General features: G+C 46.6%; 85 protein-coding genes, 1 tRNA gene, 1 other RNA gene and 4 pseudogenes (1 of these 91 running past the window's edge). 26 read left to right on the top strand and 65 right to left on the bottom strand.

The window, feature by feature from the left end:
- The 3 genes from AC0MA3_RS16940 to AC0MA3_RS16930 form a co-directional block, all read right to left on the bottom strand.
- Positions 1-1,253 carry the 5' portion of a PucR family transcriptional regulator gene (locus AC0MA3_RS16940; protein ID WP_474657040.1) on the bottom strand. The gene continues 1 nt to the left of window position 1, outside the view, so only the first 1,253 of its 1,254 coding nucleotides appear in the window; the start codon lies at positions 1,251-1,253; only part of the stop codon is in view: it crosses the left edge, with 2 bases visible at positions 1-2.
- Positions 1,254-1,582: 329 nt separating this feature from the next.
- The gene (ald, locus tag AC0MA3_RS16935; protein ID WP_474657039.1) at positions 1,583-2,716 is read right to left on the bottom strand and encodes an alanine dehydrogenase; all 1,134 of its coding nucleotides are present in this window, start codon (positions 2,714-2,716) and stop codon (positions 1,583-1,585) included.
- A 316-nt stretch (positions 2,717-3,032) separates the two neighbouring features.
- Positions 3,033-4,259, bottom strand: coding sequence for an allantoate amidohydrolase (locus AC0MA3_RS16930; protein WP_474657038.1), 1,227 nt, complete (start codon positions 4,257-4,259; stop codon positions 3,033-3,035).
- Between the two features lie 216 nt (positions 4,260-4,475).
- On the opposite strand from AC0MA3_RS16930, the gene AC0MA3_RS16925 reads away from it, so the two are divergent.
- Complete coding sequence (locus AC0MA3_RS16925) at positions 4,476-5,351, top strand: aldose 1-epimerase family protein (protein WP_474657037.1); 876 nt, start codon at positions 4,476-4,478, stop codon at positions 5,349-5,351.
- A gap of 65 nt (positions 5,352-5,416) precedes the next feature.
- On the opposite strand, the gene AC0MA3_RS16920 is transcribed toward AC0MA3_RS16925, so the two are convergent.
- Positions 5,417-11,518, bottom strand: coding sequence for a cadherin-like beta sandwich domain-containing protein (locus AC0MA3_RS16920; protein WP_474657036.1), 6,102 nt, complete (start codon positions 11,516-11,518; stop codon positions 5,417-5,419).
- Between the two features lie 324 nt (positions 11,519-11,842).
- Here AC0MA3_RS16920 and AC0MA3_RS16915 point away from each other — a divergent pair, with 324 nt between their 5' ends.
- The 5 genes from AC0MA3_RS16915 (at position 11,843) to AC0MA3_RS16895 (ending at position 18,381) form a co-directional block, all read left to right on the top strand.
- On the top strand, positions 11,843-12,748 hold the full coding sequence (locus AC0MA3_RS16915) for a glycosyltransferase family A protein (RefSeq protein WP_379157737.1): 906 nt from the start codon (positions 11,843-11,845) through the stop codon (positions 12,746-12,748).
- Positions 12,749-12,779: 31 nt separating this feature from the next.
- Positions 12,780-13,835, top strand: a complete 1,056-nt coding sequence (locus AC0MA3_RS16910; RefSeq protein WP_379157734.1) for a glycosyltransferase family 2 protein — start codon at positions 12,780-12,782, stop codon at positions 13,833-13,835.
- On the top strand, positions 13,832-14,965 hold the full coding sequence (locus AC0MA3_RS16905; RefSeq protein WP_379157731.1) for a polysaccharide pyruvyl transferase family protein: 1,134 nt from the start codon (positions 13,832-13,834) through the stop codon (positions 14,963-14,965). Before AC0MA3_RS16910 ends, AC0MA3_RS16905 begins: the two co-directional genes overlap by 4 nt.
- Positions 14,955-16,493: a lipopolysaccharide biosynthesis protein gene (locus AC0MA3_RS16900; protein ID WP_474657035.1), complete on the top strand. Its 1,539-nt coding sequence runs from the start codon at positions 14,955-14,957 to the stop codon at positions 16,491-16,493. Before AC0MA3_RS16905 ends, AC0MA3_RS16900 begins: the two co-directional genes overlap by 11 nt.
- Positions 16,494-17,064: 571 nt before the next feature.
- Positions 17,065-18,381 (top strand): glycosyltransferase family 2 protein, encoded by a 1,317-nt coding sequence (locus AC0MA3_RS16895; protein ID WP_474657034.1) that lies wholly within the window; start codon positions 17,065-17,067, stop codon positions 18,379-18,381.
- An 88-nt stretch (positions 18,382-18,469) separates the two neighbouring features.
- Here the strand turns inward: AC0MA3_RS16895 and AC0MA3_RS16890 are convergent, their stop codons facing one another.
- Complete coding sequence (locus AC0MA3_RS16890; protein WP_474657033.1) at positions 18,470-19,582, bottom strand: threonine aldolase family protein; 1,113 nt, start codon at positions 19,580-19,582, stop codon at positions 18,470-18,472.
- 189 nt (positions 19,583-19,771) lie between these two features.
- Here AC0MA3_RS16890 and udk point away from each other — a divergent pair, with 189 nt between their 5' ends.
- Positions 19,772-20,407, top strand: coding sequence for a uridine kinase (gene udk, locus AC0MA3_RS16885; RefSeq protein ID WP_379157718.1), 636 nt, complete (start codon positions 19,772-19,774; stop codon positions 20,405-20,407).
- An 81-nt stretch (positions 20,408-20,488) separates the two neighbouring features.
- Here udk and AC0MA3_RS16880 read toward each other — a convergent pair whose 3' ends face one another.
- Positions 20,489-21,460 (bottom strand): aldo/keto reductase, encoded by a 972-nt coding sequence (locus AC0MA3_RS16880; RefSeq protein ID WP_474657032.1) that lies wholly within the window; start codon positions 21,458-21,460, stop codon positions 20,489-20,491.
- A gap of 117 nt (positions 21,461-21,577) precedes the next feature.
- Here AC0MA3_RS16880 and AC0MA3_RS16875 point away from each other — a divergent pair, with 117 nt between their 5' ends.
- Complete coding sequence (locus tag AC0MA3_RS16875; protein WP_379157712.1) at positions 21,578-22,048, top strand: MarR family winged helix-turn-helix transcriptional regulator; 471 nt, start codon at positions 21,578-21,580, stop codon at positions 22,046-22,048.
- Positions 22,049-22,108: 60 nt separating this feature from the next.
- Positions 22,109-22,439 (top strand): annotated as a pseudogene (locus AC0MA3_RS16870) (GNAT family N-acetyltransferase); the annotation flags it as partial.
- A gap of 53 nt (positions 22,440-22,492) precedes the next feature.
- On the opposite strand, the gene AC0MA3_RS16865 reads toward AC0MA3_RS16870, so the two are convergent.
- From AC0MA3_RS16865 to AC0MA3_RS16855, 3 genes are all read right to left on the bottom strand, one after another.
- Positions 22,493-22,918 carry a MaoC family dehydratase gene (locus tag AC0MA3_RS16865; RefSeq protein WP_474657031.1) on the bottom strand — a complete coding sequence of 142 codons (426 nt, stop codon included), beginning with the start codon at positions 22,916-22,918 and terminating at the stop codon, positions 22,493-22,495.
- A gap of 65 nt (positions 22,919-22,983) precedes the next feature.
- Positions 22,984-23,916, bottom strand: a complete 933-nt coding sequence (locus AC0MA3_RS16860; protein ID WP_474657030.1) for a VanZ family protein — start codon at positions 23,914-23,916, stop codon at positions 22,984-22,986.
- Between the two features lie 79 nt (positions 23,917-23,995).
- Positions 23,996-24,904, bottom strand: a complete 909-nt coding sequence (locus tag AC0MA3_RS16855) for a TetR/AcrR family transcriptional regulator (RefSeq protein WP_474657029.1) — start codon at positions 24,902-24,904, stop codon at positions 23,996-23,998.
- A 141-nt stretch (positions 24,905-25,045) separates the two neighbouring features.
- Here AC0MA3_RS16855 and AC0MA3_RS16850 point away from each other — a divergent pair, with 141 nt between their 5' ends.
- A complete protein-coding gene (locus AC0MA3_RS16850) occupies positions 25,046-25,624 on the top strand; it encodes a hydrolase (protein ID WP_474657028.1) in 579 nt (192 codons plus the stop codon).
- A 168-nt stretch (positions 25,625-25,792) separates the two neighbouring features.
- Here the strand turns inward: AC0MA3_RS16850 and AC0MA3_RS16845 are convergent, their stop codons facing one another.
- The 7 genes and pseudogenes from AC0MA3_RS16845 to AC0MA3_RS16815 form a co-directional block, all read right to left on the bottom strand.
- The gene (locus tag AC0MA3_RS16845) at positions 25,793-26,119 is read right to left on the bottom strand and encodes a heme oxygenase (RefSeq protein WP_474657027.1); all 327 of its coding nucleotides are present in this window, start codon (positions 26,117-26,119) and stop codon (positions 25,793-25,795) included.
- Between the two features lie 100 nt (positions 26,120-26,219).
- Positions 26,220-26,915, bottom strand: coding sequence for an ABC transporter ATP-binding protein (locus AC0MA3_RS16840; protein ID WP_474657026.1), 696 nt, complete (start codon positions 26,913-26,915; stop codon positions 26,220-26,222).
- Positions 26,915-28,039 (bottom strand): ABC transporter permease, encoded by a 1,125-nt coding sequence (locus AC0MA3_RS16835; RefSeq protein ID WP_474657025.1) that lies wholly within the window; start codon positions 28,037-28,039, stop codon positions 26,915-26,917. The genes AC0MA3_RS16840 and AC0MA3_RS16835 overlap by 1 nt, the downstream gene beginning before the upstream one ends.
- 307 nt (positions 28,040-28,346) lie before the next feature.
- Positions 28,347-28,799 (bottom strand): TetR-like C-terminal domain-containing protein, encoded by a 453-nt coding sequence (locus tag AC0MA3_RS16830; RefSeq protein ID WP_474657024.1) that lies wholly within the window; start codon positions 28,797-28,799, stop codon positions 28,347-28,349.
- Between the two features lie 3 nt (positions 28,800-28,802).
- Positions 28,803-29,720 (bottom strand): NAD(P)/FAD-dependent oxidoreductase, encoded by a 918-nt coding sequence (locus AC0MA3_RS16825; protein ID WP_474657023.1) that lies wholly within the window; start codon positions 29,718-29,720, stop codon positions 28,803-28,805.
- A 57-nt stretch (positions 29,721-29,777) separates the two neighbouring features.
- A pseudogene (locus tag AC0MA3_RS16820) lies at positions 29,778-30,117 on the bottom strand (transcriptional regulator).
- Between the two features lie 238 nt (positions 30,118-30,355).
- The gene (locus tag AC0MA3_RS16815) at positions 30,356-31,210 is read right to left on the bottom strand and encodes a helix-turn-helix transcriptional regulator (RefSeq protein ID WP_474657022.1); all 855 of its coding nucleotides are present in this window, start codon (positions 31,208-31,210) and stop codon (positions 30,356-30,358) included.
- A 91-nt stretch (positions 31,211-31,301) separates the two neighbouring features.
- Here AC0MA3_RS16815 and AC0MA3_RS16810 point away from each other — a divergent pair, with 91 nt between their 5' ends.
- Positions 31,302-32,588: a Gfo/Idh/MocA family protein gene (locus AC0MA3_RS16810; RefSeq protein ID WP_474657021.1), complete on the top strand. Its 1,287-nt coding sequence runs from the start codon at positions 31,302-31,304 to the stop codon at positions 32,586-32,588.
- Between the two features lie 135 nt (positions 32,589-32,723).
- On the opposite strand, the gene AC0MA3_RS16805 is transcribed toward AC0MA3_RS16810, so the two are convergent.
- From AC0MA3_RS16805 to AC0MA3_RS16725, 17 genes are all read right to left on the bottom strand, one after another.
- Positions 32,724-34,115, bottom strand: a complete 1,392-nt coding sequence (locus tag AC0MA3_RS16805; RefSeq protein ID WP_474657020.1) for an MATE family efflux transporter — start codon at positions 34,113-34,115, stop codon at positions 32,724-32,726.
- An 88-nt stretch (positions 34,116-34,203) separates the two neighbouring features.
- On the bottom strand, positions 34,204-35,952 hold the full coding sequence (locus AC0MA3_RS16800) for a hypothetical protein (protein ID WP_474657019.1): 1,749 nt from the start codon (positions 35,950-35,952) through the stop codon (positions 34,204-34,206).
- Between the two features lie 54 nt (positions 35,953-36,006).
- Positions 36,007-36,669, bottom strand: coding sequence for a hypothetical protein (locus AC0MA3_RS16795; protein ID WP_474657018.1), 663 nt, complete (start codon positions 36,667-36,669; stop codon positions 36,007-36,009).
- A 5-nt stretch (positions 36,670-36,674) separates the two neighbouring features.
- Positions 36,675-37,619: a sugar phosphate isomerase/epimerase family protein gene (locus AC0MA3_RS16790; protein WP_474657017.1), complete on the bottom strand. Its 945-nt coding sequence runs from the start codon at positions 37,617-37,619 to the stop codon at positions 36,675-36,677.
- A 32-nt stretch (positions 37,620-37,651) separates the two neighbouring features.
- The gene (locus tag AC0MA3_RS16785; RefSeq protein ID WP_379157662.1) at positions 37,652-38,524 is read right to left on the bottom strand and encodes a carbohydrate ABC transporter permease; all 873 of its coding nucleotides are present in this window, start codon (positions 38,522-38,524) and stop codon (positions 37,652-37,654) included.
- Between the two features lie 21 nt (positions 38,525-38,545).
- Entirely contained in the window at positions 38,546-39,448 is a 903-nt protein-coding gene (locus AC0MA3_RS16780; protein ID WP_474657016.1) for an ABC transporter permease, read from the bottom strand.
- Positions 39,449-39,523: 75 nt separating this feature from the next.
- The gene (locus tag AC0MA3_RS16775) at positions 39,524-41,137 is read right to left on the bottom strand and encodes an extracellular solute-binding protein (RefSeq protein WP_474657015.1); all 1,614 of its coding nucleotides are present in this window, start codon (positions 41,135-41,137) and stop codon (positions 39,524-39,526) included.
- A gap of 371 nt (positions 41,138-41,508) precedes the next feature.
- Positions 41,509-43,761, bottom strand: coding sequence for a helix-turn-helix domain-containing protein (locus AC0MA3_RS16770; RefSeq protein WP_474657014.1), 2,253 nt, complete (start codon positions 43,759-43,761; stop codon positions 41,509-41,511).
- 326 nt (positions 43,762-44,087) lie between these two features.
- A complete protein-coding gene (iolE, locus tag AC0MA3_RS16765; RefSeq protein WP_474657104.1) occupies positions 44,088-44,984 on the bottom strand; it encodes a myo-inosose-2 dehydratase in 897 nt (298 codons plus the stop codon).
- Between the two features lie 108 nt (positions 44,985-45,092).
- A complete protein-coding gene (gene iolD / locus AC0MA3_RS16760) occupies positions 45,093-47,048 on the bottom strand; it encodes a 3D-(3,5/4)-trihydroxycyclohexane-1,2-dione acylhydrolase (decyclizing) (RefSeq protein ID WP_474657013.1) in 1,956 nt (651 codons plus the stop codon).
- Positions 47,049-47,071: 23 nt separating this feature from the next.
- The gene (locus AC0MA3_RS16755) at positions 47,072-48,532 is read right to left on the bottom strand and encodes a CoA-acylating methylmalonate-semialdehyde dehydrogenase (protein WP_474657012.1); all 1,461 of its coding nucleotides are present in this window, start codon (positions 48,530-48,532) and stop codon (positions 47,072-47,074) included.
- 81 nt (positions 48,533-48,613) lie between these two features.
- On the bottom strand, positions 48,614-49,624 hold the full coding sequence (gene iolC, locus AC0MA3_RS16750) for a 5-dehydro-2-deoxygluconokinase (protein WP_474657011.1): 1,011 nt from the start codon (positions 49,622-49,624) through the stop codon (positions 48,614-48,616).
- Between the two features lie 869 nt (positions 49,625-50,493).
- Positions 50,494-51,513: a LacI family DNA-binding transcriptional regulator gene (locus tag AC0MA3_RS16745; protein ID WP_379157638.1), complete on the bottom strand. Its 1,020-nt coding sequence runs from the start codon at positions 51,511-51,513 to the stop codon at positions 50,494-50,496.
- A 299-nt stretch (positions 51,514-51,812) separates the two neighbouring features.
- Positions 51,813-52,622, bottom strand: coding sequence for a 5-deoxy-glucuronate isomerase (iolB, locus tag AC0MA3_RS16740; RefSeq protein WP_474657010.1), 810 nt, complete (start codon positions 52,620-52,622; stop codon positions 51,813-51,815).
- A 38-nt stretch (positions 52,623-52,660) separates the two neighbouring features.
- Entirely contained in the window at positions 52,661-53,710 is a 1,050-nt protein-coding gene (gene iolG / locus AC0MA3_RS16735; RefSeq protein ID WP_474657009.1) for an inositol 2-dehydrogenase, read from the bottom strand.
- A gap of 114 nt (positions 53,711-53,824) precedes the next feature.
- The gene (locus AC0MA3_RS16730; protein WP_474657008.1) at positions 53,825-54,940 is read right to left on the bottom strand and encodes a glycoside hydrolase family 88/105 protein; all 1,116 of its coding nucleotides are present in this window, start codon (positions 54,938-54,940) and stop codon (positions 53,825-53,827) included.
- A gap of 52 nt (positions 54,941-54,992) precedes the next feature.
- The gene (locus AC0MA3_RS16725; protein ID WP_474657007.1) at positions 54,993-58,121 is read right to left on the bottom strand and encodes an alpha-mannosidase; all 3,129 of its coding nucleotides are present in this window, start codon (positions 58,119-58,121) and stop codon (positions 54,993-54,995) included.
- Between the two features lie 158 nt (positions 58,122-58,279).
- Between AC0MA3_RS16725 and AC0MA3_RS16720 the strand changes: the two genes are divergently transcribed.
- Positions 58,280-59,191, top strand: a complete 912-nt coding sequence (locus AC0MA3_RS16720; RefSeq protein WP_474657006.1) for a helix-turn-helix domain-containing protein — start codon at positions 58,280-58,282, stop codon at positions 59,189-59,191.
- A gap of 65 nt (positions 59,192-59,256) precedes the next feature.
- On the opposite strand, the gene AC0MA3_RS16715 is transcribed toward AC0MA3_RS16720, so the two are convergent.
- Positions 59,257-59,340 (bottom strand) — tRNA-Leu (locus AC0MA3_RS16715).
- A 181-nt stretch (positions 59,341-59,521) separates the two neighbouring features.
- A complete protein-coding gene (locus AC0MA3_RS16710) occupies positions 59,522-59,956 on the bottom strand; it encodes a hypothetical protein (protein ID WP_474657005.1) in 435 nt (144 codons plus the stop codon).
- A 107-nt stretch (positions 59,957-60,063) separates the two neighbouring features.
- Here AC0MA3_RS16710 and AC0MA3_RS16705 point away from each other — a divergent pair, with 107 nt between their 5' ends.
- The 4 genes from AC0MA3_RS16705 to AC0MA3_RS16690 all read left to right on the top strand — a co-directional run bounded on the left by AC0MA3_RS16705 (position 60,064) and on the right by AC0MA3_RS16690 (position 66,529).
- Positions 60,064-61,035, top strand: coding sequence for a CgeB family protein (locus tag AC0MA3_RS16705; RefSeq protein WP_474657004.1), 972 nt, complete (start codon positions 60,064-60,066; stop codon positions 61,033-61,035).
- 548 nt (positions 61,036-61,583) lie between these two features.
- Positions 61,584-62,918 carry a nucleotide sugar dehydrogenase gene (locus tag AC0MA3_RS16700; protein ID WP_474657103.1) on the top strand — a complete coding sequence of 445 codons (1,335 nt, stop codon included), beginning with the start codon at positions 61,584-61,586 and terminating at the stop codon, positions 62,916-62,918.
- A 58-nt stretch (positions 62,919-62,976) separates the two neighbouring features.
- Positions 62,977-63,720 carry a glycosyltransferase domain-containing protein gene (locus AC0MA3_RS16695; RefSeq protein WP_474657003.1) on the top strand — a complete coding sequence of 248 codons (744 nt, stop codon included), beginning with the start codon at positions 62,977-62,979 and terminating at the stop codon, positions 63,718-63,720.
- 256 nt (positions 63,721-63,976) lie between these two features.
- Positions 63,977-66,529: a glycosyltransferase gene (locus AC0MA3_RS16690; protein ID WP_474657002.1), complete on the top strand. Its 2,553-nt coding sequence runs from the start codon at positions 63,977-63,979 to the stop codon at positions 66,527-66,529.
- A 23-nt stretch (positions 66,530-66,552) separates the two neighbouring features.
- Here AC0MA3_RS16690 and AC0MA3_RS16685 read toward each other — a convergent pair whose 3' ends face one another.
- The 4 genes from AC0MA3_RS16685 to AC0MA3_RS16670 all read right to left on the bottom strand — a co-directional run bounded on the left by AC0MA3_RS16685 (position 66,553) and on the right by AC0MA3_RS16670 (position 70,690).
- Complete coding sequence (locus AC0MA3_RS16685; protein ID WP_474657001.1) at positions 66,553-67,566, bottom strand: GDP-mannose 4,6-dehydratase; 1,014 nt, start codon at positions 67,564-67,566, stop codon at positions 66,553-66,555.
- 1 nt (position 67,567) lies between these two features.
- Positions 67,568-68,890, bottom strand: a complete 1,323-nt coding sequence (locus AC0MA3_RS16680) for a UDP-glucose dehydrogenase family protein (RefSeq protein WP_474657000.1) — start codon at positions 68,888-68,890, stop codon at positions 67,568-67,570.
- Positions 68,891-68,902: 12 nt separating this feature from the next.
- A complete protein-coding gene (locus tag AC0MA3_RS16675) occupies positions 68,903-69,850 on the bottom strand; it encodes a glycosyltransferase (protein ID WP_474656999.1) in 948 nt (315 codons plus the stop codon).
- Positions 69,851-70,027: 177 nt separating this feature from the next.
- The gene (locus AC0MA3_RS16670) at positions 70,028-70,690 is read right to left on the bottom strand and encodes a glycosyltransferase domain-containing protein (protein ID WP_474656998.1); all 663 of its coding nucleotides are present in this window, start codon (positions 70,688-70,690) and stop codon (positions 70,028-70,030) included.
- 843 nt (positions 70,691-71,533) lie between these two features.
- Between AC0MA3_RS16670 and AC0MA3_RS16665 the strand changes: the two genes are divergently transcribed.
- The 3 genes from AC0MA3_RS16665 (at position 71,534) to AC0MA3_RS16655 (ending at position 74,879) form a co-directional block, all read left to right on the top strand.
- On the top strand, positions 71,534-73,084 hold the full coding sequence (locus tag AC0MA3_RS16665; protein WP_474656997.1) for a glycosyltransferase: 1,551 nt from the start codon (positions 71,534-71,536) through the stop codon (positions 73,082-73,084).
- A gap of 31 nt (positions 73,085-73,115) precedes the next feature.
- Positions 73,116-74,339: a glycosyltransferase family 2 protein gene (locus tag AC0MA3_RS16660; protein WP_474656996.1), complete on the top strand. Its 1,224-nt coding sequence runs from the start codon at positions 73,116-73,118 to the stop codon at positions 74,337-74,339.
- A gap of 144 nt (positions 74,340-74,483) precedes the next feature.
- Complete coding sequence (locus AC0MA3_RS16655) at positions 74,484-74,879, top strand: hypothetical protein (protein ID WP_379157580.1); 396 nt, start codon at positions 74,484-74,486, stop codon at positions 74,877-74,879.
- 169 nt (positions 74,880-75,048) lie between these two features.
- Here the strand turns inward: AC0MA3_RS16655 and AC0MA3_RS16650 are convergent, their stop codons facing one another.
- The 4 genes and pseudogenes from AC0MA3_RS16650 to AC0MA3_RS16635 all read right to left on the bottom strand — a co-directional run bounded on the left by AC0MA3_RS16650 (position 75,049) and on the right by AC0MA3_RS16635 (position 79,816).
- Complete coding sequence (locus tag AC0MA3_RS16650) at positions 75,049-75,588, bottom strand: hypothetical protein (protein ID WP_474656995.1); 540 nt, start codon at positions 75,586-75,588, stop codon at positions 75,049-75,051.
- Between the two features lie 458 nt (positions 75,589-76,046).
- Positions 76,047-76,451 (bottom strand): annotated as a pseudogene (locus tag AC0MA3_RS16645) (glycoside hydrolase family 3 C-terminal domain-containing protein); the annotation flags it as partial.
- Between the two features lie 235 nt (positions 76,452-76,686).
- Positions 76,687-76,896: a hypothetical protein gene (locus AC0MA3_RS16640; RefSeq protein WP_474656994.1), complete on the bottom strand. Its 210-nt coding sequence runs from the start codon at positions 76,894-76,896 to the stop codon at positions 76,687-76,689.
- 163 nt (positions 76,897-77,059) lie between these two features.
- Positions 77,060-79,816 carry an S-layer homology domain-containing protein gene (locus AC0MA3_RS16635; RefSeq protein ID WP_474656993.1) on the bottom strand — a complete coding sequence of 919 codons (2,757 nt, stop codon included), beginning with the start codon at positions 79,814-79,816 and terminating at the stop codon, positions 77,060-77,062.
- 300 nt (positions 79,817-80,116) lie between these two features.
- On the opposite strand from AC0MA3_RS16635, the gene AC0MA3_RS16630 reads away from it, so the two are divergent.
- Both AC0MA3_RS16630 and AC0MA3_RS16625 read left to right on the top strand, forming a co-directional pair.
- The gene (locus AC0MA3_RS16630; RefSeq protein ID WP_474657102.1) at positions 80,117-80,563 is read left to right on the top strand and encodes a DUF4130 domain-containing protein; all 447 of its coding nucleotides are present in this window, start codon (positions 80,117-80,119) and stop codon (positions 80,561-80,563) included.
- Between the two features lie 672 nt (positions 80,564-81,235).
- Entirely contained in the window at positions 81,236-81,511 is a 276-nt protein-coding gene (locus AC0MA3_RS16625) for a winged helix-turn-helix transcriptional regulator (protein WP_474656992.1), read from the top strand.
- A 15-nt stretch (positions 81,512-81,526) separates the two neighbouring features.
- Here the strand turns inward: AC0MA3_RS16625 and AC0MA3_RS16620 are convergent, their stop codons facing one another.
- The 7 genes from AC0MA3_RS16620 to AC0MA3_RS16590 form a co-directional block, all read right to left on the bottom strand.
- Complete coding sequence (locus AC0MA3_RS16620; RefSeq protein WP_474656991.1) at positions 81,527-82,813, bottom strand: LysM peptidoglycan-binding domain-containing protein; 1,287 nt, start codon at positions 82,811-82,813, stop codon at positions 81,527-81,529.
- A gap of 235 nt (positions 82,814-83,048) precedes the next feature.
- Positions 83,049-83,927 (bottom strand): SDR family oxidoreductase, encoded by an 879-nt coding sequence (locus AC0MA3_RS16615; RefSeq protein WP_379163553.1) that lies wholly within the window; start codon positions 83,925-83,927, stop codon positions 83,049-83,051.
- Between the two features lie 251 nt (positions 83,928-84,178).
- Positions 84,179-84,883 (bottom strand): guanylate kinase, encoded by a 705-nt coding sequence (locus AC0MA3_RS16610; RefSeq protein WP_474656990.1) that lies wholly within the window; start codon positions 84,881-84,883, stop codon positions 84,179-84,181.
- A gap of 137 nt (positions 84,884-85,020) precedes the next feature.
- Positions 85,021-87,813, bottom strand: a complete 2,793-nt coding sequence (locus AC0MA3_RS16605) for a glycoside hydrolase family 3 C-terminal domain-containing protein (RefSeq protein WP_474656989.1) — start codon at positions 87,811-87,813, stop codon at positions 85,021-85,023.
- Between the two features lie 251 nt (positions 87,814-88,064).
- Positions 88,065-88,253, bottom strand: coding sequence for a hypothetical protein (locus tag AC0MA3_RS16600; RefSeq protein WP_474656988.1), 189 nt, complete (start codon positions 88,251-88,253; stop codon positions 88,065-88,067).
- A 147-nt stretch (positions 88,254-88,400) separates the two neighbouring features.
- Positions 88,401-88,622, bottom strand: coding sequence for a hypothetical protein (locus AC0MA3_RS16595; protein ID WP_474656987.1), 222 nt, complete (start codon positions 88,620-88,622; stop codon positions 88,401-88,403).
- Positions 88,574-88,906 carry a sigma-70 RNA polymerase sigma factor region 4 domain-containing protein gene (locus tag AC0MA3_RS16590; protein ID WP_474656986.1) on the bottom strand — a complete coding sequence of 111 codons (333 nt, stop codon included), beginning with the start codon at positions 88,904-88,906 and terminating at the stop codon, positions 88,574-88,576. The genes AC0MA3_RS16595 and AC0MA3_RS16590 overlap by 49 nt, the downstream gene beginning before the upstream one ends.
- A 227-nt stretch (positions 88,907-89,133) precedes the next feature.
- On the opposite strand from AC0MA3_RS16590, the gene AC0MA3_RS16585 reads away from it, so the two are divergent.
- Positions 89,134-90,477 carry a putative DNA modification/repair radical SAM protein gene (locus tag AC0MA3_RS16585; RefSeq protein WP_474657101.1) on the top strand — a complete coding sequence of 448 codons (1,344 nt, stop codon included), beginning with the start codon at positions 89,134-89,136 and terminating at the stop codon, positions 90,475-90,477.
- On the top strand, positions 90,477-91,310 hold the full coding sequence (locus tag AC0MA3_RS16580; protein WP_474656985.1) for a TIGR03915 family putative DNA repair protein: 834 nt from the start codon (positions 90,477-90,479) through the stop codon (positions 91,308-91,310). The genes AC0MA3_RS16585 and AC0MA3_RS16580 overlap by 1 nt, the downstream gene beginning before the upstream one ends.
- A gap of 102 nt (positions 91,311-91,412) precedes the next feature.
- Here the strand turns inward: AC0MA3_RS16580 and AC0MA3_RS16575 are convergent, their stop codons facing one another.
- The 6 genes from AC0MA3_RS16575 to AC0MA3_RS16550 all read right to left on the bottom strand — a co-directional run bounded on the left by AC0MA3_RS16575 (position 91,413) and on the right by AC0MA3_RS16550 (position 100,229).
- Positions 91,413-93,797 (bottom strand): phosphoketolase family protein, encoded by a 2,385-nt coding sequence (locus AC0MA3_RS16575; RefSeq protein WP_474656984.1) that lies wholly within the window; start codon positions 93,795-93,797, stop codon positions 91,413-91,415.
- A 268-nt stretch (positions 93,798-94,065) separates the two neighbouring features.
- Positions 94,066-94,788 (bottom strand): GntR family transcriptional regulator, encoded by a 723-nt coding sequence (locus tag AC0MA3_RS16570; protein ID WP_379163509.1) that lies wholly within the window; start codon positions 94,786-94,788, stop codon positions 94,066-94,068.
- A gap of 274 nt (positions 94,789-95,062) precedes the next feature.
- The gene (locus AC0MA3_RS16565) at positions 95,063-95,431 is read right to left on the bottom strand and encodes a VOC family protein (RefSeq protein ID WP_379163506.1); all 369 of its coding nucleotides are present in this window, start codon (positions 95,429-95,431) and stop codon (positions 95,063-95,065) included.
- A 337-nt stretch (positions 95,432-95,768) separates the two neighbouring features.
- Positions 95,769-96,740 carry a stalk domain-containing protein gene (locus AC0MA3_RS16560; RefSeq protein ID WP_474656983.1) on the bottom strand — a complete coding sequence of 324 codons (972 nt, stop codon included), beginning with the start codon at positions 96,738-96,740 and terminating at the stop codon, positions 95,769-95,771.
- Between the two features lie 235 nt (positions 96,741-96,975).
- Positions 96,976-99,129 carry a pectate lyase family protein gene (locus tag AC0MA3_RS16555; protein ID WP_474656982.1) on the bottom strand — a complete coding sequence of 718 codons (2,154 nt, stop codon included), beginning with the start codon at positions 99,127-99,129 and terminating at the stop codon, positions 96,976-96,978.
- Between the two features lie 746 nt (positions 99,130-99,875).
- On the bottom strand, positions 99,876-100,229 hold the full coding sequence (locus AC0MA3_RS16550; protein WP_474656981.1) for a nitrous oxide-stimulated promoter family protein: 354 nt from the start codon (positions 100,227-100,229) through the stop codon (positions 99,876-99,878).
- Positions 100,230-100,830: 601 nt separating this feature from the next.
- Between AC0MA3_RS16550 and AC0MA3_RS16545 the strand changes: the two genes are divergently transcribed.
- The gene (locus tag AC0MA3_RS16545) at positions 100,831-103,212 is read left to right on the top strand and encodes a glycoside hydrolase family 94 protein (RefSeq protein WP_474656980.1); all 2,382 of its coding nucleotides are present in this window, start codon (positions 100,831-100,833) and stop codon (positions 103,210-103,212) included.
- Positions 103,213-103,534: 322 nt separating this feature from the next.
- On the opposite strand, the gene AC0MA3_RS16540 is transcribed toward AC0MA3_RS16545, so the two are convergent.
- From AC0MA3_RS16540 to AC0MA3_RS16515, 6 genes are all read right to left on the bottom strand, one after another.
- Positions 103,535-104,098 (bottom strand): RBBP9/YdeN family alpha/beta hydrolase, encoded by a 564-nt coding sequence (locus AC0MA3_RS16540; RefSeq protein ID WP_474656979.1) that lies wholly within the window; start codon positions 104,096-104,098, stop codon positions 103,535-103,537.
- A 501-nt stretch (positions 104,099-104,599) separates the two neighbouring features.
- On the bottom strand, positions 104,600-107,377 hold the full coding sequence (locus tag AC0MA3_RS16535) for an NACHT domain-containing protein (RefSeq protein ID WP_474656978.1): 2,778 nt from the start codon (positions 107,375-107,377) through the stop codon (positions 104,600-104,602).
- 235 nt (positions 107,378-107,612) lie between these two features.
- A complete protein-coding gene (locus AC0MA3_RS16530) occupies positions 107,613-109,550 on the bottom strand; it encodes a hypothetical protein (protein WP_474656977.1) in 1,938 nt (645 codons plus the stop codon).
- 3 nt (positions 109,551-109,553) lie between these two features.
- Entirely contained in the window at positions 109,554-110,354 is an 801-nt protein-coding gene (locus AC0MA3_RS16525) for a PP2C family serine/threonine-protein phosphatase (protein WP_474656976.1), read from the bottom strand.
- A complete protein-coding gene (locus AC0MA3_RS16520) occupies positions 110,354-111,022 on the bottom strand; it encodes a vWA domain-containing protein (protein ID WP_474656975.1) in 669 nt (222 codons plus the stop codon). Before AC0MA3_RS16520 ends, AC0MA3_RS16525 begins: the two co-directional genes overlap by 1 nt.
- Positions 111,023-111,232: 210 nt before the next feature.
- A complete protein-coding gene (locus tag AC0MA3_RS16515; RefSeq protein ID WP_474656974.1) occupies positions 111,233-112,108 on the bottom strand; it encodes a hypothetical protein in 876 nt (291 codons plus the stop codon).
- A 451-nt stretch (positions 112,109-112,559) separates the two neighbouring features.
- Here AC0MA3_RS16515 and AC0MA3_RS16510 point away from each other — a divergent pair, with 451 nt between their 5' ends.
- Together AC0MA3_RS16510 and AC0MA3_RS16505 are read left to right on the top strand one after the other, a co-directional pair.
- The gene (locus AC0MA3_RS16510) at positions 112,560-112,772 is read left to right on the top strand and encodes a hypothetical protein (RefSeq protein ID WP_474656973.1); all 213 of its coding nucleotides are present in this window, start codon (positions 112,560-112,562) and stop codon (positions 112,770-112,772) included.
- A 250-nt stretch (positions 112,773-113,022) separates the two neighbouring features.
- Positions 113,023-113,607 carry a hypothetical protein gene (locus AC0MA3_RS16505; protein ID WP_474656972.1) on the top strand — a complete coding sequence of 195 codons (585 nt, stop codon included), beginning with the start codon at positions 113,023-113,025 and terminating at the stop codon, positions 113,605-113,607.
- An 81-nt stretch (positions 113,608-113,688) separates the two neighbouring features.
- On the opposite strand, the gene ssrA is transcribed toward AC0MA3_RS16505, so the two are convergent.
- From ssrA to AC0MA3_RS16490, 3 genes and pseudogenes are all read right to left on the bottom strand, one after another.
- Positions 113,689-114,053, bottom strand: a transfer-messenger RNA (tmRNA) gene (gene ssrA, locus AC0MA3_RS16500).
- 189 nt (positions 114,054-114,242) lie between these two features.
- Entirely contained in the window at positions 114,243-114,722 is a 480-nt protein-coding gene (gene smpB, locus AC0MA3_RS16495) for an SsrA-binding protein SmpB (protein ID WP_074088737.1), read from the bottom strand.
- A gap of 191 nt (positions 114,723-114,913) precedes the next feature.
- Positions 114,914-115,343, bottom strand: a pseudogene (locus tag AC0MA3_RS16490) (ribonuclease R); the annotation flags it as partial.

The following is a 115,343-nucleotide window of genomic DNA, read 5'->3' as shown; positions in this document are numbered from 1 at the left end:
TAACTCTCCTGAAACCAGCTGTTAACCTGAGCGGTCTCCTCTGTCAGAATATCCAGATAAATGGAAGTTCGGTAATCCGTCTCCTTAAGGCTCCGGCCCGTAATCTCAGCGATCCGGTTCAGCCGGTACATCAGGGTATTGGTGTGGATATGCAGAAAGGATGCAGATTCCTTAAGATTCCCGTTCAGCGTCAAATAGACGGCGATGGTTTTGACAAAATCGCTTTTGTGCTCACGGTCATGCGCCTTCAGCGGAGAGAGCAGCGGGCTCTTGCGCGTCCGGCTGCGCTTCTGCTCAAGAATGGCCGGAATGTACGCCCAGAAGCCGATATCCTCATACAGCAGCAGGTGGCGGGCATGATAGGGCAGCAGTTTTTTAAGCTCCAGGATGGTGAGTGCTTCCCGGTAAGCAGTGGCAGCTGAGGTGTATTCCCGGTAGCCTGGACTGCAGCCTGCTGTCAGAGCGCAGCTTTCACTTCGTCCCAGCTCCTGCAGCAGCTTCAGCACGAACGAAGACAACAGCTCTGTCCCCTCCACGGGAAACAGAAAGGAAAACAGGATAATCAGCCGGTTATGCTCAGCCGTCAGAAACAGCAGGCGCTGATTGGCACCCGCCTCCATAAGCTGGCGCAACCGCTGCACAAAGCGGTCATCGATCGCCTTGTCACTCTCCAGCACTCCGATATAATAGCTCTCCGGCAATAGAATTGATGAGCCTTCCGCCTCCTGGCGGATACGCGATTCCGTCTCGTAATGTGAGGTCAGCAGCTTCCAGAAGAAGTCCTCGTGCGCCTTTTCCTGTCTGGTCTTCCAGCCGCGCTGCTTCAGCAGGTAACGTCCGGCAATCCCGGCAGCCTTCTCCACAATGAGCTCCGCTTGCCCCTCGGCCAGATTGCCTCGGTCCACCACCCAGATATAGCCGAGAATCTCCTGTTGATGCCGGATGCACATCGCAAGCCTGGGTCCGAGCCCCACCTCCATGACTGCCGGAATGCGGATCGGATGCGCGGTGTTCTCAAGCTGATGCATCACGCCTTTTTTGCGCAGGCCAATGATGACCGTGTTCGGCACACGCTTGCCGATAATGGTGGAGATGCGCGCCGGATCGCTCTCAAACTGATGGGAGCTGTATCCGATCACGTGATGATTGCTATCCTCGATCGTCACCTGCGACTGAAGCGATTCGCTGAGGGTATCCGCCAGGGATTCCATACTGTCAAAAAAACGATCAAATGATGGCTCTGAATCTGTCATTGTCCCCACCCCAACCTGAAGAATAGCCTTGTACTATAAGTGATTTCATTATAGCTTGGTGCTTTGCGGCTGACTATAGGGAGCGGTATCCTGGCTGCTGCCCCAGGCTGGCAGGCAGAACAAACCGGCCTGCCTTCTGCGCTTCAACAACTGCATTTCTGCCGTTGTTTCTATAAATTCATCTCTAAAACTATAGACGAGCCTACCAAAAGTTTCTCCTCTCACAACCCTATATCAAAAAACAGCCCGGCGATTGCTCACCGGACTGTACTTATTGTTGTTACTCCTCAGTTCTGTCTATTCTGCCCTATGGCTAGTTCTCTCCTGCTCTAGATCAGAGTGAACTCTTGCCCTACTGCTTTTTCTACCGTGTAGTACTCTTCCCCAAGAGCCTCTGCCACGGCCTGGCAGGTGATCTTGCCGTTGGCTACATTGACGCCGCTCTTCAAGCCGGCATCGTCTTCAATCGCCTTGAACACACCTTTATTTGCAATTTGCAGTGCATATGGAACCGTAACGTTAGTTAAAGCCATGGTCGATGTTTTGGCTACAGCGCCCGGCATATTGGCTACGGAGTAATGCAGTACGCCGTATTTCTCAAATACTGGGTTATCGTGGGTAGTTACCCGGTCAATTGTTTCTACGATCCCGCCCTGGTCAATCGCTACGTCTACAATGACAGAGCCCGGCTTCATCGTCTTGACCATTTCTTCCGTAACCAGCTTTGGCGCTTTCGCACCAGGGATCAATACCGCACCTACCAGCAGGTCCGCTTCGGCTACGGCTTTGGCAATGTTGTAAGGATTGGAGATCAGCGTATTAATCTGTGCGCCAAAAATATCATCCAGCTGACGGAGTCTGTCCGCGCTGAGGTCCACAATTGTTACTTCGGCGCCGAGGCCGATCGCCATCTTCGCTGCGTTGGTACCCACTACACCCCCGCCGATAATGCTGACCTTGCCTCTGCTGACACCCGGAACACCGGAGAGCAGAATGCCTTGTCCGCCGTAATTCTTCTGCAGGAACTGTGCGCCGAGCTGTACGGACATCCGTCCGGCTACCTCACTCATCGGTGTCAGCAATGGTAATGTGCGTCCGTCAACAACCGTTTCGTACCCGATAGCGAATACACCTTTGTCCTTCAGGGCGGTAGCCAGAGCAGGCTCTGGAGCCAGATGCAGATAAGTGAAGAGGATGAGGCCCGGACGGAAGTAGTCATACTCGCTTTCCAGCGGCTCTTTAACCTTCATGACCATTTCAGCGGCAGCCCATACTGCAGCAGCTTCAGCGATCAGTTCAGCACCGGCTGCGGCGTACTCTTCGTTCGGGAATCCGCTGCCCAATCCGGCTCCGGCTTCCACCAGCACCTGATGTCCCTCAGCTACCAGACTTACGACTCCTGCAGGGGTAATGGCGACACGGTTTTCGTTATTTTTGATTTCCTTAGGCACTCCAATAATCATTGTTCATCGCTCCCGTCTGTTATGTTTCTCTTATGTAAAGAATAATAACACAGGAATTATTTTTGCAATTTGGGTAAAAAGAAAAATATTATCTGCCATGATTGTGTTTTAACACAATGCAGGGGGTGAAAACCCTATAGCTGAACCCTGTAACCGTTGGTATATCTGACAAACGGATATTCAATCATGAAAAAAGACACCGTCTCCGGTGTCTTAAGGTACTGAAACTTATGAAACAAATATGGAAATAGACGCAGTCATTCACATAAGGTTGGCTTATCGGTCTGGATAACCGCGTTATGTTTAATGACACGATTCAGTTGTCCAATATAGAAAGCACCGTCTCCAGTACAACATTTACCCCCTGCTCGCATTCCTCATAGGAGGTCAGCTCCTCCTCGCAGTGGCTTTTTCCGTTTACACTCGGTACAAAGATCATGGCTGACGGAAGGAAACCAGCCACGAACTGGGCGTCATGTCCTGCGCCGCTGGCCATTTTTTTGCTGGAGTAGCCCAGGGTCGATGCCGCCTGCTCCACCAAAGCACAGATTTCAGGGTCGAACCACACGGTATCGCGGCCCCATAGCTTGGTCTTCGAGACGATACAGCCCAGTTGCTCTTCAGGCAGGCCGTTAATCATATCCTCTACCGTGCGGACAATGTCCATGTCCTTATGTCTGGCTTCAACAGTGAAGATCACCTTGTTCGGGATCACCGTATGGATATTAGGCAGCACATTCATCCGGCCCATGGTGAAGACCAGTTCGGAATCGAGCACTCCCAGCTTGCTGCGCAGCTCGGTTATCAGGTCGGTGGCAGCGAACAGTGCATCCTTACGCATATCCATCGGCGTGGTTCCGGCATGATCGGATTCGCCGGTCACTTCAATCTCATAGCAGACCATACCGACAACGCAGTCGACGAGGCCGATGGTGAGGTTTTCTTTTTCCAGTACAGGCCCCTGTTCAATATGCAGCTCCAGATATGCGGTTGCTTCCTTGATCCGGTTCGCGGCATCCCCTGCATACCCGCTCGCCTCCAGTGCTTCGGCAAAGGTGATCCCTTCCGGGTCCCTTTTCTTCAGCATCTCGGCCTTATCGAACTTGCCGGAGAGTACGCCTGAAGCCATCATCGAAGGCTCAAACCGCGCACCTTCCTCATTCGTGAAATTCATGACCGTCATCGGCAGCCGTGGCTTAATCCCATGGTCAACCAGGGTACGCACCACTTCCAGACCGGCAATAACCCCAAGCACGCCATCGAAACGCCCGCCCTTCTTGACTGTATCCAGATGTGAACCGATCACCACAGGCGGTCCTGCTTCTGTCCCTTCGAGCGTCGCATACATGGTTCCCATATCATCAACTTTGACCGTCATTCCCAGCTCTTCACAACACGTAGCGAAGTAATTCCGCACCATTACATCCTGCTCCGACAGCGACAGCCGGGTCACCCCATTATTCTCCGTACGCCCAAAATCGGCAAAGGCCTCAATCGTATTCTTCAATCTTTCACCGTTCACGAATATTTGCTTCTGCTGCATGGCCCTATCCCTCCGCTTCGAACGCTTAGTTATACAGAAACTTTGCTTTGTATATATGTTATACCATTCCGCCTGATTGTCATTTTACACAGTGTAATAATTATTTTTTGGAATTTTCACGATGTGTTACATCGGTCCCGCTGAAGTCTGATAAAATATGAACAGCAGTCAGCAGCAGACAGGGCTGGCTAACCATTGTGAAAGGGGAGTCAACATATGAACACCATTTTGCGCAGCAGTTCAGCACAGGCTGAGATTAGCACCCTGGGGGCGGAGCTTGTCAGCTTCACCCGAAAGGACACAGGCACTGAATATATCTGGAGCGGGGATGCCGCCTATTGGACAGGCCGTTCTCCTGTATTGTTCCCCATCATTGGGGCCGTCCGGAACGGAGAGATCAAGGTACGCGGGGAAGCCTACAAGCTTGCCAATCACGGCTTCGCCAGACGCAGTGAGTTCACCGTCGTGGAAGCAAGTGAGTCCCGCGCGGTCTTCCGGCTCACCAGCAGTGAGCATACCCTCGCCAGCTATCCGTTCCAATTCAACCTGTTTATCACGTACACGCTGAATGAGAATACGCTTAAGCTGGACTACCGGGTAGAGAACATAGATCAGCAGGATATCTTCTTCCAGCTAGGTACACACCCTGCCTTCAATTGCCCACTGGATGATAACGGAAGCTTCAGCGACTATGTACTGGAGTTCTCCGAGAACGAAACGCTGGACCGGGAGTTCCTGAATAGTGCGGGCCTGCGGATCAGTGGCCATTCAGAACCTGTGCTGAGAGGAGAACGCATCCTTCCGTTAACCCATGAGATGTTCAAGGACGATGCGCTGGTTTTCCAGAATGTAGCCTCAAGGACTATTACACTGAAGAGCAAGCTTACTGAAAAAAGTGTCGCCGTATCCTTCGAAGGCTTCCCGGATCTCGGCATCTGGCAAAAGCTGAATGCGCCTTTTCTCTGCATCGAGCCTTGGCAGGGATTTGCGGACAGCGATACGTTCGACGGTGAACTGCAGGACAAAGAAGGTGTGATTGGCCTGGAACCAGGAGCGAATTTCGCCAGCTCGCTAACCATCGAAATTAATTAAAGAGCAAAAAAAGAAGGCCGTAAGTCACCTGACAGGTGCTTACGGCCTTTTTCTGTTGATATGATTTATTGGCTAAACGTTTCTCCACCTTCATTCCGCACGGTGAATGTGTGGTCGATTGAAGCTTCCTCAATCTCATTATACGCCCAGTGTGTTGCTGGAACATCGGGCCAGCTTGGTGTGGAGACACCATATAGCGGACCGCGTCCGAACAGTCGGTTGACAACCTTCACGGCTTCAGCGCGTGTAAGGTTCCCCGTTGGACGATAGGTACCATCTCCATAGCCATTAATGATGTTAGCCTTGCTTGCTGCCGCAATCTCCTTGGCAGCCCAGTGGCTATCGGCATCCTTGAATCCGCTTGATGGAATAGCCGCAGTGTCCAGCTTCTTATACCTGGATGCAATGGCGGCAATCTCTCCGCGGGTAATAGGGGCATCTGGCAGGAACTGGCCTTTGTCGTTACCCTGCATTAATCCAGCCGTTTTGACGAATTCAATGACACCTTTTGCCCAGTGACCGTCCTTCACATCCGGGTAGGAGGAGACGTTCAGCGGTGCGGAAGCGTCATAACCGAGGTTTCTGGCCAGAATGGCTGCCATTTCTGCACGGGTAATGGAATGGTTCGGCTTAAAGGTTCCATCGGTAAAGCCGTTGATGAATGCCTTGTGATGGGTCAGCTGTTGTTGCGCTGCCTCAGCTGCGGCCACATACTTCTCCCAACCTTCCATGTTCAGAATAGTGAACGTACTGAATTTGTTAACTTCAAACTGTAAACCCAGCTCACCCGTTTTGTAATCAACTACGTTGGCCTTTATCAGTTCCTTGTCACCGTCACTATGCTCAACGAAGATCACCAGATTCGCCAGGAAATTCTGCCTTGCCGCAGGATCACTTGGCAACTGAACATCACGCAGAGGAAGGGTTAAGGTAACCGGTCTGCTCTGCATATTGGTCTCAATTGTCATTGGACGGGCAACCACATCAATTTGCTTATCTGCTGCTATCTCTCTGACAATCCGTTCAATTCTTGCCCGGTCTTCAACCGCTTTGCGCAGAGTCTGGTCTTTGATCGTTATTACACGGAAATACAAATCTTCCGTAAAATTATCCAAGGAGGATTGCGGGATGAGAATTCTTACGTTCTCCGTGAAAATCTCCATATTCACGTTGGAGTCACCGAGTGTCTTGATTGCATCCTTAGGAACGTTCACATTCACATCCGCAACCTGATCCTTCTCATCCGGGATCATAATCCGGGCCGTATGATCTGAAGATCCGGCGATCTTCAGGACAGCCTCCGCCACACGATCTGTTGTGAAGTTGACTAGATCATGCAGAATTCCACTTGTATCCTGAGTACGCTTGATGACCGTTTCTGCCAGTACAGAACCTTGACCCAGTAGTCCTGATTCAACCTTTACGGTAATCTCCTGCGTCAACGGTGTCGCAACGGGTACAGCTGATGCTGCAGGCACCGTTATTGGCGTTGGCATCTCAGGTGTGGATGGCGCCGGCGTTGGTATTGCCGTCGGCTCTGCGGTTGGTTCTACTGTCGGATCTGCCGAAGGAACTGCTGACGGTTCTGCCGTTGGCGCAACTGACGGATCTGCCGAAGGAGCTGCTGACGGATCTGCCGTTGGTGTTGGCGTTGCCGTTGGTGTTGGCGTTGCCGTCGGTGTTGGCGTAGCTATAGGCGCAGCCTTAATAATATGGACAGTATAGGTCTTTACAGTCCCATCCTCCGCAGTAACCTTAATGTCAAAACTATTATCGCCCTCAACCAGATTAGCCAGTTGGGCTCCATTTCTTCCCGTGATCTGGCTTTCCGCTTTGGCATCTGCTACGGACGGGTTCAGGACGATGGAGTCCACATCACTTTCTACCTCAACCGTATAGTCCGTAACCGCAGGATCAAAAGCAGGGTCCAAGGTTCCTCTATCTACGCTGATATTACTCAAATCAGCATTGGAAGAACGCGATTCCCGGCTGATATCCAGCTCATAGACACTTTCTGTCTTTCCATCCTGAGCTGTAACTGTCAGCTTCACGATGTTAAGCCCTTCTGCTAACCGGATAGACATCGCTTGATCTGCAGTGACACCATTTATGGTAATCCTTGCATTCATGTCTCCTTTTACCGCGTCCAGTTCTACCTGATCTACTTCATAAGGCACTGACAAGAAATACTTGAAGACTGCCTCTGAAAAAACAGGATTGAGTGCCTCCGTTCCTCTGACAGAACTGACGGTCAAATTCGTTAGAGAGGAATCCTTCGGCAGAATGGCACGATTCACAGTCACTGTATAGGTTTTTGTAGTGCTGGCATCTGCAGCGGTAACCTCTACCGTAATTTGATTCGTTCCTTCATCCAGTGTCACAGTGCTTCCAGATACATCCGTGGTAGTTCCATTCTTTTTCAGGATGTAGCTTGCTTGCGAGTTATTAGTGACAATCGAGAAATCCATGCTGCTTACACTATTATCCACTTGTACAGAATAATCACTGGTTCCTTGCTGGAATTCGGGTGTTAATCCGACCGGAGAAGTCAACAGATCATAGAGCGTAGCATCTGTGCTTGGATTCCGTACCAGATTAATGGTATACATGTTCATACTTCCGTCTTGAGCTGTGACTTTGACTTCAATCACATTCAGTCCTGTAGCCAAAGGCACAGCATTCAGGTCTTCGATCCACATCCCATTCACAAATACAGCTGTGCTTGCATTGGCGTCATCCACAACCGCATTAAGCTTTGCAACGGAAACTGCATCCATGACTGTCCCGGTATAGCTTAAAGTACCCGGAACCGGTGTTAGATCAATCGCACCGCCCGCTAAGTCAGTCATCGTGAGCTCCAGTAAATTTGCATTGGACGAAGCCGCCCGGACGATGATGACCGTGTATTCCTTGGTAGTTACTTTATCAGCAGCCGTAACGACAACTTTAACTACATTTTCACCAACATTCAGCTGAACGGGCACACCTCCAGCAGACTGAACCCCGTTGATGGTATAGGTAGACTGCGCGTCGCTTGTAACCGCGGCAACTGTCATACTGGAAATATTGTTGGCTACATAATCATAATAGGTCGAAGTGGTACGGTCGAATCCACCCGACAACGGTTTGCCGGACAGGGTAATGCTGGTTAAATCCGCATCGGATGAGGCTTCACGAACAATCGTTAAGACATAATTCTTAGAAGTTACGCCATCCTCAGCTTTGACCTGAACATTGAATTCGTTAACTCCCACTTGCAGATTGACCAGCCTAGGCTGAGCACTGGCGGTCACGTTACCGTTCAGGCTCACTGTTGCCCCGGCGTCCTCAGGAGTTGGCGTTATCGCAAGCTCAGATACCTGATTCGCTACAGTAACGGCATACCGGGTTTGATTCTTGTCAAACACAGGCTCCAGTACGCCCTCCGATAGAACCAGATTGGACAGATCCGCATTGGAGGAAGCCTGTCTGATAATATTGATCAGCGTTGTTTTCTCACGGGCGCCACTCTGTGAGGTAACTACGATTTTGACGGTATTCAGTCCGACACTCAACTGTTTGGTGTAGGCTGTATCATCTTGGTGTACACTTCCGTCCACAGCCAGACTTGCCGCAGGGTCCAGCAGCCTCGGGGTAATGTCCAGCGAAGAAACCTGATTCGATACTTCAACCGAATACCCGGTATCATTATTATTAAATACAGGCGATAAAGTTCCTGAAGAAACGCTCAGTCCCGAAAGATCCGCCACGTCCGAAGGTGCACGCAGAATAAACAGATTGTATATCTTCTTCGTCAATCCGTCTTGCGCTGTTACTTCGATCAGGTACTTATTGTTTCCTGCGGCAAGATCGGTAATGGCAAAGGGTGTGCCGCTTGCATGAACTCTACCGTTCACTTTAACGACTGCACCTGCTGCAGCTGTCGGCGTGAACTCTGCAGTAGTTACCGTATTCGCTACTTTCATCGTGTAGTCGGACTGATTGGTATTGAACGCAGGTGATAATCCAACCGGTGAAGCAGTCAGATCCGTCAGACTAGCATCACCTGACAGCTTTCTGATAATCGTAACTGTATAGGTTTTTTGGGTCCTGCCGTCCTCTGCTGTAACCACCACGGATATCACATTCTTTCCGTAGGTTAAGCTTACATTTCCGGTAGCATTAGCCGAACTAGTTGAACCTATGTTTGTTCCGTTCAAAGTTGCTGCCGCAAAGAGACTGGACTTGATCACATCTACTTTGACCGAACTCACATCATTTTCGACTGTCGCGGTATAGCTTCCTGTATTGCTGCTATAGACCGGAGACAGGGCAATAGGTTGACCGCCGCTTAAGTTAGACAATACAAGCCCGTTTGCTGCAGCCAGATTGGCATCATTTCCAGGGTAGCGGATCAAATCGAGCTGATATTCCTTAAAGTTACTTGAGAATTTATCAGCCACTTTGATTTTCACCAGCTTATATACACCCACTGCCAGGCCGCTTACAGTGAACTTCGGATAGGTTCCCGACACGGTTACCCCAGAGCCATTGTCTGCGTAGGCAGTCACATTAACATCAGCAGGATTTATTGCTCCTACATTAATATCGATACTGTTGTTCGGGTTGTTTCCGCTTTTGTTGGGAACGTGCACTTTATTGTAGATAATTCCCCGGCTAAAAGCAGGTGTCATCACACCTACAGAAGGCGTAATGAAGGCAAGATCAAATTTCCCGGCCACAACGCTCAGCAAAAAGCTGCTGGAGCTTGAAGTAGTTCCATCATTTACTGTGACTGTGATGGTAGAGGTACCTGTCATGTTGGCTGACGGAGTAAGATTGATAATCCTGTCCGCGCCTGTACCTGAAAATGTGATATTGCTATTCGCTATAAGAGACGTATTCGACGAAGTTGCCGTAAGCGTAAGCACGTCGCCGGCATCCACATCTGTCAATTTAAACGGCTTAGACACAGGGGTATTGGCCGCTGTCACCACATTGGAGTTAAATCCTATGCTGGTCTGCCATTTACCGCTGATGATATTGCCGTTTCTTGCACCTGCAGAAGAGTCCTTGGCTACAGCTCCATCGTTAGAATTATTGAACTTATAATTGACCATCAGATCGGCTTCAGAACCGGTAAGGCTGGTGTTCATCTGGCTTTCAATCTCCGACTGGGTTTTGGCCTTTTTCCATATCCGGTAATCCCTCATGCCACCCACATAATTGGCATCCTGGGACCATGTACTCTCACCAATATAGTTATTGGGTCTCGGCAAACCGGAGTTCTGGGCGCTGGCGTTGGCCATATCGGTAAGATCCATGAAGCCGCTGCCTTTCAGAATCCCATTCCAATAGATATAGGCCTTTTTCTCTGCAGCATTGTATACGGCAGCCACATGAACCCATTGGTTCAGAGGCAGTTGCTCCGAGGTTTTTACCATGTAGGATTTAATTCTGGCACCCTTTTGCGGTAAAGCTTCAAGGGCTATTCTTCCCGTACTTCCTTCAAACGTAAGGTGCAAATTATAGTTATCAGGTCCATACGAAGTATCGAAAATACGGGCCCACGTAGGGGCACTGCTGGCATTTACCCAGGTTTCGATGGTTAGTGAATTGGAGTATATATTCAAATCCGGAAGGGTCACATACCCTTTACCGTCAAAATCAAGATAAGTACTGCCGCTGGACTCCGAAATAAAGGGAGCGTCATTCACAGGTGTAACCGTTATCTGCGCAGACTCTTCCACTTGATTGTAACTTCCCGGGTCCCCGGCATATTCAGCATTTACATTTACATAATTACTGCTATACCCTGCTGAAGCAAGCCAGCTGCGATACTTGATCTGCGTTGTCCCATTCCAGTCCTTCTTCGGAACAAAACGGATCATCACATCTCTACCGAAGACGGCAATCTTGCCAGGATCGGGCGCAACGATAGACAACCACATCGTCCCGGCATTATACTGCCATTGCCCATTAACATTATCGACTTCAGAAATGCCAATCCCGTTGCTATTTATGAGTGAAACGGATTTCCCGGCAGGCTCAAGCGTATCCTCCATGATTGTATCCAGTGGGCCAGAAGCCTGTGCCCGGGCAACGTATGGTACACCGTAGAAATTACTGATGATCAGGATAAAAACCAATGCCACGATCAAATATTTTGATCTATTCTTTATTTTCACAAATTCAGCCCCATTTATCTAAGATGTCAACGTTTGTAACCCGTGCCCTAACCTACCCTCCTCCGTATCAAAAATATCCATAATTTTATATATCGGATTTTTAAGCAGCGCAGTTTATGTCGAATTAATAGAATTTATTGTTAATTTCAAAAATAATTTTTTCAAGTACTTTTTTGCCCGTATTCACTGTTCTCTGCCATCCAATAAGTAAACTAAAGTAGTATATACAACCTTTCTCTGCCAATAGTAAGCTTAAGTTAGCTTATAATCCCAAGTGATATTATCGAACATAGAATGGGATAAATGGATAAGGGAGTGGAGTATATGCAAGGATTGTCAGTGGTTATCTGCACGAGGAATCGGGTACAGGACCTGACACGGTGCATTCATTCTATAACTAATCAGGACATAGGCCGGACTTACCCCATAGAGGTTATCGTTATAGATGACGGCGCCATACCTGAACAAGTCCTAAGCGAATTCAAAGCGTTACTTACCGGATGCGGTTACCCCTTTATCTATCACAGCAAGACTGACCGGGGATTATGGCTGTCCCGGATCAAGGCCGTGGAGCTGTCCACCATGGATAAAATTCTCTTCCTTGACGACGATGTCGAAATCCCCGGTCATTACTTGTCCACGCTGATACAAACCTACCTCGACTATCCCAACTGCGCAGGGGTTGGCGGCATTGCCATCGGGATGCGCAACAGCTTCCTGGGTACGATCCGCTGCCTGTTGTCCTTTCAGCAATCTCTATCGAGCGGCAGACTCTCTCTAAGCGGGCAGGCAGGCTCCATGTACAATTGGCATAAGGCGAGGAAGATCTTCAAGACCGAATTCCAGCACGGCTGTAACATGTCGTTCAAGAAGGAGGCTATCAAGGATCTGGGACCTGTGCCCTGGCTCAAAAGCTACAGTGTCGGTGAAGACATTCTCATGTCACGCATTGCCCGGAAATCCGGCCCCCTCTATATCAATCCCGAACTGAAGCTCCTGCATCATGAGTCGCCAGCCTCCAGAGACAACCTTGAAGATGTGGCCTATACCCGGGTGCTCAATCATGTGCATCTGCTAAAAGATAAAAAATCAGGTCCGGTCGGATATCTCGCTCTCGTCTGGACCACACTCTACCTCATTCTCCGGGAACAACCCAAGAAGAATGTCGCCGCCATCAATGGCTACAAAAAAGGCCTGAAAGAGATTTTCTCCAGGCAGGCCGCCAGGTAATCCATCACTACTACAGGAAGGGAGTGGACGCATGAGCTTAAGCATTGTAGTTCCCATGTACAATTTAGAACATTATGTTGAGCCCTTGCTGAACTCGCTTCTGGATCAGACGGAGAAGCGGTTCGAGCTGATCCTGGTGGATGACGGCTCCAAGGACCGCACGGCTCAGGTTGCCGAGGAAATGCTCTCCCGCCATCCCATTCTGCAGGCCAAGCTGATCCGCACACCCAATGGCGGAGTCAGTGCCGCCAGAAATACAGGCCTGGCCGCAGCGAGCGGCGACTACGTCCTGTTCCTGGACGGTGATGATTATGCGGACAGCAATCTGGTGCAGCGTGTAGATTCCTGTACGGCGGACGGGGAAACGGACATTCTCTGCTGGGGCTATAATCTGGTCCGCGAGGACAGATCAACCATTGTGAGCTTTACTTCAGACGCTGAAGACACCACTGGAAGTGAAGCGCTGAAGAATATTTTTGTGCATAAAAGCCTGAGAATCTGGACCGGTAGCATTGCCTTCAGACGCACCTTTCTACTGGAGAATGGCATCTCGTATACCGAGCGCTGTGTGAACGGAGAGGATCAGGAATTCATCTATAAAGCGTTGTCCAGGGCCTCACGGGTGATCTCGATCCCCGATGTGCTGTCCTATTATCTGCAGCGGACATCTTCGATCACGGGAACCTACAATGTGAACAAATTCGATGTGGTTGCCGCCTTCAAACGGGTGGATGAATATTTCAGGGACCATCCCTTCAATGAGGTTCATACGATATCCGGACTCCTGCTGAACCGCGAGATGACCGAGAACTACTTTTACAATCTTAAGACTTGTCTGAATGGAACAACCGGCATCAGTACCCGCAAGCTGCTTCATGATATTGACCTCGCCTACCCCGGCGTGAATCAGGAGATGCTTGCGATCATGCGCAATTATCAGGGGGATGACCGCCAGCTTGCTTTTAGAATCCGGGTCTTCTTAATTTCCCCGTCCCTGTACGGGCGGTTGATTCATCTGGACCGCAGCTGGCTGCAGTTCAAACAAAAGCTCAAAGCCGCGATCAGCAGAAAGGAAATTAAGATATGAAGAAGAAAATGATGATCAACGCCTACACAGAATTCAACCTCGGTGATGATCTGTTTATCAAGGTGCTGTGCGAACGCTATCCCGATACCCAGTTCATGCTCATCGCCCCGCGGCTATACAAAGTGGTCTTCAAGGATCTCCGCAATCTCAAGGTCTATGCATCAGACTCCGTCCTGTTCCGGGGGATCAACTACCTCTTCCGCAAGCTGAAGCTGCATCCGAGTTTCTTGCAGAAGTTTCTGGCGGAGCAGGGAGAAGGCACAGTCCATATTGGCGGGTCTATTTTCATGCAGGGCGAGCATTGGTCTGAATATGTGGCGAATAATGAGAGCCTGCGCAATAAAAGCAAACCGTATTATCTGATGGGCGCCAACTTTGGCCCCTTTACCGACAACGCCTATGTGGAGGAGCACCGGCGGATCTTCCAGGAATATGCCGACGTCTCGTTCAGAGAGCAGTATTCCTATGATTTGTTCAAGGATTTGGGCAATGTCAGAATGGCCCCGGATATTATATTTCAGCTCCAGTATGATCAGGCCGCAGGAAAAGCTCCGGAGGGGCGGTATATCGCCATTTCGGTAATCAAGCCTTCCTCCAAAGCCTTGAGCGGTTTTGACAACCTCTATTATGAAAAAATGAAAGATGTTGCAATCCATTTCATTCAGCAGGGCTATGCCGTGCATTTTCTGTCGTTCTGCCAGCATGAAGGCGACCAGGAAGCAATCGGGCAGATTCTCGGCCTTATTCCGGCAGAGCTGCAGCGTGAGACACAGGTTCACTTCTATAAGACAGACATCGATGAGATTCTTGCCGCCCTGGCAGGGGCAAGTTTCATTGTCGCTTCCCGCTTCCACGCTATGATTCTCGGCTGGGTATTTGGCAAACCGGTGTTTCCTGTCGCCTATAGCAGCAAAATGATCAATGTCATGCAGGACGCTCATTTCGGCGGACGGTACACGGATTTCGCACATCTGGCCGAGGTTACTCCGGAGCAGGTGTACGAGAGCATGGCGCTTAATCGTCTGGACGTGACACTCCAGGCGAACCAGGCGGAGAAGCATTTCGAGCAGCTTGACGCGTACCTCTCACCGGCACCGCTTGTGGAAGGGAGAAGAAGTTATGAAAGCTAAACGCAGCATGCTGAACCTCGGCTTCGGACTCACGAGCCAGGTCATCACCATTATTCTCGGCTTCTTCATCCCCCGGTTGATCATGGTCAATTACGGGTCTGAAGCTAACGGACTGATCGCCTCCATCGTGCAGATCATCAGCTATTTCGCTCTGCTTGAAGCAGGTGTCGGTGCAGCTTCGCTACAGGCACTGTATAAACCAGTAGCCAAAAATGACTACAATCATATCAATTCGATTCTCGCCGCTACCTCCAGCTACTACAAAAAAACCGGGATCTACTATTTCATCTCGGTCGTGCTGCTGGCGGTTATCTACCCGCTGGTGATCCATTCAGAGATCAGCAAGCTGAGCATCATGGCAATCATCCTATTCTCCGGCCTGGGCGGAGCGATCAATTATTATTACCAGGGTAAATTCAGGGTCCTGCTGATCGCGGAGGGCAAAAGCTATATCGAAACCTCCATCGTCACGATTGCGAACATTCTGAACAACGTGGTGCGGATTGTCCTGCTGCTGCAGGGGGTGGACATTATTGCCGTACAGGCGTCCTTCTTCGTGCTGACAGTCCTGCAGATGATTGCTTTCTATATCTATTCTAAGCGTTATTACAAGTGGATGGATCTTGGACAGAAACCGGACTTTGAAGCCATCGGGCAGAAAAATTCAGTGATGGTGCATGAGATTTCCTATATGATCTTCCGCAACACGGATGTGCTGATCCTGACGATCTTCACCAATCTGAAGGTAGTCAGTATCTATGTGATGTACAATATGATCTTCACGATTGTCGACAATATCGTCCAGACCGTTAACGGAAGCGTGAAGTCGGCGCTGGGACAGAGCTATCATGAGGGCAAAGAGGCTTTTGTCAAATTCTATGATGCGTACGAGGTCTATTTCATGGGCCTGATCTTCTCGATCCTGACCGTTGTATACCTTCTAATTCTGCCGTTCATGCGGCTCTATACAGCCGGGGTCAACGATGTGAACTATATTAATTTCTGGCTGCCGGTCCTGTTCGTGGTGATCAAGCTACTGACCAATGCCCGCACCTCATCCAATAATCTGATCACGATTGCCGGACATTTCCGCAATACCCAGTTCCGTTCAATTATGGAGTCGGCCATCAACCTGGGAGCTTCGATCATCTTCGTCCTGTTCTTCGGGATCTACGGGGTGCTCATGGGAACCATCGCTGCACTGCTCTACCGTTCTATCGATATCGTAGTGTACGCCAACCGGGTCCTGCTGGAACGCAGCCCTTGGGTCACCTTCCGCAGATGGCTGATCAATGTTGCGGTGTTCGTGGCTATTGTCTTTATCACCAACAAGCTTGATCTCACCATGACCTCCTATACCAGTATAATCCTGTGGGGGGTAGTACTCGGTCTGGTCATCCTGCCTATTTATTACATCGCCGGCTCCCTGATGGAACGCGAGGTGTTCCTCTACGCCTGGGGCTATGCCAGACGCTTCATAACCAAGATCAAGCTGAAGCGCAGCAAGGTAACAGCCAGCCAGACGTGAGGCGGCTGTTCTTCAGCTGTGCTGGAGGGAATACTGCCTGGGCATTGAGCACATAGGGCCGCAGCAGTGCGCGGCATCGTACTGCGCGGAATATATTGCGCGGCACTTGGACTGCGGGGGGCTGCAATGACCTTGCATCCAGTCGCCTAATAGACCGATGCCTAGACTGCACTCCCCTGCACGCAGCTCACTCGCTATCCTACATTGAACCGGCTTCGAACCGGCACCAAACCGGCACGATCCCGCCCCTGGCTAAGTGGAAAAAGGTAACCTAATTCGTTCGATTCGGCTTGTTTTGGGGATTTAGATGGAAAAAGTTAACCTAATTCGCCCCATTTGGCCGAATTTGGCTTAATCACGCTGACTTAAGTCTACTTTTTCCCACTAACACTCACAGCAGCCTTCCGCCTAAGGAAATAAGTGTATAATTTCCCACTAAATATATACATGGCTGACGGGTGACTCACCTGATTAGCGTGTGTCCACGATAAGGCTGCCTGACGCAGCAATTACAGAAGGCTTCGTCCCATAAAACGAAGCAGAGGCTAACAAACTTTGAGGAGGTCCAACTATGGCTCACAGCGAGGAATTGCACCAGGCCGGATACCGCCTGCTGAACCAGCTCAACGAAGATATACAGCATCCGCCTGCCGGGGCGCTGTCCAGCGAAGAGCTAGTGCGAAGATGCAGAGATAGCATTGGCAGCGAAGCCGACGGAGGAGTACGGGGGAATCTTGAGAATCTGGCCGGGGTGATCGAGGCCTATCTGTCGCAGCGGGCTTCAGCCGATGCGCTGGATTTTTACTTGTCCCAGCAATTCAATATTGAGGCTGTGAATATCCTGGAACTCATGAAGGGCCTTACTGGGCTGAGGGCGGACCGCGGAGCGCAGGAGATTCTTTTTCCTTCACCTGCGGATCCCTACACCCTTCCCAAGGTCAGTGTAATTATTACTACTTATAATAGAAAAGACTTCCTGAACCAGGCTATTCAGAGCATTCTGCGGCAAGACTACCCCCATAAGGAGATTACAGTGATTGACGACTGCTCCAGCGACGGTACGGCAGAACTCATGAGCCGGAATTTCGGCGATGACCCGCGTGTAATCTTCATGCAGAATGAGACTAACCAAGGTCCGGGTAATAACCGGCGCAAGGCGCTTGCCGCCCATGGTGACGGTGAGTATATTCTGTTCCTGGATGACGACGACTATCTGATTGACCGCAGCTACTTCAGCAGAGCCGTCCATTTCCACCAGCAGCAACCGGAGATTGCTTTTGTGGCCGCGAATGTGTTCCTGGAGTATTCCAAGTCCGAAGAGCTGAAGCCGTCCAGCCTGCAGCTAAGCCGGATTACCCCGAAGGAAGCCTACTTCAGAAATTTCGAACAAAAAGGGTATCCCAAACCAGCCTCTACCCTGACGGCCGTCTTCAAACGGGAAGTGCTGATGAAAATGGATATTCTGAACATGAACATGGTCAACGACGCTTCGATTTACCTGCGTGCCCTGCTGATTGGGGATGCCGGATTCATCGACACCCTTGCCGGAGTGTACCGGATTCATGGCAACAATATTACGTTTAACCTCAGCCAGTCCTTCCTGATCGAGAATTTGGAGGAAAAACGGCTGATACGCAATATGGCCATCGAACGCTACGGCTATAGCAAGACGGAAATGAACGAATGGTTCAACCACAACGTGTATGACACCATCTCGTACTATCTCATGAATTCCGCCAAAAGCCACACCGACTTCAAGTCGATGTACAGCTGGGCCAGCGAACATTGCCCTAAGGCCTACAGCCAATTGAAGCGCCAGTTCCGCACCAAGCTAATGAAAAAGCAACTGCTGCGCGTGTCATTCGTCCGGGCATTGCTGAACCGTTAGATTTTCTTGCCGCGGCGAAATTAAAAGGATGATAGTGTGCATAGGCACGGACTATCATCCTTTTTTTGTTACCTGCTCCCGGTGATCCTCACCCTTTCGCGAGCAGCCGATCCAGCAGCCCGAACGCCTCTTCCAGCTTCGCCTTAGGGATACCGCCGTACAAATCTCCAATGCTCAATTCATAGAAACACGATGATTCGCCGCTCTCCCTCAGACGAGGAGTAAAGCCCACACCGGTTGCTTCGCTGACCTGGGTCAGAATCGGCTCAACCTCTGCCTTAGCCAGGGAAAAATACACATGGAACATGTTCGACACCGGCACTTCCGGCAGAGTGCTTACGTTATGGCAGCCGTTGAACAGAGCCGCAAGCTCCTTGGCCTCCTTATAGTATTGGGCCATCTTGTCCACTCTCTGCCGGTAATAATGCCTTGAAGGGATAATGTATGGATACAAGCTGATCAGGTCGCCGCCATGCCGCCGTTTCCAGATTTTCGATTCTTCCGTAAAGTCCGCATTACCCGCAAGAATGGCCCCGGCGATCCCGCCAATACCTTTATAAAAAGAGATATATACGCTGTCGAACAAGCTGCAGACTTCAGCAGCGGTTTTACCGTAATACGGCAGCACCTCAAACAAACGCGCCCCATCCAGATGCAGCATAATTCCCTGCTCACGGCAATACCCGGATATCGCTTCAAGCTCTGCGTAGTCCGGAAGCTGTCCGCCAATCTCGCGCTGCGGCAGCTCCAGCAGGAGGCAGGCCACCCCCTCGCCCATCTTCATTACATCTTCAAGTGTAATCAGACGGTCCTTATCCGCAAGCAGCAGAGGCTCCAGGTGATGCAGCTCTTTTAGCCCATCCTGCTCATGAATCTCCAAGTGGCAGAGCGGATGATACGCTACGGACTTGCTGCCTTTACGGTCGCTCCAGATCCGAAGTGCAATCTGCTGCGCCATCGTACCGCTCGGGAAAAATACAGCCGTCTCCTTACCCAGCACCTCCGCCATCTCCGCCTGAAATGCCTCGATCAACTCACCTGTACCGTACATATCACTGATTACACTATCCTCAATCCCGGCAAAAGCCTCCTTCAGCACCCGGACCTCCCGTTTGCCGTGGCCTGCCAGCTGCAGCGGAGCCGCATTATAAACCTCCAGCAAGGATTGGCTGTTATCGCTTGTTCTTTTGCTAATATCCATACTCATAACTCTCCTTCCACTGACTTGCGCCTAAACAATCTGACCAAATTATATCATTTCCTGCGGGAAATCCCCTTTTTTTCAAAAGTTCACGGTTTGTTCCCTGCTCTTCAGGTGAAATTAATGTAGCGCTGTGCTACAATATTGGAATTGCAAAGGCAATCGCTTAGGGAGGTTTATTACAACACCATGCTCATTATTGGTATCGCCGGCGGGACCGGCTCCGGCAAAACGACGGTAGCGCGCTCCGTTATTGACCGTTTGGGAACAGACAAAGTAACGTTCATATCTCAGGATAACTACTATAAAGACCATTCTTACCTCAGCTTCGAGGAACGCGGTGCGATCAATTATGATCATCCGCTTGCCTTTGATACGGAGCTGCTGATCGAGCATTTGGAATGCCTCAAAGCCGGACAGGCTGCGTATGCTCCGGTGTATGATTTTACGATTCACGCCCGCTCTACCGACAAGACTGTTGAACTGCTGCCGAACAACATCGTTATTGTAGAGGGTCTGCATGTGCTCTCCGATGAGAAGCTCCGCGAGCAGCTTAATATTAAGGTTTTTGTCGATACCGACCCGGATGTACGTATCCTCCGCCGTGTGCTGCGGGATATCGAGGAGCGCGGACGGACGATCCGTTCCATCCATACCCAGTATCTGACTACAGTCAAGCCGATGCACGAAGCATTCATCGAGCCGTCCAAGAAATACGCCGACCTGATCATCCCTGAGGGCGGACAGAATGAAGTAGGCATCCAGCTGCTGTCCGTACTTACTGAGAAATATCTGTCAGGCGACCATCAGTGGACCATGAAGTAATCTCGAACCGCAAATTTAAGGGCCATCCTTTGCAGGAGGGCCCTTTCTTTTTTTCTTTCATTCTACATACTGTCCTTCAATTCATACCAGGGCATGCGGTACATAAAGCTCTTCAAGACTCGTGATTTCTTCTGGCGTCAGATTAACCGACAAGGCCGAAACCGCATCTTCGAGATGGCTGATCTGGGTCGAACCGATAATCGGCGCTGTGACCTCTTCTTTTTGCAACAGCCATGCAAGTGCGATTTGAGCGCGCGGAACGCCCCGGTTAGCTGCAACTTCCGCAACTCTCTCCGCAACTTTGCGATCAGCTTCTTCCGTTTGTGTAAACAACGCACCTGCTACCTGGTCATTCTCAGAACGAGAGGTCTGTGCCTTCCAATCCCGGGTTAACCGGCCTGCCGCCAAAGGCAAATACGGAGTAACGCCAACTCCCTCATCTTTGCAAAGGGGGAGCATTTCTCTTTCCTCTTCCCGGTAGAGTAAGTTAAGTCTATTCTCCATGGACACGAACCGTGTCCAACCATTACGCTCCGCGACATGCTGAGCCTTCGAGAACTGCCATGCCAGCATGGAGGAAGCTCCGATGTATCTTACCTTGCCCGCCTTTACTACATCATGAAGAGCCTGCATCGTCTCTTCAATGGGCGTGTTAGCATCCCAACGATGGATCTGGTACAAATCGACGTAATCTGTTCCGAGCCGTCTTAGACTGTTATCAATTTCGGTCATGATGGTTTTACGGGAAAGTCCCATGGCATTCGGACCTTTGCGCATCGGAACGAATACCTTGGTAGCAACAACAACTTCGTCACGCCGGGCTAGATCCTTTAATGCACGTCCAATGATTTCTTCGCTTGTTCCGTCAGAATACATATTGGCAGTACTGATAAAATTGATCCCCAACTCAAGTGCCTTTTTAATAATCGCTCTGCTCTGTTCTTCATTCAGCGACCATGGAGCATTACCCCGTTCAGGCACTCCGAAGCTCATCCCTCCAAGGCTTAGTCTTGAGACATCCAGACCACTGCGTCCAAGTTTTACATAATCCATTCCAGTACACTCTCCTTAAGTAGTTTGGGAAGTCTTCCCGGGATTCAGGTTGACATATCAACTTGATAACAATGTATCACCTTGCGGTTGATACGTCAACCGTGATATTATGTGTCTATGGATAAGAACGAACTAAATGAACAGGAAATGCAACTATGGAACATGTGGAAGGGCTCCTATAAAAGAATCTTCGGTCGTGTTGTAAAAGATATGTCCGAACATACCGGACTTTCAGAGGGGGATTTTGGAGTATTAGATCGTCTGGTCCAATTCGGGGATGGTAAGCTTCGCCAACAGGAATTAGCCAACTCCATGGACTGGGATAAGACCCGATTGTCCCACCACCTGACACGGATGGAGAAACGCGGGCTTGTTCAGAGGAAACCTATCGACACAGATCGTGGGGTTCAAGTCATCATTACCTCTGCCGGAAGGTCCGCCTTGGGTGAGGCCCTCCCTATAGTCTCAAAGGCGATACGCCGGCATTTTCTGGATCAATTAACCGATCTGGACATGGAGTCAATCACCCAGCTGGCCGAAAGAACAAAAACAAATTCATCCTCTTCTGGTAAAGTCTCTCCGCCTTGAGCACTGGTCAAGGAACATGCCCCTTTCCGCCAAACCGGTGGAAGGGGGTTTTTGTTATGCCAAAATTCACCTGAACTTATGCAGGCCTACTTGGACAGAGCATTTAACCTAGTACAATTAGACTGAAATCATGGACAACCATTCGCTTGAGATCGAGAGGATTTATATCCGCAAAAGATTCCATACCCAGGGGCTTGGCAGCCATCTAATGAAGAAAGCTATAGACATAGCGAAGGAACAGAATAAAGAAAAGATCTGGCTCGGAGTTTGGGAAAAAAACGAGCGCGCAATTACCTTTTATCAAAAATTAGGGTTTGTCCGAACTGGAGCCCACTCCTTCTATATGGGGGAGGAGGAACAAATAGATTTCATAATGACCAAGACACTCTAATAGCATTCTTCGTACAAGATTCAGGGAACCCTTTGGCTGGGGTACAGAGAAGTTTACCGTTTAATTAGTACGGTTAAATCCCCCTCAAAAACCTTCTCGTCTTTGTGGTTGAACGTAGACAACAATACAGTAACACTTCCCGTCTCATTCTTCTTCTCTTTCACTTCGGTCACTTCCACAAGGGTGTACAATTCATCCTCCGGATACACCGGCTTTATAAATTTAAGATTATTCATTGCGGTTCCGGCAACAACATCATCCCCATAGCTCCCTGTCTCCACCCAAAGTTTGAAGGAGACCGCCATGGTTTGTATGCCTGAAGCAATAATTCCGTTAAATCTTCCCTGCTTAGCTTTCTCCTCATCGAGATGCATATATTGCGGGTCAAACTCCGCTGCAAATCTCGTAATACTCTCTTTCGTCATTATGATGGACTTGGTTCTGAAGACTTGTCCGACATAAAATTCATGAAATTTCATTAAAAGCACCCCTAAAATAAATTTATATAGATTGATTGAACTTGAAATTCGATCTTTCCCCTTTACTAATCCCAGATGTATTTCATCTCACTAAATCCAACATCCCATATTTTCATATTTCCCTCCAGGGTGATCGTAAGCTCCTTGGCCCCTTGAAGATAAATGGAGGACATCCCAAGTTCATGGCTTTGAACTTCTGCGGACGTGGACAGATATTCCTGTCCGTCGGCGGATATGCGTAGACTCCCATGAGAAGCCTCTTGATCTGGAATCCCATAATTCAAGTAGAAATAAAGCTCCTTTTTGCCTAGCGTGTACGTGTACGTCACCATATTTTTGTCTTCGGTGCTATACGCATTATACTGAGGTTCTACGTTTTGTCCGCCAATTTGGAAGCTGTCTCGCATTGTTCCGTCTGATGAATTTATACTGCTGTTATTGAGCTCGTTTAACGCGACAAAGGGGCCCAATTCTTTAGTCAACGCTTTGTCGACAACCCCGAAGATCCCCCAAACCCCGATGATCAGGACAACAGCAGAGATGCCCGTAGCCGCTATGTTTGTCCAGACCTTTTCTGTACGAAATCCTAATCTATACGCCCCGAATCCGATCGCTGCGCCTGATGAGTTTTGAATAACGTCGTTTATATCAAAGCTGCCTAGCAAAGTGAGTGCCTGAATGGTTTCCAGTACAAGAATAGACAGGATGAATAAGATCATGAAACGAAGGAAGCCGATCCGATATAACAACAGAATCAAGATACCAAAAGGGATGAAGGCCACGATGTTTCCAAAACCCACAATATCCATCAGCGAAGGATGTAGAAGATCCGATAGACTTGGCAGCTTAAAAAAAACATCAGGTAAAAATAGAAAGGTGTAACCCGTCTCCCGATCTAGGGTATCTACTCTACCGAAACCAAAAAACATAAAATAAAGAATGAACACGGTATAAGCTAAGGTAATGGCAAAAATAATTTTACGTTGCTTGGTATTCATCTTATTCTCCTTTATCTTTAGTTCATTTTTGTTGATTCTGGCCAACCACTCTTCCACCCTTGCCCGACTGGATGTCGGATCATGGTAACCCGCCATCCTGCGCACGCTCTTCCAGGACAATTTGCTTCAACTGAATGACCGAACTTCTCAGATCCTGTTCTTGTTCCAGGTAGGTACAAAGCGCTTGAATGAGCGATCTCTTGGGCTGAGTCTGAGAGATCTCCGTCCCCAGCAATTGAACAATCTCTTGCAGTTCCCTCTGCCGGGCGAGCCCGCCAGGCCAAGCCTCAAGCAGCGCGTTCACTCTGCCGAACAATTCTTCGGTAATTCTTTCTTTTTCGTTATTCCAGTCCTTTGAATCTGAATGAATAAATTTGGTGAAGGCGCTTTGTCCAAGTAGCCCCTTCGAACCTGACTTAGACATATGTTCGACTAGCGCATCCATTTTATCGACGATGAACCAAGCTGTATCCTCTATCGAAAGCTGCTTCTCCTCGAAGATGATGCGCTGCAGATAGTCCTTCAGGATCGCACGGTATATAAAAATCAGATCCCAGAGAAACGACTCGATTCTCTCACCATAAACTTCAAGTAACCAGTATCTATGCCACTCCATCATACGGGCGCGAACATGATTCCTTAGTGAACGGAAAGTTGCGTACTGCGTAATAGGAAGATCTATGAAGTCTACCATAATGTGACTGTATTCAATAAAATACTGAAAACGAAATACGATTTGATGGACGAGCCGCTCCTTGGGAGTACCCGTCTCGGTTTGTTTCAGGTGCTCAGCCCGATCAAAATAAACCGTCTGGCACTCGTCGAAAACCACACACAATAAGTCCTCTTTGGACGGAAAGTATTTGTACACCGAGCCCTTTGCAATGGAACAATCCTGAGCAATTTCCTGAATTGAGGTCGCCAGAAACCCTTTTTCTTTAAACATCTTAGAAGCCGAACGTATGATATCCTGTTTGGTTACACTCATCCTTACGTAACCCCCCGCTTGACAATTTTAAACTCATAGTACAAAATTATGAACATAGAGTCAAATGACCCACTATTCAAAATATAGAACTTCAAGTCAAGATGGGTCAAACTCGATTTCATAGTTGGAGTGTGATTGATCATGGAAGAACTTTTGTTTCAATTTCCTAAGACGGCATTAATCGTAATCGACTTGCAAAATTGGCTTGGAACCCAGTATGCCCCTCACTCGGCCGAGCAAGTCGTCAGCCGCGCTGCCACTATGGTTCAAGCCTTCCGTGAGGCAGGTGCATTCGTTGGGCTTGTTCGCGTATCCACGAAAGACTTCAAAGATATGCCTCGTCCGTTGCTGGATCAGGCGCCCCCAACCTTAAATCTGGTGCCTGGATGGGATGAAATTGTACCCGAGATCGGAGTCACTGACACCGATTATTTAATTACCAAGCGTCAATGGGGAGCATTTTATGGAACGGACCTCGATCTGCAGTTGCGCCGGCGGGGCATCACGACGATCGTGCTTTGCGGCATTGCTTCTGGTATCGGCGTGGATACCACTGCGCGTGAAGCCTTCGCCCATGGGTATCAGGTAGTTTTTGCGACAGATGCCATGACCGGCTTCAGCCAGGAGGAACATGAACACGTAATTAAGGTCATCTTCCCGCGTATTGGCAGAATCCGCTCTTCCGAGGACATTCTTGCTTGCGCCGCGCTTCAATCTTAAGAACCTCAAGCAATACTTCATACTATTTGATGAGAGAGAGTGAGAGAGGATCTCAACCCTCAGCCGCAATTAAAAAGCTGGAGAAGCATCCAGATTCATTAGTTTAGACAGGACAAAACAGCGATACAAGAGCTTAGTCTTGTATCGCTGTTCTGGCGTTCTTATTATTTATATTTCTTTTACAGATGCCACTTCATAAGTTATGATCTCACTTCCGAGAATTGGAGATTCTTTACTTGCTTCCTCTGAACCCGCTTCTGGGCGTTTGTGTGCCGCTTTAAAGGCATCGCTATTTCTCCAAGCTGTAAAGGAATCCATAGTCTCCCAGTACATATTTACATTTAACTCATCGTATTCATTTAAGTTCTGTGTTAACAATACTTCTACTTTCACAAAGCCTTCAGAACTGTCAAGCGGGCCTGGCGCTGTAAAACCCGGTGCCATTACCGCACCCATTCCTTTTTTCACTTTAATTCTGTTCGTCACAACGATCATTCTTACCATCTCCTTAACTATTTTAATTTAATGGTTCACCAAATTAGATCAAACTCGCATCAGATGAAGGCGATCATTCTCTACGCTAAGTATTATTCTGCTAGTGGACGGACTCCACTTCAGCTAATGATAATTTGCCATCTTCCATCCGGTATACCTTATCGCAGTAAGCAAGCAACCGTTCGTCATGGGTCACCATTATGGCTGCCTTATTGCGTGTTCTCACCTCATGGGCAATCAAGGAGACCACCTCATGGGCGCGCTTCGTGTCAAGACTTGCTGTAGGCTCATCTGCCAATATAACATTGGGCTCGTTAATCAATGCCCGGGCAATCGCCGTACGTTGTTTCTCGCCACCAGACAGTTCCTCCGGATAACTCTTCAACTTTGTGCCAAGACCTAATTCTTCAAGCAATTTTACGGCAAAAGCTTTATCAGCTGCGGTTACCTTTCCCGACATCCGCTTCACGACAAGCAACTGGTCAAGAACATTCAAATACGGCACCAAATTCGAAGACTGCATTATGAATCCAATCTCATGCAATCGAATGTCGGATAGTTGATTTCCGGTCAGCTTCGATATGTCTTGCCCATTCAGCTTAACCTCTCCCTTAGAGGCTTTTAGCAATGCGCCTGCAATGGATAAGAAGGTACTTTTGCCCGAACCAGACGGTCCTACGACCGCGACGAACTCACCCGGTTCCACTGTAATAGACACATTATCTAATGCTGAAATACGGTTTGAACCTTCATTGTAATACTTTGATGCCGCCGTAATTTGCAATCCTGTAGTCATTATTCAACCCTCCCAAGCGCTTTAAGCGGATCAATCTTCGAAATCGTACGAACCGATACCAACGAACTGAGCAATGAGATCACCAGCAAAACGATGGAATAGGTCACCACTAGCTTCGGATCAAGCATGAACGGCATGCCTTTGGGCATGATTGCCGCTGTCCCATAAGTCAGGATTATGCCAACGATAATGCTAGAGAGCGACAAGACGAACACTTGAGAGACGACCGCTTTACCCAAGAACCCATTTTTGGCTCCGATTGCTTTCATAATCCCGAACTGGTTGGTCTTCTGCATCGTAAATACATAGAAGAACACGCCAAGTACGAATGCTGAAATCGCAAGAAGGAACGCAAGCATCATCATGATCGTACCATTCTCTTCCTTGTATCCAGGCATTCCCTGTACTGCTGCCGAACGGGTAACCGTATCGGTTCCTGACAGCTGCTTATTAATGACACTAGGATCGATATCACTACCTTGAAGCATGATTGCATTCACTGGTTCTGTGACCCCTTTGTCCGAACCAGGTGCCGCAAACGCAATCTTTCGCCACTCTGCAATGGGTGTAAAAACAGCTGCTACATGGTTATACGTCTGATCCTTGACAAAACCGACGATAGTCAATGATTCCGTCGAGCCATCCAATTGGAAGGTATCCCCCAGTTTAAAGCCCTCATCTTTTTTCATGGTGTCATTTACTATAACTTGTGTCATGTTATCGGATGTTAACCCGGTACCTTCAATACTCTTTGGTTCTAAAAAACTCCCGGGGTCAATCCCAATAATAGCTATATCTACTTTATCTTCATTCACCGCGCTCTTTCCCTTGATTGCTGAGGCCATGATCGTTCCCATGGGTGAAACGGCAGTTACACCTTGCATCTCTGTTAATTGTTGTGATAGTTCATTAGACAATAATGATTTACTCATCGAAGCTTTCGATCCTTGTTCAAAAACTACATAATCAGTCTTCATATTCTTGAACGTCGAAGCCGCTAGTGTAGATAACCCATTTCCCAATCCTGATAATATGAACACCAACCAAGAAATAAGTACAAAGATAATCGCAATCATCAAAAACCTTTTTTTGTTGTGTTTCAATTCCTTCAATGCCAAAAACATAGTTGCTTCCTCTCCTCCATATAAAATATAAATGACACAAGTGTCAATTACCTGATATCTACCCCACTAATTTTTTCGTATGCGCATTTATGAAATTGCTATCCGGCTTACATTTAGTATGCACTATTTATGACACTTGTGTCAAATATAATATTTAGCTCTTTCTTCCTGCGTACGGACGAACAATTCTTGGTTTGGTCAAGCAACTCCGATTTTGTAAAAGCCTGCTTTCTTCCCAATGTTAATCACCATCCCTAATTGTACAGTAGGTCTTATTGTAACAAAAATAACGACCAGGTCGCCTTCCTTATTCCGTTTCATTTGGTGATGTTAACGGATTTTTGAGGGCAGGGAGTAGGACGCCGTCGATTAGCGAAGTGTAGAAATGCTTGTCGAATGTTTTGCGCTGTACGAGTCCGCGATAAGAAGCCATTGAAGTAATAACCTGGCAAGCCATCTCAATGTCCGCACGGGTGGAGATTTCACCGCGGCCGACGGCCCGGCGCATGAGCTCACGATTTACCACAGCCCACGGTTCGAAAATCCCTCCGTTAATTGATTCCGGATTCTGCGAAAAAAAGGAGCCCAGGCCTGCGAGTACCCGAAGTTTGCGTTCACCTTCTTCGATCGATTGCTGCTTCAATAGCGCGAGCAGGTCATTGCGCAAGGTGTGCTGATCCTGCAAACGAATCAGGACTTTGCCATGAACCCTAATGCTGCCTGCTCCTGCATATCGAGGCCGTGCTTTACGCTGCTTCACCGATCATAAATTTTCCCTCCAGGCTATTCCATTAAGCTCATTGTTGATCATCGCAGCGGCTATTGCCCCCTTTGAAGCTGCTGCTACAGCTTGGTGAAATCGGGATGTCACATCCCCAACGCTGTACACACCCGGGATGTTCGTTTTTCCAAAATCATCGACAACAACTTCTCCCGATTCTGTCATCTCGCATCCGATCGACCTCGGCAGATGCGATCCCGTAACCAGTTCCGGCTTGAAGAAGATACCTCTGCATGCTATGGAGGAGCCATCTTCAAGAACAACTTGCTGCGTGATTCCGTCATGAGAATCAATTTGCCGAATCAGTGAATCATACAGCAGCACTTGATGCTGTCTAAGTTCCTCTCGCTCGGTTTCCGTTAATTCATCAGGACCATTAGTGCAAACCGTAATACGATTCGTCCATCCGGATAGGAGTGGAACAAAATGCATAAGCTCGGCCCCTTTGTTTATGATGACAAGCGGCTGATCCCTTAATTCCCAGCCGTCACAATACGGACAGACAAATGCACTTTTTCCGTACACTTCCTTCAGTCCTGGGATATCGAGCGGCCGATCCTTCATGCCCACGGTAAACAATACTTTTTTGGTTACCAAACGTTTTCCTTGCATGGTCTCAATTTCAAATCTGCCGTCTGCTCCGGTAATGTTCACTGCTAGTTCTTTAAAAAATGATACGGAGGGATAAGCAGCGATCTCTTCATTTGCAAGCCGCCGAAACTCACTCGGCGGGATCCCGTCACGGGTAAGAAAACCGTGCATTTCGTGAGTTACAGCATTGCGGGGGCGGCCCTCATCAATTAAAGCTACATATTTTCTTGCCCTTCCAAGCATCAGGGCAGCGTTCAGTCCAGCTGGTCCGCCGCCAATAATAGCCACATCGTAAACTTGATTGTCCATATATAAACACCCCTATAACCGATCTATAATATCCATAATTAAAACACAAGAAGTATATCACTTCTTGTTTGCCTCATGACTACCGCGTTCTACAGCTTCATCCAGTACCGACTGGATTGTGTGTTCCCGCATGTACTGGTGCATTTGCTGTTCTGCTCCCCACATCACTTTCTCGACCAGACAATCCTTCCTTTCAGAATTTCTCTGTTCGTCCGGTGCGGACCCCTTTTCTACTAACAGCCGATGCTGCTGTGAGCTCGAATTCGAGCATTCGAATAGTTGCTGCCTTCCTTCAATCACTTGAATCACTTTCGGATACGCCAAGGGATCCCGATAGTTCCTTTATTCCAACAGGATGGCTTCTCTCAGAGAGTCCCAAATGGAGTAAGGCGTGCAGCGCATAATCTGTACTTTTAGAGAATTACAAAATCCCCTCCCCCTTCACAAAGACATTATTCTTGCTATTACGGATCTATAATGTCTATAATACTTGGTGTATTTCCAAATTGCAATGTACTTCTTGGCCCTGCCTTCAGCAATGCGTGGGAATGGTTCCGGCAATGCCATCATCTCCATAACTCCCAGTCTTCACCCAAAGTGTGAAGGAGGCCGCCATCGCTGTATATGTTATGTTCTCATTTCCCCCGGTGCTGCTTGCGGTACTGCAGCGGCGAGCGTCCGGTGATGCCTTTGAATACCCGCCCAAAATGGGCAATGCTCTCGAAGCCTGTCTCTTGAGCGATCTGGGCGACCCTCCACTCCGTCTCCTTGAGCAGAGCCTTCGTCTCACGGATGCGTACATAATTCAAGTACTCGATAAGCGTAAACCCCGTTGTCTGTTTGAACGTCCGGCATAAATATGTGGAGCTGATGAAGAAATGCTCCGCAATCCCTCCCAGCGTCAGCTTATCGCCATAATGCACATCGAGATATTCGATGATGTCATAGACCCTGCGCTGCCCCTCGTTCTGTTCTGGCACCACAACCGGCGGCTTCGCCCCCCGGATGCGGTCCAGCCGGATCAGCAGCTGCAGCAGCAGAGTCTGCAGATACGGCTTGCTCCACAGAGCCCCGTCCCGCTGCTCCCGCAGCATCGCCTGGAGCAGGTCGGCAATCTCTCCCTGCTCATGGGCAGTGGACCGCAGCAGGAAGCTCTCCCCCTGGAACATCTCCGCCAAGTCCAGTGCATAGCCCGCCGAAGGCTCCAGGAACAGATCGTCAAAGCTCACCAAGATCCGCTCATGCCGCGAGCGGTTACGGCTGGTCGTGCGGTGCAGCTGGTTTTTGTTGATAAAGACCAGATCTCCTGCCTGTAGGGCATAAATCCGGTTATGGATATAATAATGCCGCTCCCCCGACAGTAAATAATAGATTTCGTAGAAATCATGGAAGTGATCGGTATCCATATTGAAATTACCGCTTCGTCTGATTTGCTCCACCTGAAAAAAAGGCTCCACTTCCGCACCCCTCTTCGAGGATAAAATATGCATCTTTTCTTCTCCATTGTACTAAAAAACGTTCACTTCTTGCATTTTCTATACTATAAAATAATATCAAAACCAAGTAAATGGAGTGATCCCCTTGTCCAAAAAGAAATATGTGATCGTCGGTACCGGCGGCCGGGCCGAGTTTTTTTACGGTGCACTTGTTACCGCTTACAACGAAACTTCCGAACTGGTAGCCTTCTGTGATGTCAATCAGACACGGATGAACTTTGCCAACCATATGCTGACAGATAAATACGGCTACCATGAGGTTCCCACCTACAAAGCTGAGGACTTTGACCATATGATATCCGAGACCCGGCCTGACTTCGTACTGGTGACCACGATTGACCGCACGCATCACAAGTATATTATCCGCGCCATGGAGCTGGGCTGTGATGTCATCTCCGAGAAGCCGATGACCATTGATGAAGAGAAATGCCAGCAGATTTTTGATGCCATCGAGCGTACCGGCAAGAACCTGCGTGTGACCTTCAACTACCGTTATGCGCCGCATAACACGAAGATCCGCGAGATAATCATGGACGGTGTGCTGGGTGAAATTCTGTCCGTCAATTTCGAGTGGCTGCTGAACACCCAGCATGGAGCGGATTATTTTCGCAGATGGCATAGGGATAAGCGGAACAGCGGCGGCCTGCTGGTGCACAAATCAACACATCACTTCGACCTGATGAACTTCTGGCTGGCTTCGCAGCCGGATACGGTCTTCGCCATGGGCGACCTGCGTTACTATGGCAAGGAGAATGCTGAGAAACGCGGCATCACCGAATTCTATCAACGCGCCTATGGCAGCAAAGCTGCCGAGAATGATCCCTTTGCGCTCCATCTGGACCGCAATGAACACCTGAAGAGCATGTACCTCGACGCCGAGCATGAAGATGGGTATCAACGCGACCAAAGTGTATTCGGGGACAATATCAGCATCGAAGATACGATGAGTGTAATGGTCAAATACAAGAACAAGACGGTCATGAACTATTCACTGAACGCTTATATGCCTTGGGAGGGCTTTATTATTGTCTTCAACGGCACGGAAGGCCGCATGGAGGTTCGGATCACCGAACAATCCTACGTCAATTCCGGCGGCAAAAAAGAAAACGAGGGCGCACTGGAGGGTGTGAACATTACCATCTATCCACACTTCAAGGAGCCTTACCGCGTCGAATTCACAAGTGGTGCAGGTGGACACGGCGGCGGTGATCCGGTACTGCTGAGCGACATTTTTGACAAGAAACAGGAGGACCGCTTCAACCGTGCAGCCTCACACAAGGATGGCGCCATGTCGATCATGACCGGCATCGCTGCTAACCGTTCGATACGCACAGGGCAGCCAGTCAAGGTGGACGATCTTATGCCAAAGTAAAGATTACCGCAAGTTGATATTTCGCTCTCTATAGCAGTACAGGAGGCTAAATCTCCTCCTTCCATAACAAAGAACCCATCCTCCACCTGACCGTGGACAATGGGTTCTTCTTGTATATCCTTATGACCATAGGGATCAAATCACCTTATGCTGAACCCACTTGTCTCCGAGAAAACGCCGTAGGAAGATGAAGCCGCGCACGCCCCACTCGCAGTTCATAGCAAGCCATACCCCGATAATGCCCATATGCAGCACGATCCCGAGGATGTAGCCGAGCACTACACGGAACAGCCACATGGACAGCATCGACACGATCGATGTGAACTTGGAATCGCCGGCGGCCCGGAGCGCAGAAGGGGTAATGAAGCTGACCGACCACAGCGGGATCTGGGCAATCGAATTGATCAGAAACACAATGAAGATATCCCGGACAATCTCCTGCGGCGGATGAAACAGCGACACCAGCGGATGGAATAACGGGAAGATCAACAGCGCCATCAGGACAAAGGAGGCCGAGGACAGCCACAGAAATGACTTGACGAATTTGCGCGCATCCCGGATATTCCGGCTGCCCATACATTGGCCAACGACAGTAATCAATGTCAGGGACAACGCATTGGCGGGAATCTGCATGACCCCGGCGAGCGAGGAGGTGATCGCATTGGTGGCAATGGCATAGGTGCCGAGACTGACAATAAAGACCTGCGTCAGAATCTTGCCGCCATTGAAGAACATCTGCTCGGCCGCAAACGGCAGGCCGATGAACATGATTCTGCGGAGCATGGTCCAGCTCGGAACCAGCAGGTCCCGGATCTTCACCCGCAGGCTGCTGTCGAGCCGGAACAGATAGATCAGCGAGCAGACCGCCGCCAAATACCGGGAGACATTGATCGCAATCGTCATTCCGAACACACCCATATGCAGTCCGTTGATGAACACCAAGTTTAACAGCACATAAGAAAAGTTCATAATCAGTGAGAGTACGAGGGATACACGCGTCCTCCCGATACCTCGCAGCGCACCGCACACCGCCTCCATCACAGCAATCCCCAGGTAGGACAAGCTGCTGCCGATCAGATACGTGCGGGCGTTCGACATAACCTCCGGTGAGGCCGCGCCGAACAGCAGATGCAGCAGCGGTCCATGGAACACAATGCCAAACAAGCCGATGGCAAATGCCATCAGCGATACGGAGGATACCGCTCCGGCGGCAGCTTTGGAGACCATCAGGTCATTTCCACTGCCTTTATATTGTGCGACTACAACGGTTCCGCCAGTCGAAACCGCAATGAACACACTGATCAGAAAGATATTCAAGGAGTCGATCATATTTACCGCACTGATCGCCGCCACTCCGGAAGAGCTGATCATCGCAGTATTCACGACGTTCAGCCCTACCACAAAGGCCTGGTCTACCAATATAGGCAGGAATAACGATATGATTTGACGGTAGTCAATAGATTCTCCGGAAAAATACTTATCGAGAAACAGGCGGCCCTGCTTCACTTTTACCTTGGGCTCTAGCATAAGCTCACTTCTTTATATTAGAATTAGGGCCCCGCTATTCTAACATATGAGCTGCATAAGTCAAGGCGAAGCGCGTGTCTGGCCGGTATTACTCCCCGTTCAAGGAAGGAGATAATGTAATCGTGAATGTCTTATCGAAAGGGGTCACTACGTTAACCAGCACCGCCTTGCAGTTCGCCTGCAGCTTGGCCTCCCGCACCCCGGTCGCCAGATGTTCCCTCTCGCCACCCGTCAATTCAATCCAGTCTTCACCACATGCATAGCGGAGGTTACCGCCGCTCCAGAGATAGACGTCCTCGTCTGCAGCCTGCAGCTCTCCTGAGATGAAGCTTCCTTCGCTTCCGAAAATGAAGGACATCTGCGTCATGACCTCCGCCGGTTCATCACAGTGCAGCCGGATGGTCCAAGCCTCATCCGTCCGATGTACCTCCGCCTGCACCCGGAGCGTCTGCTCATGCGTAAGAGGCCGGCTCTGATGCGGGAGCAAATACCAGGGACTGACCGGCGTTACGGAGGTTGGCGGAAGCAGCGCCGCCTCGACAGGACCGTAGTAACCTTTCTTCTGTTCTCCTGCCAGACGGTATCCTTCGGGCACCTTAGTCATTTCCTGCATAGGCACATATCCCGGATAGAAGTAGGATGCCACCTGAACAGCAAGCAGCCTCACGGAACCGTGACGAAGCGCAAAGAATGACGGAGTCTCTGTAATCAGCGTCACACTGGTACTGCCATCCCTGTAACGAGCTACGGGTGCACCAAAGTCAGTATGCAGACGGCTGTGGGTGATCTGTCCCCCATGACCGGCATCCTCCATCTGCTGCAAATAGCCATGGCGCAGGAAATCACCATTCAACATTTGCTCATATTTCACAGGAAGGGGAGCCGCTGCCTTAAGCGGCTGTTGAAGCTCCGGCTCCAGCAGCATACGCACGAGCGTATTGACCGAACACACGCCCGGATCTGTAAGTGACTGGCCAGCCCATTCTGCCATGCCCGCGAATAACTCATCCTTGTCAGAACGGGCCAGAATCGCATAAGGCAAATAATAGGGGGACAGGTCATGAACACTGCCCAGATCCTGCCGGCCGGAATAATCGGTAACGACCTCGCCCGAAGGATGGACCAGGTATACCATCATGCGCAGATTCTGACGAACCGGCTCCAGCAGCTCTGGCCGGTTCAGCAGACGGGCGGCATGAATCAGCATGATGTCGCTGACTGCGCTGTAAATCCCATTGCTTCTCTCCGTCCATTCCCCATCCGGCGTAATGTCCATCCCTTCCGCAAGCCACTGATCCGCCCGCAAAGCGGTCTCTTCGAGTCCAAACAGCTCGTGCAGAAAGCCCAGTGCTGCGCACAGCACCCAGCGGTGATTCGGTGTATGGCATCCTCCCGTAATCATGGCTGGCACCGACCGTTCAAGAAACAGCCGCATATTGTCCAGCACCGGCTGCAGCGGCTGCCATGCCTTGCGGGTCAGCAGCTGGTACAACTGGGCGTAACCGACAATGACAAAAGCCGTATCCGGCGGGGAATGATAGTTCGTCCAGCCCGGAGAAATCGTACCGTCTTCATGTTGAAAGCGCAGCACGAACTCCGTGGCCAGCAGCAGGCGCCCGAGTAGTGTCTCATCCAGGTAGTACTCAGAATCGGGATTGACCAGAGCCGCCCCCCAATAACACATGTCAGTCGGTGTTCCGGTCGTGTGGTTGACCCATGCAATACCCGTGCCCGCATCTATTGTCCCCCCATAATAGCGGCTCTGTGGATCAAGCACCTGCCGGGATAACCCTTCCTTTACCTCTCTGTCATTACTCTCCACCAGTTGCTTGTACATTGTAATTCCCTCCAAATTATGCATTCTGCTTCATGCCCGGGTGATGCCAGAGTTCTAAATCCGTTCCAGCTCTTTCCGAATACGCTCAGGAATCTCGGCGAATAATTGGCTCCAGGAAACGAACAGTTCCCCCCGGTCCGCGTATTCCCAGCTGCTGTAGAGCTGGGAGGGAGTGAACCGAAAGGTCTGCAGATGCGCGCGGACGCGGCGGTCAATCTCTTCATCCGATGCCAGAATTCCACTATAGAAATGGCCGTAGATCAGACCGTCTGCGCCTGCCTCCTCCTGCGTACAGGAGACAAATTCCGGTAGCAGCTCAAATAGCTCAGGAAGCGGAGAAAGGGCATGTTTGCCGGGTTGGACGTAGAGGGCAGCCTGCGTTCCACTCAGGTTGGTCTGTCCGCGCAGCAGCCCTTTCAGGTATTTGCCATGAAAGCTGACTTCGACGTCCGCCACCTCTCCGTTCCTGCCTATGTATACCCACACATGCTCCAGATCATATAGGTGCTGAATATCATAATCGTAATAAATGGCGTATTCCACAACTGCCTGCACATCGTGGCGTTGTACGCTTAGCCGCCGCCGGAAGGAAGGAGAATCCCCATCCTCCCGCAGCACCGTTATGCCGAAGCGAACTGGCAAGAACGGCTCATTCTGATCAAATAATAAACAAGGGGCATATTTGACAGCAAGCAACCGGTCGGCATCACTCAGCATTTAGCCTAGCCTCTGGCCGCAAGCTTGGCCGTAAGGAGCCGGTGACTGTCATCGATTTCTTCCGGCTGGCAGGCTGCCTTCAGCTCATACACCTTGACCTGCGCCCGCTCAATCATCGGTAAATAGGCATCATAGAACTCCATATCTTTGCTGTTCACATAAGGGCACCAGTGATCGGACAGGCCAAGGGTTTCATGAATATGAACCCCTACAATATCATCCATCAGGCCTTCCATTTCCCCCACACTATCGTACAGACCCAAGCGATCCATCATAATGGCATGACCAGTATCGTACCAGATACCTACAGGAGCTCCCTTTAATGCCTGAATAATCGTCCTTGCTTCCGCAAGCGTCGGAATCTGCTGCGGTCTGGAGCGGGTTTCGATGCCAAAGCGGATCTTAAGACCCTTCGACACCGCCCGGTTGCATACCTCATCCAGACTTTCGATTATCTTCTGCACATAACCGGCGCTGTAGGCTTCCCGCCGCTCCATCAGCTCCGCCCATTTGCTGCGGTAAGCTTCCGAATCTCTGCCCTGTCCGTTATAGATCTGCTCCAGCTCTTTGCTGATATCATTCGGAAAGGGCACTTCGCCGGGATGCACAACAACTGCTTCGCCTCCGTAGCGCTGGGCGTATTCGGCTGAGCGGACTAGCAGTTCTATCGCACGCTGCCGCTTTTCCTCATCCCCGAAGCCAAGCAGCACAGAATCCGTGCCATAATCAGGGTCCGGAACGTGAGGGAAAGTGTTGTGGACACTGGATATGCCGATCTCTCCCCGTTCGATCATCGGCTCGATCGTAGTGAGCATTTCCCGGGTCACATTATAGTTCAACTCCACGCGGCGAAAGCCAAGCGAGCTGATCTCACGGATCATTTCACTGCCTATAGTATGGCGCCGAATGTTCCAGCATGTTGAGAAAGAAAAGGCTCCTTTGTCCTCCATAATGATGTTCTCCTTTCCTGAACGTTAACGGCTCAGCCTTTGACAGCACCCAGCATGACCCCGCTAACAAAGTATTTCTGAAGCCACGGATACACAACAAGGATTGGGACCGTGGCAAAAATAACAGTGGCCGCCTTAAGGCTCTCCGGTGTCAGTGCAGTCCTGTTCGAACCCTCCAGCTGCGTCAGTTCAGAAACCATGTTGTTCTGCACCATTTGGAACAGCTTAAGCTGAAGCGGGTACAGGTCCGGGCTGTTGATATACATCAGGGAGTCCTGGAAGCCGTTCCACCGTCCCACTGCATAAAAGAGAGCAAGCGTAGCCATCACCGGCATCGATAACGGCAGTACAATACGCATCAGTGTGTGAAAATGGGAGCTTCCATCGATTTCAGCCGACTCCTCCAGGCTGGGAGGAATGTTATTGAAAAAGGAAATCAGAATAATAAGATTAAAAGGGCTGACCAGTCCGGGAAGAATAAGCGACCAGACCGTATCAATCATTTTCAAATCACGGATGAGCAAATATTCAGGGATAATACCGCCGCTGAAAAACATGGTAACGACGATAAGATACATGAAGAACTTGCGGCCCTTCAGATTTTTCTTGGTCAGCGGATAGGCCGCTGCGATGGTGAAAAGCATGCACAGCACTGTTGTGGCTACTGTGAGAAAAACGGTAAAGATCAGAGAATGAATCATAGCATTGTTCGAAAACACCTGGACGTACGCATTCCAGTTCACTTCAATGGGGAACAGGGTCACTTCGCCGGAAGTAATCGCCCGGTTAGAACTAAGGGATACCGCAATGATGTGTAAAAACGGAGCCAGACAGAACAACACGAACAGCGTAACCAATGTAATATTTACGATATCAAATATCCGGTTTGAGGTGCGTTCACTCATAGCACTCCGCCTCCTTCCTTATCATATAATGCCGTCGCCGGTCGTTTTTTTCGAAATATAGTTGGAGCCCAGAATGAACACCAGCCCTACCACAGCCTGGAACAATCCAATTACAGTAGCCTGCGTATATTGGCCGGATTCCAGACCAATCCGGTACACGAAGGTGCTAAGCACATCAGAGTATTCACGGACCGTTGTATTCCCGATAACGTAGGGGCGGTCAAAGCCGATACTGACCATTTTCCCGAGGTTGAGGATAAGCAGGGTGATGATGGTTGGCTTGATGCTCGGAAGCGTAATGTAACGGATCTTCTTAAGTCTTGTCGCGCCATCCACTTCAGCTGCTTCAAATAGCTCCCTGTTGACACCCGTTAATGCCGCCAGATATAGAATGGTTCCCCAGCCGGCGCTTTGCCACACCCCGGTGAAGAGATAGGTGATGAGCCACGGATTTTTTTCTGTTAGAAACGGTACAGGGTTCAGCCCCAGGCTTACAAGAACCTCGTTCACCATCCCGGACTGGTTGCCGAACAATTGGTATACGATCCCCCCGATGATCACCCAGGAAATAAAGTGGGGAATATACAGAAGGGTCTGTGATATTTTTTTGAACCATACCGACCGGATCTCATACAGCATAATAGCCAGCAGGATCGGAGCCGGGAAAGAAACAAGCAAATCAAGAAAATTCAGCATAAAGGTATTGCGAAGGGTAGTATAGAACTCTCTCATGCCAAAAACTTCGCGGAAGGCGTCCAATCCTATCCATTCACTGCCTCCGATGCCCTGAAACAGGTTGAAATCTTTGAACGCAATCTGCACACCATACATCGGACCGTAGCGAAAGATCACAAAATAGGCAATCGGCAGTGCAAGCAGCGCATATAGTTGCCAATACCGTCTTAAATATGACGCTTTGCTCAATGGGGTTTCCTCCTATGGAGAAAAACCGGGGTGGAGCGGCACTCCTCTCCCCCCAGCTTTCACCTTTGTATTTGTCTATTTAGCAGGAAGTTCCTTCACAGCCTGCTCCAGTTCTGCCTTCAGCTTCGTTCCGCCCAAGGACATGAAATCCTTCATTTCCTGCTCATACACGGATTCAAATTGATCCGGTTTAGCCATCGTTGATTTTACAATAATTACATCGAGCTTATCGGTGAGTGTGGTGCCATACTGCGCTTCCGCTTCAATCGGTTTGCCGAATACAATTGGACCTACGGTGTCCGTGTTGGCAATAGTGATTGACTGCTTCAACATTTCCTGGTTGTTTTTCGGGAAGCCCATCACCCATGCTTTTTCATTGGTTGCCTGATCACCGAGGTTCTTACCGTTGGAGATGATGGCCATGTCGCCGCCATTGAACAGGCGATCGGCAAATTCTTGAGAGACATTTTCCTTGACCACCGGAATGCCGTCCACCATATCATAGTTTTCTCCTTCAACCCCGTTGTATATATCGTTGAGGTTGGTGCCTGTAGACATCCAGTCCAGGTATTTAACTGCTTCCACGGCGCGCTTGCTGCTCTTAGGAATCATGATGTACATACCGTTAGAAGCATAGCGGGATTTAATATACTTGTTGTCGACTTTGGCGTTGGTATATACATCTACCGGAGTGACCTTGCTTCCCGGTACATTTTTGTAGAGGTTATCCATGGTGCCGTCCTTGTAGAACTGGGCATCCACATCTTCCGACCAGTAGCCGGTATTACCGTTCTGAACATCTTTGGCCAATTGCGTTTTATCTTTATCCAGACCAAAGTCTTTGCTGATCAGCCCTTCGTTATAGAGCTTGTTCATAAATTGCATTGCATCCTTGAAGCCCTCATGGAGCGGAAGCTCGTACCGCTGGCTGTAAGTCAGATCGCCACTGATGGGCTTAATGAAGGAATAGATCAGTGTTTCAAACTGGGCCGGAGCAAGTGCCATACCCATTGGGATGTTTTTGCTGCCGAGTTTGGCCGGGTCCTTCTCTTTAAACGCTTTCAAAGTAGTGTACAGCTCATCCGTAGTCTTTGGAACAGGCAACCCCAGTTTATCCAGCCAATCCTGACGGATATAGGAGCTGTAACGGCCCGTGATCGCACGTTTACCCGGAATGGAGAACTGTTTGCCGTCCAGCTGGCCGAATGCCAGCGTTTCGTCGCCAATGAACTTCTTCAGGTTTGGACCATATTCATCGAGCAGTTTGCCGACATCAGTCAGACCGCCCTGCTGGGCATAGCGGTAAAATACACTCGAGTCATACGTAAATACGATATCGGGTACATCACTGTCACTCGCCATCAGCACGTTCAGCTTCGTGACTTCCTCAGAGCGCTGAATCGGTACATATTGAACATCGATATTGTTCGGGTCACCGAATCTTTCCTGAACTAACTTGGACAAATAGTTGTTAGTAATGGTTTGAGGCGCCGGGCTGTTACCACGGTCGAATATTTCCACCTTTAAGGTAACGCGCTTAGCGCTGCTTCCCTCCGTTGCTGTCGCTCCGTTTGCTGCATTCTCCTTAGAATCGGACGAGCATCCCGCCAGCAGGGTAGCCCCCATTACTGCGGTTAAGGTAATCCCCGTTGCCTTTTTCCAAAATCCCTGGTTTGTGTTCACTGTCATCTTTCCATCTCCTTCGCCTCTGCAGGCCGTAATGGTGACTTTATGTTCCCCCAAGCCTTGATCCAATAATATCCCTTAAGCGGAATCGCTTCGCATATTATCGCGCTCTGCCTTGCCGCCTGTTGTTTGGGATGCCCACAGTATTTCACAGGCTTCACCGCTTTGACAATAAACCCGTTTCGGAACTGCACTTTACCGTGAATTCGGCCTTCCTGTTTATCGAAAACAACTATTTTCGTATAATAAAGCGCTTTCAAGGTTTCTGAAAATAAAGACCGGAACACCGCTTGCACCCTTCTTCACAAAGGTTGCAGGCATATTCCGGTCCGGTCTGTTCACCTTTCATCGGTACAACGAATACGGCTTACCATTCAGGTGTTTGTGGCTTTGTGTCCACGCTTCAAAGAGCGGTAATCGCCTGGCGTAATTCCAATCACCCGCTTGAATACCCTCCCGAAGGTGATCGCATTCGCATACCCCACCTTTAGTGCTATATCCTGCAATGAACATTCCGTCTCCAGCAGCAGCTTTTCAGCTTCCTCCATCCGCAGCTGCGTAAGGAAATCAACAAACTTCATATCGAATTCCATTTTAAAAAGATAACTGCCATATTTCCCGGATATCTGAAACCGGTCGCTTAAATGCTTCAGGGAAAGATCCGGATTGGCAAAATTCTCTTCTATATATTTCTTCATCTCATTGACCATCGCTTTGTAACTTTTGGTCTCGCTGACAGAAACATAGGTGCGGAATACATCGGTTAAGTACTCGAACAGAATCCCCTTCACTTCTTGAATAGATTCCGCCTTTTCCAGCAGCTTCAACTGCTCCGCCGCAGTCTCCGCCGACAGTTCATCCTGTAGTTGCTCTGACATCACAGCTACTTCCCGGTTCAGCATCTGCAGCATGGCCTGAATCAGGGAACGAATATCGTCGTCCTGCAGAAAGTCCTGTTCGAATGCTTCAAATATCCCTTCCAGCCGCTGCCGCCACTGGCCGCTCGACATTCGAAACTGCTTGACGAACTCCGCAATCATCTGCAGATATTTATAAGTTTCCAGCAGGGGCTGACGCGAATCTATACCTTCCGCCAAAATGATATCTTCGTGCATCAGAAGCTTATGCTGCATGACATTCTCTGCTGCCACATAGGAGTCCCGGATCGTACCCGGACCGGTTACTGCCGGTCCAATCCCAAAGCTGAGCGAGATACGCAAATTCTGTTCCACCCAGGAACGGCATTGCTCGGCGAACAGACGGATTTTCTCGGTCATCTCCTCATCATTTCCGGTTGCCAGGAAGAGAATTGCCGCCCGGTCAGTACTGATCCACTCCGCCCAGCCCTGTAAATCTGCCCCACGCGCCAATTCCTGAAAAACATTCATCAGGGCAAACTTCAGCGTGTTCTGGTCGCCCCGGGTATATCGATCCTGAAAAACCTTCTCATAGCGGTTAATTTCGCTGAGTACCACTGTGAATCGGGAAGAAGAATCGGCACCAGAGAGCGGTGACAGCTCCTCCATCCGCTGGACGGCATTGTCCAGCCGCTCACTGTGCAGCAGATCGGTGAATAGCTTGCTCCGCTGCAGCAGCAGATTTTCTCTGCTCTTTTTATCATAATCCGTCATATGGTTGATCAGATCTTCGAGCACCCCGTCAATGAGCATCATTTCATCCGGCCTTGAAGCGGATTGATCCATCGTCCGGATCTGATGGCCTTCAATCCGGTTCATGATCACCTGAATCGGCTTATAGTTGCGCCGGGTAACATAGATCAGATATAGAACCGCGCATACCACTGTTCCGAACGCAATCGCTACCCAGAGATAGGAGATCACAGAAACCCAGCTGAACAGATTACCCGCCTTGATCCCGCTAGAGAATTTCCATCCCGTGTTCTCCATATGAAGAGTGTTCAGCAGCTTGCCGTTCTTGGCTCCCTCACTGTCTGAATGTGCTTGGTACAACAACTGTCCATCGCTTCCATAGATCGTAAGGAAAGACAATTGCTCGTTAACCATACTGTCTACAATCTGTTCAATTCCACTCATTTTGATATTGATGACCAGCAGACCCTCCGAGCCAAAGGGCAGCGGCATTCCTTTATTTATAGTAAGCACACGCACACTCGTGCGCTGAACGAACTCATCCTTATATTCCCTGACGGGCTGCCACCCCTCCTTCACCGTTCCGGAGGTCACGCGGCGAATCCAGTCTTCATCTATGAATCCTGTCAGATTCTTTAATCCAGTTTCTGTAATAACGCTTTCATTTTTCTTGTCATATAAATAAATGGATTGAATGTAAGATGATTCATCTGTCAGGATGCGCAGGTTCTGGGCCACCGCATAGATTGCCCCGGTATCCGCCTGGCCCTCACTGTTGAAGTAGCGTTTGTAAGCATCACTGCGTTCAGCAGATTCGAGCACCGACAGCTCAACTTCCTTGATGGTCCGCTCTACATTATCCACGAGATAGTTGGCAGCGATACGGTCTGCTTTCTGGGTCTCCATGCGTGAAATATCATTAATAAAAACAAAGGAGGCGAAAATAAGTATGGTCACCGTAAGCAGAAAAATAGGAAAGTACGACAGCAGCAACCGGCGATACCAGGTACGGAACAATGGATAACCCCCTCTAACAGCCCTATGAATATAGGCCGTGTTTCAGTCACTAATATATACTCAGCCCCAATAATTGGAAGCGCATTCAATAACGAGTTTTGTTTGAATTTCTGCCATTATAGCACATGCTGTGTAGACCCGGCCAACCCTGTGGGACATGGTAAATACAGGAATGACCCAGAGAGTCCGTATTGCTGTATCCGGAAATCCCCGTCCTATCTTTTTGCTATAAAACAATCAAAAAGGCGGAGTGCACTGGACCGTGCAACCCCGCATTCATATCCGCCCAAGCACCTGCCAAGCGGGAACTTCTCGCTCTTTATGCTTTATAAACCGCTGACTTCCCTAATATAACGTCGTGCCTTCACCGCATATTCCAGAGGATCAGCAAGTTCCGGGTCCTGCTCTGCCTCCACCACGAACCATCCCGAATAACCGGAACGGTCCAATTCGGCGAAAATCTCTGCAAACGCGATGCAGCCATCGCCTGGCACGGTGAACGCACCTTCTTTTACCGCCTGCAGAAAGCTGAGCTCCTCCTGTTTGACACGCTCGACAATCCCGGGCCGGATATCCTTCAAGTGTACATGTTTAATCCGGGGTAAATGAAAACGCAGCACCTCCAGCGGATTCTCTCCGGCGAAGGCTAAATGCCCGGTATCGAACAGCAGGGATACCTCATTCGGCTCCGTTAGCTCCATCAGCCTGGCGATTTCAATCGCGGTCTGCACTCCGGTCCCCATATGATGGTGATACACAAGTGTCATATCCTTCTCAGCCGCGAGACGTCCCAGACGGCCTAGCCCCTCCGCGAGTAGTGACCATTCCGTTTCTGTGAATACAGGCTTAGCAGCAAACAATGGCGTATCCATCTGCCCCTGAATACTCCGTCCCTGTTCGGAGACAACGATCACCTTGGCCCCCATCTCATGCAAAAAGTCACGGTGTGCACAAAAGGCTGCAGCCGTCTCCTCATATGGACGCACCGTCAGATACGCACTGAACCAGGCACTGGCGATCTGAAGTCCACGGAGCGCAAGCGCCCGATGCAGCCGCTCCGGGTCGCGCGGATATTTGTTGCCCACCTCGCTTCCCTGAAACCCCGCAAGTGCCATCTCACTAATGCACTGCTCAAAGGTATTATCCCGTCCGAGCTCAGGCATGTCATCATTGGTCCAGGCAATGGGGGCAATCCCCAGCTTCACTGTATGTTCTTTGAACATCATCGCGTCTATCCCTTCCGTTATCCGTAATAGGACGGGTCTAGGCCCGCCGCATGATTCTTTCATTACTTTCAGGAGGTATCAGGAATATACAGGGCTTAGGCTCTTTCAGTAGCTGCGCACTTTATCCAGTTGTCTGCGCTTCTGCTCGTAGGCCGACTGCACCGCTTCGCTGCCAGACACTTCCGGTACCCCGACATGCCACCAGGCGCCGTAGCCATGGGTCATGGTCTTTGGCAGCACCTTGATGTCGATCAGCGTAGACCGCTCTTGTTTCCCGGCTTCCTCCAGGGCGCTGCGCAGCTGCTCAGCCGTTGCCGCACGGAAGGTCTTGACACCATAGCCTGCTGCACTGGCTGCATAGTCAATCTGCATCAATTCACCGCTTAAGCGGCCGTCCGGGCCACGGTGGCGGAACTCAGTGCCCATACTGTCCAGGCCTTGTTCCATCTGCAGATTGTTAATACAGCCGAAGCCCGCATTGTCGAACAGAATAATATTGATTTTCTTGTTCTCCTGAAGACTTGTCACCAGCTCCGAATGCAGCATTTGGTAGCTGCCGTCACCTACCAGTGCGTACACCTCCCGGTCTGGTTCCGCCAGCTTCACACCCAGTGCGCCGGAGATTTCATACCCCATGCATGAGAATCCGTATTCCATATGGTAAGTATCCGGGACCGCAGCATGCCACATCCGCTGCATATCGCCAGGCAGGCTACCTGCGGCTCCAATGACAATAGCGTCTTTGGGAATACATTCATTAATGATCCCAAGCACCCGTGTTTGCGTAAGTGAAGTCTCCAGCTTCGCTGCATACTCAGGGAGCAACTCATCCAGCTGGCCGGCAATCTCAGGTACGAAGGAACCTTCAAGGCTGTCTGTGTCTTCATTCCGGGTATACTCTATGCCAGCCAGACGATTCCGCTCTACTTCCCATGCCTCTTTGGCGGACCCGATCTCATCCGTATACGCGGAACGGTAGCCGCGTTCCTCCAAAGCTGCAGAAAGTGCAGTCAGACCTTCAGCTGCATCACAGACCACCGCGAGTGCATCCAGCTTGGCAGCATGATAAGGGGAAGCGTTAAGTGTCAGAAATTCCACCCCGGGATGTGCGAACAGACTTTTTGAACCTGTGGTGAAATCTGTAAACCGGGTTCCTATACCGATCACCAGATCGGCTTTTGCAGCCAGGGCATTGGCGCAGCCATTGCCGGTAACGCCGATACCGCCCAGATTATAGGCACAATCGCTCTCCACGGCACTTTTTCCAGCTTGTGTTTCCCCGAACGGGATCGCAAATTTTTCCGCGAAATCACGTAGTTCCGGTCCGGCATCCGCATATCTTACCCCGCCTCCGCAGACCAGGAGAGGTCTTTGTTTACTGGCAATCAGATCTGCCGCCGCCGCAACCTCTTCCGGATGAGGAAGGCGGGGAATGACCCGGTGAATACGCTCACGGAAGAAATCAAGCGGGTAGTCCCAAGCCTCAGCCTGCACATCCTGCGGAAGCGCAATCGTAACTGCCCCGGTGTCAGCCTGATCCGTCAGTACACGCATCGCGTTCAGCAGTGCTGTCATTAGCTGTTCCGGCCGGCAGATCCGGTCCCAATATTTGCTCACGGCCTTGAAGGCATCGTTAACCGTGATGGAGAGATTATGAGTATGTTCCATCTGCTGCAGCACCGGATCAGGCTGCCGGGTAGCAAATGTATCGCCAGGCAGCAATAGAACGGGAATCTGGTTCGCTGTCGCAGTGGCGGCAGCAGTCAGCATATTGGCCGAGCCAGGACCCACTGAAGCAGTACAAGCCATGATCCGCCGTCTGCGGCTCTGCTTGGCGAAAGCAGTTGCTGCATGAACCATCCCCTGCTCGTTTCTTCCCTGGTAGACGGTCAGTCCGCCCGGTGCTTCCTGCAGCGCCTGCCCCAAGCCGAGCACATTACCGTGACCGAAGACGGTGAATATCCCGTGTATGAAACGCTCCGGCCCGCTGCCAAAGTCCACATATTGCTGGTCCAGGAATTTCACCAGTGCTTGCGCTGTCGTTAATCTGATTCGTTCCATAGGAATCCCTCCCCTCGTCCTCTCTACTGCCAGCGGGCAGTGACGACTTTTTTGCGTGTATAGAATTCAACCCCGTCGCTTCCATTCGCATGAAGGTCACCATAGAAGGAATCCTTCCAGCCGGAGAAGGGGAAGAAGGCCATGGGTGCCGGTACCCCGACATTGACACCTAACATGCCAGACTCGATATGTTCCCGGAAATAACGCACTTTCCCGCCGTCATTCGTAAAAATACAAGCTCCGTTGGCAAACCGCGACGCGTTGGCGATCTCAACCGCTTCGGCCACATCCTTGACACGAATCACCGACAATACGGGCGCAAAGATTTCCTCCTGCCAGATTTTCATGTCCCGGGTCACCCCGTCAAACACCGTGGGCCCGATAAAATAACCCTTCTCCTGCACGGCTGCATCCTCCCGGCCGTCCCGGAGCAGTTTCGCACCCTCCGCCACGCCTTGTTCAATATAAGAGACGGTTCTCTCCTTATGGCCCTGACGGATCACCGGCCCAAGAAACGTGCCGTCATCCATTCCATTGCCTATCTTCATCAGGTCACATTCACGCAGCAGGATGGAGATCAGCTCATCCGCCACCTCTTCCTGCACCGTTACCACGGAGCAAGCCATACAGCGTTCTCCGGCAGAGCCGAAGGCTGCGTTAACAATCTGGTTGGCCGAGGCTTCAAGATTCGCATCCGCCAGTACGATGGAATGATTCTTTGCGCCCGCCAGCGCCTGCACTCTTTTCAAATGCGCAGTGCCCTTCTTGAATACATATTCCGCCACCGGCTGCGAGCCCACAAAGGAAATCGCTTTGACATCAGGATGCTCCAACAGGCCATTTACGACATCATGCGCACCGTTAACCAGATTGAATACACCCTTTGGCAGTCCAGCCTCCTCCAGCAGTTCTGCAAGACGTGCCGCCAGCAGCGGTGTGCGTTCAGAGGGCTTCAGCACAAAGGTATTGCCGCAGGCAATGGCGAGCGGGAACATCCAGCAGGGCACCATCATCGGGAAATTAAACGGTGTAATGCCGCCCACCACACCGATGGGGTAGCGGTACATCCCGGACTCGATTCCTGTTGCAATATCCGGCAGCTGCCGGCCCATCATCAGCGTCGGGACACCAGTAGCGAACTCCACACACTCAATCCCGCGCTGCACCTCGCCGTACGCTTCTTTGAAGCTTTTTCCATTCTCCAGCGTAATCGTCTTTGCGAGTTCATCCCAATTCTCTACCAAAAGCTGCTGGTATTTGAACAATATTCGCGCTCTGCGCGGCACCGGTGTTGCGGACCATCCTTCAAAAGCCTTCTTCGCCGCAGCCACAGCGCGGTCCAGGTCTGCTCTTCCGGACAGCGGAACTCTGGCCAATTCTTCACCCGAAGCCGGATTATATACCGTCTCTATCTGTTTCGTATCTGCCGCTACCCATTGCCCGTCTATATAGTTGTTCAGTACTTGCGCGGTTTGCTGTTCCAACTTCTTCACTCCTTCGGCTCTAATGTTCTGTTCCTGCTAGTATGTTTGCTTCGAGATGATGACTTGAATCTGTGTTCTCCCTTACTCTGCGCCCGAACTCACTTCCTCATGGGTACGTAAGAACGCTTCCAATTCGTCCAGGGTTGGCATGGCGTCCGAGCAGCTGTGCCGGGAGATGACGATGGATGCAGACGCACTGCCGCGGCGCATGGCCTCGCTGACGGTATCTCCCCGCATAAGACTGTGGATGAAGGCTGAAGCATATGAATCTCCAGCTCCAAACGTCTTCAATACCTTAGCGGGAAAAATACCGCTCCGGTGTTTCCCCCCGTCAGCCGTGTAAGAGATAGATCCGCTTCCGCCATGCTTGATGACAACCAGCTTCGCCCGGTGCGAGAACCAGCGGCTGGCCGTTGCCTCATCGTCTGCGCCTTTCTCATTGTAGAGGTTCTCCATACTGTCGAATTCCTCACGGGTACCGATGATGCAGTCACATTTCTCAGCAGCCAGATTATAGTAGACAGCCGTCTCTGCGGCAGATTTCCATGTGTAAGGGCGGTAATCCAGATCAAAGAATGTAGTGACATTATGCTTACGGGCAAATTCCAGCGCCAGAAACACTGCCTCGCGGGAGGGGCTCTGTGCAAGTGCGGTACCTGAGATCAGCAGCGCCTTGGAGCTCCGGATGTAATCTTCCGAAATTTCCTCCGTATTCAGCAGCAAATCTGCCACATGGTCGCGGTACATGAGAATACTGCACTCTTGCGGACTCTTAATCTCCGTAAAAGCAAGCCCGGTCACTGCTCCGGTTCGGTCAACCGTCACCTGGCTGTCGTCAATTCCGTTGTTCTGCAGATAGGTCCGGATAAAGCGGCCCATCTGGTCATCGGCAATCTTGCCGACAAAGCCCGTACGCATGCCCAGCCGCGCCGTGCCAATCACGATGTTGGCCGGGGAGCCGCCGACATACTTGGTGAACGTGAGTGTCTCTTCCATGGGTCTTCCGGTTTCATTGGCATTGAGGTCAATACAAAGCCTACCGATAGCAATTAAATCCAGCGGCCGGTCGGGATCGAACTGTAAACCGTTCATAGTGGCGCCTCCTTGAAAAAACTTCAGTGAAAGAATACATGAGTAGAATCTGGCCTGTATTGGGTTGCATGAGCTCGCCTTTAGTACAATGAAAAGAATGAAATGAAAAGTATGAAATGAAAAAAATCCGATTAAATTCCAGCATTTTTTGAAACTCAGTGATTGAGGGGTTGGGGAAGGGTAAGCGCTTAACCTAATTTCTACTTAAGTATAATTTAGAAGTGTTGGTTTGGCAATCCTAAATTTGAAGCGTTTCCACGAATTCGTTGTTCGTTGTTCTTTAGTCCACTGGTCACGTCGTGGAATCGTACCGGCCTCATTTGGCTATACACTAATGTTGAGTCATGAGCAGAAGAGTGCAACTCAAGTGGAAAAAGTGAACTTAAATCTTTCAATTTCCCCACCCAGCAAGCATTAGGTGGAAAAGGTATCTCTAATCCGACCCATTTGCACCTTTTAAGCTAATTTGGCTTGAATTAAGTTTCCTTTTTCCAACTATTCCCCCCATATTAGGATTCTCGGCCTTTTTAAGTTCACTTTTTCCACTTTCCTATACCGAAGCTCAATGCCATGTCCCCCCACCTCTTTCCTTCGCCCTCCTCCATACTCCTTTCACCATTCCAGGGGCATCTGCTCCTCCCCCCGACGACTCCTGGTTCTTTACCATCCCTGCTACTCCTCTATTACTCCTTTGCACTTCTATGCTACTCCAACACTCCCCTGCTACTTCCCTTCAGCCCGCTGATTCTGCGTTCCCGCTTGCCTGCAAAGGAACAAAAAAAGCCTGTTCTCCACTTCCTAGCGGTGAACAAGCCTGCATAATGTGTGGAACTGACTCCGAACGCCTGACTTCGGGCGCAACCTAGCTTTTATTGCTTCTTAACAGGCGCCGGCCCTGTGGAATGACGGATGACCAGCTCCGGCATCAGCATAATTTTACGCTTGGGGCTGTCCGGATTGTCGATGGACTGGTTCAGCAGGATCATCGCCTGCTCTGTCATCTCACGCAGGGGCTGGGCAACACTGGTCAACGAGGGATGGCAAATCTCAGCCAGCATGGTATTGTCAAAGCCCACAACAGACAGGTCGCGGGGAATGGACAACCCCAAACCGCGAGCCTCTTTCAACACCCCGATTGCGAGCAGATCGTTGCAGGCGAACACTGCTGTCGGCCGCTCCTCCTCAGCCTGGCCCAGCATTGCTGCAGCTGCTTTCCGGCCATTCTCCAGTGTAGCCGAAGTATGTGTAATATTAGCCGGATTCTCAAAGGGGACACCCGCTGCCTTCAGCGCATCCAGAAAACCCTCCGCACGCAGTTTACTCCCCGGCAGATTGTCGGAGATGATGCCGAGCTTGCGGTGTCCCAGAGACAACAAATATTCCGTTGCCTGATAGCCGCCCTTATAGTCATCTACCGTGACAGAGTTACTCTCCATCATACGGATATCCGCCGAGAACAGAACAAGCGGCACATGATCGGCCAGCAGACGGCGGATCATGTCCGGATTACCGATGTGAGAAGCGATGATCAGACCATCGACCCGTTTGCGCAGGAGCAGCGAGATATACCTTGCTGCCTTGTCATCGTCCCGGTCCGTACTGCAGACGATCAAGTCGCTTCCCTGCCCCTGGGAGTAATCCTCAATACCGCGGGCAGCCTCGGCAAAAAAAGGATTGGCAATATCCGGTATCATCAGCCCTATCGTTCCTGTCCGGCGACTCGTCAGCGCAGAAGCTACCATACTCGGTTGGTAATTGAGCTCCTCCATAATAAGACTAACCTTCTGTCTTGTCTTGTCGCTGATCCTTCCGCTCTTATTCAGCACCTTGGACACGGTTGCGATGGAGACTCCCGCTTCACGTGCCACATCATATATCGTAGGTTTCATAATTAGTAAGCCCGCCTCTACCTTCTGCAATCTTATACGATTGATTATAGGGAACTCACCTGACGGTGTCTATTACACGGTGCCAGGCTCATCTGCCACAGCCGATTAGTTGACCATGCCCCGACCTTAACCACACAAGGACCTAACCACCACCACACCTTAACCGCACCCTGCACCTTCACCACGCACTGTGCTTTCAAAACGCCCTGCGCTTTCACCACGCACTGTGCAAAGAGGAGCCTCCGCTCTGCGGAAGCCCCTCTTTGGCCAGTCCATCAATAATTATTCCCGCCTGTCGGTTACGGCTGCGCTCCGAACAACCACTCATGATCCGGATCATTGTGGAAAACCCAGGTACGGACGGGGCCAGCCATCACGTTAAGATAATATGAATCATAACCCGGCGGTGCAGACACCGGATGGTAGCCTTCAGGAACCAGTACGATGCTGCGGTCAGCCACGGCCAGTGTCTCGTCCAGGCTGCGGTCGTCATTATATACCCGCTGCACCACAAAGCCATGCGCTGGATTAACCCGGTGGTAGTACGTTTCTTCCAGGTAGGACTCTGCCGGCAGATTGTCCTGATCATGCTTATGCGGGGGATAGCTGGACCAGTTGCCGCCGCCCGTACGTACCTCGACCACCAGCAGGCTCTCGGCTTCACTCTGCTCCGGAAGGATGTTGACCACCCGGCGCGACATACTGCCATACCCCCGGTTCTCGGCCACAGCGTCTGAAGGAGATATCAGCCTTGGGGCATATTTGCCCGTCCCTGGTGCCAGACAGGCGGCTAGCTCCAGCTCTGTCAGGGCGGTAACTTCATAATGCGCACCTGCAGGAACGTACACCGCATACGGCGGCAGATCCTCAAACACAGACATGCGCTCGCCAATGCCGGAGAACACTATGCCATCTACCTTAACATCCGCCTTACCTGACAGCAGTACCAGGCAGATCTCGTTGTCCTCTGCACTGCGGCTCAATGTATCCCCGGCCTGCAGCTGGTACACCTCAAAACCTACATATTTCCACCCGGCGCTTTCCTTGCTTACTGCCGCCACCAGTCCATCCTTGCCGGGGGCTCCGGCCTTAATGATCAAATCAGACATCTTCACCGGCCTCCTCTGTTTTCAGGTTGTGCATCCGCTTACAATACCTGGCTCGTTGCTGTCATACCCTCTCCTGCATGGTGTGACAGCTTGACCGGAAGTCCGGTCAGATGCGACTTCTTCGCGGCTTCAGCAATCCGTTCCGCTTGTTGGCCGTCTATGCCGCTGCAAATAAGCGGCTCTTGCAAGCGTATCGCCTGTGCAAACGCGGCAACCTCATCTGTGAACGCCTGATTATACCGCTCCAGGAAGAAATGCTCTGGCTGATCGCGTGTAACAGAGCTTGCGGTAGACACTTCCACCGTGGTCGGACGGCAGTTGTCTGCCGTGGCTGATCCGTGTGAACCGAACACCTCTACCCGCTGATCATAGCCGTAGACGGCCTTCCGGCTGTTATCAATCACACAGATGGCGCCGCTTACAAAGGTTAGCGTGATGACGGCTGTGTCCACATCACCACAACGGCCGAACATTGGGTCGACCAGATTGGCGCCCCTTGTATACACTTCAGCCACTTCCTCACCCATCAGGTAGCGGGCCATATCAAAATCGTGAATCGTCATATCCATAAACATCCCGCCGGAAGAAAGGACGTAAGCCTCACCGGGCGGCTGCGGGTCACGCGAAGTAATCTTCACGATATGGGGGGTGCCCAGTTGTCCGGACTGAACCAGCTGCTTGAGCTTGCGGAAGCTCGGGTCCATCCGGCGGTTGAAGCCGACTTGAAGCAGCACCCCTTCTTCCTCTGCAATCTGCAGAGCCCGGCTGGTCTGCTCCGAAGAGAGACTGATCGGTTTCTCACAGAAAATATTCTTGTGGGCGCGGGCAGCCTGCTCAATCCAGTAAGCATGGGTATCCGTCGGCGTACAGATGAACACCGCTTCAATCTCAGGGTCATTCAGCAGATCTTCCCCATTTGTAAATACAGAACCCAGGTTCCGGCTTTCTGCCCAATCCAGCAGCTCCTCACTTACCATAGCTTCAGCAATTGATTTCAGTTTAAACGACGGCATTACACGCAGATTATCTGCATGAAGGCGACCGATTCTGCCAGCGCCGATAATTCCTACTACGATCGGATGTACCATTTTCGCTTATCCTCCTCAAGGGTAAGCGCTTAACCTTCCCGAAATCAGTATACTCCAAGCAATGACACTACTACAAGTAAAATTTCTTCGTCTATTTTTGCATGCAGAACACTATCAGCAGTAATGCAGTGCTTCTCCCAACGCGACGATGGCCATCGCCTGGCCATAGGCCATAGGGGCAATAAGGATCTGCTTATAATCCTCCTTAGCCGCGCCAATCGGCGTACCGCCGGATACACCAAGCACCGTACCTTCCCTGTCAATTTTGCCAAGGACAGCCCGGATTGCTCCCATGGCCTGATCCGCATACTGCTCTGGCAGCAGTCCCTTGCGGACACCTTGCAGAATACCCGCCGCGATGGCTGCTGACCCTGAAGTTTCGGTATAGCTGCCCGTGTCATCTAACAGGGTATGCCACAGTCCATCCCCGCTTTGGCAGGCCAATAACGCCTCTGCCTGTGCATGCAGGATCTGCTGAAGATAAGTGAATACACCACTGTCCAGATACGGGCGCATCAACTCAAGGTACTCCGGCAGGCCGAGCGCGAACCACCCGTTGCCGCGGCACCAGAAGGCCTCACTGAAGTTATGGCGGCTGCCAAAATGCCAGCCGTGGAAGAACAGCCCCGTCTTTTTGTCATACAAATATTTGATATGCAGCAGCAGCTGATGCAGCGACGCTTGTCTCCACTCGGCGTTATCATACTTCACACCCATTTTGGCTGTGAACAAAATAGCCATAAACAGCGTATCAATCCAAATTTCATTGTCATGGAGCATAATTTCATGCTTGCTTGCTCCCGTTGTGACATGCTGATAACCAAGTTCCTTCGTCCGCGGCAGACCATTCATCAACCACCGGACCCATTCAAGGCTTAGCCCCTCCGCTTCCTCCAGTTCCATTAGTGACAACAGCGGGGCAGTGGTATTAATGTTCCAGCTGGGCAGCCCCTTCTCCAGTTGACGTACCATCCATGGCTTCGCGTAACTGCTATAACGGTCGTCTCCGAAATACCGTTCCAGCTTTTGAAGGCCGTATAGCCCTACTCCCTGGGGCCAGTCCCATTCCTCCATCCCGAAATCACGGGCAAAATATCCCCGCCGCCCCGCATCCGCCCCTAAGTTCTGCAGCTCAGCTTCGTTTTCCGGCCGTTCCAGCTTCAGCAGCTTATTGGTCACTAGACTCAGCTTGTCAACGATTTCGTCCTTGTTCACCCGGTAGTTCCCCATCTTCTACTCCGCTCCCTTTTCCGCTGTATATTGATCTTTCCTCAGTTTGCTCTTATCCCATGTTTATTCTAAAAGTCTTGATCTCATAAGGCTTGATTAGGAAGGAGAAATCACCATCCTGCCAATCCCCCTGCGGCTCCTCCATCAGATCACATTCCTGCCAGGATTCAATAGGATAGGCACTCTCCACACGGACCCGGGTCTGGGAACCCGCGTATTCATGCAGGCGTAGTACAACATGGCTGCCATCCTCCGAACGTTTAATAGCATCGGCCAGCACATGTTTGCCGTCAATCGAGAACAGGGCCTCACCCTCCAGCTCTCCCGGAATCGACCGCAGAGGATTATTCAATTCCCAAGCCTCCTGGACAACCCCGCCATCCACAAAATCACCGGTATGCGGATAAAGCGCATAAGTGAAGGAATGTTGGCCCTGATCCTGCTCGGGATTAGGATGGACCGCCGATTTCAATAACGTCAGCCGCATCACGCCGTCCTTGATGTCATACCCGTATTTGCAATCATTGAGCAGGGCTACACCATAACCCCTCTCACTGAGATCCGCCCACTGGTGGGCTACCGTCTCGAAACGGGCATAATCCCAGCTCGTGTTCCAGTGCGTCGGGCGCTTCACATTGCCGAACTGAATATCGTAGGTAGCTTCCACAGCATGGATATCCACCGGAAATGCTGCCTTCAGTAATTGATTATGGCCATGCCAGTCCATCTCTGTGCAGAAGTCAATTCTCGCCGTGTCGCGGTAGAACACGATTCTCTGGGTGATGGTTGAGCGATGGTACGTCCAGACCATACGCAGGACCGCTCTTAGCGGACCGTTCTCGATCAGCTTGCATTCTTCAAGCTGCGAGATTTCTGTCATTTTCTCCTGGTAGAAGATATCAATATCCCAGGCTTCAAAATCCAGCGGTTTGTCCTCGAACACCTGAAGCACATTGCCGCGCTTTCCAGGTGCCAGGAGCTCACGGCCGTTCCGGCGGTCATAGATCGAGGTGAAATGTCCCTGGTCATTCCAGGCCACCTCAACCAGAGGTGTTGTCAGGCGGTTGCCGGCAGCATCAGCCAGCGGTGATTCTTCCTCCGAGCGGGCAATAGCCAGTTCCCCCTGGCCATATTGCAGAACAGCCGTACCAAGAGCAGGTACAGAAGGAATATACACAAGCCTTCCCCCGTCTGCTGTACGCTGCTGCTCCAGAGGTTGCCCGGCCGTATCACAGATGACAGCATTACTCGCTGTTCCACCCGGTAACTCAGCATACCGTGGACGATCCCAGATGGAGCTGTTCAGCAGGGTAAGACTTCCTTGTCCTTCCGTCCGCTCTCCCTTTTCACCGCAGCCGTTAATTAAAGCCAGCGACCGCGCCTCTCCTTCTGCATATTCAAGGTCACTATCCTCGTATACCTCTTTAATCGATGAGCCGGGGATAATATCATGGAATTGGTTGCGGAGGAGGATTTCCCATATCCCTCTGAGCTCTTCCGCAGGGTAACCGGTTGCAAGATCACCTCGCCGGACACTGGTGAGCGTATGCAGCCACTCTGCATCCCGTAGCAGCAATTCCAGCCGCCGGTTGTATTTTTTGTTCTTGGCCTGAGAGGTATATGTCCCCCTGTGGCATTCAAAATATAACTCGCCATTCCAGGTATGCACATAGGCATCCGAATTTTCAATCCGTTCATGCAGCCCGTCAAAATACGCTCCTGCGCTCCCCATCTCCAGCTTGGGGATCCCTGGAAGCTTATCGAACCGCCGCCGAAGCTCCAGCATTTCCCGTGTAGGCCCGCCGCCTCCATCACCCCAGCCATAAGTGAACAGCAGATTATCATTGATCTCCTTGTCCTGATACGAATTCCAGATCCCGCGCAGCATTGCGGCTGTCATCCGGCCGTTGTATGTGTACGCATCTCCGTTCTTCTCCGAGGTGGTAATGAAGTGCGTCAATATTTCGGAACCGTCCAGCCCGCGCCACCAGAACGTATCATGCGGCATCCGGTTGAACTGATTCCAGCTAATTTTGGTTGTCATGAAGGTCGAAATCCCCGACTTGCGTAAAATCTGCGGCAAAGCCCAGCTGTATCCGAATACATCCGGCAGCCACAAATACTTGCTCTCGATGCCGAACTCTTCCCGGAAGTAGCGTTTGCCCGCCACAATCTGGCGGACCAGTGATTCACCGGACGGGATGTTACAATCCGACTCCAGCCACATGGCTCCTTCAGCTTCCCAGCGGCCTTCCTTGATTTTGTCTGAGATCTTCCCGAACAGTTCAGGGTAATCACGTTTCAGATAGTCGTATAGTTGCGGCTGTGTCTGCAGGAACTGATATTCCGGGAATTCCTCCATCAGCCGCAGTACGGTAGAGAAGGACCGGGCTATTTTCTCCCGTGTATGCTTGAGCTGCCACAGCCATGCAACATCAATATGGGTATGACCAACGGCTGTAACCGTCACATCAAAGGTTTTGGGCATAGCATCCACAGCATCGTTCAAGCTGGCCCCGGCACGGTACAGCGACAATTCATGGGCCTCTGAACCAGGTTCAGACCAGTCAATTTCACGGAAGGCGTCGTTCAGTGCTTTTTTGAGCCATTGCTTCTCCGGCTGGTCACTGCCCAGATACCGGTACGTGTCCAGCGCCGCCTGCGACAGATAGCACAGATCATCAATCGTTTCATCCAGGTAACCAATCATCGCCTCGCTAATCCGGTGATCCTGAATAACCGCAGGACCTCCGCCCTCAAGGCCTGACCACAGCCGGAAAACCAGCTCCACGGTCTGCCCGCTTAGCTCCGGCCCAAAGATAACCTCCCTGTGGTTGTTATCCACACCCTGATAAGGCTCCCCGTTCACAAACAGCAGGGATTCAAACCCGGAGTTATTGAAGCTCCCCGACTTGCCAAAATCAAATCTTCCGGCTATTTTGAAGCCCGGTTTACTTACAGGCATCTCGACCACCGTACGCAACCAGACATAACGGTCACGCCCGCGCCAGTGCTCCTGCAGCTTGATCTTGCCATCAAAGGTGACAGCCTCAGGATACACACCGTTAGCCCCGTCTTCATCCTCTGCGAACTCCAGTTCTTCAATCTCCAGCAGCCTGCGGTACCTGTACTTTCCAATCTCCGCCTGACGCCGGATCAGCTTTTCTTCTGTCAAAAACATTATCTCCACTCCTTGTATCCGCTTTCATACTGCCAATATAGCAAATCCCTCCCCTCAAAAACTACGTTATATTTGCTGTGATCCCCCATTTATATTGCATATATTGCTTTTCTGGATTTATAATAAGGGCATCTTACAGACTAAGGCGGCGACAGGACATGCTCGATAGCGACTTGTTGTATGAGCAAGGATATAGCGTAAGCATTAATACACCGGCTGATTCGCTGTTTTATTACTTTGATTATGACCAGCGGTCCCACGACATCAATATGGAATTTCAGCATTTTCATGATTTTTATGAGATTCATATCTTAATGGATTCCAGAGCGACCCATATGATCGAAGGGAATGCGTATGCTCTTCAGCAATATGATATCGTTCTACTTCGTCCGCACCGTCTGCACAAGACACAATATCCGGTAGGTCCGCCCCACAAGAGGCTGATCATTAACTTCGCTATGCCCAAGAATATACCTGGATTAGAAACCGCTTACAAAAATATGTTTCTCTCTTTTGAAGAGGAAGTGCCTATCTACCGTTTGAGTGGCGAGTCACGGAGAGCTGTGTTTGATCCACTGAACTCGATCTTCACCTTATCACACGGCGCCTCCCCCCTGAATCCTGTATGGGTTCACAGTTTGTTTCAGCAATTTCTGTGTGCCCTGTACCAGCAAAGAGAGCGAAACAGCTATGTCCTGGAGGAAGTAGGGAATTCCACTATGCAAAAAATATATTCAGTTACTGCATACATCCACAGTCACTTCAGCAGCGAACTGTCTCTGGATTCGATCTCCAGGGAGTTCTACATCAGCTCTTATTATTTATCCCATCAGTTCAAGTCGGTTACCGGCTCTACACTGACCGAGTATATCCAAATGATACGTGTCCGCAATGCCCAGCAGATGTTGATCAGCACCCGGCTGAAGATTTCCGTTATCGCCGAACAGTGCGGCTTCAACAGCTTCTCCCAGTTTAACCGGGTATTCCATAAGCTGAGCGGCATATCTCCCTCCGGGTTTCGCAAGCAGCAGACCTCGTCCTATTCAGCCTCAACCGCGCTGTCTTACTAGACAAAACATACCAAAAAAGCTTCTGCGCTGCCCGGATGAGCAGTACAGAAGCTTTTGTGTTGTTATGCGGTCAAGAGGACTCGAACCTCCACGATATTGCTACCACTGGCACCTGAAGCCAGCGCGTCTGCCAATTCCGCCATGACCGCAAATTAAGAAATGCAACGCAAGAAGTAATATATCATGAATCTGGTGGGAGGGCAATATTTTTTTTATGAAATGATGTTTTCATGTTCAACTACTTAGCATATGCTGCCATACAGATGAATAGTATATTAGAAAAAACTCCTCTCGTAGAAGGAAGCCTTCTACAAAAGGAGTTTTTTTCTATTAAGGCGCGTATACTTTTGCAGAAATGTGGGCTGGGCCGGTTATTGTTACATCCCCTTGGAGATCTTCCGGGTTTGAGGCAAACACTTGAATGACATGAAATCCAACAGATACATTTGTAAGAATCGACTGGAACGAGGTGGTCATTGACAGCGGTGCTTCTTCATCGTTTGAGATAGCCCCTTGCTCAGCACTACTGACAACGACTCCATCCAAACGGATTTGAAGAGAGAGCTTGGGTTGATCCGGGGGTGTAGTAAAAACGTTTATCACCTCCCAACCTACTGTCGTATGAAGTTCTATGATGTTAGTTGCAGTCGGAACATTAATACCAAATTCTAATATCAACGTTGGGGATGCATTAATGGGAATACTCACCCCATTGTCCAGGTTTGTCTGGGAGCTTCTAGCAAATTCAACTAAGACATGTGACATTTGTTCACCTCCAATTATTTATTAATCATCATATGGCATAAATTATTAAGTGTTTGTACATTGTCCTATGAACTAAAAACTCTTACCTGTACAAGGGAGGAAGAAATGTGAAAATCATTTTTATTACTTCAGGTTTTAGAGCCATTTATTCTTTTTTCGAACAACGTGTTATAACAGCATTTCAGAATGCAGGCCACTACTGTGAAATATTTACATTAAATCATGATATAACTGCATTAAAACTCATGACACAAACCTTGCAGCCTAATCTTATTGTAGCCATGACCGGATTGAAGATCTCCAGACCCATATTGGAATTCTTGCAACAAGCTGACGTAAAGTCGGCCATTTGGATGACGGAAGATCCATATTATATAGATTGGACTTTACCGCTTATCCCTTATTTCGACTACATTTTCACCATCGACCAAGCTGCAGTAGAACAATATCAAAGACTTGGACATCCATATGTCTATCATCTTCCGCTAGGAACAGACCCGGAGGTATTTCATTCTACACCCGTCTCTGAAGAGTATACAAGTGATATCTGTTTAGTAGGAGTACCCTATAGCAATCGAATTGAACTTATAGAATTCCTGTTAACGAGAACAGACTACCGTATCCAAATCGTCGGGAGAGGATGGGCACAACATTATAATAAATGGAAAAACCGGAATCGGAATTTACATGTAGTGAATGCCTGGGTAAAGCCCGAAACGGTTGTGAATTATTATAATGGTTCAAAAATCGTTCTAAATATCCATCGTCCTTCTGATGAGAAATACAACAAAAACCGTATCGGTGTGATTGCCAAAAGTATCAACAATCGAACCTTTGATGCTGCCAGTTGTGAAGCCTTTCAACTTATGGATTATAAGGAAGAGCTGTGGAAACATTTTGAGGAAGGCAAGGAAATGGTTTCTTTCAAAGATAAGAATGATTTACTTGAGAAGATTCAATATTATATGGCACACGATGAGGAACGCAGACAAATGGCTATACAAGCAAGAATACGCGTGTTGGCTTCACACACCTTTCAACATCGAATTAATCATTTGCTGATGAAGGTTCAACCTTAAATTGCCGTAACTACGGCGAATGTTTTGGACATCCAGCCGCTGTTGTCTCTGGATTTCCTGATTTATACCACTTCTAGCGGATAAATTCCGGAGACAGCATATGCTCCGATGCGAGCTTTCCTTCGGAAAACTTTCGAGCGGACGCTTTCCCTCTTCCAGTTTCAAAAATCCCCACCTCCCCCCGTGACTTTGACTTCCGCCAGTCCTTCTTCATCTTCGTTTTAAGCTGAATCAGCTGCCGCACATGTTCATCTACCAGGGAGTAAAACGCCAGCTTTCCTTCTTTGTGGTATTTAAGCGGAGAACCGATGATATTTGCCACATTAAAAACAACATGCGAATTAGATGAGACTAATTCACACGCTAAATTTAGTCTTATATCCTATTACGTTTTGATTATCAATACATAGTATGAAAGTATACAGCACTAGGGGGGCGATATTGATTGACAAGGGTTATATCACGAAGTCCATTCAATCCATTTTTACTGAAATATAATGTAATTATAAGTAAAAAATGCAGAAAGAAGGAAGGTCTTAGAATTGGAGATGAACTCACCATATTCTAATTTAAAAGAAAAATTAATTTCACTAAAGGCTAAAGTTGGCGTAATTGGACTTGGCTATGTAGGGATGCCTTTAGCAATTGAATTATCAAAAAAAGGTTACCAAGTTTATGGAATTGATATTAATGTAGAAAAAATCAGTAGATTAAAGAACAAGGATTTCTATATTACAGGAGTAAATAAAGAAGATTTACACGAAGTGATAAACAGTAAAAAATTCATTCCTACAAATGATTTTTCAGTAATTTCATCTTTAGATTCTATTAACATTTGTGTTCCTACTCCTTTAACAAAAGATTACATCCCGGATATGTCGTATATAAAATCAGTAGTTGAAGAAATAAAACAATATATGCATAAAGAATTACTCATTATTTTAGAAAGCACTACTTATCCGGGTACAACAGAGGAATTGATCGAATATGAATTTACAAAAAAAGGATATAAAGCTGGTGAGGATTACTTTCTTTGTTTTTCCCCAGAGAGAGTAGATCCTGGTAATGGAAAATATAATACAAAAAACATACCGAAAGTAATTGGAGGAAAAACACAATTATGTACTGAAATAGCAACCTTGTTATATAAGGATGCCATTCAATCACTTGTGACTGTTTCTTCCCCTAAGATAGCCGAAATGAGTAAGCTTTTAGAAAATACATTTCGTAGTGTGAATATTGCATTTATTAATGAAATGGCGATGTTATGCGAAAAATTAGAAATAAATATATGGGAAGTAATTAAAGCAGCGAGTACAAAACCCTTTGGTTTTATGCCATTTTCTCCTGGCCCTGGTGTTGGAGGACACTGCATTCCTCTTGACCCTATGTACTTATCGTGGAAAGCAAGAGAATTAAACTTTTATAGCCGTTTCATTGAATTAGCACATGAAATAAATCATTATATGCCGGAGTATGTGTTAAATAAGGTTGAAACAGCACTTAATAATGTTAATAGATCTGTCAGAAACTCTAAAATATTATTACTAGGCATGGCGTATAAGCCGAATATTGATGATTTACGGGAATCTCCTAGTCTTTCTATCTATCATACATTAAAAGAAATGGGCGCTTTAGTTGAATACAATGATCCTTATGCAACCCAGTTTACAGATAATGAAGGAAATATTGTACATTCAATTGAATTGGATCATCCTAATCTTCGTAATTTTGACTGTATTATCTTATTAACAAACCATAATGTTTATAACTACCAAGAGATTTCGAAAAATTCTAACTTAATTATAGATACAAGAAATGCCTTTAAAAATATAGATACACCTAACATTGTAAGGATCGGAGATTCTCCTCCAGGTTGCTGAGCTCCATTCAGCATAACAGGTACCTGGCTCAGAACTTTTACACTGGAGGTATTTACTAATGGAGCAAAACAAAATAATATATCAATCTGATGTAGGTACTTCAGTCGGTCAAATTAATAAAAACAAAGTTGTCGTTTATACTGCTATCACAGCTAATTATGACAATCTTTACGAACCCCGGTATAAATCCGATAAATTTGATTATGTATGCTTTACTGACAATCCGGATATAAAGTCAAACTTTTGGAAAGTAATACCACTACCACATAATAATCTTGATTCGACAAGAAAGGCAAGATATGTAAAAATACTACCTCACTTGTTTTTTCAAGACTATACCTACAGTGTATGGGTAGATGCAAATATTACTATCGTTGGAGATCTATACGAGTTGCTGCAAAGTTATTTGAAGGAATCTTCACTTGTCTTTTTTAGGCACTCTGATGGAAGAAACTGTATATACCAAGAAGCAGAAGCTTGCATACGGAGAAACAAAGATGATAAAAATGTCATTCTTGCCCAAGCTGAAAGATATGAAAAAGAGAGATATCCCGAAAATAATGGCCTTATTTCTACTGGAGTAATCTTAAGGAGACACAAGGATCCAAAAATTATAGAAACAATGGACGCTTGGTGGAATGAAGTTGAAAACTTCAGTAAAAGAGATCAGATGAGCTTTAATTATATCGCTTGGAAGTATAATACCCCTTTTTCTATTCTCGATGATTATATTAGGGATAATAAATACTTCAAATGGAGAATTCACGATCATCAGACAAATCAAAAAAAATCTTTGATCTAATGTTAATAAGAAGTATAAAAGTCACGAAGAAAGAATATTTTGGTGGATAGAGCCATTGAGGTAATAAGTGAGGGCCACCCGGGGAGGGGGCTCTCTATGCGAAAGTGACTGTTACTTAGCTCTGGTAAGCGGATACATTTGGTGGCGAACAGTATTTTCCTTTTGATGGGACGAGTTAACACCTCCGATATGGTATTCCGTGAACATTTACAGCTCGATACAATGCTAATGTTCAAAGAAAAAGGGTGATATTAAAATGAGGTTCGGTGGTAGCGATTTATTAACAATTCAATCCATATTTAAGGAAGTAAAGAATAACTTCACATATGAATTCTGGGTTAAGCCTGAAGCAGCTCATAAAATTAGTAAAGAGTCAGTTATAGGTGCTTCAGGTATTTCAGATCAAAGGTATGTTATTGCAGCTGGTTATGGGGGCGATCATGAGTATGCTGGAACAGGAGTGTCAGTAGGGACGAATGGTGTTTCAGTTTTTGAACATACAGCAAATCATCTGCCAGCTACTTTAGTATATGAAACAAGTATTACTGACTGGACTCACATTGCAATTGTTTATCGTGATAAAACCCCATATCTTTTTATTAATGGTGAGATTAAAAAAATGGGTTTGAAAAGCCTGAAAACAAATGTTTTTGCCTCAGGGATAATCGGGGGTCTGAGTAATTACGGTTTTTTTATTGGTGAAATTACTAATGTTAGAATTTGGAGTTACGCAAGAACAAGGAGACAAATTTACGAGAATATGAATAATGGAATCACTGAAAAAAAACCGGGCTTAATATGTTTTATTTTAGAAGAAGACAGACTGAATAAGCAAAATCTAATAAGTAATGATGAACGTAATGAAACTAATACTGAAGAAATTGATGTAATCATTTGTGTGCATAATGCTTTAGAGGAAGTAAAAGTATGTCTCGAGTCATTAATTGCTAAGAGAACATTAACCTTTAATATTATTATAGTTGATGATGGCAGTAACAAGGAAACAAGTAGATTCTTAAGGGCATATGCTGAAGTCTATAATTGTAAGCTTATTAGAAATGATTATGCACAAGGTTATACAATTGCCGCTAATATAGGGTTGCTGGCATCATCTTCTAAATATTGTGTGTTACTTAATAGTGATACAATCGTTACACTTCGCTGGTTAGAAAAGCTAATTGCATGTATAGAATCTGAGGAAGCTGTAGGTATAGCAGGTCCTCTTTCCAATGCAGCTTCTTGGCAATCCGTACCAAAATTGTTTGAACAAAATGATTGGGCAAAAAATTCACTCCCAGAAAAAATGAACTTGGAACAGATGTCAAATTTAGTGGAAAACCAGTCAGATAAATGTTATCCAGAAGTTCCACTTTTAAATGGATTTTGTTTAATGGTTAAAAGAGAGGTTATAGATAAAATTGGTTATTTTGATCAGGAGACTTTTTCGGAAGGATATGGCGAAGAAAATGATTATTGTATCCGAGCAAAAAATGCTGGCTTCAAACTAAAAGTAGCCGACGATTGTTACGTGTATCATTATAAATCTAGTAGTTACACGAGTGACCAAAAAAAATTGTTAAAAAAACAAGCAGATAAGCTAATTTGCAGAAAGTATTCCAGTAAAAAAATAAGAGATTGTATGACAGTTTTAAAAGAAAATAAGGAACTAAACACTTTGAGGAAAAAAGTTGAAAATGCGATAGAAAACGGTGAAAAGTTAAAAAGAAATAATATCTCGATTTTATTTATTTTGCCAACAAAAGGAGGAGATGGGGGATCACACTCAGTTGTACAGGAAACAATGGGACTTCGTACATTGAATGTAAATGCAAAAATAGCCAACAATCTTAACTATAAGATTCCATTTTCTGAAAAATACTTAAATTTTGATGGATTTTGTGTTTATTATAAAAATCAAGATGAATTAATTCGCCTTTCTCAACACTTTGACATCGTAGTAGCTACCGTATTTACAACGGTGAAAATGTTAAAAAACATCATAGAATGTCACCCCTATATAAAACCCTCCTACTATATACAAGATTATGAACCATTGATGTTTGATAAAGATCATCATCGGTATAAAGAAGCGATAGAATCTTATACATTAATTCAAAATAATAATGCTTTTGCCAAAACGAATTGGATCCGTAATATAATAAAAGAAAATCATGGAATTGAGGTTTATAAAATTGCTCCGAGTTTAGACACCATGCTTTTTAAACCTGCAGTGACAGTAAATAATAGTAAAAAAGATGTTGTTCATATTGTGGCAATGGTCAGGCCAAAGACTCCTCGAAGATCGCCTAAAGAAACAATCAATGTGTTGAAAGCGATAAAAGAAAAATATAATTCAAAAATAGAAATTTCTATATTTGGTTGCTCTGATAATGAATTGAACTCTTTAAATGTTCCTTTGAATTTTGATTTTAAAAATCAGGGGATACTCCATAGGGAACAAGTTGCAGAGCTTTTACAAGACTCCAATATTTTTATTGATTTATCAACTTATCAAGCCTTTGGACGTTCAGGATTAGAGGCAATGGCAATTGGTTGCTCTACTATCCTTCCAAAGATAGGCGGAATATATGAATATGCGGTACATGGATACAACAGTTTTTTAGTTGATACTGCTAATAATGAAGAGGTTATTCATTTTATAAGTTGCTTAGTAGAAAATAAAAGTATAAGAAATAAATTTTACTTAAATGGAATAGAAACTGCTAAAAACTATTCGATAGAAAAAGCAAGTCTTTCGCAGTATCAATTTTTCGATAATATGTTAAATAATAAAGAAAAAGGGAATTGACAGAATACACATAAGTCAATTCCCTAATTCATGTCCACTTGATTGTAATATTGATTATACCAGGTTATAAATTTGTTGATACCGTCGTCAATTGATGTATTTGGTTTAAAGCCTACATCTTCAAATAAATTTTTTATTTCAGCATAGGTCTGGTACACATCCCCAGCTTGCATTGGATAATATTTTTTAATTGCTTTTTTACCAGTTGAATGTTCAATCGCTTGAATTAAATCTGTTAATCTTTCAGGTTTATTATTCCCAATATTATAAACCTTGTAGGGTAAGGTTTTATTAAATATTGCAGGAGAGTTTTCTATAAGTCTAGTGACACCTTCAATAATATCATCAATATAAGTAAAATCCCGGTACATGTCTCCATTATTGAATACTTTTATCATTTTATCTTCCATAATAGCCTTTGTAAAAGAGTAATATGCCATATCGGGTCTTCCATACGGACCATAAACTGTGAAGAAACGCAATCCGGTTGCAGGTATTTTATAAAGGTGACTATAAGTATATGCCATTAGTTCATTAGACTTTTTTGTAGCTGCATATAAACTAACGGGTTGATCAACCATGTCTTCTGTTGAAAATGGTATCTTTTGATTAGAACCATACACAGAACTTGAGGAAGCATAAAGCAGGTGGCTTACTTTGTGGTGTCTACACATCTCGAGAATATTGAAGAATCCCACAACATTGGATTGTATATAAACATGTGGTTTCTCAATGCTATATCTTACACCTGCTTGTGCCGCCAGGTTGATTACTATATCAATATTGTTTTTTAAAAACAAGTTTTCCAGATAGTCCCTGTCAATTAAATCTGCTTTATGGAAAGTGAACTGATCAAATTTCTTCAATATGTTTAAACGGCTGAGTTTAAGGTTCACGTCATAATAATCGTTCATGTTGTCATATCCTATTACTTTGCAACCCATGCTCAATAACTTTTTGGAAAGGTGCATACCAATAAAGCCGGCTGCACCTGTAACAAGGTATGTCTTTGTGCTATCTACAGGTTTTAAATTCATTTTACACACCTACACCATAGTATTTAAATCCTTTTCCAGTTAATTCTTGTTTATCGTAAATATTTCTAAAATCAAAGAAATACTTTCCACTATTTAGTTCATCATATTTATCAAAATCCAGGTTTCTGAATTCATTCCATTCAGTGAGAATCAAAGTAGCATCCGTATTTGTAATAGCCTCGTAAGTTTCTTCACACCAAATCAGGTTATCTTTTATATCACGAAGACGCCATGTACCTTCTTCACGTCCTTTTGGATCATATACCTTTAGCTTCATGCCATATTTTACTAATTTTGGTAAGATGACTAATGAAGGTGCTTCCCTCATATCATCTGTATTAGGTTTAAAAGTAATCCCTAGAACCGCTATAGTTTTCCCCTCAACTTCACCCAGAGCATCCACGATCTTATCTACCATTTTAAGCTTTTGTCTTTCATTAGCTTTTATAGTAGCTTCTATTAAAGAGAGAGGTTCACCGCTATCTTGGGCAATTTTTACGAGAGATCTGGTATCCTTTGGAAAACAGCTTCCTCCATAACCAGGACCTGCATGTAAAAATTTGGGGGAGATACGTCCGTCCTTTCCCATTGCTTTAGCTACTTTTTGAACGTCAGCCCCCACCTTTTCACAAAGATTAGCTACTTCATTAATAAAGGTAATTTTCATGGCAAGAAAAGCATTTGATGCGTACTTAATGATTTCTGCCGTTTCAATGTTCGTTATGACAAAAGGAGTTTCATTGATATATAGGACTCGATATACTTCTTTCATTAGATTGATGGCTTTTTCATTTTCAGCACCGATAACTACTCTATCGGGATGAGTAAAGTCTCTAACTGCAGATCCCTCTCTTAAAAATTCAGGGTTTGAAACTACGTCGAAAGTATAGTTCACCCCTCTTTCGTTTAGAGCATCTTGCACCAGTGACTTGACTTTTTGTCCTGTTCCTACGGGTACAGTCGACTTATTGACAATCACCTTATATCCATTCATGTAAGTAGCTATACTCTCGGCAACAGTAAGAACATATTGAAGATCAGCACTTCCGTCATCTGCTGGCGGTGTTCCAACCGCAATGATGATAATGTCATTTTTTTCTACAGCATCCTGGATATTAGTTGTAAAACATAGTCGTTTATAATAATAATTTTTTTCGACCATTGTTTCTAATTCTGGCTCATATATGGGAATAATACCTTGTTTTAAACGAGCAATTTTGTTTTGATCAATATCAACACATGTAACTTTATGTCCAAAGTCTGACAGGATTGCTCCCGACACTAAACCAACATAACCTGTACCTACTACTGCAATTCTGGACATTTATTACACCTCTTATATACCTTTTAAGTAGTAGAGATTTAATATCTGATCAAACTTTTTTGCTACAGCATTATAATTGTAGTTCTCTAAAATATAAGGCTGTATCTCACTTAAATACTTTTGTCTTTGTTCCTCATCACTAAGGATGGAAAGAGCCCTTTGTAATTCATTTTCATTTTCGACAATGGCATAATCTAACTTGAACTTACGAAGTAACTCAGAATAAGCAGCAGAATTTGATACAATTGTGGGAATACCATTTGCAATCGTCACTAGCAATCTGTTATTGCTCTTTTGTTTTTCCAAACTATCGTGAGACAAAAAGCATAGACTATAACGTTTTAGATTATTAATAAATCCTTCATATTTCCATTCTATTAACTCAACATTGTCTAATTTAATTTCTTTATTGCCTATAACACCTACTGAATATTTAGGTTGTGCGGATATATAATCAATTGCCCACATTGCTGATTCTAAATTACCTAGTTGGTGATTACCAAACCAAACTACTTTTCCGTTAAACGGTGAAAGGGAAGGGTTCAATTGTTCAACATAATCGATACCATCATTCAAAATGCAACAAGGTTTACCTAGCTTCAATTCCTCTATCCGCGCTTTTTGAGTTTCATTTGCAACAGTAATAACATCAGCTTGCTGCGCAACTTGGTTAAATGATTCTTTGGCATCATCGTACTGCCGTCCTACCACATCATAGATGAGAAAAACCTTTCGTTTCTTTTTTTGATCTAGAATTTTTATTAAATTTTCTTGTGAAGCGGATTGATTCACAACAATAATGTCAGCATTCTCCGGATCATCAAGATTAGCTATATACTTGTTGGGAAATAACTTTTGAAGATGATCTATTAGATATAAAGCCCGAAGTCTTGATGTGGCATTTTTTATAAAAGGCCTTCTTTTGGGGATAAATGTTATCTTAATCGGATTTTCTTCCACTTTTACTCCCCTTCCAAAATAGTCTCATATCATAATATGCGTTATATTTTGTTATGCTTAATTAAAATGCCTAAACGGTCTGCAAAATAGATTCAAGAAAAGGCAGGAAGGCGTTTTTATCTTATAGGGGGGACGAGTGGACGCGTTCAGCTAATGGTAATGCATCGTCCGAGGTTTTTATGAATTATTTTTATGTTTATACCCAATGATATAGGGATTTATACGAATTTGTTGGCCAATTTTGATTTCATTTGCAGTGATCCCCATTTTCCACAGACAAAACACTAGAGAACACTGATCCCGTTCGCTTCCAGTAGCGATTTCGTTCCACCAAAGTTCATTCAATTGGTTTATTTTTTCCGTGTTTTTTCTAATAATAAATCCACTCTCAAATAATCCATAATCACGAGGAAATCCTTCATTTAGATACTTTATTTTTACACGGTCCGCAATTTCGGTGCTTACTTTGTTGACTTTTAAACAGTGTTCTAATTCTTGATAGGTGCAGTTTCGTCTTGGATGCTTGTATAAGGCAATATCTTGGCCCTCTAGACATTCCACTATCATCTCATAAATATCTTTTGCTTTTAATTTAAAATTTGCATCCAAATAAATGCTTAGGTCATGTTCTGGTAGAAATTTATGAGATAACAATTTGGTTAAACGAGCCATTTTTCTCGGGCTTTCAAATTGTTTTTCCAATACTTTAATCGTCCAATTTTCAGACTTTATGCTCGGGTCATCCGTAAACAGAATATAATCCACACTTTTATCTATACATAAGGGTTCTTTAACGGAATCATGATTACCAAATAATGAAGTATAAACAACTACCTTCATAGTATGCCCTCCCCGAGTCTATTAGCGGATGATCGCTTAAGATAACTACGTACCACATAATGTCCAAAAGAGGATGGGACGGGTTGTCCGAAAATAGCCGGAGTAGTTGTCCAGGACCGTAAACCCGTCAAGGCCACGAAGCGGTCATTTAGCCTTGACAGGTGTTTTCGAATAGAAGAAATCGGTTTCCCCAAATGTTACTCCTTTCAATTTAGTCCATACAATCAACTCATGAAAAATCCATCTACAAGTTTCAAAACTATATTATGCATTGGATGTTTAACATTCCATAGACATGAATGGAACTTCCGATTACACACATTTGTAATGTCTCATACATTAATATAACTAATAGACTTTCAAGGAGTGTGTAATAATGTGTCGGATTTCTTGATGATAACCCAGATCATTGAGACAAAGGATTGCAGGGTTAACCATTCTTGGCCCGCTTCCCACTGCCAAAGATCTTCCTCCATCGCATTTTATTGTGAACGGTATAGGAAGTCCTCGAAATTTTTGAAAAAAAGAATCTATTATAGCAAAGACGAAAGTCGGTATCGAAAAATTCGAATGTTGGGATGAATAGTGCTGTTTTGCGTGATGTTCCGAAAAACAATGGAGTTGTTGGTAACCCATCAAAATTTTTAAGATATACCCGCTGATGTGGCCGGTGGGAGGGAATACAATCAGTAGCCTTTTCTTTCAAATGAAGTGGCAGTGATTAAATTTGAGACATAAGTTAATTGAGGATGTGAGTGGAAAATCTACTCGCGCAAATCCTAAGAACGAAAAGATCCAGAGCATTTATTATTTTATAGCGGGAGGAAAGGATGGGATATAATCTTGCTAAAAATAGTTAGCGTAATTGACCAGATCGGTTCAGATATAGATTATTTAGCTAATGGTTTATTGCCCTATATGGATCGCTATGATTACCAAGTTTTCGATGTACATCCTACAACCCCAAGTACTTCTCAACTTATGCGATTCGAAAAATACGGTAAGGATGCAGACATTATTGATTTTCAACATCCTCATATTGCGCTTTTGCTATTAAACAGGTATTCCTGGCTTTCAGAAAAGAAAAAAATATTAACCAACCATATTCCTGATTATCTAAATAACACTCAATATAGCATGTTTGATAAAGTAGTCTCTTCAAATAAAACGATGCAAAGAAGAATACCGGGCAGCGTGTTTATTTCTTTAACAGTGGACACTAATTTCTGGACTTTTAATGATAAGTGGACGAATAATAAAAATTTGATTATGGTTACCGATGAAATAAAGCAAGAAAAGGGAGTCTTTGAAGTAGCAGTTGCATGCCGTAACCTTGGGCTAAACCTTTTATTGGTTGGTCGAAAATCGGATGAAAGCTATTTAACTAAAGTGTTAGAAACTGGACGCGTTACTTACCGGCAAGAGATGAGTAAGGAAGAACTTCAACAATTGTATTATCAATCTACCTTATTCGTGTGTAACTCGGATGAAAGTGAGATTGGACCTGTTTCAATATTAGAGGCCATGAACTCTGGGGTGCCAATTCTTTCCCGTTTAGTCGGACATGTGCCAGAACTCAACAAAAAGAATTGTATGCGATTATTAGAGTCTCCATTAAATGATGTCGCTTCATTGACGAATGCTATTGAGAATCTTCTGAGCAACGAGCAAGAGCTCTTAGTTATGCGCGAGAGAGCTTGGCAAATTGGCTCAAAACAAGCAGACGAACGCAGAGCATACAATTATCAAAAGCTTTACAGGTCCCTTTTTCCTGGAACCCCAGTCTCTGTAATTGTAACAATTTATGAATATCATCATACAATACTTAATTGTTTACAATCTATTGCCGCTCAAGATTATGTTAATAAAGAGGTAATTATCTGTGATGACAATCCGAATAGTGAAAATCAGTCAGTAATAGAGGAATTTGCACGTTCCGTCTCTTTTCCAGTTGTATATCGAAACACATCCCGAAAGGAAAATGATTACGGGCTAGCTAGAGCTCGTAATGTAGGGATAATAGAGGCAAGTGGTGATATTTTAGTATTTTGCGATCAGCGTATAAGTATGCATTCCAATGCTATTAGTGAATTTGTCAAAAATCTAATGCCTAAAAAATGGTTATTTGGTACAAAAGGAATAATAAAAGGATTTGTTGAGAACTTCTCCTGTGTTTACCGAAATGATCTAATCAGAGCTGGCATGTTCTGTGAGCGTGTTGATGAATATGGTGGGGCAACACAAGAAATATATAAACGCACTCATTCACAGGGGTTTAAGCATGAACTAATTCCAACTGCTAATTCAACTTTTATTGTTGAATCATTAAGTCTTTCCAAAAGACGTCCAGAAATTATTAAAATGCGAAATCGCTTATATAGAATGAACTTTTAGCCTTTAAAGGGGAGAAAAAATAGAGGTAGAGGTGAGATTATTGGAAAGTGGTAATTTAAACAGATCACATACTATAGATGTAGTAGTCTGTGTATATAACGCGTTGGAGTATGTCAAATTGTGCTTAGAATCCTTAATAGCAAAAAAAACCATTCCATTCAATTTAATCATTGTGGATAGTGGGAGTGAACAAGAAACAAAAAACTATTTAGCTTCTTTCGCAAGGAAATATGATTGTATATTAAAAACTAATAACTCAAAGACTGATTACACAATTGCATCAAATCAAGGACTGAAATTGTTCACATCAAAATATTGTGTGTTATTAAATAGTGACACAATCGTATCTATTCATTGGTTAGAAAAACTGATGGATTGTATGGAATCTGAAAGCAGTACAGGGATTGTTGGACCTTTATCAAATTCGGCCAGCTACCAGTCAGTACCTAAGGATGTTAATGGAAATGGAGGCACGGTAAACGAATTGGAGAAATTAGGCGGTAAAGAGTTAACCATTGAACAAATGGCCTATTTTATAGAACAACAATCCAAAAGAGTATTTCCAGTTGTTAATCAAGTGAATGGGTTTTGTTATATGATTAACCGTTCCGTCATTGAAAAAATAGGTGTTCAGGATGAAATAAACTTTCCTTGCTATGGGGGAGAGGATGATTATTGTATTCGGGCAGTCAATGCAGGGTTTAAACTAAAGGTTGCCGATGACTGCTATATTTATCACTATAAATCCAAAAGTTATAATACTGAGGAAAAAAACGAGAAAAGGAAAAATGCAGGGAGAATTCTGCGGGAAAAACATACACCAACAATTGTTAAACATCATTACACTGAAATAAAAAATAACATTGAACTTGCAAGAATAAGGGAAGAAATTGATCTAGCGCTAATTAATAGCAGTTGTTTGTATGATTACAATAGGGCTATTTTGCTTTTCTGCTCTGAACCGGAAAAAAATAGCAACCTTGAAACGATGATAAAAGAAACAAAAAGAATGTATAAAGATAATATACTACTAAAATTGGCTGTACCTTTTCATTTTAAAGAATATCTTACAAAAATATATCCACATCAAGCGGTTCATTTTATGTTTTACGAAGATAAAAGTGAATTGATTCGAATTAGTCAGCATTTTGATACAGTAATTGCCGCTGATTTAAACGCTAATGATACTTTACGGCAAATTGCAGCAAATTATGACCATATTAAAGATGTTTATTATACCCTAGAAAAACATTGAATTTTTACCCCTGATTCCGAGAGCCCTGTCTAACGCATACGGCGCTCCCTCCTCGCCTTATCCCTAAGAAATTTTCCCGTTCGCACAAGCCCCGCACCATTCACTGAGTAATATAGGAGTAAATAGAGTGAAGAGGTGAATACCATGGGACAACCAACTACAATCCGCAAGCGGGCCAAGGCGCTGAAGGGCAAGCCGGTCTGCATTACACTTCATGACGGACGTTCGTATGTAGGCTATATAACCGGGGTTCAAAAGGACGTTCTGATTCTCTCCAGACCCTATACCAGTACAACCCGCACATCCGGTAAAAAACGGCCCAGCCACCGGCAAAAGGCAGAAGTCTCCGCGTTTATGCCGCTGCTGGGATCTCTTTTTGGAGGAGGTTCCGGTGCAGGGGCGTCGGGGCTCAGCGGGGGTTTACGGTTTCTGGGCCTGATCCGGAGAGCGATGCCGGTGATGAAAATGGGCTACGGGATGATCAAAACCATTAGACCTTTTTTCAATGGACTGAAGGGGTTAATGAGTAACAACGGCTGAGCCTGAAATCCAGATGAGCTTTAGACACAAAAGACACCCCTTGGAGGTGTCTTTTGTCGTTTCCAAGGATAGAGGAAATAATCCAGCCCGTCTGGCGTTCTTAGTACAGTTGGGATGGTTGGATTCCATTAGAAAGTTGGCATAAAACTGCGTAAAACATTGAAGAGGATTATAGCAGCAGATTTTCAATTTGTGATAATACGCTTTGTTCAAGCCGGTAGGTGCCGAATGGACTGAACCAGCGATCCAGCAACAATCTGGATTGAGACAAATGTTGTGCAGCTTCGGCTTTCTTGCCCTGCTTGGTCAGCAGGACTGCCCAAGCCTTGTGGTAGCTGTAAGGCTCCTGCTTAGATATTGACCTGATTAATTTCTCAGCTTCAATATAGGAAGTGTCATCGAACGGGTAGTGCAAGAGAAGATGCCCTGCGTAGAAGCTGTCAATCATATGACGGGTAGCTGGTATTTGACCGGATAGATGCCCAGACACAGCAATAGGCCTGATGTATGACAGAGCTTTATCCAGTTCCTGTTTGTCTGCAAAATGATAATAGAGAAATAGCCGAAGCTCGGACTCTTCCGCCAATTGCTCTGGCGTTCTCTCAGGTGAGCTGTCCAGCAGCCGGACGGCTGCAGCGATGACCCGGGCATTCCAGCTGCCTGGAGGACGCTCTGAAAGATAATCCTTCTGAAGGATAACGCTAGCCATCAGAAGTTCCGATCTTGCGGATCTCTTGCGCAAGATCATAAAAAGCTTACCGTCAGAGTGGCTTGCCCCGTTGCTAAGAGGAGCAATGGTTGCAGCTCCGAGGGCAAGACTAATCCAGAATAGCCACTCTGACTATATGTAATGGCTGGTCAAGGATGAGAACCAGCAAGCTTAGAAGCAAGCTGGCGGCGGGGCCGCCAAGAGACATCTTTGACCATTTAAACGCCATATCTTTCGAATCCCCGGAGCTAGCACCAAAGCGCATCGTTCCTCCAAAGGTTAGCCAGTTATGGTTCTGTGCGGTCTATTTTGCGGTCATTATCTTCTCTGCCCTCATGCTGTCCATTCTCATCCATGAATCAGGACACTTGCTCACTGGCATCATCTATGGATTGAAGCCACAGGAAATGATTCTCGGACCGTTTCGCCTGCACTTCAATGGACGTTTTCCTCGGCTGGGCCTTGTTCGATTGGCTTCTTGCCTGCGAGACCAATTCACCGCTCAAAGGCATTTCCTTCTGGTGGCACGGCTCTGCAGCCCAGCCGCCGACGCCGTTGTCGAACGGATTGGCCTCAATCCACTTTTCATAGACAGCCGCCAGCTTTTCGTTGACGCTAATGTTTTGTTTACTGCGCAGCCCATCCAGCAGATTGGTCGTATATGCCACATGGACACTCCCGCCTGAACCCGTGCCGCTGAGATAATAATTCACCTGGGTTCTACCGAAAATTGAAACGCTGTCACCTTGTCCAAGCGGCAATACCTGTCCGTCATTCTTAAGGAGCACCGCACCTTCTGCAGCCACCTTACGGCTAAACTCAGCAAACCCTTCCAATGGTACTCCTATACCTTGTGTGCTCAATGGTTCTCCTCCTGATCATCTGATCCATTCCTAATGCAGGTTCTATAAAGGGACTGCCCGGCCCTATTGAAATTTTAATATTTCGCGAACCTATGCATATTTAATACTATAAAGAATACCCTTTCAAGAACCAAAGGGATTGCTAATACATACAAACATTTCTGAAAAAACAACAAATCCGCAGCTCTCCGAGCTGCAGATTGGTACCTTGCGTCAATGTTCTCAGGGCCATAATCTATTTACGGCCTTTTTTCATCATCCGGTTATACATAATAAGCGCGGCAATAATCATGGCAATCATAGCAACGCTGCCTGCTGAATCAGGCGACATGCCAAACATAAGGCAAATACTAGTCACTAACGTTCTCGTAAGCAGCGCGACCGCTATCAGCATCACCGGACGCCAAATGTTATATCCTCTCCTCTCTGCAACACTCCCACTCATTCTAATGAATCCGGTCCTCTCGACATCACAAACTATTAAGTATAATTATTTCACATTCAGGTATGCGTATACATATCACATCAGCAGTAACGCAAAGCGGCGATTTCCCAAGTAACGGGAGAATCGCTGCTTTGCTAATTTTTCATGACTCATTTCTAGATGATCAAGATGCCAGATTTAGAATGCGGTAGATAATAACTGCAGCTTGAGCACGATTAGTGTTGCCTTTTGGCTCAAATTGATCAGTACTAATTCCATTAATGATCCCCAGGTTAGTCAGCTGTGCTACAGACTCCTGTGCGTAGGAAGCAATTTTACTTTGATCGTCATATTTCTGCAGCACCGCACTGTTATCCACTGACTGCAGTTGCCCTTTCGTTCTCAGGACATTTGCAACCATAATCGCCATTTCTTCACGAGTGATCTCACGGCCCGGTTCAAACTTTCCGCTTCCTGAACCCTGGACGAGACCAGCATTCACAGCTATTGATATGGCATCCGAGTACCATGCACCTGAGTTAACATCACTGAATGTTGCAGATGAACCAGTACTGGTGAGATTCAACGCACGTACCAGTAGTGTTACAAATTCAGCCCGTGATATATTTTGGGTCGGTGCGAATTTATATACACTTCTACCTTGTATAATACCTTGGGCTACCAGGTTCTCGATTGCTGATTGGGCCCAGGACACCTTGCCCAGATCTACAAATACCACTAGGGTAGGTACAGATGTATTGCTTGTTACTGGTGTTGCACTTGGTGCCGGTGTTGTGCTTGGTGCTGGTGTGGTGCTTGGTGCCGGCGTAGTGCTTGGTGCTGGTGTGGTGCTTGGTACCGGCGTAGTGCTTGGTGCTGGTGTGGTGCTTGGTGCCGGCGTAGTGCTTGTTACCGGTGCCGCACTTGGTGCCGGTGCGGGTGTTACGACAGGTCCGGGACTATTTGACGCCGTAACCGATATTTCGTTGGAATCTGCACTCTCACTAACAGAATCAGCAGCCGTAACTATATAGTAATAGGTTCCAGTTGTAGCTTCTGTATAGGTTGTTCCAGTAACACTGCTTGCAATTGTTATATAAGGACCGCCTGGAGTAGTTGCACGTTTTATATGATAACTAGTTGCACCTATTGAAGCCTCCCAAGTCAGATTAATCTGATTATTCCCTGCTGATCCAAAAAGATTTAATGGAGCCTGCAGTCCTGGAGCATGGGGAGTAACTGTAACTTGATTGGAGTTATAACTAGGAGTCTCACCATAATTAGTTAACGCTGTTACCACGTAATAATAGGTAGTTCCGTTATTTACTCCACTGTCTGTATAATCCGGTGTATTCGTATACGAGACAAATTGGTATTGTCCTCCGTAAGTCGTCGATCGATCTACGCTATATACCGTTGCACCGTCGACCGAATCCCATTTTAGATGAACACTATTAGAATCTGCGGTGGCTACAAGGTTGCTTGGGGGTACAATTTTCCCCTTAAGATCAATTTCATTAAGTATAATTTCTCCAGCGGCAACATTTTTTATCACTACATAGGCTACATTTTTTACCACCTGACCCAATTGAGTATAAAATGGATTCGAAGTACCCGAAGTGCTTATCGGGGTATGTGATAAATCCGAACCGGGAATGGTACGCAGGAGGTTTCCTCGACGGTCATAGAAATTCATATCTAAGAATGCTATGTACGCGCTATCTGCATTCACATAATAGTCTGTCACATCGGAACTATATGGCAGGTCATATCTAAACTCTTGAGAAGGCTTCATGACAAATCCAGTAGTATAGTCGCCATCGGTTGTACATTGAGAACCAATATAGGAACTAATTAAACTACCATCGTTCATATAAGTTGGATGTACTCCCCCTAATATACCTAGCGTATAACCATATGCATTCGGAATGTCCTGTAAGGTACTTAACTCAACAGTTACCTCGTTGGAATGTGCACTCTCGCCTGAAGAATCGACAGCTGTAACTGTATAGTAATAAACGGTTCCCGTCCAAGCTTCTGTGAAGGTAGTTCCCGTCATATGGCTTGCAATTGTGGTATAAGGACCACCTGCTTCAGTTGCACGCTTTACATTATAACTAGTGGCCCCTTCGGATGCGTTCCAAGTCAGATTAATCTGATTATTCCCTGCTGATCCAAAAAGATTTAATGGAGCCTGCAGTCCTGGAGCATGGGGAGTAACTGTAACTTGATTGGAGTTATAACTAGGAGTCTCACCATAATTAGTTAACGCTGTTACCACGTAATAATAGGTAGTTCCGTTATTTACTCCACTGTCTGTATAATCCGGTGTATTCGTATACGAGACAAATTGGTATTGTCCTCCGTAAGTCGTCGATCGATCTACGCTATATACCGTTGCACCGTCAACCGAATCCCATTTTAGATGAATACTATTAGAATCTGCGGTAGCGACAAGATTACTTGGTGCTACGACATTTCCCAATAGATCAATTTCATTGAGAAAAATAGGTGCACTGGTAATATTCTTAGCAACAATGTAGGCTACATTTTTTATTACAACATCTAATTCAGCATATCTTGGGTGTAAATTCCCTGTATGCTCATACTGTAATTCTGTATAAGGAATCGTATGTAAAACATTTCCTTGAAGGTCATAAAAATATAAATCAAAGTACCGTCCTTCTATACTTAGATAATAACTTTTTACATCTGAAATATAAGGCAAGTCATATCTTACCTCTTGAGCAAGCTTTATTTCACTTCCAAGAATATCGTCACCATCAGTAGCAGCAAGAATTGATCCATTACCATCGTGGATATCGGTTGAAGGTACTCCCCTTAATAAACCTGCGTCAGGGGATAATGCACTGGCTGAATCAGGAGCAGATATCAGGATAAAAAAGAACAAGAACACACTTACTGCCAACAACTTTCTCATAATTATCTCCCTCTCACTTCTACACTTAGTATTCTTGCAATCGAATAGACCTTCACACACTCATCCCCCCCAAAAAAAAATAAGACTGCAACAAACACTCTTACAAATTCGCCAACAAGAAAATTATTCCTGTAAATTCGATGAAATTATTTACAAATCGACAAAAATCCTTTCGTAAATGTGTTCCCCTGAATTCGGCCACAAGCTGTATTAAGACTTATGGAAAACTTCGCTGGTTTTTGACAGGAACATTTGTTCGGTATATACTTTTCCTAGGAGGAGGGTATTCCCGTGGATGTTATGGAGAAACTTGAAATTTTGACCGCTTCGGCCAAATATGATGTAGCCTGCACCTCAAGCGGCAGCAACCGCCCGAGTCAGGCCGGCGGCATGGGCAATGCGGTCATCATGGGCATCTGCCACAGCTTCGCGGCGGACATGATTTATGATAAGACCCATGGGATGGCGCTTATACATAAGCCCGGGCAGCAAGCGATCATTCCACTCGATGAATGGGTGCCTCCTGCACCCGATAAAGCCGAAGAGGAATACCGCAGTCTATGGAAGGGATTCTATAACGCCATAGGAATCCAAGAGCGCCGCAATGACCGCCTGCGTGCCTCGCTGATGCCCCGTCGTTATTGGAAACACCTCCCGGAAATGAACGATAACATAGCAGCTGCTCCAGTCACACGGGCAAAGCGTGTACAACAGCTTTCGCCCCAGCACTCCAACCGTTTGGAATAGACGGGGCTGTCCCAAAAGTAGATATTCTACTGGCGGAAACGTACACGCTATCTTCTCAAAAGCTAAAAACTTAAAAGAGCAGCGATTCTCCTGTATTGGAGGATCCTGCTCTTTGTTTTTGGTCATATGTAGCTTGCTTTAGTAGATTGTGGGCAAGTGAAAGCCACCCGACCTCTATATAGATTGAACTTGTGACTTTTCTATTCAGGGATTGCCGTGACTCCAGAGAATATTTGGACTTCCGGCCGCTGTTGTCTGCAGATTTCTTGATTTATACCGCTGTTTACGGTAGAAATCCGCAGACAAAGGCGGACGCTACCGCTCCTACAGTTCCAAAATTCCCTTACGCCACTTTTTCCTTTTATTACTATTTAAAGTTCAATCTATATAGATACGATTCCCGCTTAAACAGCGGAGAGGACGGAACGATTGTGGAAAAGCGATAGCGTTCGCCTTGGTCTCCGGATTTTCACCACTAAGGGGAATGAAAAAAATCTGGAGAGCACAGCGATTGGAACAATGGTCCGTACGCGTAGCGTCCTCACAAGCGCAACCGTCTATCTGACTTCAAAAAAAGCTGTCCCAATCAGCCATTTCATGGCTTATGGGACAGCCCCTTTGCTTTGCCTACAAGATACTGTTCTCTTTGCTACTTAGGGTTTTTGTGTAATCTTGATTCTACGGAACTGTTGGGCAGGCCCACACGGTTTGTGCAGATCAAATGCACCCTTTCCTGTTCTCACCCATACGATACTGACCAAACAGCTCAGGGAGCTTGAGAAGAACTGTCTTGTGCACCGTGAGATTATCAAGGAAATTCCTCTTCGTGCCGAGTATCCCCTAACCGCCACCGAGGTGGACTTCGTACCCATCCTGGGCAGTATTATGCCTGGGGAGAGGTTCATCCGGCTGCAGCCGAGCAGTAATCTTCCATTAAAAGCGGGATAGTCTGATGCCATCTGGCTATCTTTTCACAACCTGGAAGTTATCCTCGATCAGCAGCCAGTTCTGTGGAAAAGGAAGCCCCAGCTTCCAGTAACTAATTCCTCTAAGGCCAAGCTCCTTCAGCAGCGTAAATTTCGCCTGAATCGAACGGGCATCCTCGAACCAGACCTTATGCTGCTTACCAGCATCATCCGTATAGTCAAAATACGGCGCCTGTTCCTTGTAGTCATACTGAATCGCAGCATTCCTGGTTCTGGCCAGATCAATTGCCGCCTGGGGGCTTAGCGCTTTGGCATAGGCTCCGCCAGCAACGTAGGGCAAGGTCCAGTCATAGCCGTACAGGTTCTGCCCCATCATAATCTTGGACCCCGGCATCTCGCTCAGGGCATACTCCAGCACCTTGCGGACAGGTCCGATGGGGGAGACCGGCATGGGCGGCCCTCCGCTGTACCCCCACTCATACGTCATAATAATCACAAAATCAGCCACCTCGCCATGCACCTTATAATCATGGGCGGTGTACCAGGCCCCCACTTGGGCTCTGCTTGTTTTGGGCGCTAATGCGGTGGACAACAGGAAGCCTTCCTGATGAATCCGTGCCGCAGCTTTGCGGAGAAATGTATTATATGCCTCACGGTCCTCCGGGCGGAGAAACTCAAAGTCAAAATGGATATCGCGGAAACCCAGCCGCTTCGCAGTGCTGATAATGTTGTCTAGAAGCCGGGCCTGAACAGCCGGATCATTTAGAATTAACCGCCCCAGCTCAGAGCTGAACTGTGCATTCTCCAGATTGGTCACGACCATCATCAACGTCACCCGATTTTGTCCGGCAATCGAAGCCAGACCATCCAAAGGCGGGGCCTCCAGAGAGCCATCCCGCTGCACCCGGAAGCTGAAGGGGGCCAGGTATGTGAGATGGGGCGCAGCCTCAACTGCGGCATTTTGCAAACTCTGGGATACTTCTCCCCCTCTAGGTTCGACATAGGCGTTAATTTCCGCTTTTCGCTTCGGCTTAGGCGGGATATACAAGCGAAGCCCAATCTGCAAAGGCTGATTCAAGGACAACTGATTGCTGGCAGCCAGAGTATTGATGTTAACACCAAATTTCCGCGAGATGCTATAGAAGCTGTCTCCCGGCCGTACCCAGTAATACATACCCGTAATCGGAATCACCAGGGTTTGCCCGACCACGAGCCTGCCGGGTGCAGACAGTTGATTGGCTTCGCTAATTTCAGAAGCAGGTACTCCGTAGGCCTGCGCGATACCATACAGGGACTGGCCCGATTGCACCACATGAATTTGCATAATACCATCCTCTCGATCCGGACTGTGAATCATATATTTTATTCGGGTGAATGAGGAGGTATGCGGCTTTGGCAGAATGACACAGACTTACCTGTCTTCCACCAAAATAAAGACCGCCCCTGACTAATGGGCGGCCCTGATCACTTTATGCTTATTCACGGTATTGTTCGCTCGGCGTTCTCCAGCGGCGGAGGCTAGCAGTCTTCTGAGCTAGCAGTACTGCTTCCGTAACTGTTTACGGCGTTGGCATGCCGCCATTCGCGTTCAGCGTCTCCCCGCTGATATAGCTTGACTCCTGACTGGCCAGGAACACGTAGGCCGGAGCCATCTCGGCAGGCTGGCCCGGACGTCCAAGCGGGGTCTTGGCACCGAAGTCCTTGAGCACTTTAGTCGGCTGTCCGCCGGCAACCTGCAGCGGTGTCCATACCGGTCCAGGAGCTACAACATTAACACGGATACCTTTGCTGGCCACCTGCTGCGCCAGAGACTTGCTGAAGGTGTTGATTGCAGCCTTGGTCGTCGCGTAATCGAGCAGAATCGGCGAAGGCTCATATGCCTGAATCGAAGAGGTATTGATAATCGTGCTGCCCGGCTTCATATGCTTAAGGGCCGCTTTGCAGAGCCAGAATAATCCGTAGACGTTGGTCTTGAATGTCGCATCGAACTGCTCAGTGGTGAGGTCGGCAATCTCTGGTACGAACTGCTGCATGCCTGCAATATTAGCCAGAATATCAATGCCTCCCAGCTTGTCTACTGCAGCAGCAACCAGCTCTTCACTGTATTTCTCATCCTTCAGATCGCCCGGAACTGCGACTGCGGTACGGCCGGCTTCCTGCACGAGCTTCACTACTTCCTGGGCATCCTTCTCTTCCTCGGGCAGATAGGACAGGACCACATCGGCACCTTCCCGGGCAAAAGCAATCGCAACCGCGCGGCCAATCCCGCTGTCGGCCCCGGTTACAATCGCCTTGCGTCCAGTAAGACGCCCTGTTCCGCGATACGTATCCTGCCCCGCATCCGGAAGCGGGTTCATTTCCTGTTCAAGACCCGGAGGGTTCTGCTGCTGCTCAAATTCCGGACCCGCCTTGGTGTACTGCTTCACAGGGTCCTGCATCTTGTATTGGTCAGTCATCTTTTGTTTCCTCCTTTTGATAGGGTTGATAGGGTGTGGCAACCATTTCTGCTTCATGCGTTTACTTCTTCTAATGTAACCGTGATGCTTGTGATCTAAACAAAGGAATGGGAGGGAGAGTAGGACAGAGCCTGGCAGAGCTATCTAGCGGAGGCACAAAAAGAGATGTCCCATCAGCCTTTATATGGCCTTTGGGACATCTCTCTGTGATGGGGATAAAGTTCCCCGCTTGCCTACATCTTCGTCTGCAAGAACTCCTTGATTTTCTGAACGGTGACCTCCGGGTCCATATTCTGCAGCAGATATTCCGACTCCCTTTTATAGGCCACTTGCTCCGTATAATTGCCCAGGTATTCATCTATAATGCCGTACGGCACCGCTTCCCGCTCTAGCCTAAGCTGAATATCATTCTTCGTCACGTATATAAATACCCGCAAGGCATCCTCACCGTACTTCTTCCGGAATGCACTGGCCCCTTCATGATTCACTACAACGATGACGGCATTATGCTCTTCAAGGCCTTGTTCCAGGTCTGCCACTGTAATCCCGTAGTCCCCCCGCTCCAAACGGACTCTCTGAAAAAATGCATTGCTCTCCACCATCGCCTGAAACTCGCTCTCGGAGACAAAATGATAATGTTTCCCATTCTTCTCTTGCGGACGGGCCGAACGTGTAGTGTAAGGAAGGATATAGGGGATTCCCAGCGAAGCACTAAGCTGCTTGGCAATGCTTTTCCGCCCCGCACCGCTTGTTCCAGTAATAATAATGATCTTGGGATTGGAGGAGTCTGCTGTTGTCTCAGGCCGATCATTCTGAATGCCCTCTTCGATCGCTGGTGCTTTGGATGTTTTCAGCCAGTTCCACATTGCTTCTCCCGTATGCTTATGTCTGCGTCTGCTCAAGCCTTCGACAACAGCACCGGGATTCACCTCCTTCACATGCAAGCTATACCTAAGTTAATTCGACAAATATCTCCAAATCCCTCCACCCATCCCCTTTTATTGCCCTGCTGAAAACAACAAAAGAGAGTACCCATTAAAGGCACTCTCTTTTCCCTTTATCCAAACAATGCTGCTTACACCTGCTTGAATTCAATCCAGTCGATCTGCAGGCCCGGTTTGACGAAATCCAGCTTCAGCTCATACAGGCCGGCTTCCAGTTCGACCTTCACCAGCTTCTGTCTGATCCACTTGCCGTCCGTACCGTTCGTCTGAATGGTTGCCATCGTCTGGCCATTCAGGGTCACATTGCATGCGCTCTGCGCCAATTCGGTTTCAGTGGACATAATACCCACAATAATCCGGTATTCACCTGCTTGTTCCACCTGTACGAAGGTCGACCCTGCTACGGATGGTTTCACCTGTGCATTCTGCGCCAGAGACTGCGCCTGTTCTGCCGAAAGGGCAGGATTCGCCTTGAAGCTCTCCACCGTCTCCTCACTCACATGAGGTCTTGTGAATACCGGAGCATTCATAATGAACCGGCAGATGTTCATAGCAGAGCGCTGCAGCTCTCCACGGGTCAGGGAACCATTATCCAGCGACTCCAGAGTGTTGTCATCATAGGCGTTGACTTCAGCACCATAGTTGCTTACAACCATGTACAAGTCATTTTGCGCGCGGACCATCCAGTTCGTGTTCTTGCGGTCCGCCGGACCCCCATCTACAACATCGTTCATAATGGCCCACCAGTCCGTCATTACAATGCCCTGGAAGCCCCATTCTCCGCGGAGAATCGTGGTATTCAGGTCATAATTCGAAGCTGCCCAATGTCCGTTCACCGGATTATAGGAGGTCATGATCGAGTTCGCTCCGCCTTCTTTTACCGCAATCTCAAAGCCCTTAAGATAAATCTCCCGGACAGCACGTTCTGATACAATGGCATCCACCTTGCTGCGGTGCTTCTCCTGGTTATTGCAGGCAAAGTGCTTCAGAGTGGCATTCGAGCCGCCTTTCATGATCCCGCGCGTGCAAGCTGCCGCAAACATTCCTGAAATTAGAGGATCCTCTGAAAAATACTCGAAGTTACGTCCATTCAGCGGACTACGGCGGATATTCAGCCCCGGTCCAAGCAAAGTATCCACGCTGTTTCTAACCAGCTCCCGGCCTTCCAAGACATATAGCTCTTCGACCAGATCTGCATTCCAGGTTGCCGCAAGCAGTGTTCCAATTGGAACCTGAGTCGACTTATGTCCGCTGTCCATCCGGATCCCGGAAGGGCCGTCTGCGGTACAAGCTACCGGAATGCCGTAACTGAACAGCTGATCACTGACACCGCCAAATGCCGACGCTGTACCCGGTGTAACCAGCGGACTGCTCATTCCTTCGCCTCTCACAATTACTGCGAGATCCTGATCACTCAGCTGGGCGATAAAGGTAGTCATCTCTACTTTTCCGTCATGCACATCTCTTAAGGTATAGCCTTGGTACCCCGTCTGCGTAAGTGCTTCGGGCAAATTCTGCTCGATTCGCTCTTTCATCGAAACCTTGCGCGTAGGGACGGCAGCGTATACTAATTCATAGGAACCGTCTTCCTTGCGCGCTCCAGGCATCATCCGGGTGAACCCTTCCGTTGGCGCCAGTGCTTCCTGAAGCTGTTCCACCACCTCAAGAGCCTCCAGCACATAACCGCTGCGTCCCTCTACCAGAATTTCTGATGCCTTCTTAATGCTGCTTCCCACATATATACGGTAGGTTCCCGCTTCCAGCACATAGGCTGAAGGATATCCGGTCACGCCGGCATCATCATAGGAGGCCATCGAATGGATCGGGAAGCTCACCGTCAGATGCTGCGACTCTCCCGGCTGAAGAAGCCCGGTCTTTCCGAATGCCGCCAGCACTTTAGCCGGTTGACCCAGCTTGCCTTGCGGAGCTTCGTAATAGACCTGCACAACCTCTTTACCTGCAAAAGTGGTTCCCGTGTTCGTTACGTTTACCCCGATCTGAGCGGAGAGCTTGCCTGCCTGACTGACCAGCTTGGCTTCATCCGGCTCAATGGAGAATGTGGTATAGGATATCCCGTAGCCGAACTCGAACTGAACCTTGTCCGGACAGAAGGTCTCAAAATAACGGTACCCTACATAAATATCTTCCTGATAGAAGTTTTTGAATTCATTGCCGTAGTTAGCAGTCGAAGGATAGTCTTGGATTGAATAAGCAATGGTATCCGTCAATTTGCCGCTTGGCGTCACTTCACCAGCCAGCACGTCGGCAATGGCATTGCCCCCTTCCATCCCGCCATGCCAGGAATATATCACGCCCGGAATAGGGTGCTTATAGCTATTATCATTCAGCCAGCTCATATCAATAATATTCGAGACATTCAGCACGACGATCGTCTGCTCAAAATAACCCGTTACCTGCTTCAGCATCGTCTGCTCATCTGTCGTCAACTGGTAGCTGCCCGGCGCGTCTGCATTATCCTGATCTTCTCCCGCGGTACGTCCGATGACGATGATCGCCTTGTCCGATTTGCTTCTTGCCTGCGACACCAGCTCATCAGTTAATGGCATTTCCTTCTGATGCCAAGGCTCTGCAGCCCAGGCTCCGCCGCCATTGTCAAAAGGATTGTGCTCAATCCACTTTTCATAGACTCCCGCCAGCTCTTCGTTCACAGCAAGGCTCTTCTTGCTGCGAAGTCCATCTAATAGATTGGTTGTGTATGAGACATGCACACTTCCGCCTGAGCCTGTACCGCTGCGGTAATAATTCACCTGGGTTCTGCCAAAAATCGAAACGGTTTCACCACCGCGCAGCGGAAGCACCTGGCCTTCATTTCTCAGCAGCACCGCGCCTTCCGCACCTACGGTCCGGCTGAATTCTGCAAAACCCTCTAGTGGAACTCCTAAACTCTGTGTAGTCAATTTCATTTCCTCCTGATTGTGATTTCCTATCCAGTGCAGACTCTCTAAAAAGGTTCTATGTCCCTTCTGAGATTTCTGGAATCTCGCGAGCCCATGCATACCTTCTACTATAAAGAATCCCCTTTCAAGAATCAAAGGTATTGTTATAGAGATGAGTTCGTCAATTATATAATCAACACAAGTAACCCGTTCATGCATGCACCGGATCTCTCCGGCAGCCCGCATCAACAGGTGAAGTGTCAGTCCCAATCCTATATTTATTTCCGGCGCTGTTTCATCATCCGGTTGTACATCACGAGCGCGGCAATAATCATACCTATCATAGCGACACTGCTTGCCGAACCAGGGGACATGCCGAACATGAGGCACACACTGTTCACTAATGTCCTCGTAACCAGCGCAACCATGATCAGCATCAATGGACGCCATATATTATACCCTCTCATCCCTTCAACACTCCCACTCCAGTATTCAAGACAACAACGAATAGATTCATTTCCATAACTATTAGTTGCTATTATAGCACAAGAAGGAATGCGCATACATTCCCGCCGGGAGAGCACTGCCGAACAGCGCATGCTCCCTGCTGATTCTTATCCATTCTTTCTTTTAAAACACTCCAGTAGCTCAACCTTCATAGTCTGTATGGCATCTTCTTTGGGCATCCGCAGCAGACGGGTTAACCGTACCATATCTTTTTCGAAAAACTTCAATAATGCAAGGGTAGCCGACTCATCATTATCCTTCTGAAGACGTTCAAGCAAACCTAGGAATTCATCTTCTGACTTAATTCCTGAATCATTTTCTTTCTCCATTTGTTCACCGCCTGTTGAGATATATTCAATTGCCGGGCGACCTCAGCTTCTGTTTTATCTGCCAGATAGATTGCGCATATGACCTTCTTTCCCACTTCTGACGTTAGTCCGTTTAAATACTGCTGTACTAATAATCTGTTATCGGCTTGTTCGGAGAATGAAGGAGTAAGAGGCTCTGGACTGGATGCAAGAGGAACTTCCCGCTTGAAATCCCTCTTGGCACGATACTGCATACGCCAGGCAATCCGGTAGAGCTCGTGACGATAGTATTCAATTGTACTCACATTTAATGCCTCCCTTGTGTTTCTATATGCCTATAATGTAGGGAGTTATTAATTTCCATTCAACAACCAATATAGGAACTTATGTTCCTATTATTATATACATAAGGCAAACTTTTGTACATTGCAGATCAAAATTCCAGTCCAAAAGGGGACAGAATGCGTCTGATTTTTGACAAGAACAAGTGTTCGGTATATAATTTCCCGTATGAGGGGGATTCTGCGTGGATATGATGGAGAAACTTGAGATTTTAACGGCTTCGGCCAAATATGATGTAGCCTGCACCTCCAGCGGTTCCGAGCGCAAGAGCCAGTCCGGTGGCATGGGCAATGCTGTCAGCATGGGCATCTGCCACAGCTTCGCAGCCGATGGACGCTGCATTTCACTGCTTAAGGTGCTGATGACTAACGGATGCGTATACGACTGCGCGTACTGCGTGAACCGTAAATCTAACCCTACACCCAGGGCCGCACTCTCACCGGAGGAGCTTGCAGACTTGACCATGCAGTTCTACCGCCGTAATTACATAGAAGGCTTATTTCTCAGCTCCGGTATTATGCGAAGTCCCGATTATACAACCGAACAAATGATTGCCGCTCTTGATCTGCTAAGGAACACTTATCAGTTCGGAGGCTACATCCATGTGAAGGCCATTCCCGGTACAGATGAAGTACTGCTTTCCCGACTTGGCCTGCTGACCGACCGCATGAGTGTCAATATCGAGCTGCCTTCCCAAGAAAGCCTGGGTCTGCTGGCCCCTGACAAAAGCAAAACCTCCATTCTGAAGCCCATGTCCCTGATCAAGGAAAAGATCAACGAGAACCGCTCGGATCTCGTCAAATATAACCACGCTCCCCGCTTCGCCCCCGCCGGCCAGAGCACCCAGATGATTGTCGGAGCTACACCCGATACGGACTACCGCATTCTGACCCTCACCGAAGGATTGTACCGGAAGTATGGCTTGAAGCGCGTTTTTTTCTCTGCCTATACCCCTGTAATCGAGCATTCACTTCTGCCTGCTCTGGATACCAAACCGCCGCTGCTCCGGGAGCATCGCCTCTACCAGGCTGACTGGCTTCTGCGTTTCTACGGGTTTCAGGCTCATGAATTACTGGATGAAGCCGTTCCCAACTTCAATCCGCTGCTGGATCCGAAATGCAGCTGGGCGGTGAATCACCGCGAGCAATTCCCGGTTGAGATCAACCGTGCCCCATATGAGCAGCTGCTGCGGGTGCCCGGGATCGGGGTAAGAAGTGCTCAGCGGATCGTGAAGGCACGCCGGGCCGGAACCCTGGACTTCGCTGCCTTGAAGAAGCTGGGTGTAGTGCTTAAACGTGCCCAATTCTTCATAACCTGTAAGGGAAAAATGCTGGAAGGCTTAAAAGTAGGCGAGCACACCCTGCTCCGCTCACTCATGTCCGGACAGGAGCTCGCCGGAGTCGAGCCGCCGCAGTATGAGCAGCTCACTCTATTTGACGATTCCTATCTGACAGCAGGCTCTGCTGCTCCCGCTACCGGCAAAGCTGTGCTGACAACAGGAGCTGCTGCCCCTAAGGGAGGCGAATGGCCCTGATGTTTAAGGCAGCCGCTTTGGCCTATACCTACGACGGGAGCTTTGAAGGTCTGCTATGCTGTGTATTTGAGAGCTATCAATGGAAAGAAACCCCGCTCGCTATACATTCGGATGAAGAAGACCAAGGCTTGCTGCTGGAATCCAAATGGATTGATACGGACATCAGCAGAGCAGAACGGGTGCTGAAGTCCATCCCGCTCCGCATCTGCCCGGAGGCAGAGGAGTGGGTTCGTCTTGGATTCTGGTCCTGCGTGCCGGACAGGGAGCTGCTTCTATTGAATTTCCTATATCTCGGCTTCACTCATGGCCGTAAGGTGATGGATATGCTTGCCGATGATACGGTGAACGCTCTGCGGAAGGCAGTCCAGCAGCTTCATCGGGAAGCTCACCTGTATCTGGGTTTTGTGCGTTTCTCCGTATATGGACCAGTTATGGCGGCAGTCATTGAGCCCAAAGGCTTCGTGCTGCCTGTCATTCAGGATCATTTCTGCGACCGGTTCCATGGCGAGAGCTTCATGATCTACGACGCAACCCACCGCATGGCCCTTATCCACCAGCCTGGACAGCAGGCCATTATTCCGCTCGATGAATGGGTACCGCCTGCACCCGATGCAGCAGAAGAAGAATACCGCCGCCTGTGGCAAGGATTCTACAACGCCATCGGCATACGCGAGCGCAAGAACGACCGCCTTCGTTCCTCGCTGATGCCCAAGCGGTACTGGAAGCACCTTACGGAGATGGAGAACAGCAGAACCGGAGTGGCGGAGAGTAAGCCGAAGCTTGAAGAGGGTTCAACCCTATTGGAAGATGGGAAGTCGAAGTCCAAAAGCTGATTATGAATAGTAATCGATGTCTAATATTTCTTCATACAAAAAGGGATGCCCCCAGCCATTTTCATGACCTTTAGGACATCCCCTATAGAGTAGCTTATGCTTTTAGTTCAAAGCCTTCCATACCCAATTCTCTACTTCTGGCAGATCGATACCTTCTTCACGGATATATTGGTTATGCTTCTTCACCATAGCATCCATTTCGTCGGCGATTGCCTGGTACTTACCGGCATCCGGCAAGCTCAGAACAGCTTCCTTCGTCAGGTCGAAACGGTCCATCTGATTCAGTACGCGCATATCAAATGGTGTGGTAATATCGCCGTTCTCCCGGTAGCCATGTACATGCAGATTATGGTTGTGGCGGTCGAAGAACAGATCTTTAATCAGGCCTTCATAGCCATGGAATGCGAAAATGACCGGTTTATCCTTTGTGAAAAATTGATCAAACTCAGCGTCAGATAAACCGCGAGGGTCGAGCTTCTGACTTCTCAGCTTCAGCAGATCTACCACGTTGATATAGCGGATTTTCAGATCAGGCAATTTCTCATGGAGGATGGAGATCGCTGCCAAGCTCTCCATAGTAGGCTCTGTACCGGACGAAGCAATAACTACATCTGGCTCTCCGCCTTTGTCTGTGCTTGCCCAGTCAATGATCTTAAGTCCTTTATCCACCAGTTCCTGCGCTTCATCAGCCGAGAACCATTGCGGACGCGGATGCTTGGACGACACGATCAGGTTGATCTTCTGGCGGTCATTCAAGATGGTGTCAAAGACAGCCAGCAAGGTGTTGGCATCAGCCGGCAGATACTCACGGATAAATTCCGGTTTCTTGTCTGCCAAGTGGCCGAGCAATCCTGGATCCTGGTGAGTGTAGCCATTATGGTCCTGCTGGAACACTGTTGAAGTTGCAATGACATTCAAGGACGGAATATCTGTACGCCAGCTTTGATCTGTCGCTTTGCGCAGCCATTTGAAGTGCTGGGTAATCATCGAATCTACTACACGCAGGAAAGCTTCATAGCTGGCGAAGAATCCGTGGCGTCCAGTCAATACATAACCTTCCAGGAATCCTTCCGCTTGATGCTCGGATAGCTGCGAATCGATTACACGGCCATAAGGTGCCAGGAATTCATCTTGTGGTTCTTTAATGGAATCCATCCATTGGCGTTTGGTTACTTCAAACACAGGACCCAGGCGGTTTGACATGGTTTCATCCGGTCCAAAAATTCTGAAGTTGCGGTTCTCTTCATTAAGAGTGACAACTTCCTTCAGGTATTTGCCCAGCACAGCCATATCTTGTGCAATCACTTGACCCGGCACGGAATTATCCAGCGCATAGTTACGGAAATTCGGTTTGTATAGATCTTTAATCAGGTTACCTGCGTTGGTTACAGGGTTCATCCCCATACGTCTGTCGCCGGTAGGCAGAATTTCTGCGAGGTCCGCGTTCAAACGGCCATTCTCGTCGAACAATTCTTCAGGTCTATAGCTGTTCAGCCATTCAAGCAATGCCGGTGCATGCTTCATGTTCTTTTGATCCACTGGAATCGGAACCTGGTGGGCACGGAAAGAGCCTTCGTTCGGCACTTTATCCCATTCCTTAGGACCAGTCCAGCCTTTAGGAGTACGGCAAACCAGCATCGGCCATACCGGACGGGTAGTGTCATTATTTTCACGTGCATTCTTTTGAATGGCCTGAATTTTCTCGATAATGGTATCCAGAACCTTCGCCATTTGCGGGTGCATCAGATCAGGATTCTCGCCTTCAACAAAGAATGGTTCCCAGCCCATCCCTGTAAAATAATTGGTTAACTCTTGTTTGGACATACGGGACAGAATGGTTGGGTTGCTGATCTTAAATCCGTTCAAGTGCAGAATCGGCAGGACCGCACCATCTGTAATCGGATTGATGAACCGGTTGGACAGCCAGGAAGCAGCCAGTGGTCCGGTTTCAGCCTCACCATCGCCTACAACTACTGCCGAGATCAGATCCGGATAATCCAGAATGGCACCTACGCTATGGGACAGGGAGTAACCAAGTTCTCCACCTTCATGAATCGATCCTGGAGTTTCCGGAGCCGCATGGGATGCCACACCACCAGGGAATGAGAACTGTTTGAACAATTTTTTGAGACCAGGGATATCCTGTGTAATCTCCGGGTAGATCTCCGTATAGCTTCCATCCAGATAAGAGTTGGATACCATAACCTGGCCGCCATGACCTGGACCTTCAACATAGAACATATTCAGATCATATTTGGAGATGACACGGTTCAGATGGGCATAAATAAAGTTCTGACCTGGGATCGTTCCCCAGTGTCCGATAGGCTTAATTTTTACATCTGCGTCCTTCAATGGTTCTCTTAACAACGGGTTATCCTTCAAATACAGTTGTCCTACCGATATGTAGTTGGTCGCACGCCAGTAAGCGTCTAGCTTGGATAAATACGTTTTAGATGAATAATCCACGGGTAAAGTTGATAATCCCATTTCAATCCACTCCTATTCCTTTTTTCTGTTTTCTGAACATAATTACTTCTACAATTACATCATACCGCCGCGCTCATAAAATTCAATCATTTTAACAATTGATACGGTCCAATTTTGTGAAATTTTGAACATAGTATGAATAACGGAGCAAATCACTAGCAAAAAGATCTTTATTTTTATAAATATGTAACTATATGTATCTTTGTATACACGCTTAAAAACACAAAAAAAAGACCAGGGAATGCTCCCCGGCCGGATCGTTAGAACGTTATTGTACAGATACAAACGTGTTGAATTTCAAATATTTGTAGTGGAACCGCATATGAGAGAATTCGAAGGGAGTCCCATTGTCCAGGAAGAAAATCCCCTCCATAATCCCTACAGGCTCATTCTCCTGCAGATGGAGCAATTCTTGATCATTAGCACCCGAAGGCTCAGCAAAAATAGACAAAAACGACTTGGTCACCGCCAGATTCCGCGACTCCTCCAGATAATGAAAGATCGATCCTTCGATAATCGTCTGGTCCAGGTTCTGGACAATCTTGATCGGAATAAAGCCCGTCTCAATCATGAACGGCTCGTCATCGAATAAGCGAAGGCGCACGATTTTGTATACAAAATCATGGGGCTGCAAGAATAGATCCCGCTGCAGCTCTTCCGTAGGCCGGATCACCTCGAAATCCAGCACTTTCACCTTAGGCTTTTTGCCATGCATCTGAAAGTTGTCGGTGACCCCCAGATTCGAGCCCTCGTAATTAAAGATCGATTCATTTTTTATGTATAACGGATTGATAAAGGTGCCTGAACCCCGTTTTTTGAAAATAATACCCGAGTTCTCCATCTTCATCAGTGCACGTTTGATGGAACTTCGGCTTACCTGGTAGGTTTCGCTAAGACTGCGCTCATCCGGTAGTCTCATATCGGCAAACTTTCCCGCAAAAATCTTCATTTTGAGATCATCAATAATTTGCTTATAGACAAATTGGGTCATGGGGTACTCCTTCTTCAGAACTGTAAAGAGCTAAATTAACAATAATAAATATAACATAATTAAGTGAGGGATCATACAGAGTAATGTGGACAGGGGCGGGCTCGTGGACTGACATGAAAAAACTCCCCTCACAGTAACAGGGTTTATTATTTCACCTGTCTACCGTATGGGGAGCATATCGCGTTTAGGAACACGGTCTTAATATTGTAATAATCACTTAGCTCCCTGTGACAGAGGAAGTTATCACTATTATCGAGCTAGATACATTTGCGTATTAGGCTTTACTGTGAAGGGTAATTAGGTAACCATCTGGGTCGGCAAATGTAAAGGTTCGCCCGAATGGCCCATCTATTGGTGCGGATGTAATCTTTACGCCTGCTGCAATAAGCTTGTCGTGGATTTCTTGCGTATCAGGGGCATGAAGCCACAGAGCAACACCAAGTCCAGGCTGAGTCCCTGAACCGAGTTCTATTCCTGGCATTAGGTCACGAAGAGCAAATGCAATAGGCTTTGTTTCAAAGACCACAGCATGAGGTGGTCCCGCCTGTGAGCGGACCAGTCCGAGATAGTTTTGATAGAATTCCGCAGAGCCTTCAAGATCGCTCACTTGAAGTGAAATGAAGTCGGGTCCAATTACTGACATATAATGTTCTCCTTTGTATATGGGGTTGTTTATGGTTATTAGCATAAATGGTAATACTGACATGAGCCGAAAACACCACACGGCATAACCATAACGCAGTATTCGTATCTTGAGTCCTGTAATAACCTCACTTTCATTTTGTATATCTTGATAATACATCCCGTTACTGACAACAGTATGTCAGTAGCGTTCTTTCATTTTTTCGATTTCTTCTTTTAAATCTTGGCTCCATCTGCTGCCAAGTCAATTTTGACTCTGCGAAAGTCAAGTTATTAAGGCGTAATCATGCGGAGTAGACAAAAAAAAGACACCCCGAAAGGTGTCCTCTCCCCCTTAACTACTCAAGCTTGAAGTAAAAGAAAGAGTTGGCATAGTCGTCAGTGTTATTGAGTTGAAGGGTTAGATAGTTCGTCAACCCCTTGGTTACAGGTACGATTACCAGTCCTTCAGCACTGTAGCTGTAGCTTTGACCCGACTCAAGCTTTTTGAAATTAGTTGCGTCTTGGAGAGCTTCCCTTAAGGAACCAGTGAACCCATAATCCGTTACACCGATAATACTGTTGCCGTCTGAAGTTTTAGAACCCCAGAGGTTAGGCATAAGAGCAACATCAACATATGTACTTTCGTGTTTACCATATGAGATAAGCTTACCGTTCTTCAGAACAATCTTAACCTTAGCCAACTTATAATCAATTAGAGCGTTTGCTTCCGGCTCCCTGAAACCAAGCGCTGCAATTTCACTTCTTGAAATTGACTTTACGGAGCTTACGGAGACCGTATAGTTGCCGGTGTATGCAAAACCATCATAACTATAAGGGTCGTCATATGAAACAGATTTGCCAATTGAAATTGCAGAACCAAAGGTTTTACCATTGCTGGTTGAAGCCGTCGTAGTGGATTGACTTGGTGCAGTTGTAGGAGCCGGTGTGTTTGCAGGAGCCTGGGTAACAGGTTGTTGTGGAGTCGATGCCATACTAGCATCATTGTAAGGAATCCCGCTATTATCTGAACCATCAATAGAAATAGTTAGTGAGGATGCATCAAAATCAATTTCTGCTCCAAGCGCTTCAGAAACAGATCTTAGAGGAACATATGTAGAACCGTTATATACCAAAGCGGACAAGTTATTACCCGATTGATCCTTCGGAGTCCACTTAGCACCGTTAAGAAGAAACTTAATATCGTGGTTCAATTTAGCCTTGATCGTCTCAACACCAGTTCCTGCGAATACTCCTACTGAGCCAAACAGTAGACTTGAAACTACGATCGATGAAATAAAGACCGATTTTCTCATTTGAATCAACTTCATTCTTATAAACCCCCCAGTATTTATTAGTGCGCGAAAGTAAGAGACACCAATTTTGGCATCTTTTACTACATAGTACCGCAATTTATTATAAACTTCGCTAATAATTCTGTCTATTATGTTGTTTCTTGTAAAAAAAGATCGAAGATTGTAACGCCTGTGCGCTATACATGAAAAAGACACCCCTGGAGGTGTCTTTCGTTTTACTCTTTATCACTGGGTCAGGATAGTAACTTATCTACTCCAACTTCATGTAATACAAGTTCGTAGTACTATCCTTTGTAATCGTATGTGCACCTGCCGTAAGAGAGACAGTGGCAATGCCGTTCGTGATGGGATAACTTGTTCCATCCACCTTGATAGCGGTTCCGTCTGCTGTGTTGAATACTAAAGTTAAGGTTGAGGCTTTGCTGGCGGTGAACCCAATGCTGGTTGAACTCTCGATTTTCAAACACTGGGTTAGGGTCAGGCCATTATATACCACAGTCCCCTTGGTGGTTGAGAGATTACCTTGAATATTGAAGAAGCTGCTAGTTGTTCCATTGGTGGTAAAGTTATGGACATACGCTCCTGCTGTAGGCGTTGGAGTCGCTGTTGGTGCTGGAGTTACCGTTGGTGCTGGAGTTGCTGTTGCTGTCGACGTTGGTGCTGGTGTTGCCGTTGGCGCTGGAGTTGCTGTTGGTGCTGGAGTCGGGGTCGTTGGGTTGGAGTTCCCCCCTACAGATACTAGCCCCGTTGTATAGCTGCGAATGGCGGACATTAGCGCTGTATTCAGTGAATACGATACGTCATCCACCGAATCATTAAATTCCCAGGTGAAGTCTCCACCATTCAGGCGTCCGGCTTCTGCCGTAACGATCTGTTCAATAGCGCTCGCGCTATCGATGTCAGAGGCACTTACCCCTGTATCTACGCTCGTATCGAAGTTGTTATAAGCTGTTCCGCCTACTAAGGCTTTATATGAGCTTGGAACGGTTTCATTTCTCGACGATACTACATAGGCATCAAAAGAGGTTGCATTGGCCGGAGCTGTTCCAGCATTGGAGTTGGCATAAATAAGACTTCCCACTTCAATAATGCTATTGTTGTAGGCTTTGATCATCCCTCCGTTCTCACCTGAGAACGTACCTTCCTCACCGATAGCATCCGTTCCTTGTAAGGAGCTTAACATTGGGTTTTTGACATGTCTAAAAAGATTCGATTCTACAAAAGCTGAAGCTCCTGTTGTAACCCCAACACCATATTTCGACACTCCGTCATAGAAGTTATTATAGACATGAACAGAGGCCACTCTTATACGCGGATGACGGGAGTCTGAATGATCGAACCAGTTATGGTGGAAGGACACAAAGAACTCAGCCGATTCGCTCAAACCGAATAGAGCTGCTTTGCCGGAATCCCAGTAGTGGTTGTAGGAAATAGTAATATACGTTGATCCCTTTTTAAGGTCTGTGGAACCGTCACCTTTGGCTTGGTCCGCGTCGCTCCCTGCAGATCCATAGAAAATATCATTATTATGCACCCACACGTTCGCATTGCCCGTATCCATTGAAATGCCATCATCCGGGAACAACATCACTCCGATGTTCCTTACTTCCACATTACCTACATATCTGAGCAGCATTCCCCACCCATACGCATACGCATCGTCTCCGATACCTTCAATCGTTATATTCATTTCCGAATAATTGCTTTTACCTTTGACTTCAAGGTATCCAGTGCTGTTAAGTTGTCCACTCAGATCAGCAGCTGTAACCTTCCCAATAATGCGGATGGCAAGCGGCGTTGTATCATAGCCTTTTTGTCTGAGTGCCAGAATTCCGCCAAGACCCACACCTGTCTGCACAGCGCCGGAGCTGTTGATTTTAACATCGAGCGTTACCGTTTGCGCATTCTTAGAAGTGATATACAGCACTTGTGCACCAGTCTTCAGCGTACCGTTCTCATTATAAGCACCTGAACCCGATCCATATTCTGAGTTTGCCGAAAAAGCGAATCCTGACCGGTCAAATGACGCTACAGACAGCGTATTAGAAACCGCACTTAACGCCTCTCCTCCTGGCAGCGTGGCTTCAACCTTCATGACATAAGCTCCCGCAGCAAGCCCCACAGCATCCGCTCTCCAGTAGGGAGCGTATTTGCGGATCAATTCATTATTGATTTTTTGAAACCCGGAATCTGCCGCACTTGCTGGTTTAACATATACATTGTACCCGGTAGCATTACTTACAGGGGTCCACTCCACATACGCAGCTTCATTCCAGCCTCCACTGCCAGTGATCGTAAGTCCAGCAGCATGTACGACCGAATTTGACCATCCGCCCGCTATTAAAGATAGTACAAGCGAAAACAACATCATTATGCTGGCTACCTTTGCAGCTCTTTTCTTCATTCTTTTGCCTCCTGATCGAATAGTTTACAGAAAAATATGAAATCGCTTGCAAGTTCTCGCGAAGCTTCTTCATCTCCTCCTTCTCTAAGCTACCTGTCTCTTATTCCGGCAATCCAAACCATTGATCTTACTTTTAATACATATTTTGGAACTATAACGCCCTGAGCATACCAATCGCTACAGCGGTTCCGATACAATCATTTACTCATATCAGCGCTCATCCTGCGGTATTCTGAGTTAATGATTATTAGGCAGGGGGATGATAGGTTGGAATCTGCCAACAAAAAAGACACCCCGAGAGGTGTCTTTCAGCTCTACTATGCAGGCCGAGGTGCATTCGCCCATCTTAAGTTTATCTAGTATGGTTTTCCTTACCCAAGGTTAAAACTTCATCCAGAAAAATTGAGAGACTGCAAGAATAAGCCCAATGACATTCACAATAATAAAAAACCACTTTTTGGCTCTGCGACTTGTGGACTCTCCCTCTACAAACAAAGTCCACACCAAAATCCCGTTTAACACGACCATAATAATTAGAGCCAACCACCAATTAGCCGCCATATGATCCGTCCTCTCCTGTCGTGGAATTATCCCTTCAAAATTACCTGAACTGCAATAAATGAATCGTCGTTCTCAAAAAAAACCTTCGTTCATCGCTAATTCTAAGCTCCCTTGTATAGTCTGGTGTCTTGGAACTTGAACAAGGGTTGACCAATCAAAACTTCTGAAGCCACTTGTTAAGATAACTATCGTGAAATTGATTTTCTTAACTTATCTGGTATTGGGATATGCCTTATGGACTCCAACGGATGGTACAGCAGCATCCATGGACCTGAAAAACGCATAACTTCCTTGATTTTTTTGCGGTAAACCGGTTTATAACAATGAATAGAACACTTTGCACAAGCCGTTTTCTCTTCACCGAATTTGCAGTGGGATAGTCTTTTCATAGCATATTCATTTAAGTTCTGACATTCATCACAGAGTCCCTTTACATGATGTTTTCTCTTACAATATATAGTAATCATTGTAGAAACAGTTACTTTTTCTTTGCGGATTTTAGGGCCATCGTTCAATTGCTGCTCTGCTCCTGTCCTCATATAATGAAGCCTCCTTGAATTTTAGTTGGGCTGCTCGGGATTTGGCAACTATACATAGTGAGTGGAACAGTGTCTCTATATGATCCTATTTTAGCAGAATGATTTCACTATGGGCGTAACTCTTAAATCATGCTACTGACAAGCTTTTTAACCACCACGTATAGTATAAAACAGCGTTGAAATGAAAAAGACACCCTTAGTCACAGTTCATTTGTCAGGGTTGTCTTTTTACGGCTGCAGGCGGCATCTTTGGATTTTGTCATGTTGGGATGACTCATCCGGCTGACCGCCCCAAATTGGATTCGTGTATCTCAGATCATGCTTTTTCTCATATATCATAGGAGCCGAACCGGGAATAAGCAAACTCACAATTCACGGCCTTTCGATAAGCGTTAGTTCAATGAATCTAAGAGATCCTTAATCTGTGAATTAAAGGATAATGTAGCTAGAAAAAACATTCAATATTTTGTTTTTTATTCTTAAATATGGGGTTATAGACTAACTGAAACTATCTTATAATGTAATTGAGATTGGATATTATACCCATTTGTGAACGCGCGTTTACAAATGGCAGTTAGTCACTTTAATAGGAGGAATGGTTATGCAATATGGTTATTTTGATGAAAAGAACAAAGAATATCTCATTACAAAACCGAACACCCCTGCACCTTGGGCGAACTACCTCGGATCGCCGGAATACGGCGCCATCATTTCTGGCAACGCAGGAGGCTATAGCTTTGTAAAATCTGGAGCAAACGGGCGGCATATAAGGTACCACTTCAATTCCAAGGACGAACCGGGGCGCTACATTTACGTGAGAGATCTGGAGAACGGAGATTATTGGTCCGGCTCCTGGCAGCCGGTTGGCAAGGATCTGGAGCAGTACAAATCTGTGTGCCATCATGGAACCGGATACACGAACATCGTCTCGGATTATGACAACATTCATACAGAATCATTATATTACGTGCCGCTAAACAGATCCTACGAAGTATGGCGCATGAAGGTCCGCAATGATGGCTCCAAGGCCCGGAAGCTGGCATTCTTCGGATTTGTCGAATTCACCAACGATAACAATTACGAACAGGATACTGTGAACCTTCAATACACTTTGTTCATTTCACGGACCTATTACAACAACAATAAGATTCTGCAAGTGATCAACGAAAACACAACCGAGGAGCAAAGCTGGAGATTTTTCGGCGCTGCAGGTGCGGAGGTAACCGCCTACGATGGCGACCGGGATACATTTCTCGGCGATTACCGCAGTTACGGCAATCCGGCCTCCGTGGAAAAGGGCCAATGTTCCAATTCGCTGAACTATAACACCAATGCCTGCGGTGCCCTGCAGATCAACGTGGATTTGCAGCCAGGAGAAGAGAAGGAAATTGCATTTTTACTGGGACAGTATGATGAGCGAGGTGCGTCCGAAATTCTCAACCGCTATAAGGATCTGTCCGTTATCGACAAGGAACTTGAAGAATTGAAGACATTCTGGCACGGCAAGCTTAACCGTTTTCAGGTCCAGACGCCAAGCGACAATCTGAACAACATGATCAACACTTGGAATGCATATCAATGCTTCATCACCTTCATCTGGTCACGTGCGGCCTCCTTCCAATACTCCGGTCTGCGTAACGGACTCGGCTATCGGGATACTGTGCAAGATATTCAAGGCATCATTCATCTGGACCATGAGATGGCACTTGAGCGTCTGCGGCTGATGATCTCGGCTCAGGTCTCCAACGGTGGCGGTCTGCCGCTCGTAAAATTCAACCATAACCCCGGACATGAGGGCACACCCGACGATCCGGAATACGTGCGTGAGACCGGTCATCCCCATTATCGTGCCGATGACGCCTTATGGCTGTTCCCGACCACCATCAAGTATTTAAATGAAAGCGGTAACTGGGACTTCACGGATGAAGTGATTCCCTATTCAGACCAAGGCGAAGCCACGGTTTACGAGCATCTGCGCCAGGCCCTTCAATTTAGCCTTGACCGTATGGGTGCGCACGGTATGCCGGTCGGGCTTCATGCGGACTGGAACGATTGTCTGCGTCTTGGAGCCAAGGGTGAATCACTGTTCGTCGCCTTCCAGCTGTATATGGCCTTCAAAGTGTTCATTGAAATCGCACAAAATAAGAGCAAGCCTGACGACGTAGTGTGGGCACAGTGCCTGCTCGATGAGCTCGATGAAAACATTCAGAAGCATGCTTGGGAGAACAATCAGTTCGTCCGCGGGTTCACCGAAGACAACTATACCATTGGGTCCTGGGAGAACGATGAGGCAAAAATTTGGCTGAATCCGCAAAGCTGGTCCGTACTAAGCGGTGCCGCCCGCCCGGATCAGGCGAAGCTCTCCATGGACAAAGTGTACGAGAATCTGCGTACCGATTATGGCACCATGCTATTCTATCCGCCATTCCGGAAATATGGTTTGCCCGTAGCACTGATGGCCCTTTTCAACCCGTCAACCAAAGAAAATGCCGGCATCTTTAGCCAGCCGCAGGGATGGCTCATCCTGGCGGAAACGATGATCGGCAACGGTGAACGTGCGTTCGAGTATTTCTTGAACTGCAGCCCGGCTAGCATGAACGATAAAGCCGAAATCCGCAAACTTGAGCCTTACGTACATGGTCAGTTCGTTGAGTCTAAAGATAGCCCCTATCAAGGCCGGGCACATGTCCACTGGCTCACCGGAACTGCCTCGACCGTGATGGTCTCTCTAGTGGAGGGCATCATGGGAGTACAACCGCAGATCGATGGCCTTCGGATCAATCCGTGCGTGCCCTCCAACTGGACAGACTTCTCCATGGTGCGGGAATTCCGCGGATTGAAGCTGAACATTCAGGTGGAGAACAAGAACAGCGTACAAAAAGGAGTTACCCATATCGTCATTAACGGTGAGGAAATTCAAGGTGACCTAATTCCTCTCACCAAAATGCAGGCAGAAAACACCGTACGGGTTATCATGGGGTAGCAAATTACTGAAACGCAGTTAGTGTACTATCTAGTTTTTAGTTACTTATGGCTTGGTCATAAGGGGATGTAAAAGACACCTGAGGGTGTCTTTTACTTTACTCCATATGAAGCTAAGGATGGGACGTGAAGAGCCATATTCTTCTCTCTCCACAACCGCAGGACGGGAGGTGTGAAATATCGGGTATTAACTTCTAAACCAGAATTAGATCAGTTTGGTCACTGACTTTATGAGTTCGTTTTTTACCATGATTTTTGCAATGTTGAGCTATAACCTCATGATCAGAATCACTGATCATTAAGCACCTTGTTCGTCCACTCTTTCATAGTGTAACTTGCTGGTTTAAGCACACATCGAGAATCCACGGCCATGGACCGTAGCCCGCTTCTACGTTGATGTGACCCATTTTAGGCAACATAACGCAAGGGACCCCTAAATCTAAATATTGAGAAACATCTTCTACCGAACAATAAGGGTCTGTTGAGGATAAAACAAACAGGGCCTTTTCCGCCACCGTTGCAATCTCAGCCAAGTTTTCCGGTACAGGGAAAAACGTTATCACAGGCTCATATTTCAAAAATGGCGAAGGCGGTGCTACCAGAATCGCTCGCTGAATTTTTCGTTTCGGATGTGAAGTCGCATAGTGAAACCACATAATGCACGCTAAACTGTGAGCTACAACGATTACTTCTTCCTCCTGCGGAATTTCTTCAAGAACAGAAGATAAATAGTCAAGCCAAACATCCTTATCTGGCTGATCCTTGTCTGGAAAATCAGGAAAATAGACCTGTTCACCTTGCTTCACCAGCTCTTGCTGTAACCATCTTTGCCAATGATCGGATCCACTGCCGCCGACTCCATACAAAAGAAGAAAACTTCTACTCATGACAACCATACCTCCACAATAGTTGAAATAATTCATATTTTACATGAGTAGATGCTCATGACATGTACACATGTGACCTCTCCCCCAACTTAACTTTAATCCAGTCAGTGAACTAATAAATAAAGTATCCATAATTGAACAAGAAACGGCTACCGAGAACGGGATTGAGATCTGCACAATTCTCATCGCCGAAGGGAATTGTAATTATCACTGTTTACGTGGCGGCCAAAGCCTCCCGTCTTCGTATAAGCTCAGTGAAACCCACTGTATCTATTAACAGTAAGCCTCAAAAACCATATCATAGTAAGCTTAATAACCGCCACGTATGGTCCAAAACAAACGATAAAACGAAAAAAGACACCCCTAAAGGTGTCTTCACTGATACTCCATATGGAGCCGAGGGGAGTCGACCCCCTGTCCGAAGATAACGGCACATAAGCTTCTACGAGTGTAGTCACAGTTTTGATGTCACCCGAGAGACTTCTAAAATAATTTATAGAATCATTTAATTTCAATCTGTGATTTTTTCCTCCTTTTCACATTAATACCCTTATCGATATATTCCAGAGCCTGCTGAAGATCATTACTTGCTCGTAGAGCATGTATAGAAACTTCTTGTACCCTATCGAGAGTTAATAACTTCAATTTAACCAAAAGTTCCTGAGCAAATTGACTGGAAGAATTTAAATTGTTAAATTGCTTGTGTTTCTTGATTGTGTGGAATAACACTTCCTCTCTTGAAGCAGCAGATATGAATTTACAGAGTGCGATTTTTTCACTCTCTACATTTTTATCCTCTAGGTACGATAAGCAACCAACTAATGAACTGTCTTTTCTTCTCACTCTTCTACCCCGCACTTCGCTGGACCAAAGTGACCAAAAGAGGGTTGCATGATTGCTTAGAGAAGAGATATTTTCCGCAGAATAATCTGCTACTTTACCTAGTGCAAGTGCAGATTCTTTTGTTTTAATATGCAATAGTATGAGAGTTAGTCCGTAATCCCATTCACCACTTAATTGTTCAGACGAAATAATCTTAAAACATACAGCTAAAATGGGTTCAACACATCTCGGATCTCTTTTAAAGAATAGGTATCTCGTAGCATGAATGACATTGAGGTTATCTAATACTTTTATAACTTCAGTGTAGACAATATCATCATCTTGAGATTGAAGAATTTTTTGAATTGGTAGCCTAAACCCATCTTTAATGTTGTCATTATCCATTTGCAACAACGTCGATAATACTCTTTTGGTAATACTAAGGCTTATATCGTGTGATGCCAGAAGACATTCACCACTTAATATAATTGAATCGGGATCATTTGTATTTAATAACTCTTCAATAATAAACTCAACACTTTGTTTCGGAGCAATTCCTGCATATAATGCAATTACTTCTCTCCATTGAGGATCTTTTCTTTTCGAGAATAAAAATAGCCTATCATACTCATCAAAATCTCCTTGATTTAGAGATAGGGCTGCTAAGTATTCTTGAAAAGTTAAATGTGAAAATCCATAAATACCAGGGCGTCTCTCTACAACAATACCACTTCTATCACGAATATTGTCTAATAAAGCTATTGCATCACAAGTGTCACCGACTTCATGAAGTGAATCTGTGAATGATAATTGAATTGTTAATTCGTCTTCATTATTTACTTCCAACTTTTCTTTAACTTCCGCAACACTATTTACTTGCATTTGAATCGCTAGTCTTCTCAAAATCAACAATTTTCGCTCTAAGCTTAAAGATCCAACGATAGAAGAATTAAGCCCCCGTTTGTTATCCCAGTGGAAGAGTAGGCCCTCCACGCATCTTTGATACAGTAGAACTCTTCTATTTGGAAGATCTCCACCCTCATATCGTTGAACTAGGCATAAAGTCGACAACAATAATGGATTAGCTGCAAGCTTTCTTATATATGGATTTCTAACAGCTTTTTCAACAATTGCATTAGCGTACACCTGACTGGATTGTTCTGCTTCTTCAATTGTTGCACCTGAAGATATTTCAACAGCCGTACTCCATTTTTTTACATATTCTTCAATTTGTTTCTCATTAAATTCGCACAAATTACCTTCTGCAAAACCTAGACTTTTAAAAAATTCTGATTTATAACTAACAGGCCTAGATGATACCACATATTTAGATCGTGGATATAACTGAATAAACGCATCAATCCAATTTAAAACGTCATCTATTCTATCGTTTATTACTTCGTCTAATCCATCAATAAGTAACATAGCTTTACCAGACTCAAACTGGCGTGCAAAAAAACCAGGTAATGCATTTGCAAACATTTTACCTTCAGCTAATTGTAGAAGATCATCGACTATTGGTAAATTATCTAAATCGAGTTCTCTAGCTTTAACAAGGATTGGTATAATAACTTTATCTGCATTTGCCTCACCAGCTGCTCCCAATAATAAATGTTGTAACAATGTTGTCTTACCGCTTCCTGGTAAACCTATTATAGCTGTTCGTAAGTTATTCTTAACAAATGTTTCGGCGGTCTCTAATTCCTTATCCTGACTTGTATTTTCTACATGAACTTGTCTTCTTGCTTCTGCAAGAGAGATAATTTTTTCTTGTGCACTTATCTTGATTTTCTTATCCGCTTTGATTTTCACTACATATGGATGAACAAATATTGATGTCAAGTCGAGGAATAGGTTGGATGCAGCTCTTAGTGTTGAAGCATCAATCTTAGACAATCTTCTTAAAATATAAGATCTGTAAGTGTGTTCAAATCTATCATCTTTTGATCCTTCTCCACCTGGACCTACTATACTCAATATCTTTTCTTGATTTTCAAACAATTTATCGAAAGCCTCAAAGTTTTTTCTCCAAGATTCTTTCTCCCATTCTTGAAATCTTGGACCCAAATCACAGAGTGTTTCAGCGGCAATACCAAGTGCCATTAAATAGGGCCACTCTAAATTTTCTTCGACGATACTTTGTGGAATTGGATATTTCTCATTTATAATTTCAACTAGCTTTTCTTTATTCAGTGAGGCATTTGCCAAAGTATGTGCACTGATTTCAACAGCTTTAATTGCATAGTCTAACTCCGTAAGTATTAGCTTAACTCTATCTTCAGAGATTGACTCATTTCGAAAATAACTTTCTAGTGCCTGAGACGGTGTCTCTGAGCACCGTTCAATCGTTCGCTCAACATTCCGTTTTTCAAGGAAACCGCTTATTTTATTCTTGAGTGAATCTTTGAAGATATCATTTAAAAGTGAGTCAAAGAAACCTATAATCACACTAAACATTGGACAGCTCCCAGCATATATTTTTTAGACAAAAGTCCCACACACTTAAATCATCACCCATTTAAATCCAATACAAAATCGGCCGACAATCGCAACAAAACCTTCAATATTTTGAAATGAGATATACCAATATTCTCATACCATAAATTTACTGTCAAAGCATTTGGTAGGCAAAATCGTAGCAACCTTTTGAACTTATCCTTAACCATGTAATATGGCGAAAGCCCTCATTGATCTACAACGCCTTAAGATCACACTCAATCTGCCCTAAAACATTAGCAGCTTCATTTACTTCATTCCACAACAGCTTTCTTTTCTCTTCAATCTGTTTTGAAATATGCAGCAACTGAGTATACCCACCATTTAGCTCTTGCTCCAGCTTCTTCGCTTTAATCTGTACATCTCTTTCTACATTATCCAAATCAACTCTCGGAATACCTTTGGATGGATCGAATTTGAATCTTCTCTCCACGCCCCTACGCCAATCAAGTAGCTTATTTGTATATGAAGGCCCAAAACCTGGTATCCGTCTAATACTAATTGCAACCACATCATCAGCAGTCTCGACCCCGAATGACTCTAATGTAGCCTTTCGGCTAGGGCCAATACCTTCAATCTTGGCATCCTCTATTCGATAACGCTGAAGGTAAATGCTTAATTGACGTTCATATTGTTTATCCTTAAGAAGCTTAATCCGTTCTGCCTTGTACTGATTTAGACTGGAATATTCTTGTTTGTACTTGCTAAGCTCATTCATTTTCCTTGTAAATGCAGTATTACTGGTTTCGTTAATCCAACGATTCTTTAGTGTTTCATATTTCTTTTGTGCTTCTGCTTTTTGTGTATTTAAGCTCTGATGCATTTTTAAGCTTGGCTTCCCAGGCAATTGCGAGATTATAACAATAGTAGCCACTAATATAAGAAACCATGCACTTGGGAATAGATAAAGCATTAGCAATCCTAAGCCAGCTACTCCAAATGAGAATGGAAGTTTGTTCTTTTTCTTTTGTTCTAAAACATTTTGGGAAGGCTTAAGTGACAGTGATAGACTATGTGGATTGGGTAATATTGGTGCTGTTCCTGGAACTGGGACTGAATTAATGCGAACCCAAATCTCGTCTAGTTTAAAGAAACTATTGAATTGAGCACTCACTCCTACAACAGTGAAGAGTATCAATCCCATCTGCTCTAGCTGACACCAAGGGCACGCGGAAAGACCGTTGAAGTATACATGTCCATTTTTATGAGGGCACTTCTTCAACTGGTTAGAATAGTTTTTAAGTGCATTTGCCCATTCAAGTGCTGAAGGTCTTTTCCCGTTGCGTGAGCTCTGTTCATCAAAAGCTCTTTCAAAAAGAGCACTTATCTCAGTAGAAAGCATAGTTAATGGAAGCGATCCTGGAGGCTGCTTCATCATTTTTGAGAAAGCTAAGCTGCTATACGCAAAACGATTTTCGGATATAGCTTTTTCAATAGGCATGTCCCCTGCACCTAAATACTGCCCAGCGAAAGGATGTCTGCCCATAAATAACAGCAAAAAAATAAAAATGGCTAAGCCGAAATTATCATGATTCTCAGTTCTCGTTAAATTACGAAAGGATTTAACTTGATGTAACTCTGGAGGCTGATACATAGGTATTCCAACATCACAAGAGTATATCGTATTTCCCGCTTTTATCTGATAACCGTCACAGTCAAGCAATGTCACGATTCCTTGCTCCGTCACATAAAAGTTACCGTGATTAACATCCCCAATGATATGGCCTGCTTGATGTACCGCCGCAAAAGCTTTTGCCAGATTCATCGCTGTGTGTACTAGAAAGGCATAGGAAGCAGAAGGAAATTCATTATTTCTCGCCTTTGGGCTGTATAGATCATGAATCTTCTTGCCTGAAAGCTTCGGCATCATAAACCCAATAATCTCATCACTTTTAGAAGATTTGAGAATATCTACGGGCCAAGTTGTAAATGCAAGCAGATTATCTGACTGAATCTGAACCATAGCTCTTAGCTTAGCCTGCTTACCATTGTCTAAAGAATTGTGATACAGCTTGGCAACATAATTGCTGTTGTTCCCCAGCCTATAGACGCTGCCTTCGCCTCCTTTTCCCAATTCTTCACCAATAGTGATGTTCTGATTCTTGCCATTAATTGCGTTCGTTATCATTTTCATTATTTACACTGCTGTATTCGCTAATCGTGTTGCTAGAAGCAACGTTTTATCATCATCTGTTCGTTCGTTAACTTTATCTGAATTCAGAAAAGCTGCTAGAGAAGTCGTATACCTTTCTGTTGATGATTCATCTTGGTTCCTAAGAATTTTAAAAAATGTTTGGAGAAACGGACTGTGTACAGTTCGAGATTCATAATGCAGCACCAAACGTTGTATACCATCTGTAAACATTGCAATTTCTGTACATGCTTTTCCTTGGCGTGGACTAAACATCAACTTTTGTATAGCATTATTTTCAGTTATGAAATATGTAGTATTCTCGTACTCACCCTGTTGAGGCCAGAACTCCCAGTTATACGTATCTGGTTCCTCAGGAGAATTCATCACTATAGCCCCATCCCCAATTTGTGCAAAAATCGCTATCTCATCTGTAAGAACAGCAGACAAAAAAGTACAAGCGAAATCCCTCTTGGATAATTGCATCGCCTCAGCTCTAATAGCTATTTCTGATTGAACTCGGATTATCCAATCTTCATAGAATTCTCTGCCAAGATCTCTTATTTCATTTCCGGTTTCAAGATACGCTCGTATTTCATCTACAAATAATGAACACACAAGAGATGAACCAATTTCAGATACTTTGGCGCTCCCAGCCCCATCAGATATGACTGCAACAAGAATTTCCTTGCCCTGTTTATCTTCTAATATTGTACATACTGATGAATCCTGACAGTTTGTATTAGCAGCTTCATGAGAAGTCCCCTTCACTGAAGTAAAACCATAACGCCATTTCTCCAAACACATCAGACACTGCCCCACCCTTCTGGACTCTCCAACTTCACTTGATCATCAACAGCAGAACTTGATACGGAACTTAAAGAATTAGACAACCAAGAGAATAGCTCTTTAAACCTAAGCCCTTTTAACTTGAGTGGAGTTCGAGTTGTAATCTGCTTAAGAATATCCATGTCTGCACCTTCAACACCGACAGAAAAAAATGAGAATGCCTTTGTCTCTTCCCCTTTTTTTACTAAAGAGGCTGCTCGCTGCCAACTATCTGTTGGCGCTCCATCAGTAATTAAAAAAATCCATGGACGATAATAGCTTACGCCATTCTGTTTATATATATCTTTCCTCTGATTTAAAAGGTCCAACGCCTGCTCTATTGCTTCACCAAGAGGGGTATCACCAGTGCATTCCAGATCATCAGGATAAAAATTATCTACTGTCATAAAATCGGTATGAACTTCAACTGGTCCAAACTTTACTATAGCCAGTTCAACTCTTTTCATCGCCATAGAGTCGGATAGCAATTCTTCTTTAAACAGCTTGAGCCCATCATTCATCTCTTTTATTGGTCTGCCTTGCATAGAATACGACGTATCTAATATTAATATGCAAGGACATCTAGGCTCTGGATTTTCAGCAAACTCAACCGCAAAAGGAATCTGTTCAAAATTGAAATCCGACATTTCCCCAACCACCTTATGTAGAATATATGTAAATTTTACTATATCTATTTTCTATCTTTTGTGACATTTTTCCTGCAATATAAACAAAAAAAGCACCTTGTAGGTGCTTTAAGCAAGAATACTATCATGTTAATATTCATATCACTTGTGGAGATTAAAAACATACGGTATATAGTAAATTGCCTGAATATAAGTGCTAAGCAATAATGTTCAATTATTAGAATTATGCAAAAATACTATTAATGGTTCTCTATTAAATCTTAAATTCGTTTCTCTAAATGCTATCAATCCTAAACTATCATTTCTAAAAACAACTTCCCCAACACAACTAATTTGAATTTCCCTACCTGAAAGCAATATTTCATTTAGAGCAATCAATCGTCTATCAGCGTTTACTGCAGAGTTTTCAAAAAACACTTGTTCTAAATATACAAAAAGGGTTCTTCTTCTATTCCTATCACTCAATAATAAAATGGATCGGTTTTCATAATTTTGTAATTCAATTAATTCGCCTATAATACCTTCAGTTTGTCCAACATCATCATTCGTCAAGTCTAATAATGAAGTTCTTCTACGAACAGACGGGTTTCTTTCACGTTCAAGTAGTACTTCACCACTTCCAGATGTAGTTCCACTGTTCACAGTAACTTCATCATAATCGTCTTCATTTGAGCTATTATCTACTCTGTTATTTCTACGTTGTCTTGCTGATTCTCTTTGACGAGCTAGTCTCATTTGACGTTCTTCATCAGTTTCATTATATGCATCATGAAGTCCACGAAGTATATTGGCCACATGTTCGTCTCTTAAAATCGAACTGGTAGTTCCAGTGATTCTTCTTGAACGTCCATTTAAGTTAGTAGCGGCAAAATGTCTACAACTTTCGATATGATTTTCGCCAATTCGTTTCTTTAAATATTCGCTAATCCTACCTCTAGCAATATATTGCAAGGGACAATTACAATTAACGGAGCTACAAAATAAATTTTCTTTTAATACTTCATAATTTTCTCTAATTGAGATATCTTCCAAATTTATAATCTCTTCAATACCCTCATATCTAAATATAGCATTTAGGATTGACATAATTCTCTCCCCCTTCAAATAGAATGGTATTATTATATGAAAATCTTACCATATTCAACATCTGCAATTTGTGACATTTTTCCTACTTTTATAACAAAATTATACTTTTTATAGCACTGGAGATTGGGTTATTCATTCCAGCGTAGGTTAAGGCTATTTAGCAATACTGCCAGGAACGGACACATGGTAATCCATGAATTTTTGGAAAAAGGGAACTCAGCCAAACCGATGACCGTGAAGTGTTTCAGAGGAAGATGGCCCATGCCAAGCGCTTAACCGACCTTTTACGCTATCCTTGCCCATAAGTTTAACCGTTTTTCCTGAAAGCGTGAGATCTCGTGATATACAAAGCGCTTTTGGCCTAATTAGGCGTGAAAGTTATTTCTGTAACAGAGCAGACTTAGGCAGACTCTCTCCACAGTACAAGCTGCTAGAAGGAATACTGGAGGTAATGTTTGAGTTCTTTAATACCAATTTTGCCGTAGAGGGTCGGAAGGGAATGTCGCAAAATGCCAAGCAGGGCTTTAACAATGGCGGCACACCACCGTATGGCTATTGGACAGAACATTTAGCTATCAGTAATCAAAAGACTAAAGCAGTGTGGGTGCATGTTCCGCATGAAGAAATAGACATTATCTTCCGCTGGATATTTAAACGTTTATAGGTCTACTGGATCAGGAAGTACCCAATGTTCAACTGCTTAATACTATCGCCAGCAAGTTCATCTCCCAGTTGACCATTAAAAGAGATAAAAACTCTATCTCACCCTGCGTTCAGCTTATGGAAACCAAACTGTATTTGAAAAGACTCTCGTATCCGATTGTTTATAAATCCGTTTAGTATGCTTTATTACAATACTCTCCCTCTGCATTTTGATATAGTTGGGTTAATAACTTATCAGCGGGGGAGAACCTATGGATGAAGTCGTTCAGGTCATATATTCGCCAAGCGAAATATACAAGGTAGAAATCATTAAGCGTAACCGAGACGGTCTATTTACCTTCCTAATTCATAAGTGGATTGAGCATGATCCTGATATAAAAGAAATCTTGAATGAAGAGGGATTCTGGGGCCCCCTTTTCAATCAGAAATCCTTATCAGATACTGTTGAACAGGCTATTCAAATCGCTGTAGAGAATCTGCAGATTGTATCGAATGAAGATATCATTCTCACCGCAGAGAAGGATGTACGCATGCATTCAACACTCAGAGAGCCTTGGCACCTACTAGAGGATCAATTTAAAGGAATACTGGAGAAGGAGTTGGAAAGCGAACTGAATGCAATGCATCATTTGTATCAAAAAGATCTAACCGCATTTGCTCGAAGTTATGCGTCCGATGATGTATTGTTCCATGAAATCAGCACAGGTCAATATTACCTTGTGCATCTGACTTGGAATCAGAACATGAACGAGAGATTCCCGCAATTCAGTGTCTTTTCCTCGTTTGATGATTTTATTCAATACTGCGAAGCTACCTTTCAGTTCATTGAAGATTGATTAAAACTTAAAGGGTGATCACCTCTATGAATAGAGAACAAAACAAAAAGACACCCCTAAAGGTGTCTTCACTGATACTCCATATGGAGCCGAGGGGAGTCGAACCCCTGTCCGAAGATAACGGCACATAAGTTTCTACGAGTGTAGTCACGGATTTGATGTCACCCGAGTATCGCCCCGTAACCGGCTATACGTTGGGTCAGCCTGATTATCTTCTTCTGCTGACCCCAGGCGGAGACCAGACAGCGTATCCCACTACTTGTTAGCCCCTATCCCTGTCACATGGGCGATGCAGGGTAGAAGCACGCACACAGGTTATTAAGCTGCGAAAGCGTAGTTGTTTTGTTGTTTGCCGTTTAATAGGCTTTAGCGTTGATGAAGCGGACGCGTCCCCACTACTCGCTGCTCATGCTCGAACTACCCCCGTCGAATCCAAGAACGGCCCCTCATTAGAAAGGGCGCTTCGGATCAAGCGGATCTTCTAGCAAGAGAGATCCAGGCAGCCTCTGTCTAAGAGGACTGTCACGAAGCAAAAATCTTACTTACACAGTATAGCACATTTATCAACACTTTAACACGTGGGTTAAAGGAATTGAAGGGTAGATCTGGAACTCCAGGAAGCGCAGCACATCGGCTTATCTGGCGATCTTTTGTTTCTCACGCAGCGCACGCGCGATATCGCGTTGAGCGTCTTTTTTGGCGGCGGTGTCGCGTTTGTCGTATTGCTTCTTCCCTTTACCCAGGCCGATCAATAGCTTCGCGTAACCATTGCGCACATACACCTTCAGCGGCACTATCGAGTAGCCATCCTGCTTGGACAAACCGAGCAACTTACTGATCTGCACCTTATGCATGAGCAGCTTGCGTGTGCGGGTCGGGTCTGTCGGGTTGTTGCGGTTCCCCTGTTCAAATGGGCTGATGTGCATGTTATGCACGTGAATCTCGCCGTTTCGAATGGTGGCAAAAGCATCGCCAATGTTAGCACGGCCATTACGCAGTGACTTGATTTCCGTACCGGTCAGTACCAAGCCAGCTTCATAAGTGTCCTCGATAAAATAATCATGGGAAGCTTTTTTGTTCTGGGCGAGCACTTTCCCGTCTGCTTTTTTACCCATGAAAGTCACTCCTTGAATCGAATTTCCCGTTTGCACGGAGTCAAACGTCAGATCTATATTGTATCAAAAGCAATTACGCTAACGCAAGGAAGGATGATCCTCTCCTGTACTGAACCACTGGAAATATCCATCCCTGCCAGCAAAAAGGCGCTGCTTCCTCACACGGAAAGCAGCGCCATATCGTACCCAGCTTACTCTTGCGGTTTTTTCTTCTTCTTGCGGCGGCCGCTGCCTTCAGGACTTCCGCCCTTGTCGCTCTGCTCCACGTTGCCCGGAGTCACGGAAGGGCTGATGAAGACCCCGCCCTTCTTCTTCTTGCGGCGGCTCTTGCCTTCGCCGCCGCTGCTGCGGCCTCCGGCCGCTGGCCCGCTGCCGAGGTCCTCACGGCTGCGGAACCGCGTGCTGGCGTCCACACCGCGCAGCTCGCTGCCCTGCTCTGCTCCGCCAGCTGGGGCGCCGTAGCCGCCCTTGCCGGAGCCGAAGCCGAAGCTGATGCCGCGTCCCCCGGTACCGCCTCCGGCCTCTCCACCGCGGCCTCGCCCGCCGCTGCGGTCCCGCTCACGCGGCGCGCTGGCCCCGCCAGCCTCGCCGCGGTTCAAGGCCGCGAACGCCCGGCGCGCG

It is taken from the genome of Paenibacillus sp. LS-5, assembly GCF_056121505.1.
This window is presented reverse-complemented; position numbering and strand designations above follow the sequence as displayed.

Excerpts from the sequence above, each read along its gene's own strand:
- ald (WP_474657039.1), bottom strand. The coding sequence starts at position 2,716 with ATGATTATTGGAGTGCCTAAGGAAATCAAAAATAACGAAAACCGTGTC.
- AC0MA3_RS16930 (WP_474657038.1), bottom strand. The coding sequence starts at position 4,259 with ATGCAGCAGAAGCAAATATTCGTGAACGGTGAAAGATTGAAGAATACG.
- AC0MA3_RS16925 (WP_474657037.1), top strand. The coding sequence starts at position 4,476 with ATGAACACCATTTTGCGCAGCAGTTCAGCACAGGCTGAGATTAGCACC.
- AC0MA3_RS16915 (WP_379157737.1), top strand. The coding sequence starts at position 11,843 with ATGCAAGGATTGTCAGTGGTTATCTGCACGAGGAATCGGGTACAGGAC.
- AC0MA3_RS16910 (WP_379157734.1), top strand. The coding sequence starts at position 12,780 with ATGAGCTTAAGCATTGTAGTTCCCATGTACAATTTAGAACATTATGTT.
- AC0MA3_RS16905 (WP_379157731.1), top strand. The coding sequence starts at position 13,832 with ATGAAGAAGAAAATGATGATCAACGCCTACACAGAATTCAACCTCGGT.
- AC0MA3_RS16900 (WP_474657035.1), top strand. The coding sequence starts at position 14,955 with ATGAAAGCTAAACGCAGCATGCTGAACCTCGGCTTCGGACTCACGAGC.
- AC0MA3_RS16895 (WP_474657034.1), top strand. The coding sequence starts at position 17,065 with ATGGCTCACAGCGAGGAATTGCACCAGGCCGGATACCGCCTGCTGAAC.
- AC0MA3_RS16890 (WP_474657033.1), bottom strand. The coding sequence starts at position 19,582 with ATGGATATTAGCAAAAGAACAAGCGATAACAGCCAATCCTTGCTGGAG.
- udk (WP_379157718.1), top strand. The coding sequence starts at position 19,772 with ATGCTCATTATTGGTATCGCCGGCGGGACCGGCTCCGGCAAAACGACG.
- AC0MA3_RS16880 (WP_474657032.1), bottom strand. The coding sequence starts at position 21,460 with ATGGATTATGTAAAACTTGGACGCAGTGGTCTGGATGTCTCAAGACTA.
- AC0MA3_RS16875 (WP_379157712.1), top strand. The coding sequence starts at position 21,578 with ATGGATAAGAACGAACTAAATGAACAGGAAATGCAACTATGGAACATG.
- AC0MA3_RS16865 (WP_474657031.1), bottom strand. The coding sequence starts at position 22,918 with ATGAAATTTCATGAATTTTATGTCGGACAAGTCTTCAGAACCAAGTCC.
- AC0MA3_RS16860 (WP_474657030.1), bottom strand. The coding sequence starts at position 23,916 with ATGAATACCAAGCAACGTAAAATTATTTTTGCCATTACCTTAGCTTAT.
- AC0MA3_RS16855 (WP_474657029.1), bottom strand. The coding sequence starts at position 24,904 with ATGAGTGTAACCAAACAGGATATCATACGTTCGGCTTCTAAGATGTTT.
- AC0MA3_RS16850 (WP_474657028.1), top strand. The coding sequence starts at position 25,046 with ATGGAAGAACTTTTGTTTCAATTTCCTAAGACGGCATTAATCGTAATC.
- AC0MA3_RS16845 (WP_474657027.1), bottom strand. The coding sequence starts at position 26,119 with ATGATCGTTGTGACGAACAGAATTAAAGTGAAAAAAGGAATGGGTGCG.
- AC0MA3_RS16840 (WP_474657026.1), bottom strand. The coding sequence starts at position 26,915 with ATGACTACAGGATTGCAAATTACGGCGGCATCAAAGTATTACAATGAA.
- AC0MA3_RS16835 (WP_474657025.1), bottom strand. The coding sequence starts at position 28,039 with ATGTTTTTGGCATTGAAGGAATTGAAACACAACAAAAAAAGGTTTTTG.
- AC0MA3_RS16825 (WP_474657023.1), bottom strand. The coding sequence starts at position 29,720 with ATGGACAATCAAGTTTACGATGTGGCTATTATTGGCGGCGGACCAGCT.
- AC0MA3_RS16815 (WP_474657022.1), bottom strand. The coding sequence starts at position 31,210 with ATGCATATTTTATCCTCGAAGAGGGGTGCGGAAGTGGAGCCTTTTTTT.
- AC0MA3_RS16805 (WP_474657020.1), bottom strand. The coding sequence starts at position 34,115 with ATGCTAGAGCCCAAGGTAAAAGTGAAGCAGGGCCGCCTGTTTCTCGAT.
- AC0MA3_RS16800 (WP_474657019.1), bottom strand. The coding sequence starts at position 35,952 with ATGTACAAGCAACTGGTGGAGAGTAATGACAGAGAGGTAAAGGAAGGG.
- AC0MA3_RS16795 (WP_474657018.1), bottom strand. The coding sequence starts at position 36,669 with ATGCTGAGTGATGCCGACCGGTTGCTTGCTGTCAAATATGCCCCTTGT.
- AC0MA3_RS16790 (WP_474657017.1), bottom strand. The coding sequence starts at position 37,619 with ATGGAGGACAAAGGAGCCTTTTCTTTCTCAACATGCTGGAACATTCGG.
- AC0MA3_RS16785 (WP_379157662.1), bottom strand. The coding sequence starts at position 38,524 with ATGAGTGAACGCACCTCAAACCGGATATTTGATATCGTAAATATTACA.
- AC0MA3_RS16775 (WP_474657015.1), bottom strand. The coding sequence starts at position 41,137 with ATGACAGTGAACACAAACCAGGGATTTTGGAAAAAGGCAACGGGGATT.
- iolE (WP_474657104.1), bottom strand. The coding sequence starts at position 44,984 with ATGTTCAAAGAACATACAGTGAAGCTGGGGATTGCCCCCATTGCCTGG.
- iolD (WP_474657013.1), bottom strand. The coding sequence starts at position 47,048 with ATGGAACGAATCAGATTAACGACAGCGCAAGCACTGGTGAAATTCCTG.
- iolC (WP_474657011.1), bottom strand. The coding sequence starts at position 49,624 with ATGAACGGTTTACAGTTCGATCCCGACCGGCCGCTGGATTTAATTGCT.
- AC0MA3_RS16745 (WP_379157638.1), bottom strand. The coding sequence starts at position 51,513 with ATGAAACCTACGATATATGATGTGGCACGTGAAGCGGGAGTCTCCATC.
- iolB (WP_474657010.1), bottom strand. The coding sequence starts at position 52,622 with ATGTCTGATTTGATCATTAAGGCCGGAGCCCCCGGCAAGGATGGACTG.
- iolG (WP_474657009.1), bottom strand. The coding sequence starts at position 53,710 with ATGGTACATCCGATCGTAGTAGGAATTATCGGCGCTGGCAGAATCGGT.
- AC0MA3_RS16730 (WP_474657008.1), bottom strand. The coding sequence starts at position 54,940 with ATGGGGAACTACCGGGTGAACAAGGACGAAATCGTTGACAAGCTGAGT.
- AC0MA3_RS16725 (WP_474657007.1), bottom strand. The coding sequence starts at position 58,121 with ATGTTTTTGACAGAAGAAAAGCTGATCCGGCGTCAGGCGGAGATTGGA.
- AC0MA3_RS16720 (WP_474657006.1), top strand. The coding sequence starts at position 58,280 with ATGCTCGATAGCGACTTGTTGTATGAGCAAGGATATAGCGTAAGCATT.
- AC0MA3_RS16710 (WP_474657005.1), bottom strand. The coding sequence starts at position 59,956 with ATGTCACATGTCTTAGTTGAATTTGCTAGAAGCTCCCAGACAAACCTG.
- AC0MA3_RS16700 (WP_474657103.1), top strand. The coding sequence starts at position 61,584 with ATGAACTCACCATATTCTAATTTAAAAGAAAAATTAATTTCACTAAAG.
- AC0MA3_RS16695 (WP_474657003.1), top strand. The coding sequence starts at position 62,977 with ATGGAGCAAAACAAAATAATATATCAATCTGATGTAGGTACTTCAGTC.
- AC0MA3_RS16690 (WP_474657002.1), top strand. The coding sequence starts at position 63,977 with ATGAGGTTCGGTGGTAGCGATTTATTAACAATTCAATCCATATTTAAG.
- AC0MA3_RS16685 (WP_474657001.1), bottom strand. The coding sequence starts at position 67,566 with ATGAATTTAAAACCTGTAGATAGCACAAAGACATACCTTGTTACAGGT.
- AC0MA3_RS16680 (WP_474657000.1), bottom strand. The coding sequence starts at position 68,890 with ATGTCCAGAATTGCAGTAGTAGGTACAGGTTATGTTGGTTTAGTGTCG.
- AC0MA3_RS16670 (WP_474656998.1), bottom strand. The coding sequence starts at position 70,690 with ATGAAGGTAGTTGTTTATACTTCATTATTTGGTAATCATGATTCCGTT.
- AC0MA3_RS16655 (WP_379157580.1), top strand. The coding sequence starts at position 74,484 with ATGGGACAACCAACTACAATCCGCAAGCGGGCCAAGGCGCTGAAGGGC.
- AC0MA3_RS16650 (WP_474656995.1), bottom strand. The coding sequence starts at position 75,588 with ATGGCTAGCGTTATCCTTCAGAAGGATTATCTTTCAGAGCGTCCTCCA.
- AC0MA3_RS16640 (WP_474656994.1), bottom strand. The coding sequence starts at position 76,896 with ATGAGTGGGAGTGTTGCAGAGAGGAGAGGATATAACATTTGGCGTCCG.
- AC0MA3_RS16635 (WP_474656993.1), bottom strand. The coding sequence starts at position 79,816 with ATGAGAAAGTTGTTGGCAGTAAGTGTGTTCTTGTTCTTTTTTATCCTG.
- AC0MA3_RS16630 (WP_474657102.1), top strand. The coding sequence starts at position 80,117 with ATGGAGAAACTTGAAATTTTGACCGCTTCGGCCAAATATGATGTAGCC.
- AC0MA3_RS16620 (WP_474656991.1), bottom strand. The coding sequence starts at position 82,813 with ATGCAAATTCATGTGGTGCAATCGGGCCAGTCCCTGTATGGTATCGCG.
- AC0MA3_RS16615 (WP_379163553.1), bottom strand. The coding sequence starts at position 83,927 with ATGCAGGACCCTGTGAAGCAGTACACCAAGGCGGGTCCGGAATTTGAG.
- AC0MA3_RS16605 (WP_474656989.1), bottom strand. The coding sequence starts at position 87,813 with ATGAAATTGACTACACAGAGTTTAGGAGTTCCACTAGAGGGTTTTGCA.
- AC0MA3_RS16600 (WP_474656988.1), bottom strand. The coding sequence starts at position 88,253 with ATGAGAGGGTATAATATATGGCGTCCATTGATGCTGATCATGGTTGCG.
- AC0MA3_RS16595 (WP_474656987.1), bottom strand. The coding sequence starts at position 88,622 with ATGGAGAAAGAAAATGATTCAGGAATTAAGTCAGAAGATGAATTCCTA.
- AC0MA3_RS16585 (WP_474657101.1), top strand. The coding sequence starts at position 89,134 with ATGATGGAGAAACTTGAGATTTTAACGGCTTCGGCCAAATATGATGTA.
- AC0MA3_RS16580 (WP_474656985.1), top strand. The coding sequence starts at position 90,477 with ATGTTTAAGGCAGCCGCTTTGGCCTATACCTACGACGGGAGCTTTGAA.
- AC0MA3_RS16575 (WP_474656984.1), bottom strand. The coding sequence starts at position 93,797 with ATGGGATTATCAACTTTACCCGTGGATTATTCATCTAAAACGTATTTA.
- AC0MA3_RS16570 (WP_379163509.1), bottom strand. The coding sequence starts at position 94,788 with ATGACCCAATTTGTCTATAAGCAAATTATTGATGATCTCAAAATGAAG.
- AC0MA3_RS16565 (WP_379163506.1), bottom strand. The coding sequence starts at position 95,431 with ATGTCAGTAATTGGACCCGACTTCATTTCACTTCAAGTGAGCGATCTT.
- AC0MA3_RS16560 (WP_474656983.1), bottom strand. The coding sequence starts at position 96,740 with ATGAAGTTGATTCAAATGAGAAAATCGGTCTTTATTTCATCGATCGTA.
- AC0MA3_RS16555 (WP_474656982.1), bottom strand. The coding sequence starts at position 99,129 with ATGAAGAAAAGAGCTGCAAAGGTAGCCAGCATAATGATGTTGTTTTCG.
- AC0MA3_RS16550 (WP_474656981.1), bottom strand. The coding sequence starts at position 100,229 with ATGAGGACAGGAGCAGAGCAGCAATTGAACGATGGCCCTAAAATCCGC.
- AC0MA3_RS16545 (WP_474656980.1), top strand. The coding sequence starts at position 100,831 with ATGCAATATGGTTATTTTGATGAAAAGAACAAAGAATATCTCATTACA.
- AC0MA3_RS16540 (WP_474656979.1), bottom strand. The coding sequence starts at position 104,098 with ATGAGTAGAAGTTTTCTTCTTTTGTATGGAGTCGGCGGCAGTGGATCC.
- AC0MA3_RS16535 (WP_474656978.1), bottom strand. The coding sequence starts at position 107,377 with ATGTTTAGTGTGATTATAGGTTTCTTTGACTCACTTTTAAATGATATC.
- AC0MA3_RS16530 (WP_474656977.1), bottom strand. The coding sequence starts at position 109,550 with ATGAAAATGATAACGAACGCAATTAATGGCAAGAATCAGAACATCACT.
- AC0MA3_RS16525 (WP_474656976.1), bottom strand. The coding sequence starts at position 110,354 with ATGTGTTTGGAGAAATGGCGTTATGGTTTTACTTCAGTGAAGGGGACT.
- AC0MA3_RS16520 (WP_474656975.1), bottom strand. The coding sequence starts at position 111,022 with ATGTCGGATTTCAATTTTGAACAGATTCCTTTTGCGGTTGAGTTTGCT.
- AC0MA3_RS16515 (WP_474656974.1), bottom strand. The coding sequence starts at position 112,108 with ATGTCAATCCTAAATGCTATATTTAGATATGAGGGTATTGAAGAGATT.
- AC0MA3_RS16510 (WP_474656973.1), top strand. The coding sequence starts at position 112,560 with ATGTTTGAGTTCTTTAATACCAATTTTGCCGTAGAGGGTCGGAAGGGA.
- AC0MA3_RS16505 (WP_474656972.1), top strand. The coding sequence starts at position 113,023 with ATGGATGAAGTCGTTCAGGTCATATATTCGCCAAGCGAAATATACAAG.
- smpB (WP_074088737.1), bottom strand. The coding sequence starts at position 114,722 with ATGGGTAAAAAAGCAGACGGGAAAGTGCTCGCCCAGAACAAAAAAGCT.